Genomic DNA, 115,343 nt, shown 5'->3' on the forward strand with positions numbered 1-115,343 from the left:
CGCTGCATGACATATCCACCATCGCTGCCGTCATCGTTGAACCACTGGCAGGTTCTGCTGGCGTCATCCTGCCATCAAAAGGATATCTGAAACGCCTGCGCGAACTGTGCGACAAGCATGGCATCCTGCTGATATTTGATGAAGTCATCACCGGCTTTGGCCGCATGGCAACGCCATTTGCATCTGACTTCTTTGATGTTACACCTGACCTGATGACCACAGCCAAAGGCCTGACCAATGGTGTCGTGCCCATGGGTGCTGTATTTAGCCACCAAAAGATTTACGATTCACTGATGGCTGGCCCGGCAGGGATAGAACTGTTCCATGGCTACACCTATTCCGGACATCCACTGGCGGTTGCTGCTGGCCTGGCTTCGCTGAAAGTCTTCAAGGAAGAAAAAATACTGGAACACGCACAAAGCATGACCGCCTATTGGGAAGACGGCCTGCATTCCTTAAAAGGCCTGCCGCACGTCATAGACTTGCGCAATGTCGGCCTGATTGGCGCGATAGAGCTGGAATCCATGCCAGGCAAAGTCGGCGCACGCGCCATGGCAGCCTACAAAAAAGCCTTTGCTGAAGGTGTCTTGGTACGCACGACTGGCGACATCATCGCCATGTCACCTCCATTGATACTGGAGAAAAAACACGTAGACCAGCTGTTCGGCAAATTGCACGACATTTTGAAACACCTAGATTAATCCGGCGAACATCATGACCACATATCAAGTCAATCATTACATCAACGGCGAACTGCATCAAAGCCTGCAGCCACGTTTTGCCGATATCTATAATCCTGCCCTCGGTTCGGTGCAAGGCCAGGTCGCTCTGGGCAGCGAGCAGGACGTTAACCTGGCAGTCGCCGCAGCGGCAAAAGCTTTTCCTGCTTGGTCTAACACACCAGCCCTGTCACGCGCCCGCGTGCTCATGGCTTATTTGAACCTCTTGCAACAGCACACCGATGAATTCGCCCATTTGCTGACCAAGGAACACGGCAAGACCCTGGCCGATGCCAAGGGTGAAGTTGCACGCGGTATAGAAGTGGTGGAATTTGCGATAGGCATCCCACAGTTGCTGAAGGGTGAATATTCCGAACAAATCGCCCGTGGTATTGATGCCTGCAGCATGCGCCAGCCTTTGGGCGTGGTTGCAGGCATTACGCCCTTCAACTTCCCCGTCATGGTGCCGATGTGGATGTTCCCTATCGCTATTGCCTGCGGCAATACCTTTGTCCTGAAACCGTCTGAACGAGATCCTTCTGCATCCTTGTTGCATGCAAAATTGCTCAAGCAGGCGGGTTTGCCTGATGGCGTTTTCAATGTCGTGCAAGGTGATAAAACGGTCGTCGATGCGTTGCTTGATCATCCAGAAGTACAGGCCATCAGCTTCGTTGGCTCCACCCCTATTGCGCAGGCAATTTATGCTCGTGGCTGTGCAAATGGCAAGCGCGTGCAGGCACTGGGTGGCGCAAAAAATCATATGGTCGTCATGCCTGATGCTGATCTGGAAATGGCAGTCGATGCCCTGATGGGCGCAGCCTATGGTTCTGCCGGTGAACGCTGCATGGCTATTTCGGTTGCTGTTGCCGTTGGTTCTGCTGCTGATGCACTGGTCGACGCCATGGCAGCGCGTGTCAAATCCCTCAAGATCAATAATGGTTTGGTGCCGGATGCAGAAATGGGCCCGGTCATTACCCATGCCGCCAAAGAGCGCATAGAAAGCCTGATCGGTGAAGGCGTGGCAGAAGGCGCAAAACTGGTGGTAGATGGTCGCAACTTTACTGTGCCCGGACATGAACAAGGTTTCTTCTGCGGTGGCAGCCTGTTCGATCATGTGACGCCAGAAATGACGGTCTATAAGCAAGAGATTTTTGGCCCGGTATTGTGCGTAGTACGTGTGCCAGACATGGAGGCAGCAGCAGACCTCATCAATAAGCATGAATACGGCAATGGCGTGGCAGTCTTCACCCGCGATGGCGGCACTGCACGTGAATTCGTGCGCATGATACAGGTTGGCATGGTCGGCGTGAATGTGCCATTGCCTGTGCCTATGGCCTTCCATAGTTTTGGTGGCTGGAAACGCAGCCTGTTTGGTGATCATCACATCTATGGACCAGAGGGCGTGCGCTTTTATACGCGTGTGAAAGCAGTTATGCAACGCTGGCCAGATAGCATTTCTAAGGGAGCAGAGTTTTCCTTCCCGCAGAATAAGTAATCCCTGTCACGAAAATTGCTTGTAAAAAAGACTTAGCAGATCAAGATTGGAGCCACCATGTTGGAAGCCCTTAAGCATTTACCTCAGGCAGAAGAAAGTCAGGAAACGCTGCGTTCGCATTTCACTGATTTGAATCCGGCACTGAACAAGCGCCAGGCAGCGATAGAAAGTGACCGCTGCCTCTATTGTTACGATGCCCCCTGCACACGCATTTGCCCGTCAGAAATTGACGTGCCCAGCTTTATCCAAAATATTGCTGTCGGCAATATCAATGGTGCAGCCAAAGTCATTCTCGATCAAAACATACTCGGTGCAAGTTGCTCACGCGTTTGCCCGACCGAGATTTTGTGCGAGCATGCCTGCGTGCGCAATCATGATGCAGAGGGTGCACCAGTCAAGATAGGTCTGCTGCAACGCTTTGCACTCGACAATGCCAAATTCGAACAGCATCCTTTCCAACGTGCTGCCAGCACCGGTAAAAAAATTGCCATCGTCGGCGGTGGGCCAGCAGGTTTATCCTGTGCCCACAGGCTGGCAACATTAGGTCATGATGTCGTGATTTTTGAAGCAAAGCAAAAATCCGGCGGCCTCAATGAATACGGCATCGCCAAATACAAACTGACAGACGACAGCGCGCAGCGTGAAGTTGAATTCCTGCTGCAAATCGGTGGCATTACCGTCAAGCATGAGCAGGTCCTGGGTCAGAACTTGCAACTGGCAGATTTGCGCCGCGATTATGATGCCGTCTTCCTTGGCCTTGGCCTGGGTGCCAGCCGCCAGCTTGGCCTGACAGGTGAAGATGCGCCAGGCCTGATGGCAGCGGTTGATTACATCGCCGAGTTGCGTCAGGCAGAAGACCTGACTAAATTGCCCGTGCCCAAACAATGTGTGGTCATCGGTGCCGGCAATACCGCCATCGACATGGCAGTGCAAATCGCCCGCCTTGGTGCAGAACAAGTCACGCTGGTGTATCGCCGTGGTGCAGAGTATATGTCTGCCACTCATCATGAGCAGGACATCGCCAAAGCCAACCAGGTGCGCATAGTCACCTGGGCACAACCGCAAGAAATTTTGCGTGATGCAGAAGGCAAAGTTAGCGGCATGCGCTTCGCCCGTACTAAAGAAGTGGGCGGCAAATTGCAAACCAGCGGCGCAACCATCGACATCCCCGCACAAGCCGTCTTCAAGGCCATTGGTCAATGCATGGACAACAGCAGCCTGTCAGATGATCTGGCAAAAGACCTGCAAAAGCAGAATGACAAAATCCATGTGGATGCCCAATACCGCACCAGCGTATCCGGCATTTATGCTGGCGGCGATTGCATCGCTGATGGACAGGACTTGACCGTGCAGGCAGTCCAACATGGCAAGCTGGCAGCGCTGGCGATTGATAATGATTTGAAAGCGAAGGTGTAATATGGCTGACCTCTCGATTAACTTTGCCGGCATCAAGGCGCCCAATCCTTTTTGGCTGGCTTCTGCACCACCGACCGACAAGGCCTATAACGTCATCCGCGCTTTTGAAGCAGGCTGGGGCGGCGTGGTCTGGAAAACCCTGGGTGAAGATCCACCACCAGTCAACGTCTCTTCACGTTACTCTGCGCACTTCGGCAAAAACCGTGAAGTCATCGGCTTTAATAACATAGAACTGATCACCGACCGCAGCCTGGAAATCAACCTGCGCGAAATCACGCAAGTCAAAAAAGACTGGCCAGACCGGGCCATGATTGTGTCCCTGATGTACCCCTGCGAAGAAGAAAGCTGGGCACGTATCTTGCCATTGGTCGAAGCGACAGGTGCAGACGGCATAGAACTCAATTTCGGCTGCCCGCACGGCATGCCAGAACGCGGCATGGGCGCAGCCGTAGGGCAGGTGCCAGAATACGTTGAAATGATCACGCGCTGGTGCAAGAAGTATTGCTCACTGCCCGTCATCGTCAAGCTGACACCTAATATCACTGACGTGCGCATACCAGCCCGCGCTGCCTTCAATGGTGGTGCAGATGCCGTGTCGCTGATCAATACCATCAACTCCATCACCTCGATTGATCTCGACCAGATGATCGCCCGCCCCATCGTCGGCACGCAAAGTACGCATGGTGGTTATTGTGGTAGCGCCGTCAAACCGATTGCCTTGAACATGGTGGCAGAGATAGCGCGTGACCCGGCCACCAAGGGCTTGCCTATCTCAGGTATAGGCGGCATAGGCAACTGGCGCGATGCAGCAGAATTCCTTGCCTTGGGCGCAGGCTCAGTGCAAGTCTGTACTGCCGCCATGCTGCATGGTTTCCGCATCGTCAAGGAAATGACAGATGGCCTGTCCCGCTGGATGGATGAAAAAGGCTATGAACGCATCAGTGACTTTGCCGGTAAGGCTGTCGCCAATACGACAGACTGGAAATACCTGGACATGAACTATGCCGTCATTGCAGAAATCGACCAGGACAAATGCATACAATGCGGCCGCTGCTACATCGCCTGCGAAGACACATCGCACCAGTCCATCGCGCAATTGATCGGCGACAATGGCACACGCAAATACGAAGTCATCAAGGAAGAATGCGTAGGCTGCAACCTCTGCCAGATCACCTGCCCGGTAGAGCAGTGCATCACCATGGTGCCCCAGGCAACTGGCAAGCCATATATGAACTGGACGCAAGACCCGCGCAACCCGCGTGCGGTGTTGAAATAATTGCTTGTACTTGCTGAATAGTGGGCGTATAAATTCTGCTTGGAATCAAGACGAAGACCATTAACCACAGAGACACAGAGACACAGAGGAAACACGGAGAAAAACAAGGGAATTCTCTTGCCGTTCTCTGTGTCTCTGTGCCTCTGTGTTGAGAGGTCTTTACTAAGCCAAACCTGGAATAAAGCTTGCTAAGAACATAGGCGTAATTAAGCGTTTCACATTCGACACCTGGAGAAGAGTATATGCAGACACAAAGCGGGCAACTTTGGAATGAAGATTTAGCACCTACTTCAGAAGCCCAGCGTACCTGGCGCTGGTATCACTTTGCTGCGCTCTGGGTCGGCATGGTCATGTGTATCCCGGCTTATACTCTGGCAGCCAGTCTGATTGAAGGCGGCATGTCGGCTTACCAGGCGGTAATGACAGTATTCCTGGCCAACGCCATCGTCCTGATTCCCATGTTGTTGATCGGCCATGCAGGTGCCAAATATGGCATCCCTTATGCCGTGCTGGCGCGCACTTCCTTTGGCGTGCGCGGCGCGCGTTTACCTGCCTTGATGCGTGCCATCGTCGCTTGCGGCTGGTATGGCATACAAACCTGGTTTGGTGGGCAAATGATTTATACCCTGGGTGGCGTCATGATCGGTCACCCTTTAGGTGGTGACAATATCGCTGGTCTCGGCATTAATGCTGCACAACTGGTGTGCTTCCTGATTTTTTGGGCCATACAATTCTGGTATATCTTCCACGGCATGGATTCCATACGCAAGCTGGAAACTTATACCGCACCACTTAAAATCATCATCTGTTTCGTCTTGCTGGGCTGGGTCTATAACAAGGCTGGCGGCTTTGGCCCCATCCTCGATCAGCCATCTCAATTTGTTGAAGGTGGAAAAAAAGCCGGGCAATTCTGGAGCACCTTCTGGCCTTCACTGACAGCCATGGTCGGCTTCTGGGCTACTCTGGCACTCAACATTCCAGACTTTACCCGCTTCGCCAAATCGCAAAAAGACCAGATCCTGGGCCAGACCATAGGCTTGCCTGCCCCCATGGGCTTGCTGGCACTGCTGGCCGTGATCGTCACGTCTGCCACGGTGGTTCTGTACGGTAAAGCCCTGTGGGACCCGGTCGATCTCGCCAGCCGCATGACTGGCATTGCCGTGTTGATTGCCTTGCTGGTTTTGCTGATAGACACGGTATCCGTCAACCTGGCAGCCAACCTCGTTGGCCCCGCTTATGATTTCTCAGCCCTGAACCCTAAGCTGATTTCTTATAAAACTGGTGGCTACATCACCGCATCCATCGCCCTGATCATGATGCCGTGGAAGATACTGGAATCTACCCAGGGTTATATCTTCACCTGGCTGATCGGTTATTCCGCCTTGCTTGGCCCCATTGCCGGTATTTTGATCATTGATTATTACTTCATCCGCAAGACAGAAATTGATGTCGCTGCCTTGTATCAGGATCAAGGCAAGTACAGCTATAAAAATGGCTGGAACATGGCCGCCGTGATTGCTTTCGTGATCGGCGTTTTGCCGAATATTCCGGGTTTCTTGAATGCGGCTTTCCCTGCCAGCTTCCCGGATATTCCAGAAGTATTGAAGACCATCTACACCTACGCCTGGTTCGTCGGCCTCGCCTTGTCCGGTGTGGTGTATATGGGTTTGATGAGTGGTAAGAAGGTTTGAATTTTGAATGTGCAAAATAACGAGGTAGGTTGCAAGAACGTAGGTTGGGCCGGGCCCCGCTGGGCAACGCTTTATCTGCCCAACACTGGGCCTGAAATGACGTATACGTTTTTGAAAGCTGAGTGTTGGGCTGGTGAAGCGTAGCCCAACCTACGAATGTCCGCCCAACCTACGAGAAACGACTCCTGTGATTTACGCACCCAATGAATTAATGAAGGAACTGTCATGACCATCTTGATACGCGGCGGCACTGTCGTCAACGCAGACCGCGAATTTAAAGCCGATGTCCTCTGCGACAATGGCAAGATCATCGCCGTAGGCGAGAATCTCGATGCACCTGCGGGTGCCGAAGTCATCGACGCTGGTGGCCTCTACGTCATGCCCGGCGGCATAGACCCGCACACCCACATGCAATTGCCTTTCATGGGTACGGTCACGCAAGATGATTTCTTTACCGGCACGGCTGCGGGACTGGCGGGCGGTACGACCAGCATCATAGACTTCGTCATCCCCAATCCGCAACAAAGCCTGATGGAAGCCTTCAATACCTGGCGCGGCTGGGCAGAAAAATCTGCCGGTGACTATTCTTTCCATGTCGCTGTTACATGGTGGGATGAAACCGTCCACGCTGACATGGGCAAGCTCGTCAATGAACATGGCGTCAACAGCTTCAAGCATTTCATGGCCTATAAAAATGCCATCATGGCCGATGACGAGATTCTGGTAAAAAGCTTTACCCGTGCACTGGAACTGGGTGCCATGCCCACCGTGCATGCAGAAAACGGTGAACTCGTCTACATGCTGCAACAAGAAATGCTAAAGCAAGGCAAGACCGGGCCAGAAGCCCATCCGTTATCTCGCCCGCCCGTCGTTGAAGGCGAAGCCGCACAGCGCGCCATCGCCATTGCCAATGTACTTAATACGCCGCTCTACATCGTCCATGTATCCTGCCAGGAATCACTCGATGCCATCACCCGCGCCCGTGCCCACGGCCAGCGCGTGTTTGGTGAAGTGCTGGCAGGCCATCTCGTCGTTGACGACAGCGTCTACAAAAACAAAGATTTCGTCCAGGCAGCAGGCCACGTCATGAGCCCGCCTTTCCGCAGCAGCCAACACCAACAAGCTTTGTGGCAAGGTCTGCAAGGCGGCAATCTGCATACCACCGCCACCGATCACTGTACCTTCTGTGCAGCCCAAAAAGCCGCAGGCAAAGACGACTTCACCAAGATACCCAACGGCTGCGGCGGCATAGAAGAGCGCATGATGGTCTTGTGGGATGCTGGCGTCAATACTGGCCGCCTGACACCTTCAGAATTCGTCAAGGTCACCTCCGCCAACTGTGCACAGATTTTCAATATCTACCCACGCAAAGGCGTGATTGCAGAAGGCGCAGACGCCGACATCGTCTTGTGGGATGCCGCAGGCACCAAGACACTGTCAGCTAAGACACAATTCTCCAAAGGCGACTTCAACGTCTTTGAAGGTCGCACTGTCAAGGGCATACCAACCCACACCATCAGCGGTGGCAAGCTGGTGTTCAATCAAGGTGAATTAATGGCCGAGATGGGGGCAGGGCGTTATATCAAACGTCCATCCTTCTCGCCCATGTTTCAAGCGCTGAACAAAATGCGCGCGTAAGAAATTATCAAGAAGCATTGAACATGAAGGATTTAACATGACTACGGCAAATCTACGCATCAATGGTCAGCGTCTCTGGGACTCATTGATGGAACTGGCACAAATCGGTGCCACCCCAAAAGGCGGCGTCAAACGCCTGGCCCTGACTGATCTTGACAAACAGGGCCGCGACCTCGTCGTCTCCTGGGCCAAGCAGGCTGGCCTTGCCGTCACCATAGACCAGATAGGCAATGTCTTTATGCGCAGGGCAGGCAAGAACCCGGCGCTGCCACCCATCATGTCCGGCAGCCACATCGATACCCAGCCCACCGGCGGCAAGTTCGACGGCAACTACGGCGTGCTGGCCGCACTGGAAGTCGTGCGCACCCTCAACGACCACAACATAGAAACTGAAGCACCAATAGAAGTCGCCTTCTGGACCAATGAAGAAGGTTCACGCTTTGTCCCCGTCATGATGGGTTCAGGCGTATTCTGCGGCGCATTCTCGCTGGAAACAGCCTATGCTGCCAAAGACACCGAAGGCAAAACCGTAGGCGATGAACTGGAGCGCATAGGCTACAAAGGCACAGAAGTGCCAGGCCAGCACCCCATCGGTGCCTACTTTGAAACCCATATAGAACAAGGCCCGGTACTCGAAGATGCCGACAAGGTCATCGGCGTCGTCCCCGGCGTGCTTGGCCTCTCATGGTACGACTGCATCGTCACTGGCATGGAAGCCCATGCTGGCCCCACGCCCATGGCCCTGCGCAAAGACGCCCTGCAAATCTCCACCAAAATCATGCAAGAAGTCGTCAACATCGGCAACCGCTACCCGCCCTATGGCCGCGGCACGGTAGGCATGGTCCAGGTTTTCCCCAACAGCCGCAACGTCATCCCCGGCGAAGTCAAGTTCAGCATAGACCTGCGCAATGTATCCTCCGAATTGCTCGACACCATGCACAATGAAATCCTCGCCTTCGTCGATAAAACCAGCAAGGACAGCGGCCTGAGCATCAGCGTAGAACGCGTCTCCTACTACCCCCCATGCCCCTTCCACCCCGACTGCGTCAACGCCGTACGCGAAGCCACAGCCACCCTGGGCTACAGCACCATGGACGTAGTCTCCGGCGCAGGCCACGACGCCATCTACACCGCCAGGCTCGCCCCCTCAGGCATGATCTTCGTACCCTGCAAGGATGGCATCAGCCATAATGAAATTGAAGATGCCAAATCAGAACACCTGGAGGCGGGGTGCAATGTGTTGTTGCATGCGATGCTGGGGAGGGCTGGGGTGGTGGGGTAATCAGTTCGCCATTATCACCTGCCTCAATAATTATACGAACGGGCCTTGCAACACCAAGGTCCGTTTGTATATATAAAGACGGCATACTGTTGGCAGGTTTTTAAAAAATAGCCCATTCTTTTTATATCATGAGCCAAGAAAAAGAAATAACAAATCTACCTGAGCCATCTGAAGTATTAATCACTGATGTCGGCAGAATAAAATACTTGCTGAAAGCATATTTGAAGAGGCCATCAAAGAAAATCCGGGCAAGAGATGAGAGTTTCGCGCAATTGTTTTGTGATCCAAGCGGATATGTGTGGGGTATGGTGATTCCTGAATCCGGGCCCGGAATATTTCGCACACCATACTTGCGACGTTGTAAAAGCTATCTTGTCGGCGATGATAATCTTGAAGTCAAGCAACCTGTCATTTGAATTATTTATTTCCCGATTTTTATAACTGCATTTTATGCAACCCACACAGCCGCGCCGTGAGCAATCGCAAGCTCGCAGGCGCGGATAATATTGCCCAGTCTATGCTGATAGGTTTCGTCATGATCTAAAGCGTCCAGCAAGGTTGTGGTTTCTGTCTTCAACGTGACAATATCACTCCCAAGTACAAGAATATCCTGGCGCTTGAGTGTGCATAGTAAAGAAAGCCCGAGTTCGAAGCTTTTCGGCGATCCATATACCGAGCTTCGCCATATCTCAGGACCGGCCAATTCTGTTCCTGCTGGTAAAGGTATCTCGCCTGAAAATTCTCCAGTTAATTCGTCTATATACATTACGGAAACAATCAGGGTCATTTTTTAGTTGCTGCAAATTGTTTGTTTTTTGAGATTCAAGTACATTCGACTATGAAGTTGACTTATATTTATATTTTGGCAAGACTCATCTCCTTGCGCTTATCCGAAGATTGTCACGATGAGACAGAGTAAGCTATAAATATCCTTCAATGATTTACACTCACCTCTTTAACTATTCAAGGTGAAAATATAAAATTACTTCCTGAATGACGACATAAAAGATCAAATATAGTGGTTGTCTTAACACCTAAATGAGCCGCAGCATCAGGTAATTTAATTGAGCTTTTACTAAATGGAGCTGAAACCTCATTTGTTACAATTACACAATCTTTATGTTCTGCGGCATATGCAATCAACCAAGCATCAGCAGATTCAATATCAAGAAACTTTGCCTTAGCCACCTCTTTAAACGCCTTAGCAGGAGAATGTGCCCAGGCAGATAAGGCTCCCCATTGTTTAGCGCATTGGTTCGTCTTTAAAAAGAAGTTACTTAAATTAGTTCGAGTAGCCCATTCGTACAGAACATCTTTATCGCCCCCTGACAAAAGTTCATTCTTTACTTTGTCTACACTAAATAAACTTCCGGCATTATGCGCCTCATTTATCCAAGACCAAAACACACCACAAAATTTCGGATTGTAATGTAAATTTTTTGCGGAAATTAAAACATCAGAATCAAGTAGAAAACGAATTGGAGTTTTTTGCATAATACGTCATGACGTTATTAGGATTTGTATTTAGTAACTGTCCCGCTTCTCTAAAACTAATTCCACCCGTAGCAGCAAGGCGAGCAACTTGATTAGTTAAACGCCTGCTATTTCTAATTGGTAATGTTCGGTAATAATCGCCGCCCTCAGAGTCTTTCGGTTTCGCTGCATTATTCCTGACAACTTGATAAATTTCAGAATACTTTCCGGAAGGGATTAAGTCGAGTTCAAATGCACGTCTAGCAATTACAAGTAAACTTACCTTAAAAGACTTTCTCGCTAACTCTAGCTTGCTGTTCACATCAATGTCGCGCTCATCCCATACTCGCTTAAAATCTCTTGCAGGCACTAAAAATTCAGCTGCTACCGAATTGCACAAACGCTCTTGTTTATTTGCACTTTTTGTATCTGTATCTGAAATGCCAGAGTCACCAAACCAGATATGAGCTAATTCATGCGCAAGAGTAAATACCCAAGCTGCTGGAGCATCTGATCCGTTAATGAAAATTGCAGGCGCAAATCTATCGCTGAGAACAAAACCTCTGAATTCCGTTACTTGTAATGCTCTTCGCCAATTATTTCCAGCTTGGCTATTTTTGAAAATCAGTATTCCAGAATCCTCTGCTTTTCCAGACAAATACGAAAATACCGCATCCGAATTTGGCAATCCTGCAATTTCAGCAAATGAAACGCCCATAGTTTTTCGCATATCCAATGCAACCTCTTCAGCAGAGGACTTAGTGGAAAATTTCGCAACAAAGGGGAGTGGTTCAGCACCAAGACTCTTCAGCAGATCTTTATACCAAGATTGCTTAAAATCTATATCGTCATACATCGCAAAGAAATCTTTGCTTAATGGAGTTGCATTGGAAGTAGTACGAAAGTCAGCAATAGGATTTACTCGAGATCCTGGAGGTGTGTCCAAAAATAAATAACCAAAAGGTACTCCAGCAAGCTTTGCGAATCTAGTAGCTTGCGATTGGGACATTTTTCCATATTGAATTTCTTCTGGCTTCTTTTTGGAAATTTTAGACGCAATCTCACCAACCGTTTTTCCGGATTGTGTAGCTGCCCATTCTAGAACAGCAGGCGAAAATTCTAACAAATCTTCCATTTACTTTGTTAACTCACAAGGATATGAGATTAATAATATCACAATTAAAATTCATGTAAAATTTTCATGAAAATTTGATAGATTCTGATTTTTTTTAGAAAAGTTCATGCATTTCACATGAACTTTATATCGAACTAAAGGATAGCATCCTTAAATTCCCCCTGCTAAGTCTTTACTCTCGCTCGATTCATTTTTTAAGACAAACAATGCAATTGAGCACGGTTATGCCAGCTATCGTTACCTCAATGTCATGACATAAACGCCATCGCATTTAAATCTACGATCAAAAATACAAGTGTCTGTATTTGATTCGTGTTGTTGCTAATCATGTGTAGGAGCACAGTATGTTGTCAGCCTTAACTATTTGGTAATTATCAAAGGGATGCTGTCTGCTGTTATTTCTTGTTTTCCAAATAGGATTTGGCGACGAACAGGCCCAGCTTGCGCTTGGTCAGGTGGCGGGCTATCAGGTCGGGGTCGGTGGGTCTGACCAGGCGCACGGCAATGTCTCCCTCGCGCCTGGTGAGCTTGCTCAGTTGTGTTGCCGTGTTCAGCACGATGCGGATATTTGGGAGCCACGAGCCAGGCCAACATTATGTGATTCGGCAATAATTCCCCTACAACATCTTGACCAGCGGCTCTGCCATAGACACGCCCCTCAAACTGTTCGGGCTTGTAATCAAATTTATAGGTGGTTACATAGGGTAACAAACAAACAGATTCAGCAGTGTTAGCATAGAGTCAGGCTATCGTTATATGAATAAATATAGCTATTTGTTTTCCTTACTATCAAAACACAGCCTACATGCTGAAAGAAGCCCCGACTATGGAACACCGTTTCCAGATCAATCTTTCTGGTTTGATCGACCTGTTATCCAATCACCTGTATACACGTCCTGATGTATTCGTGCGTGAGCTTTTGCAAAATGCCAGCGATGCCATGCAGGCCCGCACACGGCTTGCGGCAGAATTTTCTGGCAGCATAGAATTGCATGTTGATGATGACATGCATGCCGTTCGCTTTATCGATACTGGCATAGGGCTGACTGAAGAAGAGATGCATCGCTTTCTGGCGGTGATCGGTGAGTCATCCAAACGTGGTGTATGGGTGGGTCAGGCGCAGGATTATATTGGTCAGTTTGGCATAGGCTTGCTGGCTTGCTTCATCGTTGCAGATGAAATTGAACTGGTCAGCCGCTCGGCCACCAGCCCGGATGCACCAGCATTGCGCTGGCGCGGGCGGCCCGATGGCACCTATGATATTGCCGTGCTGGATGAGGATGTGCCGCCAGGCACTTCGGTCAGGCTGATTGCCAAGCCAGAGTCGCGCTCCTTGTTTACCGCAGACAAAGTGTTTGCAGCGGCCAGCTATTATGGCGGCGTATTGCCCTGGCCTATCGAGGTGACGCACAAGGGCCAGTCAAAGGCGGTGAATGACAGTGAACGCACGCAGACCTTCCCCTGGGATGCCTCACACCTGCCATTATCCTCACGCAAGGCTTTCTTGATGGAGTTTGGTCGTCGCAGCATGGATACGGCATTCTTTGATGCTATCCCGCTGGTATCAGAAACCGGTGGCGTGAATGGTGTTGCCTATGTATTGGAGCGCACTCCTGCGCACAATAGCAAAAGCAAGCACCGGGTTTATCTCAAGCGCATGCTGTTGTCTGACAGCGTGGAAAACTTGTTGCCACCCTGGGCATTTTTTGTACAGTGCGTCGTCAATTGCAGCGAGTTGCGCCCGACTGCAGCGCGCAATGCTTTTCACCAGGATGAAAAACTGCAAAAGACCCAGGAAGAACTGGGCGCTTGCCTGCGCAATTATCTGGTTGATCTGGCCAGACGGGACCCCGCGCAATTGCAAAAATTGATGGCTTATCATCATATGACGCTAAAAGCACTGGCGCTGGAAGACGATGAATTTTTCAAGCTGTTCGCACCCTGGTTTCCTATAGAAACCAATTATGGGCAAAGCACCCTGCAAGTTTATCTGGAGCGCAACCAGCGCATACTGTGTACTGCTGGCGTAGACGCTTTCAGGCAAATTGCCCAGATTGCAGCAGGGCAGGGCATTGATGTCATCAATGCTGGCTATGTCTATGATGCCGAGCTGATGGCAAAATATGGTGAACTGTTTCCACTCACACCCGTACGTTTTGTCGAGCCTTCTGACATTGGCCATCAACTACAAAACTTAAGTGATGAACAGGAGGCGCGACATCAAAACTTCATGCAACTGGCACAAAGCGCACTGGAAGGCCTTGCCTGCACCGTCAAGCTCAAGGTGTTCGAGCCTGGCGATTTGCCTACTTTGTTTGCCTCCAATCGCGATGCCAATATCAGCCGGCAAATGACAGTCAGTACCGAGCATGTAGACGACTTGTGGAAGGACATTGTGACTCAGGTCAAACAAGAAGAAAACAGCGAAATTTATTTTAACTATGGTAACGCATTGGTGCGCCGCCTGATACAACATCCCGATGCCTCGCTGGTGCAACGCATCGTGCAGATATTGTATGTGCAGGCTCTGTTGATGGGGCATTATCCCCTCAGCAGCCGCGAGCTGAACCTGATGAGCGATGGTTTGTCCGGCTTGCTGGAATGGAGTTTGATGGGAACTGGAGAAAAACCGACATGGCACTAGAAAATATGACCGAGGCTGCACTGGCCCGCTCTCTGATTTCGCAGTCTCAGGAATTCGACTATGGATCATCAGAAAAAGCAGATTTGCTGGATCGTGCCATCGTCGCTGCCGACCGTTCCGGCTCCGTTTCATTGCAGTTTGATGCGCGCCATGAACGCATGACGGTTGCCGTCTTTAGCGGTGAAGATGAACTTGCACTGGCCATGTATGCATGGTGCCAGCATATTACTGATACGCGGCCAGATATCATCGACCAGACTTCCATACTCTGGCCGAGCAAGTGGATACTACCCATGTTGCCTGAGTTTTCGCGCATCAACCAAAAGCAGATAGACGCCATCGCCGCCGACATGGCAAAACGGTATGAGGCGCAAAATCTCAGCCGCCGTCCGGTATATGCCAAACGCTCTGAGGTGTATTCCATACAAGGCAATATGAGACAAGCCAGGGAATTTTGGGACAAGGCCATCGCAGAGCCGCGCGATGGCTATGCAGACTGTGCTGCCTGCGAACACAGTTACGCCGTTCGCTTGCTCGCGCAAGAAGGGCGCTACGAAGAAATGATCACTGCTGCCCAGCCCATTCTTGATGGCCACCTGTCTTGCAGCCAGGTGCCGCACATCGATTTGCCTCAGATCATGCTCGCCAAGTATGCCTTGGGGCGCAAGGATGAAGCCCGCGAGTTGTATAAACGCAGCTATCGCCTGATACGTTCAAATATGGAGTATATCCAGCTGGTTGCCATGCTCATCGAATTCAAGGTAGCAGAAAGTGAGATGAAAGATGCTGCCGTGGTCGCCGTGCGTCATTTGCCATGGCTGGTCCAGATCAAACCCGATAAATTGAAGATGCAATATATGCGTGCCCTGCATTGCCTGCTGCTGGCGATTGCTGACAACGCCGAAGGCAAAACCCTGCGGGTCACCGAATGGCTCAAGGCACTGCTTGATGCACTGGAAACGGTCTATGGAACAGCACCAGACAGTGCCGATCTGGCACACAGGGTCAAGCTGCTCACCAGCAAAGTGGGCGAAGCAGGCCTGACTATCGCGGGTAATCTGGATGCACGCAATACCAATGACTATTTCACCAGGCAATGGCATGCGCCTGCATTTACTTATGTAGCGCCATAAGTAGTTGACGTCCACAGGGTTTTAAGGGGGCTTGTTTGCACTCGCCCCTCAGTACTTTTGCTTGCATGTTGAATGCTTCGTTAACAAAGAACTGACGAGTCGGGCGGCGCACACTTAAGTATGGAATAAAAAATGATCAAACTTGCGTACTATGCGGCTCATGAAATGAGCTCAGGTATCAGAGCGCCGTACAGGCAGAAAAGCAGTGACTATGGATGTTACAGGGGCAGACTATACCTATTTTGCTAATATTGACCCGGTCGAAATTGAACTGGCATTCGTAAAAAAAATAAAGGAATTTTGGCCCAGGCCTGTTATGGAAGTCTTTGAACGTGATGAGGACGGTGTAGAAATTTTTTTCGCCAAAGATGCTGAGATGGACTTCGGATTTGCTACCTCAGGTTATTCATTGAATGAAGATGGAGAGGGCTGCTTTATGTTTTATTGCAGGAAATTCTCTCTCTTGCAATGTGAAGCACTGCTCAAAAATGTTACTGCGCCGGATGAAATTAAAGACATAGATGACTATTCTTCAACTCTTGTTTTGAATAATATTTGGGAATACACTTTGGTGTTGCCAGGCTTGAAAGAGGAATCTGATTTTGTGCTTAGGGTACATCAATCTTTTATGGACTTGCTTGCGGTTTCTTGAACCTGGAGGCGACTGCGCAGGATAGTTACCATCTTTTTCTGCTCGTGCACCGTATTTCATGAGTTATGACATAGGCCGGGCGGGCATAAGCCTTTTATAGAATTAACTGTTATTCCAGTCAACATGGCATTTCACTTCCTGTTTTTTAGTCTGTTATTTTTCCATGGAGCCGCACTTGCTCACGATGGCAGCGGATTGTTCTCGTTTGCCGGAAGCGCTGGCGCTGTCGTCGCTCTGGTGGTTGCGATACTGTCGATTTGGCGCGGCTTCGTAAAAAGAAAGAGTGCCTGGGATATGGCTTTCTCGGTGCTGATAAGTAGCATCCTTGCCTTTGTTCTGGTTGCAGTTTGTTGTGTCGCTTTTTATGTGTTGAGCGCCATCTTTATCAAATCCAGATTGCAAGATGAAAGCAAGAAAAATGCGGATGCAACCAAACTGCAGTGGCAACAAAACCCGCTCCGCATCGCAGCGTGTGCGGCTGACTTGCCTGCATTGGAGATGGCACTGGAGCACGCCACAGAAGAAAAGGATCGAATCTCAGGAGTAGTTGAAGAATGCGCGGTCAAGTCAGCAAATACTGCCGTAATGAAAGTGCTTTTGCAGCATAAGCTCAAGCAAAGATCTGGCGAGGGGAATAATAGAGCTGATCTGCATTGCGCCTATCTTGCACCCGCTATGGCTGCTACGAATGTTGCCTTGCTAGAGGTCTTCGTTGAGCAGGGCTTGAAACTTGACTGCAGCGATTACGGAGGACCGATGTGGTGGCGTGGCTTGAGTGCCGCGCATAGTCTGCCTGCACATCATGTGCTGGCCTGGTTGCATTACCTACAGAGCCATGAACTGGATTTGCGCGAACAAAAAGGTGATCGTTCATTGTTGTCCAGTGCAATGAGGTCGTTGCACGCGCCCGTCATTCTATTTGCACTTGACCTCGGTATGGATCCCTATGCAGATGCCGGGGCGAATTATTATGGGCTATCCATGATGCAGTATTGGACGATCAGGCGATTCGATGAAGGTAGTGCTACCAGCAAGGCACAGTTGACAATGGAAGAAAAAAATACTGTGCAAGCGCGCTTGCGTGAACTGACAGCAGTTGAGGCAAACTTTCAGCATGCGCATACAAGCAGCAGGTTCAAGGAATGGGACCACTTGTCTGACGGTGGCGCTGCCTTGTTTGCGTACCTGCTGGAACGCGGTGCCGCTGTCAGGCTTGATCAGGGCGGTGGCAGCATGGTGGACGGCTATCGTAGTACGTCACCCCAGTTAATTGCCGTTCTTGACAGCTTAAGTGATGAGCAATTACGACTATTGTCCTGTCCTGGCGCTACATCAGGACAGCGTAGAACGCTATACGACGACGCCAGGGGTGCACGAAATCATAGCTTGCTGCAATTTCTGGAGCGCAGGAAAATGCAACATGCTTGCTCTTGAACAGCTTCGCGCTGAAATTCAATTATTCGAAAAAGAAGTGGGTGCCAGTAAGAAGTATCAGCACAAACCATCAACATCCCTGCAATGAATAACAGTAAAACCGCGTCCTTCTTATTTGCAATTGCAGTATTTGCCCTGAGCTGGATAAAACCGATCTGGCCCTATGAGCAAGCCTTGCATAGCTCACTGACTGTGCTTGGCCTCATCATGCTTGGCTACTATGCCAGAAAAAATCCCATCAGCAATACCAGCTTCCTGATGATTTGCCTGTTCATGGCTGCTCACTGTGTTGCAGCCAGATGGCTGTATTCCAATGTGCCCTATGACGCCTGGATCAAATCACTGACGGGCATGTCCCTGCAAGCCAGCATGGGCTGGAGCCGTAATCATTTCGATCGATTGATACACTTCCTCTACGGCTTTTGCCTGGTGCCAGCATTGATAGAATACTTTCGCCACAAGTACACGCCCAGGCTCAGCCACTGCCTGATGTTGTCACTGACCGCCATCATGGTCAGCAGTCTTTTCTATGAGTGGTTTGAATGGCTCATCGCGATCACCATGCCCGCCGAAGACGCCGAAGCCTACAACGGCCAACAAGGCGATATCTGGGATGCCCATAAAGACATGCTTGCCGCGACCCTGGGGGCATTGGTGTGGGTGCCGGTGTATCGGTATGGTAGTAAGTCTGACGGAGCGATTGTTGATGTGGCACGGAATTTCAAAATACAGGAACCGCGCAATGGCCCAATTCCATAATTGCCTGTGTAGGAGCAGCTTCAACCGCGAAACGCTACTCCTGTCAACCTGACCTGCTCGCAGCACGCAATGAGCACGGTCAAAATCGCGTTGTCAAATCCTGGAGCATACTTGGCATATGGCTGGTCAATAGTGTTTCCAGTGATTTATCTGATCCAGTAATGATCAAGCCACCTACCAAGAGCAGTGCCAAGCCCATCATTTTTTTGCCGCGACGCCCCGCTACAGCCATGGTTTTCTTGGTGTTGCTTATCGTTGCTCGGGAGCCATAGGCCAAGACACCCATGGGCAGGGCAGCACCTATTCCAAATACCAGCATGGTGAGCAGTGTATGCCAATAGTTGTTGCCACCTGCCGCCATGGTGATTGCTGCACCTAATGTAGGGCCGATACAAGGGGTCCAAACCACGCCCAACATCATGCCTAGCAAGCCCTGAGTAAGTACGCTGTCTGCCCTGAAGCTGGAGAGGCGGGTATTTGCCGTATTGGTAAAAGGCGTCGTCAATTTGATAAAGGCCTGTTGCAATACGGGTAGCAAGAACATGGCACCCAACAATAACATCAGTATCGCGCTGGCAGTCTTTACATGCCTTGCATCGATGCCTAAGCCACTACCAAATACAGCGAGTAAGGTGCCCATGGTGGTATAAGATACGACGACGCCAGACAGCAAGGCCAGAGGTGCCCAGCGGTTTGTTTGCAAGGCGCTGGACATAATAATGGGCACAAGGGGCAAAACGCATGGTGACAGTGTAGATAAGGCTCCTGCCAGGAGACTGAATAAGAAGGTGATCACGACGATTGCCCTTGTGCCGTGCCGCTTACAGGGATTTACGGATGAACTGGCGGATTTGTTCTTTGTCGGTAATGCCAGCCGTGCGTTCAACTTCCAGTGGGCCCTTGGCTGCGATCAGTGTTGATTGATTCTTGACTCCCAATTGCTCGACCAAACCTTTATCCGCATCAAAGTCGATTTTGAAAACAATGACGTCCTTGAATTCTGGCTCTTTTATCAGCGATTCAATAATGAGGTTTTGCTTGGCGCAGACAGGGCACCAGGTAGCATGTACATGCATGATGATGGGCTTCTTGGCGCTTGCTGCCTGTTTATAGACTTCCATGTTGGCTGGAACGATTTCTCCAGCAGTGGCGGTACCAGCCGCCATGCCAGCCATTAAGAATGAGGCGGACAGCAATAAACCGGTGAAAGCACGGCGACCTGTTGTTGACTGTTGTTTACTGAACATGATGTTTATCTTTCGAAAGTATTTAAAGGCTCCGCGTGGCATACAAGGCCATGAACGGGAATTGATTGTGTACAGTGAGTGCACTCTCAAGTAGCAAGAGTCGCTAAGATAGAAAAAGGATTCATCGTTTTTTAGATTTTTTCGCATTATTTTTGAATTTGCTTAAAATGTGCTTTTATAAACAGGCAGATTTTTTAAGAGATACATTATGAACAGATATGAAGGAAAGCCTTTTCTCCGTTTGCTGGAGTGCTACGTATTAGCAGCGATTGATCAACTTGATGCCGGTCAGAGCGAGGCATTGAAAAAAATGGAACCGAAACTGGCGGCCGTCTATAACACAAGCGGAACATGGCTCGAGATCGTTCGCGATCAGATGGATTTGCCAGAATCATTCCCGATGAAAATTCGTGAAGTATGGGAAAGCAATTTCGCCAGATTACAGGCAAGTGGCGTTTTAGTTGATCCAAATGAGTTCGCCATGGCATTTATAGATCAAAATTTTCCAGAGGTTACGGAATAGTTCGCACAGGTGCGGCTTGCCTAAGTTAACCCTCCTGCGTTTGTTTGCCTTGGCATGGTTTCTTCGGCGTTTTGCGGGCGTCAGATTCTACACCAGCGGTACAGCCTTCAATGGCTGCCAGGAGTCTGCAAAGACTTGCGAAACAAATGCTTGCAGCTTTGGTGACTCTGGCGTTTCCGGTAAGGGGTGCAGCGTTGGCGGATGCATTAAGCTGCTTTGCTGCAAGGGGTGGTCAGCTTCCAGCGAGACTTCGTGGCCTGTGCAACGCCGGTAAATTGCTTTTACTGCAAGTAGCTCATAGGGATACGCCACCCAACCATGATGTAATGAAGACGTAGTCAAATCTTTTTTCTTGAGGGTCTCGAAAAAATATAGTCCCACCCCTTCTGCTGGACTTTCAGATTTATTAAGTTGCTCTTGGCATGTTCCAGATTAGTAAGAAAGAGGCATTGATTCATCAAATTGCTGCTTTTTACTTCCTTTTTCCTTTCCGCCTGTAAGTGTTACTAGTTGGGGCACAGTACTCACTTCGTCACAATCGCAAACGTTCCCGCCGCCTTGTCGATGAGGCCAAAGAAGCGTACCAGATCTATCTTGCTGCCATCCACCTTCAAGTCATCACTGAACAGTGTATCTTTGACGCCAGCCGTTCCTGCCATCATCTTGATGAAGATGGGTTTGGTCAATGTGAGCGTGGCATTGGCGTTTTTTGCTGGTTCGGCTTTTTTGTGGTGTAGTACGGCGTTTTCTATCCATAGCACGTAGGATTCTTTGGTGTCGGTCAGTACCAAATTGAGTTTGTAGTCTTTGCCCTCGGCATCGGGGCCGTTGAGGCCTGCGGCCATGGCTTCGAGGAAGCGTTCTATCGGGGTTTGGCTCAGCATGTCTATCATGGTTGCGCGGTTGACGCCTTTGGCGGGTGGGCCGTTGCGTAGTTCGGTGGCGGCGGTCAGGTAACTGTTGCGCCAGGTGGATGCTTCTGCTGCATAGCCCATTTGCTCGTAGGTGCGGGCCAGTAATTCTTTGGCGTTTTTGTTTTTACTGTCGGCGAAAACAACGTGGTTCAGCAGTTCTGCTGTCCAGCGATAATCGCCTTTGTCAAAAGATGCTTGCGCAGCGGCGATGGCCTTGTCTGCGCCGCCCAGTAAGTCTACATAGCGTTTGGCAGATTCTTGTGGTGGCAGGCGATTGAGGTTGGCGGGGTTGCCGTCATAAGCACCCAGATAAAACTGATACACGGCTTTGACATTGTGGCGCAGGTCGCCATAGTAGCCTCGTGCTCCGAAATAGCTTTCCAGTGATTTGGGCAGCTTGATCTTGTCGGCGATTTCATAGGGAGTGTAACCGGCATTGATGAGACGTACGGTCTGGTCGTGGGTGTATTTGTAAACATCGCGCTGTTTGGTGATGAATTCTGCGATGCGTGGTTTGCCCCAGACTGGCCAGTTGTGCTGGCCAAAATAGACTTCGGCATCGGCACTTTGTGCTAAGGCCTGTTCGAGGTAGCCGCCCCAGCGCTGGGCATCGCGGGCTTTGGCACCGCGTACAGGCAAGAGATTGTGCATGGTTTGCGCGAGTATCTCGGCGCCGGCATAGGCCTTTTTATCGGGGATGCTGAAGGTCAGTTCTGAGGGCGCTTCTGCGCCTGGCACATTGTGGAAAACAAAATTGACGCCATCGAGCGTCAGCTCCTGGGTTTTCTGCGTGATGAGCTGGTTGGGTTCCAGCACGCCTATGCTGCCATAGGCGACACCTTTACCAAGGCCAGTATCGACCAGGCCCTTGGCTGAGCGCTCAAGGTCTTTACCAAACTGGTAACCAGAGCGCCTGGCCATGGCGGTGCCGACGAGGATGTTTTCGCTGGTGGCTTCTTCCATGAAACCATCAGGGGCGATGACAGGGATTTTTTTGCTTGCCACTTCTTCGGGGGTGATGACACCGAGGGCACCACCAAAATGATCAGCATGGCTATGGGTGAAGATGATGGCGGTCACAGGTTTGTCACCCAGGCGCTTGCGGGCAAAGGCAATGGCACTTGCCGCACTTTCTTTGGCAGTCAGCGGGTCGACGATGATCCAGCCTGTCTTGCCTTCGATGATAGTCATATTGGCGATATCAAAACCGCGTAATTGATAGATGCCATCGGTGACTTTGAACAGGCCGATTTGCGCATTGAGCTTAGCATGCCGCCACAGGCTGGGGTTGACAGTGGACGGGGCTGCACCTTCTATGAATTTCCATGCATCGAAATCGATGAGCACTTCACCTGCGGGGCCGAGAATTTTGCCTTCTGGTTTGGCGATGAGACCACGTTTGGCATTTTCAAAATCCTGCTGGTCATCCAGTGCCAGACTTTGTGCGATGTCGGCATTGGCTTTGACGGTGGTGGCCGTGGCATCACCCATGGCAGTGTTGCCCGGTTTTTGGCTACAGGCGGTCAGTAGCATGGCTGCCGTGGCTGCCAAAGTCAGAGCCACAGTTTTTTTGAGGCAAAGGTGCTGAGGTGTTTTCATATCGTCTCCAGTGTCTATAAATTATCAACCCTGATCATATCGGCTGCTTTTTCTGCAATCATGATAGTTGGTGCATTGGTATTGCCGCCTATCAGTGTGGGCATGATGGAGGCATCTACGACGCGCAAGCCTTGCATGCCCATTACCCGCAGACGCTCATCGACGACAGCCATGGCATCTGTGGCCTGGCCCATCTTGCAAGTGCCTGCTGGGTGGTACTGGGTATCTGCCCTTTGCCTGATATCTTGCTGCAAGCCTGCGATATCATCTGCCCGGGTGGGGTAGAGCATGGCGCCGCGCATGTGATCGAATACGCTGGATGCAAATAGCTTATGCTGGAATTGCGCGCCGCGCACCAGTAAATCGAGATCGCGCTCATCGCTTAAAAAACGCGGGTCGATGACCGGGGATGCATGCGGGTCTTTGCTGGCCAGGCTGACCGTGCCATGGCTGTGTGGGCGCAAGACATCAATGTGGCTGGAGATGCCATGCCCCAGATGCGGTTTGCGCGCATGGTCATCGACCAGAGCAATGACGAAGACAATTTGCAAGTCAGGTACGCTTAGGCTGGGGTCGGATCGCAGAAACGCACCGGCTTCGGCATAAGTGCTGGTGACCATGCCAGTGCGATGTTGCCGCCATTCCCACATGGCCTTGCTCATTTTTGTCATACCACTGAGCGACAAGCCAAAGGTAGCGTCTTTGGCGGCGCTGCCTTTGCTCCGCCAGCTTTGTACATAGTCGATATGGTCTTGCAGATTCTTGCCTACACCAGGCAAGTCGTGCACAAGCTGGATGCCTTGCTTTTGCAATTCGCTGGCCTGGCCTATTCCGGACAGCAGCAGTAGTTGTGGCGAGCCAAAGGCACCGCCAGACAGGATAACTTCACGACGGGCTCGTATTTGTTTCAGTTCACCAGTCTGATGGTATTCAATTCCAACCGCGCGCTTGCCCTCGAACAGGATGCGGGCAGCGACAGCATGGGTGACGACGTGCAGATTGGGACGCGCCAGATTGGGTGTCAGGTAAGCCTTGGCAGCGCTGCAGCGCTCGCCATTTTTATGCGTAACCTGGTAAAGAAAAGCGCCTTCCTGCTGTTCGCCATTGTAGTCCTGGTTTTGTGGCAAACCGCATTCAGATGCTGCCTGAATGAACAGGTGGTTGATCTCGCTTTGATGACGCGGGTAGCAGACATTCAGCGGTCCACCCTGACCGTGGTAGCTATTCTGTATATCTTCATTATGTTCGGCGCGTTTGAAGTAGGGTAATACCTCATCATAGGCCCAGCCTGTATTGCCGAGGGCAGCCCAATGATCATAGTCCCGCCGGTGACCCCGTACATAGAGCATGGCATTGATGGAGCTGGAGCCACCCAGGGTCTTGCCGCGTGGCTGATAGCCGCAACGGCCATTCAAGCCCGCTTGCGGCACGGTCTGGTAGCCATAGTTATGGTATTTGATTGGTACGATGGCGGCCACACCTGCAGGCGCATGGATCAGCACGCTCTTGTCCGGACCTCCTGCTTCGAGCAAGGCCAGACTGATGTTGGGATCTTCCGTCAGCCGGGCTGCGAGCACGCAACCGGCTGAGCCACTGCCTACGACGATGTAGTCGAATTCCTGGGGTTTTGGCATTTCTTGTCTCCTGATGTTATCGAGTGTAAGAGGCTAATTTTTTGGTGTCCAATGCATTCTTGGGCTAGAATCAATGCAGTGCATGCATGGATTGATGGTTGTTTTTGCATGCTTTAATGGCAGGAAGGGATACCGTGGAATTGAAACGTCTCAAGCACGTCGTTGCAGTGGCAGATGAAAAGAATTTTGCCCGGGCGGCAGAGCGCGTGCATCTGTCGCAGTCTGCCCTGAGTCGCAGCATACAGGCGGCGGAAACCGAGCTGGGTGTGCAATTGTTTGACCGTGGCACGATAGAAGTGACGGCTACCCCTGCCGGTAACTTTTTCATAGAACGGGCCCGCAAGCTTTTGTTTGACAGCCGCTGCCTGCAAAGAGACATAGAGCTGTACCGCAGCAAGCAGATCGGTGATCTGGCCATAGGAGTAGGGCCTTTTCCCGCAGCGACGCTGTTGCCCATGCTGATGCCTGAATTGAGGCAACACTTTGCGGGTGTCAATTTGCGCGTTGAAGTCAATAACTGGGAATATCTGGCCGAGCATTTGCGCAATGAAGAACTGGATTTCTTTGTGGCTGACACCCGTGACCTTCCGCCCGGCCAGGACCTGGACATCAACTTGCTGGCACGCCAGCGCGGTGGGTTTTTTGTACGTGCGCATCATCCTTTATTGAGCAAGCCGCGCAGCCTGCCTGCCGATATTTTGCAATACGGCCTGGCATCGGTACGCTTACCGCAAGCCATACGCAAGGCGCTGGCGCAATTGCTGGGTTTGCCCGTTAATGCGAACTTGCCTATCGCACTGGAATGCGATGATGTGCTGACACTCAAACGCGCTGCACTGGAATCTGACACCATACTGGCCGCCATCAATGCAGCCGTGGCAGATGAAATCCGGCGCGGGCAAATTGTGCCGCTGGTGATAGAGGGCATACCGACCATGCATTCAGAATTGGGCATCGTTTCTTTGCGGGGGCGCAGTCATTCACCAGTGGCGCAGTTTGTGATAGGCAGGTTCAAAGAGTTGGCGGACTCGCATGCGCAACAGTAGCGGCGTCATGAGTCCCGCCGCCAGTCTCACGCACAAACCTGACTATCGCCGCCGCGACTTCTTCGCCTTTGTCTTCCTGCAAAAAATGTCCGGCATTGCGGGTAATCGCATGCGGTTGGCCTTGTGCACCTGGCACCAGTTCTTGCCAGGCTTTGTAGCCGCCACGGGTGACAGGGTCGCGGTTGCTGAATAGCGTCAGGAAGGGTTTGTCCCAGCGCTTGAATACTTCCCAGGCGTGCTCATTGCGTTGCCGTTCGGGATCATCTGGCGTGGTTGGTACAAAGCCGGGGAAGAGGCGGGCTGCGATGCGGTAGGAGCGGCCAGGGAAGGGCGCATCATAGGCGGCAATTTCTGCTTTGCTTAAACCATGCACACAACCACTCTTGACGATGCGGCCTATGGGGAACCAGGGGCTGTAACGTGAAAATGCCCTCCAGATTTTAAATGCTTTGGGAACGGCCATCGTACCGGTAGGCAGGGCACCATTGGCCAGCACGATGCGCTCAAAACGCTCAGGCTCTTCTGCTGCCATGCGCAGGCCGATGAGGGAACCCCAGTCCTGGCAAAATAAGGTCAGGCCACGCAAGTCATTGGCGACCAGCCAGGCCTTCATCCACGACACATGATTGAGGTAGGAATAATCTTTCCTGCTTGCCGGTTTATCCGAGCGGCCAAAGCCAACCAGGTCAGGCGCAATGACGCGGAAACCCGCTGCCAGCAAGACCGGGATCATCTTGCGGTATAAATAAGACCAGGTTGGTTCGCCATGCATGAGCAGGATGGGCGTTGCATTGCGTGGGCCTTCATCAATGCAGGCGATGCGCAGGCCACCTATCTCGCTATAGTGTGGCTGGTAAGGGAAGTCGGGGATGTGGGCAAATCGATGTTCGGGAGTACGCAAGAATTTTTCTACGACAGGTAGTGCTGACATGCTGAACCTCAATGATGAAAAACGATTAGAAGCGTTTGCTGAAAACAATCTGTTTGCTATTCGCGGGCATGCTGACAAAGTCGCCATCGACACCGACCTTGATTTTTCCTTGATAGATATTGCCTGCATCACCCAGAAAGGCAGATTCCATACCCGGCAGGGGCAAGGGTGGTGCAATATGGTTCAATAGCAAGGCTCCCACGTTGGCATCTCGCGCAATTTCAGCGGCTTGCTCAGGTGTGGTGTGATAATTGGTGATGTCATTGAAGATTTTTTTCAAATGCACCTTGCCAGCCTTGTCAGCCGCTTTTTCCAGCAAGTTGGTCAGAGGAACAGACAAGGCTTCATGCAGCAACAAGTCCACGTTCCTGGCGTGTGCTTGCACGGTTGCAGACTTGATGGTGTCGCCGCTGATGAGCAAGCTGCGGCCTTTATAGTTGATGCGATAACCCACTGCTGGGTGGATGGGGCCATGTTCCACTGTGAAGGCGATGATTTCCAGGTCGGCATCCTTGATCAGTGTCACAGTGCCCGGTGCCGGTGGCGCGAAACTTTTGACCATGCCACCAAAGCCACTGGGCGGCATGGTCGCTTCACCATGGTGGGCCACGCGGTAGCCCTGGTCCGGTTTATAGGCTTGCATGATGCCCTGCACCACAGTCTCAACGCCTTTGGGGCCATACACAGGAACCGGGTTCTCGTTACTGGCAGATACCCAGCGCTGCAATAGAAACTCGCCCATGCCATCGATATGGTCGGAATGAAAATGCGTGAGGAAGACAGCATCAACTTGCCCTGGACTAAAACCCATCTTGCCCAGATTGCGTACCGTGCCACTGCCCACGTCAAAGATGAATTGGCGTTGTCCGGCGATGACCAGAGTGCAGGGGCCAGAGCGTTTGTCGTCAGGGAAGGGCGAACCCGCTCCACATAAACCAACATGCAAGCCATCGGGCAATTCTGCCAGGGGATTGGCATTCAGTCGCTGGGCTATCATTCTCTCAGCGATCGCCAGGCTGATGGGAGTACGCAGCAAGTACAGGCCAAAGACCAGCAAGACCAGGATACTTAGTGTGATGATAAAAAAACGCTGCCTTTTCATGACTTGGCCTTGTTCAGGGTTGTGCGGCGTCGGCGCATCAGCAGATAGCCCGCCGTGACCAGACCCAGCAAGAGCAGGATAGCTGGATATTTAAAGCGCGGGATATATACATGCACCATCGCATTGGTGAATACCTGCTGGGTAGGCTCGTAACCTTCGGGCATAGGTAATACCCCATTATCTTTGGCATATTGCGCATAGGCAGCCTGCATGCTGGAAAACACCTCTGGCAGGCTGGTTTGCAGGTCCCGGGTTTCGCCAGGGTCAAGCTGGATATCATATAAATGCCAGCGGCCATCACCGACAGGTGGCAGGTTTTTCACCAGCTTGTAGTCGCCTCTGAACAATGCCTGGTTGCCAGATAATTCATAGCCTATGTTTTCATCGGTCGGGTGGACCCTCTCTTTGCCATCAAACAGCACCGGGATCAGGCTGCTGCCGCGCATGGTTTCTACCGGCTTGCCCTGGTAACTGCCATTTGGTCTGGGGGTGTTCGCCAGCTCCAGTATCGTCGGCGCTATATCAATGATGTGGGTAAAGCTCTGGTGAATGCGGTTTTGCTGCATGCCCTTGCCAGCGATGATCAGCGGTACGCGTATGCCACCTTCACCGGCATAGAATTTATAGGTACTCAGAGGCGAGGCGGCAGCGCTGCTCCAGCTTGGGCCTATGATGCTGTAGGCTCCCTTGTCGCCGAGTTTGTCGATATCGCTGTCGTAGTACATGTCCAGCCACAGGCGTGCACTGAGCATGGCATAGGGGTCGGATGCTTCTGCCCCATTGTCTGACATGAACATGAAGATGGTATTGTCATACTGGCCGCTTTGCTTCAATGCCGCAATCAGCCGTCCTACGTGGTAGTCCATGGCTTCAGCCATGCCTGCATACACTTCCATGCGCCTGGCCTGGTAGGCTTGCTCGGCGGCTGTCAGCGCCTCCCAGTCTTTGGTGGTGGACATGGTGACCATGGGCGTGTCTTTGGGCAGCAGGCCCAGCGCAATCGCACGGTCGCGCCTGGCCTGGCGCAGGGCAGTCCAGCCGTCTTTATAATTACCCTTGTACTTTTCGATGAATGAACGCGGGGCCTGCAAGGGAATATGATTGGCCTGGAAGGCGACATAGGCAAAGAAGGGCTGTGCCTGTTTGCCAGCCTGTTCATCAGTGCGGATGTAGTTGATCATCCGGTCCACATAATATTCTGAAGAGTAAAACTCCTTGGGCATGCTGGCTTCCTTGCCATCCTCATACCAGTAAACCTTGTCAGTCAGGTCGAGATAGCGTTTGCCGGTTTCCCAGTTATCCGAGCCACTGTCGCCCTGGATGATGGAGCGCTCAAAACCACGCTGGTCTGGCAGATTGTGCCTCTCTTTGCCAACATGCCATTTTCCTGCAACATAGGTGCGATAGCCTGCATCTTTCAACAAGCTGGCAACAGTCACGACGCGGTCATTCAGGACACTCAGGTAACCTGGCTTGCCCTCATGTTCCAGGGGAATGGTTTCGCGCATATTGCCGACACCATTGAGATGATTGTCCACTCCGGTGAGTAGCATGGAGCGGGTAGGTGAGCAAGAAGCACTGACATGGAAATTGGAAAAGCGCGTGCCCTGTCTGGCAAGTGCATCCAGATTGGGTGTGGCGATTTCACTGCCAAAGGCACCCACATCGCTAAAGCCCCAGTCGTCAGCCAGCAAGACCACGATATTGGGTCTGGAGGGTTTGCCTGCGCTGCCAGGTGGGGACGGCGGCAATTCGCTGGCCTGGGCAAGATGGCTGGCAAGACAAATCAGGGCGAGCAAGCGAGTGGCGCGCATGCTTATTCCTTGACGGATTTCAGTTTGAGCAGCGGCTGCCAATGCAGCAGGCCAAACAGGATCGTCAGCAGCAGGCTCATCCACATGGGGCCACGATACTTGCCCAGATGCTTGAATACGGCTACGGCCTCCAGTGCATGAATGATCAGCAAGAGCCCGGCCAGATTGATGCACGGTCCTGTATAGGCCGGGGGCAGCAAACCTGCCAGCGCAGCAAGAGCCAGTACATAGATCAGCAGGCAGGATAGTTTGAGGATATTAGTCAGCATGTTTGGCCTTGTTTGGATAATTGTTCGTCGGAATCTGCCATTTTTTGCAAGAGATTGGCGATGACCCATAAGCGATCTTGCCCCCAGACTGCAGCGCCAGCGCAATAAAACGAGGGTACGCCCCACAGGCCCAGGGCGAACATCGCTTCCCGGTTGATCTCAGCAGTGTTGCGCCAGGTCTCATCATGCAGCGCCAGTTGGACATCTGCCCAGGGCAGGCCCGCCCGCTCGGCGATTTTGCGCAAACCGCGATCGCTGCCAGCATCGAGTCCCTCGGCCCAGACGCCGCGCATAAAAGACAATATATAGTCTTGCCCTCGTCCCAGGTTTTCAGCCAGTGGTATTAGGGCAAGGCCTCGTTCTGTAGGGCGGCCTACCGGGTCGTTCAAGCGACCAAAAGGAATATGGCGGACATGGGCTTCGCGTGCTGTATCCATGGCGATGTAGCGTCTTTTGTTGGCAGGCACTGGCAAGCCGCGCATCACCATCGGAAGGAGGAAACGCAAGTTGATTTTCGTTCCCGTTAGCTGGCACAGTTTGAATACCCGCTCGGCAACGATGGCTGAATAGGGGCTACGCAAGGAAAAGAAAAAATCGATTTCTGGCGGCTGCGCAATACTGAGCGGCCCGGTCAGATCTGTGGGGGGCGGATACAGGTAGCCCAGATCGCTGCCCAGTTCCTCTTGCAGTCTTTGTTCCAGGTGATAGAGTCTGTCTACACCCCAGTACCATTCTCCCTCATACCAGAAACAGGCACCCAGGTAATGGCCCAGTGCCTTTCTCAGAGCATTTGCGCGTTGCATGTCTGCTACCGTTAATTCTTCCGTAGCAGGGGGGACTTTCAGTGTCACAGCTGCCAGTTCCGTGATCGCATGTGCTGCAGTCCACAGAGCGGCACTGATGCTGTCCACAAGCTGCGTGAATTGTCCGGTATGGATGGCCGCTACCAGCAAGCGGTTCGCCATGCTGATGTTTTCTGCTGAGGGTTGTTGCGCGAAGTCGGTAAATGGAAAGCCAAAATGCTGCGCCAGCAGTTGCCCGTCCTGACGGCTATAGGCTTGCAACTTATCGCGTTCAGGTGCCGCCGCCTGTTCAGGTGGGCTGACCACGTGCGGTAGAATTTCCAATGGATACTTTTGCTGCATGGCGACCAGACTATGCGCCGCCAGTACGCTATAGGGGTCATCTGCCTGGTGGAAATAATGAAGCTGCCTTACCGTGCCGCTGCGCAATCGTGCCCGCACCGCCCGTTCGCGCAGCTGAAGCAAGCGCGAACGCCCCAGTATGTGCTGGGTAATCACAGGCATCAACAGGCTTTTGATGGACATGCTCCGTTTTACCAGGCTTTGATGAAGCGCAACTGCAAGGTACGCGATACTAGGGCATTACTGCCGCCAAAGCTCTGGCTATAGTGCAAATTGAACCCTGCCTCCTTGCCTGGCAACTTGTAGGATAAAAATGGTCCTGCGGCATAACTCTTGTAACGATTACCGCCTGCAGGCGCACCTGTGCCACTGTCATCGGTTATCTGGTTGATGGCCAGTACGTTCGAGCCGAATGCCCAATTACCCGAAACCTTGATGATGCCGGCTTCTGCATAAACAAAATTGCCGCTGCGATAATTGGTATCCTTGTTGGTACTGTTCATGCCAAATGACAGCCTGCCTGCAATGGTGACGCCGCTATCCCAGACTTCGCTGGCGTGATTGGGATTGAGGGAATAACTGACAGCCACACCGGGACGCAAAGTGTAAAAATTACCAAAGCCGGGGTTGGGGCCCCTGTCCTTATTGTAGTTGCCGGTAGGCACAAATAAGGAAACACCAGCGGCGATCTTCAGACGGTCTTGCTGTTTGATCCAAACCATGGACAGCTCGGTATCGCCCATACCTGAAGTATCTGCATTCTGGCTGGCCAGGGTGCTGGCGACAGCTGCCTGTACCTGTGCATTGGCTGCCGCCGCCACGCCGTTGATTGCACCGCGCAAAGCTGCTGGCAAGGCAGGGTTGGGCGTAGGGCTGACTGTGCCAGCCGGGCTCACAGCCGTAAATGTGCGGCTTTGCTTGATCAGGGGGATATTCATGGCAAAGGCAATATGCCCGTCGCCATACGTGCTTTGTGTCAGGTAACCGGCCAGGATATTGATCTGGGTTTGCGGCTGGTCAAATCCTATGGCTGCGGCAGGTACATTGAGCGTATATGTGCCATCTGGTACCGCACCCTTGGTCAGGGTGCCTGTGGGGAGCGGCAGGCTGCGGGCGGGTAGGCTGATATCATTGCCATCGCCATCGACGACTTTATAGATACTGGTAGTGGAAAGTGCCGCTGTGCCAAAAAAGCCGGGATTTTCTATCGAAGCGGCCATCTCACCGCCAAACACGCCGACCGGGGATTGCCTGAGTTTATAGCCTTCTCCCGCTAATGCTGTCATGGTGCAGCAGGCCAGTGCCACGCCACTCAAGGCTTGGCCTAGTTGCAAAACAGGCCGCATCACATTGTGTTTATGTTCCATGTTTGTCTCCGTTATTTGAAAGGGCTCTGCGGCCTGTTGTTTTATAGTCTCTCAATACATATGTGTACTGATACTGCTAATGTAGAGTCCGGTGGCGCAACTTGTCAAGAATTAAAATACACAAGTGTATGGATTTTGTCTGCTTGTTGTGGCCGCGTCGTGCTCGACTTAAAATGCTGACTTTGCAAGCGCTGATCTGTATCAGGGTAGACGAACAAGGGAAGATATGAAAGCAGCACCAAAAACAAGAAAAACCTCGGAAGGTCCCAGACTCAGCCGTGAAGACTGGATCGATGCCGCCTTCAAGGCAGTGGTCGATGGCGGCTTTGATAATGTCAGGGTTCTGGTGCTGGCAGACAAGCTGGGCGTGACGCGCGGCAGCTTTTACTGGCATTTTGCGGACCATGCAGAACTGGTCAGCGATCTCCTCAAGCAATGGCGCGATTACCAGCGTGAGCAAGACCGCATCGCCCGTAGCGAAATTGACCCAGACCCACAAAAAGATCTGGAACGACTCATCGACATCGCTTTGCGCCACGGCGGCAAAGATCTGGAATATATGCGCTTTGAACTGGCACTGCGTGGCTACGGCAGGCGTGATGCCGAGGTCGCCAAGATGCTGGTTGACGTAGATCAGGAGCGCATGGACATGGTCAAAGAAAAATACATGCGTCTGACAAATAACGATGCGCAAAAATCACAGGAACTCGCATCCCTGTTTTACCTCGCTATCGTCGGCAGTTACCAGGCCCTGAGCCGCCCGGTCAACCCGCCGATGATCAGGGAATACCTCAAGAACATTATTGCTAATTACCTGGTGCAGGAGCAGCAGTCGAGCAAGGCTAAAAAGAAGTAAGGAAGTACTGAGGTATTTTTTTAAGGGAATAAAGATAAAGCTGGCATGTGATTTTGAGCATGATTTCTCAAAAAATTGATGATGGGCACATAATTTTCATAGTCACAATCAAGCAGCGCTAGGCTGGCATCGAAGTGTCCTAAATTTCGGGCAATCTCTGCCTTTAACAAGCGCTCGTCAATATTCGTTTCGTCTAAAATTGCAGAAAGCTTATTCAGATTTAATCTTGTTTCCTCTGTTAATAACCATTCTGACGTGGCATCGCTTTGGCGATATAGGTCATTGTCTCTTTGCATGATCATCTTGCGCAGAAATTTTTCTTGTTCCGTATCGAGTAATGATGCACTCTCTTGCAAAATTTCCTGGTACTTTTTTGCGGTGAAAATTCTCACGGGAGGCAGGGCTTTGAGCCACTCTTCTGGAAAGTCTTTTTGTACAGGAACGATATGTTCGATGACTACGTAAGGGACGTTTAAAGCTTGCAGCCTCTTCCTTGCATAGTCGTAGGCGTCGTCCCGATCAAATAAAGGATTCAAATGAATTTCGTGACGGCTGACGATGGTTTTCGCTTCTGCAAATGAGCACTTGGAAACTTCACGAACAATTTTCATTAACAATACAGTGCTGATATTGACGGTAGGAATCCTTACTTCAAATTCGGTTCGTGTGTCAGTATGGAATGTGAAGCTATCTGCCATGCCTAATTCATGCAGATGCTCACGCCAAATTGCCTTGCCACAACTTGGACACAGACCTACACATTCATTGTCGATGACGTGAAAAATTTCGTCATATCCATCCGTCCAGTAAGCTCCAAAAAAAACGAAGCGAGAAGCCAGGGTAACGTATCTAAGCAATTGCTCACAAGAATCGCAGTTTTTTATCAGGTAGGGGCCGGGAGTCATGTTGAAGGGGGATACTTTTTCTGTAACGATAAGGTCGGGGCTGCGTTTTTTACAGCGCGGATTTTAGCTCAGTATTGCATAGTTATTTGCTATTTGAAAATGACGATTTCTTTAAGAATGTTTGCGCTGCCTGCGCAACATTCCAGCAAACCAGGCTGATGCCCTGGCTGGAAATAGACGGTAGAAAAAATCACCGACTCTTGCATCAGCGCCTATCAGCAAACGTGTCTTGCGCTTGTTGACTGCATTTATGATGGCTATTGCTGCCTGTTCAGGGCTGGTGCGGGCGATGCGCTTGAATTGTTTGTTCAGGCTTTCTGCATTTGCCGCCATGGCGGTGATATTGCCCAGCCTTGCCTGTTCAACCAGGCGAGTACGTATGCCGCCTGGGTGTACGCATAGTACATGGATGCCATATTTGCTGCCAGTTTCGTCTTTACGACTCACCCGCAATTCTTCGCGCAAGCTGTCAGAAAATGCCCTGACTGCTGCCTTGCTGGCATTGTAGAAGGACTGAGTAGGCAGCGATAACATGGCGAAGATGCTGGAGATGTTAACGATGACAGCGTCAGGCCTGGCGTGCATCTGTGGCGCGAAGGCCCGGCAACCGTGAACGACGCCCCAGAAATTGATATCCATCAGCCAGTGTGCATCTGCCAGCTTGCCACTTAGTACGGGGGCAACCAGGGCCACGCCTGCATTATTGAAGAGGACATCGGCACCACCGAACTCTTGCACGGCCGTGGCAGCCAGGGTTTGCACGTCTGCCTCGCTGGCGACATCGCAGCTTTGCGTGAACACGCGCTGGTTTGTTCCTGCTTTCTTGAATTGCCCAGTCAATGCTGCTGCAAGGCTGTTAAGGCGCTGCTGGTCTATATCTGCCAGCAAGAGGTCTGCGCCTGCTTCGGCGCAGGCATGCGCCAGCGCTTCGCCTATGCCGGATGCCGCACCGGTGATCACCACAAGTTTTTTGTGTAGGGATTTCATATTGTTTTGCCTATGTTGGGCAGGGCATGAAATTCTGCCCAGTCAAATTGCCTGAGGCGACGGCGGAACAGGAAAGTAAAGTCTGGCCACAGGGTGCGGTTACTGCCATCTGCGGCCAGATACCAGCTGTGGCAACCACCGCTATTCCAGACACTGCCGACAAGTTTGCCTTGTACAGCCTGGTTGTAGTTGTTCTGCACCTCAGCCCTGACATCAAATGCCCTCGCCTTTTTTTTGTCGAGTGCGCGCAGGGCAGCCAGTACGAAATTGATTTGCGACTCTATCATATAGACTTGGGAATTATGTCCCAGCCCAGTGTTTGGGCCCGTCATGATGAACAGGTTGGGGAAGCCATGCACTACCGTACCCAGGTGAGCCTGCGGCCCTTGTGCCCAACTTTGGTTGAGATCTGCGCCATCGCGCCCTGTAATGTCGAATGGTGCACCGGCGTCTGCCACCTGAAAGCCAGTGGCAGCGATCAGCACATCCAGTTGATGAACGCTGCCATCGGCGCAGATGACGCCGTTTGCCGTCGCCCGTGTCACGCCATGCGGGATCAGTTGCACATTCGGTTCTTGCAAGGCAGGGTAAAAATCATCCGACAATAAAATGCGCTTGCAGCCTATGGTGTAATTGGGCGTCAGTTTTTTGCGCAAGGACTCATCCTTGACGCGATGTCGCAGATAACTTTCTACTTGTTTCTGCGCCCGGCGCAGCAGCCATTGCGCGCGGGTGAAGGCATACATGCGTGATTCCAGTTTGATGTAAGTCAGCTTGCGGCTCAGTTGCTGGCGCCAAGGCTGGGCGTGATAGCTGCGGCGCCTGGCTTCCGAAACCGCCTCGTCATTGCGCGGGATGATCCAGGCTGGCGTGCGCTGAAATAACGTCAGGCTGCCGCATTGCGCGGCAATTGCAGGAACGATCTGTATGGCGCTGGCTCCAGTGCCGATGACACCAACGCGCTTGCCACGCAAGTCCACATCATGCCGCCAGCGGGCGGAGTGAAACAGGTCACCCTGAAAGGCATCGAGATTTTCTATCTTGGGCATTTGCGGACGACTAAGGCCACCCGTCCCTGCTGCCAGAGTGCGGGCGCGCAATTCTTCGCCACTGGCCAGTTGTACCAGCCAGTGACTCTGCTCTTCTATCCATTTGGCACTGACGACTCTGGCATTAAATTGCATGCCATGTCTTACTCCACCTTGGTCGGCACAGCGTTGCATATAGGCGGCAATTTCTGCCTGTGGTGGGTAGAGACGCGTCCAGTCTGGATTTGGCATGAAGGAAAACGAATACAGGTTGGACGGGATATCACAGGCCGCACCAGGATAATGGTTGTCACGCCAGGTGCCGCCCAGGGTTTCAGCCTGTTCCAGTAAATGCCAGTCATATCCTGCTTTTTGCATGGTGATTGCCAGGCCAAGACCTGAGAAGCCACTGCCGACGATGAGGATATCGAAAACTTTGTTTGTGCTTGCGCTTGTCATTGGCTGGCCTTGCTGTAGATGGGTTCGCGGACTGTTAAATTTGAATCTGACGTTAACAGTACACTAGTGTATTGAAAAAATATACTGCCCCAGACGATAAATTTATTTGTGGGCCTTTTCGTGGTGGAATAGAAAAGAAAAGTACAGATCAACCTGTGGCTATAATGCTGCTTCGATGTTTGCCAGAGGCAGATTTTTTATGACAACTGCAAAGGTGCTTGGACAGTTCGTCCGCGTCGGTAGTGATGTTGGTGTTATCGTTGGCTACTATGGCATGCCTGATGTGCCTGAAGATCACTATGCCATTTGGTATGGTCAATTGGCCGCAGATGGCGTTACGCCTTCAGCGCGTACCGTGCCTGTGGAACATTGTGTGCTCGTGGATAAGCATGAGTTCTATCATTAAGTTGCTAGGACTTGAATTTACCCTTTGCTCTGCTCTTTTATGAACCCGGCGGCCTGCCGCAGACTGATCCTTGCCTCTGGCAAATTCACCATCGTCGGCCATACATGGGGCAAGTTGCTCTCTAATATCAGAGTGCTGCTGACACCTGCATTGAGAGCAGCCTGATGCAGGCGGGTGGCGTCATCCAGTAAGACTTCATGACGGCTGGCAAAAATTTGTAGCGGCGGCAATCCTTGCAAGTCAGCATACAGGGGTGAGGCCAGTTCATTTTTTGCTGGTGTGTCCTGCAAATATAGTGCTGCTGCCTTGGGCAGACTATCAGGCGAGAACATGACATCGGCATTGGCTTGGGTTTGCATGCTGGCCCCTTCACAAGCCAGGTCTACCCAAGGTGAAAACAGAACTGCTGCCGCAGGCATGGGCAGGCCAGCCTTGCGTGCTGCCAGCAGGCAGGCCATGGCAAGCCCACCACCAGCGGAATCACCGGCGACAATGATCTTGCTGGCGAGCGTGGTTTTCAATAACTCCTGGTACCAGGCCAGGGCATCTTCGACTGCCGCCGGATAAGCGTGCTCAGGTGCCAGACGGTAATCAACAGAGCAAACTTTAGCCTGGGCTACTCGGCTCAGATAGGCACAGACAGGTTTGTGGCTCTCTATGCTACAAAAGAAATAACCGCCACCATGAAAATACAAGATCGTTCTATCGCTTTGTGCAGCCTGAAACCAGGCGGCTGCGCACAGGCCAGCACTGGCTGTCACAGAGGTAAATGTAATATCGGCCGGCAAGTGGCTTTGGTAGCGCAGCATGCGAGCGATCTTCTCTCTGGCCTTTGCTACGTCAATCGCCGCACCAGGCTTGGGTTTGAAGCGATAACGCAAGTAAATATTAGTGAGAAAGGAGGACAGACTCATAAGTATGTTTGCTGGAAAATTTTAATCAAGTCGCTCGATTGCTGGCATATGCCAGCGACCTTCAAGTGCTGCTGCCTTGGGCCAGTATAGTCTGGCGTTCAGTGCAAAACCCTGCCCCTGCTTGACTGGTAGCCAGTTGGCTTGCCATTTGTCTGGCGGTGCAGAGGCTTGGATGTAGAGATCAAGTGAGCCATCTTCATTCATGACCAGTGCATCGCGGCTGCCGATGGCATGGCGCTGCATGATGTTTTCGATGAGGAAATCATCAGTGCCATAAGCTGTGACAGACCAGAATGCCTTCGCTGGTGGCAGTTGATCTGGTGGGAAATGCAACCTGTAGCGCTTGCTGCCATCCAAGGGTTGGCCTTGCACGTCGACACCGGCGCTCGGGTAAATGGCATCGGCAGGCAGGTTGGCTCCCAGCCCTATCATTGCTACCACAGCACGGATGTTATAGTCAGTTCCATAATTGCCAAGAATGGCTGGTGGCGTCACCCAGCCATTGACAGCATCACGTGGCTTTTTCAATTCTTGTGCGATCTTCCTGTCAGCCAGCCATCTGCCCAGGGAGATGCAGTTTTTTTCCAGCCATGACCAGTCTGGTGCTGCGCCAGGAACGATGCCTATGCGGCGCATTTTTTCCAGCATGGGTGCATCCGCTGCAACTGGAGGATTGTCTTGCATGAGCTTGCTCAGATGGCTAAAGAAATGCCTCACATCCATTTGCCGCATTTGAACGATGGGCGGCAGAGATTTTTCCGGCTGGGGTCGCCAGATGGGGGCTGCTTCAGGTTTATTTTCCTGCCAGTCAGCCAGGCTGCGAAATTGCAGGCCATCCTGTAACTTATGGACGACAGCAAAGTCTTCCGCGCCATTGGTCTGGGTACGGCCAATGAGCCAGACAATTCGAGTCGGCGCACGCAGGACTTGCATGCCGGACGGCACTTCGCCCTGCCAGTTTGCCGGGACCAAAAGATATTTGCCGCCAGAATTGCCAGTGACGCGGCTGCCAGGTGCGGCAAAGACATTGGTCCATGCATCCATGAAGGGCATGACTTCATAGCGTTGCTGGTTGGCAGGCATCTCAAATACCCAGGGGCCTTGCTGCATGTCGATGAAGGCTGTAGTGTAGAGTGTATCGACATTGGGCCTCACCACATCCCTGAAGTTGGCGTCCGGGAATTGCCGGACACGCCGTAAATGATTTTCCGGGCCTATGCTTTGAACCGTAGTCTGGCGCGTCAACTCCATCATCACCAGTGGATAGCCAAACACATAAGTTTCTGCTCCACCCTTGATATAGTCAAGTTTTGCGTATAGCAAGGCGGCAGTGGCGAGCAGGAAAGCGAGAATAATCCAGCCTGCCTGCTTCAGTCTTTTCAAGTACATGGGCGCAGTATCAGTGGTGTTTAAGTATCAGCGTGTGAACATGCTCAGCATTTTCGCCACCAGCTTGCCATAAGGTGGATAGGCAAAGCCCATGACATTCCAGTTTGATTGTATGAAAATGGGTTTGAGTTTGCTAAAGCTATTGAAACCCGCCTCCCCATGATAGGCACCCTGGCCACTGGGGCCGACCCCACCAAAAGCAAGTTGTGGCTGGCCCACATGCAAGAGGCAGTCATTGATGCAGACACCGCCAGAGATAGTCTGGCGCAATACCTGGTCCCTGTGGGTATGATCATTGCCAAACCAGTAGACAGCCAGTGGCCGCGCACGCTGGTTAACGTAATTGACTACTTCATCAAAGTGCTTATACGTCATGACAGGCAGAATGGGGCCAAAAATTTCTTCCTTCATCAGGCGCATATCGGCCGTCACGCCTGTGACGATGACAGGTGCCATCTTCTTCAATGCCGGGTCAAATTGTTCTGCAGCCGGATTGATCACATGCAGCCTGGCACCGTGCTGTGCTGCATCTGCCAGCAAGTCTTGCAGGCGTTGCCACTGGCGTGTGCTGATGATGCTGGTGTAGTCTTTATTGTCTGCCAGGCGCGGGTAGAGGTCCTGCATGGCCGTGCTGATGGCGGCGACGATAGTCGTTTCCTGTTCTTGCGGTACCAGCAGGTAATCTGGGGCAACACAGGTTTGCCCGGCATTGATGAGTTTGCCCCAGGCGATGCGTTTTGCAGCGATGGCAAGATCAACGTCGGCATCGACGATGGCTGGTGATTTTCCACCCAGTTCCAATGTCACTGGTGTCAGGTTTTTTGCCGCTGCCTGCGCGACGATGCGGCCTACCTCAGTCGAACCAGTAAACACCAGATGATCAAAGGGAAGGCTGCTGAAACTGGCGGCCACGCTGGCGTCACCCTGCACTACGGTCAGTACGGATGGATCAAAATATTCTGCCACCAGTTTAGCCAGCAGGTCAGAAAGTCGCGGACATAATTCAGATGGCTTGAGCATGACGCGGTTACCTGCGGCCAGTGCATCCAGTGCCGGGCCCATGCACAAATCAAAAGGATAGTTCCAGGGGCTGAGTATGCCTATCACGCCTAGCGGTTGCGGCAAGACGCGGTTCTTGCCAAACAAGTGTTGCGGGCTGCTGGATAAGCGTCTTTGCTTAATCCAGCGTGGTAAATGTTTTTTGCAGTACTTGATTTTTTCTTCCAGCGTTGCCAGTTCCAGTAAGAAGGTTTCATTGACAGAGCGATTGCCAAAATCAGCTGAAATAGCGGCAGCAATCTCCAGCGCATGTTTGCGCGCCATGGCCAGCAGTTTGTTCAGTCTGTCCAGGCGAGTCGCAAGACTTGGCATGGATTCTTGCGCAAAGGCGGCACGCTGCATGGTCAGCAGGATTTGCAAGTCTTCTATGGCGGTTTGTTTCATGGTTACCTCTATCGACTGGTTGGCGGTGCTGCCAGCAAGATGGTACGAAAACCAAGATGGCTGGCAGCCAGATCATCCTCTTGTTCATGCCTGGCACCAGTGCGGTAGCGTACACAGTAATTGGGCGCGCACAGGAAAGAGCCGCCCTTGATGACATGGCTGGCTGCTGCTCCATTGCGCTTGGCAAGTTGGTCTGGTGAGTGCGGGGCTGAATTCAGGGATGAATGATTGGGGGTGAATGTATCAGCCGTCATTTCCCACACATTCCCCAGCATGTCATGCAAGCCATAGGCATTCGGCGCATAACAGGCGACTGGTGCCAGGCCGATGAAGCCGTCTTCGCCAGAATTCTGTACCGGGAACAGACCTTGCCAGGTATTGGCATTCTTGGGTTGCTCATGATCCATACCTGCCTTGACCTGGCCGCCGCGTGCAGCCCATTCCCACTGCGCTTCGCCAGGTAAGGTATGGCCTTTCCATTTTGCATAGGCCTGCGCATCTTCGTACGCGATCGCAACCACCGGAAAGGCTTCCTTGCCTGTTATCGTTGTCTCTGGTCCGCCTGGATGACGCCAGTTGGCACCAGGAATATAACGCCACCATTGGCTGGGCGGGCCATTCACATCGGCATCCCTGGGCATGACAAAGACCACCGCACCGGGTTTGCGCATCTCCTCTGGCAAACCGGGGTGCAGGCGTTCATCGACAGGGCGCTCGGCAACAGTGACATAGCCTGTAGCTTTGACAAAGGCAGCAAATTCAGCGTTGCTGACCTCTGTTTTGTCCATCCAGAAACCTTCAACGGCCACTTCCTGAACTGGCATTTCTTCCGGGTATTTGCTGTCGCCCATGTCAAAGCGGCCAGCGGGTATCCATACCATGCCAGGGTGGGGCGTTTTACCTGCATCTGCTGGCAATGCGCATTCTCTGGGTGTCGCAACTGTTGCCTGGGGCTTGCCTGTAGAGGTACTTTCACCAATAGCTGGCTTTCTGAAAAAAAACAAAGCCAATACTGCGATAAGAATAATCGCTGTGATCAAGATGTATGCCTGCCTGGTTTTGCTCATGCCTGACCTTGTGCTGTTTTTAGTATTGTCGAATTCTGCACTAGCCCGGATTCTAATGCCACACGTAAGCCGATGCGGCGCAGGCGTGGTATTTCCAGCGTCAGCAAGTCGGCACCACCCACTGACTGCAACCACAGCCTGACTTTCATCTGGTCCGTTGCATTCATCTCTGCCAGCACATCCAGACAACGTTGCACCATCCACAAAGTATAAGGTAGGGCGACCCGCGAAAATTGCTGATTGCCCATGGGCATGCAAATTTCATCCAGCCTGCGTGGTAATGTTTTGCCTGCCGGTATTTTCGCTTGTACGGCTTTGAGCTGCTCATTAATGGCCGCCACCATGGGGATAAATTCTGCACAGATGGCTTTGAAAATCGGGACAAGGGTAGGTGCAAATTTATCCTCTGCGAGCAGACTGCCGCTCGCAATTTTGCCAGTAGACATTCTGTCTATCCAGGCACGCAGATGTGGCCGTGGTGCTACCAGTACACGCGCAGGCCAGGGATCACGCCCCAGATGCCCATACATGGTGCCCACCAGGCCAAAGTCGCCGATTGTCGGGGCATCACCAAACAAGTATGCATGCCTGGAGAAATGCTGCTCCAGCAAATCGAGCATGTTAATGGTCCACTCATTCATCATCTTGTGCTGCTCAGGTCGAACGCCAACGGCATGCAACATGCCGCGTAACTTGTTGGCGACAAAGGCGACAGCACGCTTTTTTAATAAACGCGGGAAGTGTGGCAGGAGTGCGTTGCCTGCTTCGCGTTCAAACAGGGCATAGTTTTCTGGATAATTCCAGCGCGTGTGCATGGCAATGGGCACCCACCATTCATCCCCCCAGGCTTCCATAAGGTAAGATGCGAATTTTTGTACCGGGCCATGTGGTATGACAGGTGCTTGCGGGAAGAGCGCTTCGAGATAGTCGATCATGACACTGGAATCTTGTAACCATGCCTCGTCTGGTGTCACCAGCAGGGGCATCACGACTTCACCAGTTTTGCGTTTGCCCGTCCTGGTCAGTGTCCAGAAATTGACCTGATGATAGACGTAGGGGATTTTCTTGTAATTCAGATAGCACATCACTTTGCCGGTGAAGTAGGACAGGTGCCAGCCATGCAGTTGGTAGGGTTTGGATGTCATTGGCTTGGTGTTTGTCTGAAGTGATGGTCGGTGGTTTTTGTTAACAGTACATATGTGTATTGAATGTGTCAATTGGCTTTTAAGCTTTTGACTGTTTATTGTTGCTGCTGATTTATTAATTTGTGATTTTGCGAATTATTTTTCAAGTACCGGCAATCGTATATTGAGTTCGCAGGCCGGTGGTAGACCGGCGGCTACTCACTTTTCTTGACTCGCCAAGAAAAGTAAGCCAAAGAAGGCGACCCAGGCGTAGCCGCCCCTACGGGGTTCCCGTTTGTGCGGCACAAAAAATGGGAAGATCCGAAACTCGCTTCGCTCAGACATCGGCTCTTCTGATCCATTTTCTGTGCCACACAAACGGCGGCTACACATGGGAACCGCAACCCCAAAGGCAAACCCAACAGCAAAAGCAAAAGCAAAAGCAAAAGCAACAGCAAAAGCGACAGCAACAGCGACAGCGACAGCAACAGCAACAGCAAAAGCAACAGCAACAGCAACAGCAGCAGCAGCAGCAGCAACAGCAACAGCAACAGCAACAGCAACAGCAACAGCAACAGCAACAAGCCGGCCTTCAGTGCTCTTGATTGACGTATGAATTGCGCATAAAAAAAAGCGAACAGCTTGCGCTATTCGCTTCAAAAGACCTTATTACTAAGGCCCGCTTTCAATTTGCCCAGTAGGTGTACTCGTCGTTCTTGTCACGCGCCTGGTCCAGGGTTTTGTCTATGTAGATGGGGGCGGCGACCAGGGAGGGCCATAGCGATGCAGGCATGCTGGCGTGGTGGTTTTGCAGCATGAGTTTTAATTCACGTAATTTTTCTGGTTGCAGGGTCGCCAGGTTGACTTTTTCTGTGGGGTCGGCTTGCAGATTGAAAAGCCAGTCTTTTTTGGGTAGCTCGGATGAAATCAGTTTCCAGCCCTGGTGGAGCACGGCGCGGTAGTCGCCGTCGCGCCAGTACAGGGGTCGCTGGGCTTGTGTGGCAGGCTGGCCCCCCAGAAATGGCAGGAGGTTGACACCATCCACAGTACGGGTTGAAGGTAGTGCAGCACCCGTGGCGGCAGCGATGGTGGGTAGCATGTCGATATTGGAAATCGCTTGTGCATAGCGCTGACCGGGTGTGATATGGCCTGGCCATTTTGCCATATAGGGCACGCGCAGTCCGCCCTGGAAATGGGTCAACTTCCAGCCACGGTAAGGGCGGTTGACTTCTGGCAGGCCTAGATAACCGGGGGCGCCATTGTCACTGGAAAAAATAACCAGGGTATTTTCATCCAGGCCTTGTTCGCGCAGGGTTTGCAGTATCCTGCCTACGCTGCGGTCTACCGAGCGCACCATGGCAGCATAGACACGCTGGCGGTGGTCCTTGATGCCGCTCAGGGCATCATAATCTGCCTTGCTGGCTTGCAGCGGGGTGTGTACACCCCAGTGTGCCAGGTACATGAAGAAAGGGCGGTTCTTATTCTTCTTGATGGCAGCGACGGCTTCATCGGTAAAGTAATCCGTCAGGTACTTGTTTGGCTCAAACCATTTGCCGCCGTTATAGCTGACCCCAAAGCGCATGTTGGGCCACAGGAATTTATCGATGGGATCAAAATCCTGTTTGGAATTGACCACGTCAGCACTGTCTTGCGGCAGGTAGAGCCCGCTTTCCATGAACAGGCTTTCATCAAAGCCCTGATTGTTTGGCCGCATGTCTTTGGTGCTGCCAAGGTGCCATTTCCCTATATGGATATTGTGGTAACCGCGCTGCTTCAGGATTTCAGCGACGGTGACTTCAGACGCAGGCATGCCCAGGTCATCAAAGTCTTTCATCTCCCGGATTCTTTCACTATTCAGGAGGGTGGGATGCAGTTGGTCTGCCTCTGTATTGAGCTTCGCCACTACTCTGGCCATTGCACCAGGCAGGGGTGTAAACTCTACTCCAAAGCGCCAGGGGTAACGACCAGTCATCAAGGCAGCGCGTGATACCGTGCAGACGGCGGCACCAGAATAACCTTCGACAAAATTGACGCCATCACGGGCTATGGAATCAATATTCGGGGTTGCCGCCCCTAACTTGGTATAGCCGCCACCATTGGTGCTGACATCATTGATGCCCAGGTCATCTGCCAGGATGATGATCACATTTGGCAAGCGTGGGGTAGTACCAGCCGTTTGAGCAGGACCATCCATCCACTGCACTGGCCTGTAAGATTCACGCGGATGTTTTATATCGGTGTACCATCCCAGCGAATAGCGTAAGACATTGATGCGATTGAGATACAGCGTGCCAGCAGCGACGGCGATAATGCCCAGTGTCACCAGAGTTACGGATTTTAATTTCATACCTGTTTTTGTAGTAGTGTTTTATGCAAAGCTTGCTCGCTATTACTTCGACGCTTTCAGCCAACCACGGCAAATTGCCCCGCATTATCCGCCAGCCATTGCCGCGATAGGCTGGCATCATGCTGGTCTGGATGAAAGTCTTTAGCCAGATAGTCGCGCCAGGCCTGGCGATTGGCGCTGATGATGCCATCCTTGCCAAACAGGAAGCGCCAGGCACTGCGCCAGGTAGAAAGCTTGAACAGCGCACCATCATGCCAGAGATTGCGCATGGTCTGGTACAGCACATCCGTCATGAAGATCATGGTGATATAGCGAAACACCTTGATGCGCCTTGGGTAGTCACCGCCTGCGGCCTGGTAGATATCATAGGCGGTGCAGCGATGTTCAGATTCTTCCGCACTATGCCATAGCCACATGGTTTTCAATCTGTCTTCACTGCCTTGCAAGGCAAATGGATGACGCAGCATCCAGTTGGCAAGGATGTCGGTGAAATGCTCGGTCGCCGCCGTAGCTGCCAGATGCAGACGCACATCGAGGTGGGCATTCTTTTCCAGACGTCGCAGTGCCCGCCTTTCTATGATGTTGGGGAAGCCAAGCTTATCCAGATGCGCATTGAACAAGCTGTGTATGCGCCTGTGCGTTGCCTCCTGACCTATGAAGCCGCGCACTTCCTGTTCATGCTTTGCACGGGCTGCATCCGGCAAGGTCTTCAAACCCGCCTTGACAGAATCGATGAAGTATTGCTCACCCACAGGGAAGCTCATCGACAGGGCATTGAAGAATGCGGAGCGAAAGGCATCACCTCCATTCCAGCGCGCAGGTATAGGGGCGGCCAGGTCGATCAGCAAACGGCGGACCACAAGTTCAGTCATTATCTTTCCTCAGTCCAGGTTGCGTAATTCACGGCGCAATATCTTGCCCACATTACTCTTGGGCAGTTCGGCGACAAAGCGTATTTCCTTGGGGATCTTATAGCCCGTCAAATGCTGGCGACAGTGTGCCAGCAAGCTTTCTTCGCTCAGGGCAGAGTTCTTTTTGACGACAAAAATTTTCACGACTTCACCGGCATGGGCATCGGCCTTGGCGACAGCGGCCACTTCCATGACATCCGCGTGCATCATGACGACTTCTTCAATTTCATTGGGGTAGACATTGAAACCGGACACCAGGATCATGTCTTTCATCCTGTCGACGATTTTCAGAAAACCCCGTTCATCCATGATGGCGACATCGCCAGTGCGCAGATAGCCATCGGCAGTCATGACCTTGTCAGTTTCTTCCGGGCGTTGCCAGTAACCCTGCATGACTTGCGGGCCAAGCACGCATAGTTCGCCAGCTTCACCTGGTGGCACATCCTCGCCGCTGGCATTGCGTATTGATACATAGGTCGAGGGCAATGGCAGACCTATACTGCCGCTGTATTCTTTCATGTCCAGCGGGTTGACTGTTACTGTTGGTGAGCATTCTGTCAGGCCATAGCCTTCCACCAGCGGTGAGTTGGTCACTTGCTGCCAGCGTTCTGCCACCGGCCTTTGCACGGCTGCACCGCCGCCTATGGCAAAGCGCAACTGGCTGAAATCGATCTTGGAAAACTCAGGGTCATTCAACAAACCATTGAACAAGGTATTTACCGCAGGTAAAGAGACAAAGGGATACTTCGCCAGTATCTTGACAAACTCAGGTATCTTGCGTGGATCAGCCACCAGCACATTGGTGCCACCCAGGCCAACAAAGCTCAGGCAAGAGCCCAGGGCAAAGATATGGTAAAGCGGTATCGCTGTGATGCTGATGATCTCTTGCGACTTATCCATGAAAGGTGCGCTCCACAACTCACCCTGTTTGGCATTGGCGAGTATGTTCAAGTGACTGAGCATTGCTCCCTTGGAGACCCCCGTCGTGCCACCTGTATATTGTAAGAAGGCCAGCTCATGGGGTTCTACCCTGACGCTGCGGTAGTCACTGGCCTTGCCCTGTCCTAGCACATCCAGAAAATTGGCATGCCCGGGCAGTTTATACGGCGGCACCATTTTCTTGACCTTGCGTATCAGGAAATTACCCAGCATGCGCTTCACAGGCGGCATCATGTCAGCCAGACCAGTGACGATGACATGTTTGACGCTGGTATTGGCAATCACCTTTTCCAGCGTATGAGCAAACAGCTCCACCACGATCATGGCAACTGCACCGCTATCCTTCAACTGATGTTCAAGCTCCCGCGGTGTGTACATGGGGTTGACATTCACCACCACATAGCCAGCCCGCAAGAGGCCAATCAGGCAGACCGGGTATTGCAGCACATTCGGCATCATCAATGCCACGCGTGCACCCTTGGGCAATTTTAACTGGTTCTGGAAATAACTGGCCAACTGCCGCGACAGCAGATCAAGTTCATCATAGGTATAGCTGACGCCACTGCTGCCACTGATAAAGGCCCGGCGCTTGCCATAGGCCTTGACGGCTTGTTCAAAGTACTCGCCTATCGAAGTCAACGCCGCCACATCAATATCCGCCGGCACCCCGGCACTATAGCTGCGCGTCCAGATTCTCTCCATCATCAGCAGTCTCCATATCGGTTTTGTTTTCAATACAGTAGTGTATTGAAAACTGGATGTCAATGGGAATTGTGGATGCTTGAACGGGAATGTGACGTGGAGGGGGACGAATACCAGTTGATGTCTTTTGGAAGGAGTACAATTATTAAACAGGCATCTGCTAATAGGACTGAGAGAGAAATATGACCTAGCCAGCATTCATCTGATAAATCTAGAATAATTCTGTGGAGATTTTGGTCCGATTAAAATAGTGAGGAGTAAACTTTATGAGTTGCCCATATTGCCAATTTAGTTTGAATACACTAAAGCAAATGCAGGAAGACCACACGACTTTCTATACAGCAGGCGGAAGAAGGAAATTATGGATAGCGGAACTAGATGAAGCTTCAAAGACACTCAAAATGGAGCGGTCAACCAAAAAAATAACTTGGTCTTTAGATCTTGGACAATTGAAAGATGTTCATGACCGCATTCATTACGAAGGCTTGTTATTGGATGCGGAAGTGATTGATAAAATAATTCCCACATGGGGAAATTATGTTACTGGTCTTTTGAGGCATCTTGGCTGCATAGGAAAATCAGGTAGCTAATCATAGCTAGCTAGTTTTCTTGCATTTCAATGCCTCTATTTTTTCTTCAAGAGACGGCAAAGTAGAGACAGCAATTGTTTATCGCGAAACTACTAGCCGTTTCTTTATCAAAACTTCTATTCCCACTGCGCACTACCGCGTCTGTCTGTTGCTCCATAGATGGTGCGTGCTACGGCGCACAGAGCCATGACTTGCACCATCAGCAGATACCAGCCCGCGCCACCTGCTGCAACGGAGTCGCTGGTGTGCCTGTCAAGATGCATGGTGTGCTTTACCCTGGTCACGTAGAGTGAAATGAATTCCATGAAAGAATCCAGCGATGGATTTGGCACGCTGCCCATGAAATAGAAGGACAGGTAGATACCAAGAAAAATCTGCACCGCAAAGGCGACGGCGACGATCAGCAAGAAGGCAAAATCAATGCGGCCGGGCTGGAAATGGAACCTTGTTGCTCCCAGGTAAAAACCACTAAGGGCAGCAAAACCCATGACAAGTGCGCCGATAGGCAACAACACCATATAAGAGAAAGAAAAAAGATTAAACCCGGTCATGCGCCAGGCCAAGGTGTTGAAGGCAGCGACCAGCAATGAAGTGATCAGGCAAAATAGCCAGGTAGTGAGTCTTGCTTGTGTAAATGGGGATGTCACGAAGTGGCCTTGAGGGGGGGGAGAAGTTAATGGTGCTTTTGATGGTACGCTGGCCTGCACCGATATTAAAAATTGGGACCGATGTTATCTTAGTGATAATCTTCCGTCAAGATACTCTGGCTTGTGGGGTGTCTGGGCTGCTTTGTCCAAGCAAAGTATGTCAATCTATCAGCGCCTAGACCAGAATACGCCGATCGATCACTTTGCCTTCCTGCCTCAGCTTGATCTGACTTGCTTGGCAAACCAGAATTTAGACACCGATCCGGGGCGGTTGTAGTCAATGGTCACCAGCACTAAGCTCCTATTGACGCGTTAGGAGCGGCTTAAGCCGCGAACATTGAATAGGCCAGAGACTGAATCAAAGCTTCGCGGCTAAAGCCGTTCCTAAAAAACAGTAGTGGGTATTTAAAAGTAAAACCTGTTGCACATACCGGACAAGAAAGTCGCTAAAATCTTGCTCTCAACAAAATTACCGGAGCCAGCCTTGCATCGCAGCCACCATCGCCACAATAGCGAACACCATAGCGACATTCTTTCCAGCGTCCCCGGCATACGCCATGGCTTTGGTAATGCACGCGACTTTGTCCCGGCCAGCCTGAGTGGGCATTGGGACACCGTACCTAACAAGTTGCAGGTGCATGGCATCCGGGTGGTGGAAGTGACTGAAAAATCCCAGCAATGTGGCGATGCAGATGCTTTTTACATACGCTTGCCAGGCATACCCGTAACCGTGATCACCGCTGATTGCGTGCCTGTTTTGCTGGCGCGGCGTGATGGCAAGATGATCGCCGCTGCCCATGCAGGCTGGCGCGGCATAGTCGGCGGCGTGGTGCAGGCCTTATGGCAGGAACTGGCGGCACAAGGTGAGCAGCCGCAAGACTGGGTGGCAGCCATCGGTGCGCATATAGGACCTTGCTGTTTTGAGGTCAGCGAAGAACTGGCGGCGGATTTTGTGCGGCAATTTCCTGATCTCGATGCCAGCGCCATCAACCCGCGTTACCGTCATGTCGACCTGAACGTATTGGCCCTACGTGCCTTGCAGCAAATCGGTATTAGCGAGATTGACCATGCCGTGCCTTGCACCATGTGTAGCAAGACTGGGGAAGGTAAACATGTCTATCGTAGTTATCGTCGTGGTGACCGTAATTCTTTTCAGCATTCAGGGCTGTTGATTTTGCCTTGATCTGATCATTAAAGCTTGTCTTGTGCGTGCTGGCTCAAGTAGCCAAGAAAATTGCTGGCAATGGGAGACAGGCGTTTGCCTCGCAGGTGGACGATATACCAGTTCGACATGATGGGGAAATCCTGGACGTCCAGAACGGTCAAGTTTTGATCTGTCAAATGATCGCCCAGCGCATGGCGAGACAGAATGGTCAGCCCCATGTCGGCTGCAACCGCTTGTTTGATCGCTTCGTTGCTACCTAGCTCCAGTCTGACCAGGGGTGTGATCTTATTCTCGCTAAAGTAGTGCTCGCACGCCAGCCTGGTGCCAGAGCCCCGTTCACGCAGGATAAAGCGCTCATTTAATAACTGGGCAAATTGCAGCCTGTTTTTTCCCGCCAAAGGATGCTGCAAGTGAGCAACCACGACCAGTGGATTAGGCAAGAATACTTGTTTGACGACGTCAATGTCCTTAGGGGGCGTGGACATGATGTAGATATCGTCCAAATTGTTTCTCAGACGCTCGACGACGCCGTCACGGTTTTGCACTTCGAGCGCGATATCAATTTCCGGGAATTCCCTACAGAAATCACCCAGCATACGCGGGATAAAGTATTTCGCGGTGCTGACCACGGCCACCCGCAAGCTGCCCGCGGTCAAGCCTTTCATGGCAGCGATTTGTTGTTCAAAGCTGCCCCATTCATGTGCTAGGTTGCGGGCGGTGCTCGCCAATTCTTCGCCTGCTTTGGTCAGGTGCAGTTTTTTGCCTATCACTTCATACAAGGGCATACCTATGGTGTCTGTCATTTCTTTCAGTTGCATGGACACCGTGGGTTGTGTCACGTGACAGGCGCGTGCAACAGCACTGATGCTGCGCAATTCTGCCAGGCGTATGAAGATCTGCAATTGTCTAAAGCTAATGTTCATAGGTTTTTATCTATGATTATATTCGATAAAATTGATTTTACCTTATGATGGCCTGCGCTTACCATGCCTGCCAACGATTTATTTAAGGCAGATATGCAGAGCTTACTCGACCCCGCCATCCTCTTTTTTATCTTTGGCATCCTGGCTGGTTTGATGAAATCAAACCTGGAGATTCCCTCACAGATTGCCAAATTCCTGTCCTTGTATTTACTCATGGCCCTGGGTCTGAAGGGCGGTTTTGCGTTGGCGCATTCTGGCCTTAACCTGCAACTGGTGACCAGCCTGGGTTGCGCTATCGCATTGGCGCTGATTGTTCCCGCATTGTCTTACCTGGCCTTAAAGCGAATTTTGCCTGCGCTTGATGCGGTTGCCGTTGCGGCGACTTACGGTTCTGTCAGCGCGGTCACGTTTATCACGGCGGTGCAGTACATGGATACCCATGGTTTGCCTTACGGCGGCCACATGGCGGCCGCAATGGCGCTGATGGAGTCGCCAGCGATACTGTTTGCCGTGATCGTGGCAAATACAGTGCGCAAGCGCAACACGACTGTGGGTGCGGCTGGTACTGTACCCACACTGGGCAAGATACTGCACGAGTCCTTGACCGACGGTGCGCAGTTACTGTTGTTGGGGGCCATGCTGGTAGGCATACTTTCCGGTGAGGCAGGCAAGGCCTCGATGCAGCCATTTTCTGGCGATTTGTTTAAAGGGATGCTGGCGTTTTTTCTGCTTGATATGGGTTTAAAGGCTGCACGCAACCTGGGACAATTGCGTGGAAAGTCCCCCTTGCTGATTGCCTATTCCTTGCTGGCACCGCTGGTCCATGCTGGAATAGCGCTAGGCCTGGCGGCCTTGTTCAGTTTGCCTGCCGGGGATGCCGCGCTGTTGATGGTACTTGCTGCCAGCGCCTCCTATATTGCGGTGCCGGCGGTTTTGCGCTTTGCTATTCCTGAAGCTTCGCCAGCACTGTATTTGGGGATGTCACTGGGTTTGACCTTTCCATTCAATATCTTGCTCGGTATCCCTTTGTACATGACAATCGCTCATCATGTATTGATTTGAAACCGCTTCACCTGATTTTCTTAAAGAGCATACAATCTTGCATGCCTGATTGGACTTGTTCAACTTTATCGGACTCAGCATGAGTAAACATACCCTAAATATTAACGGCCAGTTGCAGGCCGTAGATGTCGCCCCCGATACCCCTTTGTTATGGGCGCTGCGCGACAGCCTGAACCTGGTTGGTACCAAATATGGCTGCGGTGTAGGCCAGTGCGGGTCCTGTACTGTACATGTCAATGGTTCGCCTGTTCGTTCCTGTATGGTGCCGGTTTCTGCCGTGGGTAAACAGAAAGTCACTACCATAGAAGGCCTGGATGCCAAGGTCACGCACCCATTGCAAACCGCCTGGCAAGAACTGGATGTTCCTCAATGCGGCTATTGCCAGGCTGGCCAGATCATGTCTGCTGCGGCTTTGTTGAGAGACAAGCCCCATCCTACTGATGCTGACATCGACTCCGCCATGGGCGGCAATCTTTGCCGCTGTGCTGCCTATATACGCATACGTGCAGGGATACACAGGGCGGCTGAGCTCGCGAATGGCAAGAAGAAGGTGGCGAAATGAATAAGCAGATAAACAGCGCAATGCCAGCAGAAGTCAGCTCACCGACCCGCCGGGACTTTTTGCGCATGTCGGCATTTACTGGAGGTGGCCTGGTATTGGCTTACCTGGGTGCTGGCGACAGTGCACTGGCCCAGATCAGCAAACCTGCTGCCTCAGCAACTAATGCAGCAGACTTTGTCCCGCATGCCTTGATACGCATAGGCAGTGACGGCACGGTGACCCTGGTTTCCAAACAGCCAGAGATAGGGCAGGGCATCAAGACTTCGTTGCCTATGGTGATAGCCGAAGAGCTGGAAGTGAACTGGAAAGATGTGCGCGTCATCCAGGGTGACCTTAATCCTGCCTACGGCAGCCAGGGCGCTGGTGGTTCGACTTCCACGCCAACCAATTACAATGAATTCCGTCGCCTGGGTGCTACGGCGCGCACCATGCTCCTTAGTGCCGCTGCGCAGACCTGGGATGTGCCAGCTTCTGAATGCCATGCGGCTGAGAGTGCTATACACCATGCGGCCAGCAATCGCAAACTGACATACGCAGCGCTGGCTGCCAAGGCTGCCACATTGCCTGTGCCAGATGTCAAGGATGTCAAACTCAAAGACCCAGCGCAATTCAAGCTGCTGGGTACGCGCGTAGGCGGCGTTGATAATCCATCCATCGTCAGTGGCAAACCGCTGTTTGGCATTGATGTGAAATTGCCCGGCATGTTGTATGCCGTGTATGAAAAATGCCCGGTTTTTGGTGGCAAGGTGGTCAGCGCCAATCTCGACCATATCAAGACCCTGCCAGGCGTCAAAGATGCCTTTGTCATTGAAGGCACGGACAATCTGCGCGGCCTCATGCCTGGTGTCGCGATTATTGCCGAGACCACCTGGGCCGCTTTTAGCGCCCGCAAGCAGCTGGATATCAAGTGGGACGAGGGCAAGGGCGCTACTGAAAGCTGGGCCGGTTTTGCTGAGCAAGCAAAAAAACTTTCTACCCAGTCAGGCACTACTACTTTGCGCAAGGATGGTGATGTTGCAGCCGCCATGGGCAAAGCCGCCAAGACGGTGGAAGCTGCCTACACTTACGCTTTCATCTCGCATGCCAGCATGGAGCCACAGAATTGCACGGCAGCCTACAATGCCAAAGACAGCAGCCTGGAAATCTGGGCACCAACCCAGTTGCCTGAGTCTGGCCAGAATCTGGTCGCTGAAGTCCTGGCCATGCCCAAGGATAAAATCAAGCTGCACATCATTCGCAGTGGCGGCGGCTTTGGCCGTCGCTTGAGTTCGGACTTTATCGTCGAGGCAGCAGCGATTGCCAAACGCGTCAATGCGCCTGTCAAACTGACTTGGTCGCGTGAAGATGATATGCGGCATGATCATTTCCGCGCAGGTGGCTTTCATTTCTTGCGCGGTGCAGTGGATGACAAGGGCAAGCTCAGCGCCTGGCATAATCACTTCGTAAGCTTTGGTAATAAGGTTACAAGAGATGGCAAGCCGCAATTGCAGGCGGGCAGTGGTGCCAGTTTGTCAGGCGATGAATTCCCCGGTCGGTGGCTGGACAATTGCCTGCTGGAGCAGACGCTGATGGAGTGCAATATTCCCATGGGCCCATGGCGAGCACCGGGCAGCAATGTGTTTGCATGGGTGTTCCATAGCTTTATTGATGAGCTGGCACATGCAGCAGGGCGTGACCCTTTACAGTTCCGCCTTGATATCCTTGGCGATAAAGAAATCGTGCCAGGCACAGGTGAGCGCGGCCAGCCCTATCATGTTGGCCGCATGAAGCGTGTGTTACAGGAAGCTGCTACCAGAGCAGACTGGGGTAAAAAGAAGTTCCCGCGTGGGCAGGGGCAGGGCATCGCTTTCCATTTCAGTCATCGTGGTTATATTGCCGAGGTGGCTGAAGTCACGGTCAGCAAGCAGGGTGAGCTCAAGGTTGACAGAGTGGTCGTGGTCACCGATATCGGTTCGCAGATCGTCAACCTTAGCGGTGCAGAACATCAGGTACAGGGATCAGTTTTGGATGGCATCAGTACCTTGATGTATCCTGAGCTTGATATTCAGCGTGGTCGCGTTGTGCAGGGTAATTTTAATGAATACTCCTTGCTGCGCATCAAGGATGGTTATACCAAGGTGGAGGCCCACTTCCTGAAGACGGATTTTCCTGTGACGGGGCTGGGTGAGCCCGCCTTTCCGCCGGTGGCACCAGCTATCTGCAATGCGATTTTTGCGGCGACAGGCAAGCGGGTCAGGCAGTTGCCGTTGACGCATACGGATTTGAGTTGGAGTTGATTTAATGAGGATGTAATGTGTGTTTCTCGTAGGTTGGGCCGGGCCTCGCTGGGCAACGGTTCACCAGCCCACTCTATATCTACCTCAACTCTCCATCCCATACCGCAACTTCAACTGCCGTGAAATCCGTCTCATCAACAAAGTCAGCGGATAACAAAAACAAAAAAAGAACAGGCAGGCATACAAATAAATCGGCAGCATCAAACGCGTGTTACCGGTCGCATTGATGACTGTATTGCAGCGGCTGACCAGTTCGCTGACACCGATGATGGATGCGGTGCTCGATGCCATGACGATGATGAGCGCATAGCTGGTCCAGCTGGGAATGAACAGGAAGGCGGTGTGATGATTGCCCTTCTTCCATTCATCCATGGCTATCGTAAGGTTATCACTGGTGAAGCCGATGACGGCGATCGCCAAAGCCAACGCAGCCTTGATCCATACCGGAAAGCTGATGATGGTCTTGAAATAAGGCAGCAAGATCTCGGATGGCAGCATGAAGGCCAGGTAAAATTGGAAGACGATAGTGGGAATGCTGCGTGAAAATTCTGTTGCTACCAGGCTGGCTTTGACGCGGCGCGGATGACTTGATAATCTCAATGACGCCAGCGCCCAGCCTATGCCAGTACCTATGACCATGGCGACGATGGAGATCCAGATATTCATGGCAAAGCCACCCAGCAGGTACGGTGTCCAGGTCAGCAAGTGCTGGAAGATTTCTGTGGTTTCCATCATGCGACCCTCGCCAGGATTTTTTGTTCGAGCTGGCGTATAACACGTACGACGGCAAAGATGATCAATAAGAAGGTCAAGAGCAGGGCATTCATCATGACGCCGACATTGCCGCGTTCGTTGATGATGGAAGTGGTGGCCGACAACAATTCAGGTACGGCAACGGCAGACGCCATCATGGTGGCTTTGGAGACGTTGATGAGAGAAGCCGTGACTGAGCCGCTGGCCAGCCTGGCTATCTGTGAAGTATTGGCAAAGTGTAGGCGGAATTCGCCATGCTGTAAACGGTAGGCGCTAGCTGCATCCAGCAAGGCGGTCATGACACCCGCACCGGTATACACACTGAGGCAAAACACCACCACGCCAAACGCTGGCAGTGCTATGCCAGCAGATTCACTGAGTATGGCACCTACACCAAACAACAACAGATACATGCACAGCAGCGGCGGCGTCATGCGGCTTACCGTTCCCAGCAAGCGTGCGGTGGCCGACAAAAACCATGTTCTCGACTCTGCAAACACCGCGCCCGCCCAGCCCAGCAAGAGACTGCAAGTGATGCACAAGATGGTCAGCACCAGCGTCACCAGCAAACCAAAAAAGAACTGGCGGCGGTCAAAGCTGTCATATACGAGTGTCAGGTTGATACCAGTGGTTTCATTGAGCCATAAACCAAGTTGCGCCAGACCACCCACATCTGTCGATGTCAGGAAAACCGGATTGCGGCATTCTGCGCGCCAGCTACCGTCTGCCAAGCGTCGGCAATAAGCTGCGCCGTCGGCATCATCCTTCTGCCACAAGGTGCTGGTATCTGCCAGGAATTTGGATGAAGGAATATTCCACGCTTTTTCTCTCTCCAATAAAAAGCCATTGCGATGCCAGTCGGCGACGATATCGCCGAGTTTTTTTTCAAATTCCGTGCCTTTTTCACTCTTGCTGATGGCCATCGCCCAAGGTGTATTCAAGGTTGGTGGCAATGGCGCTTTATAACCCTTCCATTCTGGATTTGCCAGGTCATTAATGACGGCGGTATTGTCGAACAGATAACCTATGCAGCGCCCGTCCTTGACAGCCAGTTTGGCATCCCTGGCATTGTTATACATCTGCAATTCCATCAGGTAGCGTTGTTGCATGAGGCGGTTGAAGTAAGAGCCCTGGGTGGCACACACTAGCTGGCCACGGGTGTCTGCCCAGTCCTTGATATTTGCCGTCGGCGGCATGAACAGGGTGACGCCGGATGCATAATAATTGGGTTCTATCATGGTCACGATCTGGCGGCGTTCTGCCGTGTCTCCAGTCGTGGCAAGAACCAGGTCTATCACACCTTCCTGCAATTTTTGCAGGCGGTTGCTGCCGGTGACACTGACTTTTCGCAGTTGGACACCCAGGCGTTTGGCGATATCGGCCGCCAGATCATGTTCGAAACCTTCAGGCATACCGTTGGCATCAAGCATGCCAAAAGGTGGGTAGTCAGTTTTGACGCCGACGATGATGGCACCGCGCTCATGTATCAACGCTAGCCTTTCACTGGCAGCCGGGGTTTTTACTGTTTGTGCCTGTGCAGCAGTCATGAAGAAACTCATGAACAAAAACAAAAGAGTCCGGCTGCAATATGATTTTATTCTTGAATACTTCATGGTTTTTGATTCACGTTTATACCGGCACAGCAACAGCGCGTATGCCATAACCCAGAGTAGCCGGCAGCAAGGGTAGCAGGGCCTCATCCAGCTTACCCAGTAAATCTGACTGGGTAATCATCCATTCTGGCAGCAGGCTTTCTGGCGCCAGGGCGGTGATCGTGAAACCTGCCTCCTGCAACTCTGCACGCAAGCCAGCGACAGAATACAGATGATAGAAAAACTGGTGAGCCTGCTTGTCTATGTTGCGGGTGAAGAAAATATTACCAGGCTCTTTTTGCGTATCGCGCGCCTTTCCGGTCACACGTTGCCAGTACGCAGTGAACAGTTCAAAGGGGCGACGCCGAAAGATGCAGGGGACGCTGAGAACGAGTTTTCCTTCTGGACGTATCAAGCCGCGCAATTGCCTGAGCGTGGCTATCCTGGCTGAATGATCACCGATATGGCTGAGGACACCGAACATTAACATGATCATGTCATAGTCGCCCTGGGCATTGAGCTTTTCTGCTTCGCCATCGAACAGGCGTATGCGTGCAGCATGGGGGTGATCTTGCAAAAAGCGCGACAGCTCGGCAATCGCCGCATGGGAAATATCATATGCCGTCAGCCTTGCATCGGTCTGTTGTAGCAGGGGTAGTGCATAGCGGCCATTGCCACAACCAAAATCGAGAATGTCTCTTGCTTCTTTTGCGCCGTTCTCAAACAGAAAATGCAGTGTGCTTTGATTCGGCTTGGGATAACGCTTTTCGTACTCGTGGCTGGTGTAATAGCGGTCATACAGATCCGTCATCGCCTCAGTGATTTGATGATTGTCACGGATAGGTACTGGCAAATTTTCTTTCACAAGCATTCTTTCGGTGTACTTGGGCTGATACTGTCGCCACACAACCATTTATTATCGACTTTTTTGTTCCAGATCTTATGCTTGTCATTGAGGAAGCGTGAAGGTGGTATAGCCCATGATTTTTCGACTTGTTGCAAATACCCACTCCTGTGCCAGTTGATAATGGTTTTTGAAAGGTATTTTTCAAGCTCGCCACCGCGTTCTGTCGGTGCGATGGCAATCGACCAGGGCGAGGTAAAGATGGTTGTCATGGGCATGACAAAATCATTGGCCCATTCTGGCGCCCGCAACATGGCGGCGATAGACATATCGTCATACACCAGGGCAGCACAGCGACCATCGCGCAATGCTTGTTTAGACCTGTCATTCGAATACAGCGCAACTACGTCAGCGCCATAAGTTACCGTCACCTGACGATTATAGAATGCGCCACGACGACTGCATACGCGGCGGTTTTTCAAGTCAGTCCATTCCTTGAAGTTCTCGGTTTTGCGCGTCAGCAGATTGACGCCAGAACTGTAGTAATGGGGTGTGATCAGGTTAAGTTCTTTTTGCCTTTCCAGCGTATCTGTCAGGGTGGCAATCAGGATATCGACCTGGCCATGCTTGACTGCATCAATCCGTTCAGCCGTCAAAACGCCTACCAGTTCCAGTTTTACGCCCAGGTCATTGGCGATACTTTGAGCAAGATCAGGTTCCATGCCGACGATCTTGCCGCTGGCATTATCCTGGAAACCCCACAATAGTACGTCTTTTTTGACGCCAACGATGAGTTTGCCACGCTGCTTGATTTCTGCCAGGCTGGTCGCCTGCGCGCCCATGCTTAGCATAAAAAAGGTGCTGCACAATACCAGGCTAAAGATGGTGGATTTGGAGGTCATCATGATGCCTGCTGATCTGCTTGTGGTTGATTATCGACCACACTGGTTTTTGAAAAATGAAAGTGTAGTGCAACGCAAGTAATATCATCTGATTGAGGCGCGCCATTGGCGTGGAGGTCAACATCGGCGACGGTCCGGTTGACGGCTTCATTGACATCAGTAATGGGACGGTTTTCAAATAATGGTGGCAAGCGTTCTGGCGTGTATTCTTCATTTTGCGGGTTAAAAGCTTCGGTTACGCCATCGGTGTACATCAGCACATAGTCACCAGCTTGCAGCTGTATTGTTTTTTGTGCGAATGGTATGCCATCCATGATACCAAGTGCGCTGCCTCCCGTCATAGGCAGAAATTCTGTGCTGCCATCCATGTGTACCAGCAGCGGTGGCGGGTGGCCGCCATTGACATACGTAAAACTGCCCGTTGCAGGATCCAGCACCGCGTAGAACGTGGTGACGAAGATACATTCATCATTGTCTTCTGCCAGTATGTCATTGGCGATGGCAATGATCTCGCCAGGTTCGCTGGCATTGCGTGTTGCAGTGGCACGTATCAGGGTTTTCGATACCATGCCGAACAGGGCTGCTGGTACTCCCTTGCCACTCACGTCTGCCACGACTATACCTATCTTGCCATTACCAAGGGAGAAGTGGTCATAAAAGTCACCCCCCACTTCCTTGGCTGAGCGCATGATGCCCCATAAGGAGAACTCTTTTTCATTGGGCCAGTGGCGTGGCAGGATGGATAGCTGCATATTGGCCGCAATATCAAGCTCCTGCCTGATACCCACCAGTTGCAGGCTTTCCTTGAATGCTTGCGAAATGGTTTCAAACCAGGGCTTCCAGGTGCCGGGCACTACCGGTATAGGGGCAGGGGTGAACTGGCTTTCTTTTGCGATATGTGCCACCAGCTTGGATGCAGGCGAAATGAATTCGCGTGTAGTCACATAATAAGTGACGACCATCAACAGCGTCAGGCCCAGTATCACCAGCAACATGATGGGGCCGCGTTCCCATAAGAGATTTTTCCAGATCTGGTTCTTGGGAACGACATACACCAATTGCCAGGGGGCCGAGATAAAGGGATGACGTATCAGGAGGTAGTCGCCAATTTCTACGGCCTGATTGGCGGCTGTGTCGACCAGGCGACGGCCATCTTTAAGTATGCCCGCTGGCATAACTTTATCCAGTTTTTGTGTAGTTTGTACTTCAAGGGCATTGGCATACGCTACCGGGTGAGCTACTACTTCGCCATAGGCATCAACCAGGAAGGCTGTGCCTGGCGTGTAAGCAAAATCACTGTTGATTCGATTGAGGTAATCCAGGCTGGTATCTATGGATACCACGCCACGGAACTGGCCTTTATGATACACCGGCGCTGCTGTTGGTACGAGTAAACCACTGGACGTGCCACCGTAGTACACGGGTGCCCAGTATTTTTCGCCAGTGGGATTTCTCTCTGGTGTGCCCATGAGCCATGCCTGGCTTTGATATACTTGCTCACTATGCGGACGTTTGGCTGCATCCATCCAGGGGTAGGTGTTGGAAAAATTGTCGACCGAGATGTAACGGCTTTCACTGGCATTCGGCAAATTGAAGGCGATGGCCTGGAATACCTGATTCAGGTTCAGAGCCATTTCCAGATCCAGATAAAACTCTGGCGTGCGACCTTGCAATTTTCCAATACCGTTCAGATTACCTGTCACATCTTTTTCTGGTGCTTTATCGAGGTCAAAATTGCTTTCTTTCTGTTCGAGTTTTTTGAAAAGCGGTGAATGTCCGGGATGCGTTTCTGCTTCGCTCAAGCTTGATGGCGCAGTGTCGTAGAAATTGGCCGCCGTGATGCGCATGGCTTCCAGGCTATCGAGTGAAGAGCGCAAGATGAATTCAATAAATTGTCCATGACGTTCTACATGGCCTTGTATGACCCTGACTTCTTCCGTATGTTTTTGTCGTATTTGGTACAGGAAGAAACCCATGGTCAACAAGACAATGGCGACATAGGTGAAACCGACCAGACGGTTATAGTTGCGGAAGAAGTTGATATTGTTGCTGACTGGCGTTGTATTGCTGTGCATTTTCTGATCCGGTGAGCGATGGACTGTGTTCTGTTTGCTGAAAATAATCAGGAGGGGAAGCTCTTGCTAAAGCGGACTTCATTGACGTCGCCATCGCGACGGTAGGCAAAGCTGTCAGCCATCTTTCTGACAAAATGGACGCCAAGGCCACCAATATCACGTTCATCTACGCTGAGTGTTGTATCTGGCTCGGCGATAGAAAAAGGATCAAAGGCGCGTGCGCTGTCGCGGATGGTCACTTCTACGCCATGCACTATCGTCAGCACGGTGACTTCAATTTCGCCATTGTCATCGTCGCCATAACCATGCATGACGACATTGGTGAGCAATTCATCCAGCATGAGAATGATGCTATTGACGGTGCGCGCGGGTATGTGGCGGCGTTCAGCCCAGCCACGCAAGGCTTCGGTCAGACTTTCTATTTCAGAGATCAAGCCGGGTATGATGTGATGGAATCTGGCTGGTCCCGGCGCTGTTTCTTCACTGGACATCTATGCCTCCTCAAAGACGGTAGTCGACTGTCAACCGGATAATCAGCATCAGGCATGTGCATTAGCACCATGGCACAGTCCGTTACTACACGCTGAATCTTGCATGCAATGGGATAACGCTGCCTGCATATTCCGCTCACTGTTCTTTTACGACTTCTTGCTATACACACAAAGAGGCAATATAAACAAGATGGGCATGCATATGGTTAAAAAATGTTAAATATAATGGATGTGAAAAATCGCGAGCAAACTCAGTTTGCTGCAGGAATTTTAGATATTGATACCAACTTCAAAAGCATATCTTGCCTGACAAGACTATTATTCCCGCGCTTGAATTTTTTGTCGATGATTTCTAACGCAAATTAACAGATTTTTCATGTTTTCTTTATAATTTATTTTATCCATCAATAAGTGTTGTTTGCCTGCATTCATATTGCCGCCTGCTTGGTAGATCGGTTAAACTTTTTACATCGTCTCAGCTGGTTAAGAACAATGAATTCTCAATGGTTGTTTCCTACCCCTTACTGTCTTTTCGTGCGCTTGTCTGTGCGCCGCGAACGCTATGTGCAATTTAAAGAGCTGGCTGGCAAGGTGGCATTTGCTTATCAGCAGCATAGCCGCCGCATGCGCTGGATGGCCTATGCCACGGTTGCTGGTCCCGCAAATTATGTCTACATCATGTTACCGTTGGATGAATTGGGTGATATGGACCGTATGCCTTCACTGGACCAGGTCTTGCATGATGTGTATGGCGTCGACAGCACACCATTGCTGGAGAAATTTCAGGAATGCGTTTTGCAGATGGAAAGCTTTGTGCTGAACCGCGTCAATGACGGCATAGACCCGATAGAGCGCGAAACCCCGCCCCCTTATCTGTATTACCTCAATTTGCAAGCACAGCCAGGCCGCATGGGGCAACTCATGCAAAACTTGCAGCAACTTGGTGTGGCGACTGCTGGCAGCCCTTTATTTTGCTTCGCCACCTTTGCCGGGCCAGTCAGGCTGCATGCTTTCACCATGGGCAATACCATCGCTGAACTCGGCGAGGTCGCCACGCTGGAAACACGGGTCGTGCAGCACTATGGAGCAGAAGAGGGGCACAAGGTCATCGCACAGATACATGACACGCTGGTCGATATAGATGCTTCGATACTGCGTTACATAGGTCATCTGGATTGAGGCGACCATGCATACCAGGGATTTAATAACTATGTTGGGCTTGGATGCAGAATATTTCACAAAGTGTATTGCCTTTGGGCATGACTTAGATTCGTGTCCATCATGAGTACAGATATGGACAAGGCTGCGCCGGAGTCTGAAACTCAGGTGGCAGAGCATGCGATTGCTGTCATCGGCATGTCATGTGTTTTCCCTGGTGCGTCCAATATAGAGGCTTTCTGGTCTCTGCTTGAGCAAGAGATATGTGCAGTCAAGCGCATACCGCCAGAACGCTGGGATAGTAAAGATTTGCCCGCATCTGCAGCACCTTATGCGGGTTTCATTGATGATGCAGCCTGTTTTGATCCAGCTTTTTTTGGTATTTCCCCCAAGGAAGCATACGCACTGGATCCACGTCAGCGCCTGACTTTGCAATTGGCCTGGTGGGCACTGGAAGATGCGGGCATTGCCGCCGACAGTTTGAAAGAGACGCGCTTGGGCGTCTTTATCGGTGCAGTCAATGGCGAATTCCTCGGCAGCTTTGCCCATACCGATGACGTAGAAGCCCACATGGGCATAGGCATGTCAAATGCCATCATCGCCAACCGTATTTCCCATGTGCTGGGCCTGCGTGGTCCCAGCATGACCATAGATACTGCCTGCTCATCTTCACTGGTTGCTGTTCATCAGGCTTGCCGCAGTTTGCAGGCAGGTGATGCTGATATGGTGCTTGCTGGCGGCGTCAGCCTGATGTTAAGGCCAGACAGCAGCGTCGCTTTGGGTAAGGGAAGTATGCTGGCACCGGATGGCCTGTGCAAAACCTTTGATGCCTCTGCCAATGGTTATGGCCGTGGTGAAGGCGCAGGGCTGGTTTTGCTGAAGCGCCTGTCAGATGCACTGGTCGATGGTGACCGTATCCATGCCGTGATACGTGGCTCGGCCACCAACCACGATGGCGTCTCGAACGGTATTACCGCCCCCAATGGACTGGCGCAAGAGCACTTGATACAGACGGCGATCACTGATGCTGGCATATCGCCATCAGCGATACAATACGTAGAAGCCCACGGTACCGGTACTTTACTGGGCGACCCGACCGAAACACGCGCCTTGGGTCGCACTCTGGGCCAGCAGCCACGGAAAACGCCGCTGCTCATAGGCTCTGTCAAAACCAATATAGGCCATCTGGAAGCGGCTGCCGGCATTGCTGGCCTGATCAAGCTGATACTGGCGCTCAAGCATAAAAAGATACCCGCCAGCCTGCATTACACCCAGCCTAATCCACATATTAATTTTGAGCAATTGCGCCTGCAAGTGGTGGCGCAAACTACGGACTGGCCTGCCAATGATGAGTTCAGGCCCAGGGCTGCGTCTATCAGTGCCTTTGGTTTTGGTGGTGCAAACTGTCATGTCGTACTCGAAGAGTTTATTCCTGCTTGTGCCACCGAAAGTCCTGAAGCAGATGAGCCAGATATTTTGCTCGTGTCGGCATCCAGCAATGAAGCTTTAATCCGGCTCGTGCAGCAGACCTCGTACAAGTTGCAGAATGGCGCTCATCAAGACTTTGCTGGTGTCTGTCAATTATCACGGCTTGGCCGGGCCCATTTGCGCCACAGGTTGGCGCTGGTGGCCAGCAGTGCGGGTGAGGCTGTTACAAACCTGCAGGCATGGCTGGAAAATGGCTTTAGTGAGCGGATTGTTACTGCCATTGCTGCCAGAAGGCCGCCCAAACTGGCCTTCCTTTGTCCTGGTCAGGGATCGCAACGGCCAGGCATGGCCAGGGATTTACTCCAATTCGCCAGCTTCCGTGCCACGATCGCAGAAGCTGATGCGGTCTTATCATGGTCGCTAAGCCAGTTATTGCTGAACTCCGATGAAAATATCGATAAGACTGCATTTACCCAGCCAGCTTTACTGACGCTTGGAGTGGGGTTGGCACGTCTGCTGGCTGAATATGGCGTCAAACCTGCGGTGCTGGCGGGACATAGTCTCGGTGAATACACAGCTGCCGTCATCGCTGGTGCACTGAGTTTTGAGCAAGCCCTGAAACTGGTTGAAAAGCGCGGCAGGCTCATGGGAGCATTGACTTCAGATGGTGCCATGGCTGCTGTGCGTGCTGATGAACAAACTGTGTTGCGCTATCTGGCTGATACAGATATCAGCATCGCCGCCGTGAATGGGGCGCAATCCGTAACTATTTCCGGTATCAGAGATCAACTGGATATACTCAGCCAGAAACTCATTGCAGATGGCATACGAGTTCGCATGTTGCGTGTAAAAACTGCGTTTCACTCGGTATTGCTGGAACCCATGCTGGCAGAGTTTAAATTGGCTTTGCAAGAGGTGGAGTGGCAGCCACTGCAAGTGTCAGTGACCTCGAATCTGACAGGTGAATTGCTGCCTGTCGGCCACGTGTACGATACAGCCTACTGGTTAAGGCATACACGCGAACCCGTGCGTTTTGCTGACAACATCGCGACGCTGAGTAAAAACGGTATTGAGACTGCTTTGGAGTTGGGAGCAGTGCCGGTTCTGTCTGGCATGTTGGACGATTTTGCAAACGCCAATGCCAGCAGTATGCGCAGCCTGCCATGCCTGGATGCGTCTAAGGATGACGGAGTCGCATTCTTGAGAGCAGTCGCACACCTGAATGTGCTGGGGAGCAAGCTGCAATTTGTCGATAAGAAAAATACAGCGGCTGGTGATGCTTTGCCCTTGTACCCCTTTACCAAGGATGTCTTTCCTTTGCGCCTGGGTTTGAACAGTTTTGATGGTGGTAATGCGACTGTGCCACCAAGTAAAGCTGTTCAAATCAGTAAGTCAGCATCGGCAAGTACGCGCACGGTTGTTACCGATCCTGCCGCCATTCGCAGCCGCATCATTGCCATCATCGCAGGTTTGCTGGCGATTGATGTCAGCAAGGTCGATGCGACAGCACCCTTGCTGGAAATTGGTGCAGATTCATTGATATTGATGCAGGCTGTGGGCCGCATAGAAAATGAATTTTCTGTCAAGATACCGGTGCGTGCCTTCTTTGAAAATTTGGCGTCGATTGACGCCGTAGCTGCTTATCTGGCTGAGCAGCAGGCGGGTAAAGTCGTGTCTGAGGTAGTCGCCGGGCAACAGATTGAAACGGCTACACTAAACACGCCAGTTGCCAAACAAAAAAACAGTATCCTACTCAGCGGTAACTTGAGCGATGCACAGCGCAAGCATCTCGATGAATTTAGCCTCAGCTACTGTAAGAAAACCGCATTATCCAAACAACAGGCTCAGCAATACCGGCACGTGCTGGCAGATAGTCGCGCCTCGGCAGGTTTCCGTTTCTCTATCAAGGAAATGCTCTACCCCATCGTCGGCCAAAGAGCTGCCGGTTCCAAAATATGGGACCTCGATGGCAATGAATACATAGACATTTCCATGGGTTTTGGTGTGCAATTATTTGGGCACGAGCCAGAATTTTTGAAAGAAGCATTGGCAGAAAGCCTGTCACGCGGTATACGCATAGGGCCGCAGTCAGACATGGCTGGCGAGGTCGCCAGCCTCATCAATGAATTAACAGGGGTCGAGCGCGTCGCCTTTTGCAGCTCAGGCACAGAAGCCATCATGACGGCGCTGCGTCTGGCCAGAACTTTTACAGGTCGCAACAAAATCGCCATCTTCCGCGACAGTTATCATGGCCATTTTGATGGCGTGCTGGGTGAGGTCAATGATGACCCATGGAAGGTAATGCCGCGTGTAGCTGGCATTACGCCAGGCATGGTCAGTGACCTGGCCTTCTTTGAATATGGCTCGGCAGAAGCGCTGGAATTATTGCGTGGTCGCCTGCATGAATTTGCCGCTGTGCTGGTGGAGCCTGTGCAGAGCCGTAACCCCGGCTTGCAACCACAAGATTTTTTGCGCAGCCTGCGTGCCATGACCAGGGCGGCTGGCAGCCTGCTGATTTTTGATGAAGTGCTGGTGGGCTTTCGCATACACCCCGGCGGTGCCCAGGCGCACTTTGATGTGCAGGCAGACATTGTCACCTATGGCAAGATAGTCGGTGGCGGTTTGCCAGTCGGCGTTATCGCTGGGCGGACCGATATCATGGCAGGCATCGACGGTGGGCATTGGCAATATGGCGATGCCTCTTACCCGACAGCAGATACCACTTTTTTTGCTGGTACCTTCAACAAGCACCCGCTGGTCATGGCAGCAGCCCATGCCGTGCTGACAGAGATCAAGCGGGGCGGTCTGGCTGTCTATCAAAAACTGAACGACAATACCGCCAGGTTGACGGCGGAACTCGATCAGGTTTTTGCAGCTGCTGGCGCGCCTATCTACATGAAGAATTTCGGTTCCTTGTTCCGCTTTGTCTTCAGTGAAAACCTTGATCCCTTCTTTTATCATTTGCTGTATCGCGGCCTGTATGTGTGGGAAGGGCGCAATTTATTCCTTTCTACTGCACACACTGAAGATGATATCGCGGCGATAGTCAGCCGGGTAAAGGAAAGTGTAGCTGAGCTTAAGACGGCTGGTTTTATCGCCAGTACTTCGCCAACATCAAAGACAGAGAAAAAAATCCTGTCCCTGTCTCTTCCTTTATCGAAAGCCCAGAAACAATTGGCGACACTGGCAGCCTTGTCCGAGCAGGGTTCGGCAGCCTATGTCGTCAGCGTTGCGCTGGAATTGCGGGGTGATATCAAGCATGCTGATATCGAACGCGCTTTTACGACGCTGGTAAGCAGGCATGATGCCCTGCGGGCGTCCATAGATCTGGACGCAGGGCTGCAGAAAATAGCGCCTCATGTGGCAGTGAAAGTGCTGAGCCATCAAGTCACTGCCAGTACGCTGGATACAGCGCTGCAAAACAGCGTTGCAGCCAGTTTCGACCTGACGCAGGCTGGTGCATTCCGCATAGACTTGTTTGAGCTTGATGCGCATCATGCCGTCTTGCTGTTTGCAGCCCATCATGTCTTCATTGATGGGCAATCCATGCAAATGCTGTTTGAAGAATTCGCCGCGCTCATGAATGGCCGGGCTTTAATCGGCAAACCGGACTATGCCTTATTGGCGCAGCGCATGGCAGATGCAGGTTCATCGCCTGAACAGCAAGAACATAAGCAATACTGGTTAAGTAAATTGCAGCAAGCACCGTCCGGCATAGAGCTGCCATGCGCCCACGCCAGGGCCAGCATGCGTGGCTTCCAGGGCCAGCGCCTGACGCATGAACTCGACAAGAACATCTTGCGCCAGCTTGAACAAAAGACCAGCAAGCTGGGCATGTCATCCAGCATGGCATTGATAGCGGCGTTTGCAGCCAGTCTGCGTCGGGCCGGGGCAGGACGCGACATGGTATTGGGTGTACCCTATTCTGGTCGCGATGAAGCGCTGGCGCATACACCAGGTTATTGCGCGCATCTCTTGCCTTTGCGTTTGACTATTCCGGCACAGGCGAGTACCAGCGAGGTATTGGCAGAAGTCAAGCAGCAATTCCTTGATGCCATCACCCATGCAAATTACCCGCTTTCGCAACTGGTGGATGATCTGGGTCTGGTCCGTGACCCAGCCAGGCCGCCATTGGTGAATATCACTTTCAATGTAGACAAACTGGCGGCCATGCCTGCCTTGCCCGGGGTGACAGTGGAGGCGCATTCCCTGGCTATTAGCCATGCCCGCTTTGACATAGCTTGCAACCTGGTTGACTGGCAAGATGGCGCACGGGTGGAACTGGATTTCGATAGCCAGTTGTTTGATACGGTCAACATGCAGGAATTGTTGGACAGCTTTGTCGCGATGATAGAACGCATGGCAGGTACCGATCAGGATTTTGATGAACGCGCTGCTGCCAGGGCTGTCTGGTTACCTGCCAGGCTTGAATCAGTTCCTGGTATGCCGGGTTTGCTGGAAAGATTCCGTCAGTCTGCCATGCAAGATCCACCGGCGATTGCCTTGCGCCTGGACGCCACCGAAATCATGACGCGTCAGCAGCTTGATCTGCATTCAGACCTGCTGGCGAAAGAAATTCTTAGTGCTGATCAAACTGCAGGGCCCGTACTCTTATTGCTGGGCCGCAGCCTGGCATTCCCGGTTGGCATGCTGGCGGCGTGGAAGGCTGGCAAAGCTTACCTGCCGGTAGATAGTCATTTGCCACAAGGGCGGGTGCTGGAATTGATACGGCAGGCAAAGCCCTGCTGCGTTATCTTGCAAGACAATCCAGATATTGTCGATGCGCTGGTCGCGATGAATATCCCTTGCCTGCAATTGCCAACCAGTTTCAAGGGGATTCATCCTCAAGATCATCCATCATTGCCATTGCTAGCAACTAAGCCTGACGCCTGCGCCTATCAGCTATTCACCTCCGGTTCCACCGGCAAGCCCAAGCTGGTCGCCGTGCCGCATCGGGCGGTACAGCATTATCTTGATGCGATTATTTCCGCTTTTGATTTGCAACCCGGTTTGCGCTATGCCGTGATATCGACCTTTGCGGCTGATCTCGGCTTAACCACGGTCTTGCCTGCTTTGTTCCATGGCGGTTGCCTGAGCATCATCAGCAATGCCATGGCACGCGATGCTGACGGCTATGCTGCCCTGATGCAGCAAACGCCGGTCGATGTATTAAAAATTGTACCTTCCCATCTGGAAGCCTTGCTGACAGCACAGGACAAGGCTGCTGTCATGCCTTTGACGCATTTGATACTGGGTGGCGAAACCGCCAGCGCCAGACTATTGCAACAACTTTGCGATATCCATGCAAACTGCCGCATTTTCAATCACTTCGGACCCACCGAAGCCACCATAGGCGTCATGGTGGGTGAATGGCAGGGCGACTTGGGTGGCATGCGCTTCAGCCAGCCTTTGGGTAGTAATCGCATACATATACTCGATGTGGCAGGGCAGCCCTGCGTTTTTGGTGAAGCCGGTGAGATTTACCTGGGCGGCCCTGGTCTTGCATTGGGCTATGTTGGCATGCCTGAAGATGCAGCCGACTCATTCCTGTCCGCGGAGATAGCCGGAGCACGTGAGCGCGTCTACCGCACTGGCGACCTCGCTGTCATGCATGCTGATGGCCGTATGCAGATACTTGGCCGCAAGGATGAACAACTGAAAATACGCGGCTACCGCATCGAGCCCGCAGAAATCATCGCCGTATTGATGGCGCAAGAAAATGTGGCTAATGCGACGGTGATCTTGCATAAGCCTGAGTCTGCAAATCCAGGCAGGCCCTACCTGCTGGCCTATGTCGTTGCAGTTGATAAAGGCTTACCTCTTGATACGCAATGCTTGCTAGCCAATTTGCGGCAGTATTTGCCTGATTACATGCTGCCAAAAGCAGTCATCGCCATCAACAACATTCCTTATACATCGAATGGCAAGCTGGACCGTGCTGCTTTGCCTCGGCTGGATGATGAACATGATGCTTTGGAAAGCGCAAGCGCCACAATATCAGGAGCAGAAGCCGCCCTGCTGGCGATCTTGCGCGAGCTGTTGCAGCGCGAGAATTTGGGTCCGCAGGCAGATTTCTTCCGGAGTGGTGGCGATTCCATTTTGGCGATACAAATGATCGCACGCCTGCGCCAAGCTGGCTGGCAAGCCAAGGCCATGGATTTGTATGCAGCGCCCGTACTGGCTGACTTTGCAAAGAAACTCTTGCCCGTAGGTGAAATGGCGGGCGCTGATGCCAGGCCTGAAGGTAAGTGCAGACTGTTGCCCGCGCAGCTCAGGTTGCAGGAACTGATGCAGGAGACTCCATCACATTTCAATTTATCCGTCTTGCTGGAAATGGCAGACTGGGTCAATGCCGAGATGCTGGAGCAGGTATTGCGGGCGCTTATAGAACAACATGATGCCCTGCGCCTTGGCTTTAATAACGAAGACGCACATTTTAATGAGCTTGCCAACACGCCAGTTTTGCATCTGACAAAAGACTACCAGCAAGTGCAGGCTACATTGCAGCCTGCGCATGCCAATTTGCTGACCGCTGCCTGGACACCCGCAAGCCTGGGACAAAAATCCCGCCTCTTGCTGGTTGTGCACCATCTGGTCAGTGATGGCATTTCCCTGCAAATCCTGCTGGAAGATTTGCGAAAGGCACTGCTGGATTTGCAAGCCGGGCGTACCCCCGCGCTGGGAAGAAAGACCGCATCGTTACAAGCCTGGGCAGAACACCTGAAACGACAGGCCAGCCAGGATGTGGTATTGGCAGAAGCAGAATATTGGGAAATCTGCACATCCATCCCCGCACCTGAATTGCCCAATTTGCCAAATAGTGGTCAGGCGCATGGCTACTGCAGTATCGATGAAGACGCACAGGTCAGCGTGATCGTGCCAGCAGAAATCACCAGCCGCTTCATACAGGGGCAAACCGGTGTCTCAGCAGAGGATATCCTGATTGCTGCCCTGACCCTGAGCCTGGGTGAGTGGACAGGTGAAGCCGTCGCCTATCTGGAACTGGAAGGCCATGGTCGTCAACTTGATCAAGCTGACATGGATGTCAGCCGCAGCGTAGGCTGGTTCACCAGCCGCTATCCTGCCTGGTTTGATCTGACAGATGTAGCTGCAGTGGCTGCCGCCAGCGAGATCGCCATGCAACGCAGCGATATCCCTGCGCATGGCTTTGGCTACGGACTTTTGCGCTACCTGGGGCCAGAAAAAGTGCGCGCCGCGCTGGCACAAGGGCAAATGCCTGAGATCAGCCTGAACTACATGGGGCAGATCAACCCGCCACCTGATGATGTCTTCAAGCTGTTGTCATGGTCACCAGATCGTCAGGACAGAGGTGCAGAACGGGCAGCACATCTACCGCGTCTGCATAAGATGGCTATAGAAGCCTATATCCTGGATGGTTGCCTGCATTTGCTGTGGCAATACCATGCAACTACGTATCAGGAGCAGGAGATACGCAGCATCGCGCAAAAAATGGCTGGATACATCGCCTGCATATTGAATGGCTGCACAGCGACAGAAGCAAAATATGGGAAGGAAGAAATAGCATGAGCATGATGCCCAAACCCGGTCTAAACCTGCGCCGCCCAGCGGTGCGTCTGTCCGATGGCAGCCTGGTTGATAGACAGCCATTCAAGAGTGCATCTGGCCTGCCGCTGGTCTTGCGCCCGCATGCCAAGGGCGTGAATTTGCTGGGCTGGATCAGGGACAACCAGACGCAGTTACAGCAGGATTTATTGCAATACGGTGGTTTGCTGTTCCGTGACTTTGATCTGCGTGGCGTGCAGGATTTCCAGGCAGGTTTGAATGCCTTTGGCGTGCAGCTCATGAATTACATAGAAAAAGCCACGCCCCGCAAGCAGGTCGACGGGCAGGTGTATACCTCGACCATCTTCCCGCCCGAACATGTGATCGCCCTGCATAATGAATTATCGTATGTACGCCAATGGCCAGGGCGTATCGCCTTCTTTTGTGAAATCGCAGCCGAGACAGAAGGTGAAACCCCGATCGCCGATGTGCGCCGTGTGCTGGCTGCGATAGATACTGAAGTCAAAGAAAAATTCCGTCGCCTGGGCTGGATGCTGGTGCGTAACTTTGGTTCTGGCATTGGCCCCTCCTGGCAACATTCGCTGGCCGTAGAAAGCAGGGAAGAAGCCGAAGCCTATATGCAAAAGTCGGATACGCAATGGACCTGGATGGAAGGCGACAGGCTGCGTACGTCGCAGGTACGTTCCAGCATACGCTGCCATCCGCAAACGGGTGAAGAACTCTGGTTCAATCACATCGCTTTCTGGCATCCGTCCAGCATGACGGATGAAATACGTAGTTCATTGACTGGTGACCTGGGTGTGGAGAATTTACCCTATAACACTTTTTATGGCGATGGCTCGGTGATCCCGGACGAGGTGGTAGCTCACCTGCGTGCAGCCTATGATGCAGAAACCGTCAAGTTCCGCTGGCAGCCGGGGGATCTGCTCTTGCTCGACAATATGCTGGTCGCACATGGCCGCTCCAGATTTACCGGTGAGCGCAAGATACTGACAGCCATGGGCGATGAAGTGCGCCCGGCCAGCGTCTTGCCAGGTTCCCTAAATTAAACACAAACCAGGCAAGGACAGGCAAGTGAGCAGCAAATTAAAAAGCGGATTTTCATTATCACCAGTCCAGCAAAGGCTGTGGCAACTTGCGCAAAGAGATGGTCAGCAGACGTATCTGGTCAGTGTTGATTTTCGTTGCACTGGTGTGGACGAACAAATTTTGTGTCGCGCCTTTGATCATGTGCTGGGCAGGCATGAAATCCTGCGTATGGAATTTGGCCTCTTGCCCGGCATGCAGTTGCCTGTGCAGGCTCCTTCTGACACATTGACACCCATGCAGGCAGCGTCACCGCAACTGGCGGCGATTCATGAAGACCAGCGCGCCTGCCTGCAAAAACTCAATGAAGGTCATTACCGTCTTGGCTTGTCTGCGCTGTGCGCCGATGCACAGACGGCTTTGTTTATACTGCTTGGCGTGGAAGAAAGACTTGCTGATGCCGCCTGGTGTGCCGCGTCCGTTAAAGAAAAAAGCGCAAAAAGCGCAAAAATTGAAGAAGAAGACCTGCCTTTTACCAGCTTGGCACAATGGCAGCACGATATGCTTGCGGAGCAGCAAGACGTGCAGTTACCGGCCTGGGATAGCAGCAATAGTCTGACATCAGGCAGCAATCTCCCAGACTGGCCTTGTTTGCGCAGACAGCGCCAGGCTGCACCCTATGTAAAACGCCAGTCTCTTGCATTGTCGTCAGATTTGTCCGCTGCGTTGAATACATTGGCAGGCCAGCACAAACTGCCGCTCGCCCACTTGCTTTACCAGGCCTGGGCGGTTTTGCTGTATCGATTGAATCCTCAATCACCTCCCGTGGCTTATCAGGTCAATGGTCGTGCCTACGAAGAAATGGCTGCAGCCATGGGGCCCATGGCGCGTTTCATTCCTTTGCAAACAGCCATTGCACCACAAGCCAGCTTCTTGGCATCACTGAAGGCAGTTAGTTCTGCCATCGATGAAACCTGCACTTTGCAAGACTATATTGCTCCGCTGGATAGCAAACAGGGGCTGGCTGCCGGTTTTTGCTGGCAGCAAGCAGGTACTGGCAAGTTGATAGTAGCAGATGCTCCGTTTTCATGGACTGACGAATGTCTGCTGGTGTTGTCTGCTTATGCAAATGCAGAAGCGCGGATAGAGATGTACTTCGATTACGACATGGCAGTCTGCGACTCTGCCAGCATGCACAATCTGGAAGAAGAATTGCTGACGTTGCTGGTGGCGATAGTCACAACGCCAGATGCGCAGATTGATCAGTTGAGTGTGCTCGGTGCTAATGAGCGGCATCAGCTCATGCATGATTTTGCCGGGACTGTGGTGGTGCCTGCTGAACCGTGGCAAGCACCAGTACAAAATATTCTTGACTGCCTGGCATTGCATCCTGAACAGATATTCATACAAAGCTCGCTGACCCAATTGAGTGGACAGGCTTGTTCACACCGCATACAGGAACTGGCGCAACATGTGCTGTTGGCCAGGCAGCAGGACGAATCCAAAGCCAGAGTCGTGGCAGTTTTGCTGGACCGCAGTGTCGACATGATAGCCAGCCTGTTGGCAATACAAGTGGCTGGTGCGGCTTATCTGCCGCTGGATACGGCCTATCCTGAAGATCGCATAGCTTTCATGTTGCAAGACAGTGGCGCGAGTTTGTTGTTGACCAGCGCGGCTATCGCTGCCCAATTCAAACAGCAAACTGCATTCGCGGGTTTGCTGGGGAAAATAAAGCTGATTACTGTTGATATCTTGCCCGCGCTTGAAAATGCAGCAAGGCCACAATTTCCTCTCTTGCAAGCCAGTGACCTGGCTTATTTGATCTATACCTCGGGTTCGACCGGCCAGCCCAAGGCTGTCGCCGTATCGCATGGTGCGCTCGCCAATCACATGCAATGGATGCTCAGGGATCTGCCGCTGGACGCAGATGATGCGGTCTTGCAAAAAACTGCCATCAGTTTCGATGCCTCGGTGTGGGAAGTATTTGCCCCTTTAATGGCAGGTGCAAGACTGGTATTGGCACCCCCTGGTGTGGAAAGAGACCCGGACGCACTGATGCAGACCCTGCAGGATTTCGATATCAGCGTGCTGCAACTTGTGCCCAGCATGTTGCGCATGATGGTAAGCCAGCCTGAATTTGCCAAGTGCCTGCGCTTGCGTCGCCTGTGCTGCGGTGGTGAAGTGCTGGATGCTGAACTGGCGCGGCAAGTCTTGACGGCATTGCCAGCCGGGGCGGAATGCATCAACCTGTATGGCCCGACCGAAGCGACGGTGCAAGTCGTGTTCGAAAAAGTCAGCATTGATGACAATATCGTCGCCATCGGCAAGCCCATAGACAATACCCGCATGTACGTCCTGGATGATTACATGCAGCCGCAACCCATAGGCGTGCGTGGAGAGTTATTTGTAGCAGGTGCCAGCCTGGCGCAAGGCTATTACCAGCGCGATGCCTTGACAGCAGAACGATTTGTGACTGACCCATTCGCTAGTGCTGGCGAGCGCATGTACCGCACTGGCGATCTGGGCGCATGGCGTGCCGATGGCCGCCTGGATTGTTTTGGCCGCGCCGACAGGCAAGTCAAGCTGCGCGGTTATCGTGTAGAACTGGGTGAGATAGAGGCCATCGTTGCCGCTCAAGCGGCAGTGCGGATGGCCGCCGTGGTGGTGGACAGGGATGCCGCAAGCATTGATCAGCTATTGTGTTTCTACACGCTCAAGCCCGATGCCAAGCTTTCTGTGGCTGAGATCAGGCAGGTGCTGGCCGCTGCCTTGCCAGACTACATGTTGCCGAACTGGCTGATACCTATTGATGCTTTTCCCTTCATGCCCAATGGCAAGGTCGATAACAAGGCACTGCTGAAACTGCGGCCTTCGAATACGGTGACCTCGCAGGCACCACGTGACACGCTGGAAATGCGTCTGGAACGCATCTGGGAAAGTGTCTTGCACGTATCCCAGGTCGGCATTACCAGCAATTTCTTTGACCTGGGCGGGCATTCATTGTTGGCAGTACGCCTGATGGCAGAGATAGAAAAAGAATTTGCCTACAGGTTACCGCTGACTTCGCTGTTTTCTGCACCCACTATCGCGGCGCAGGCAGAACTCTTGCGCAGTGAAAGCCTGCAACTTGATCCGGTCGTGATACCCATACGCGCAGGTAATCCACAGCATACACCTGTGGTGCTGGTGCATCCCACTGGTGGCAGCGTACTGTGTTACCGCGACCTGGCCAGTGGCCTGACGACAGACAGGCCAGTGATTGCCCTGCAAGATCCTGGCCTGATGGGAGAAGCTACTTATGAAAGCGTGGAAGAACTGGCCAGCCTGTATCTGGACAAAATTGCACCGCTGGTCAAGGACCAGCGTTATTTGCTGGCAGGCTGGTCGTCGGGCGGCATCATCGCATACGAAATGGCAAGGCAGGCTTTGGCACGTGGTTATGAAATTGCCTTCCTGTGTCTGATAGACAGCCAGGTCGCCCCCCTGGCTGAATCTGCGCCACGACGTGAGCGTTTGTTGCGCTCCATCTCACGCCTGATTGCCCACAAGGCAGAAATCGCCTGTCCCGATTTGTCTGAACTGCCTTTTGACATCGCCTTGCAGCGCCTGCTGGAACTGGCGCGTGAAGCCGATTATGTGCCGCCACATGCGGACGAAAAAGAAATCGCCCGCTTGTTCCGCGTTTTTGAAAAAAATGTGACCGTCATAGGCCGTTATACCGCTGGCCCTTTGCCACGCCGCACCTTGCTGATGAAAGCCACCCAGGCCTTGCCAGAAGCCATACGCGAGGCAGCAGTGCATTACAACTCGGAAGAAAAGCACTTGGGTTGGGACAAGCTGTGCTTTGTCAAAGTGCGCGATATCGTGGGTGACCATATGTCCATGATGGAAGCACCCAGAGTCAATGCGGTGGTAGCAGCTTTGGATCAGGAATTGAAAGAAGTCGAAAGATTGCATGGGCTGGGGCGGCAAATACTGTTACCCATGCTGGGCCTGTAGTTTGTAGCAGGTCATGAGAATGTTGTTTTCGGTACGTATGATGTTTACATATCTATGAGAGCTGGAACAAATATGGAAATGGTTTTCCCCCTGACGGCTATGCAACAAGGCATGTTGTTTCACCATTTGCGTGAACCGGACAGCGCCGCCTATTTTCAGCAATTGCAAGTACGTTTGCAAGGCGATCTGGATACTGCAAAGTTGCAGCAAGCCTGGGAATCCGTCATTGCCCACCATTGCGCCCTGCACATGCGCTTCCTGTGGACAGGGGACCAGCCGCGCCAGCAATTGCAGGCAGATATAGTCCTGCCATTCAAAGTGGTCGATTACAGCCAGTCAACCAGGGACGAGCATGAACAGCTACGCCAGCAATTCTTGCGAGCAGACAGCCAGTCAGGTTTTGCACTGGATTGTGCACCTTTGATGCGCGTCAGCATCTTGCGCTGGGCAGATGATGAATGGGAGATGGTCTGGAGCCATCATCACCTGATACTCGATGGCTGGGCATCTGGCCTGGTGCTGGCCGCAGTAGCGCAAGTGTATGCAGATTTATTACAGGGCAAGTCTGTCAGACTGCCAGCAGAACGCCCGTATACCGACTTCTTACATTGGCTGGGAAAACGCGATAATTTGGCAGCAGAAGATTACTGGCGACATGCCCTGCGTGGTGTCGAACAAGCGACCAGCTTGCCGGTGTTGAGGCGTAATACTTGCGCAACGAGGAAAGTTGTCGCCCTGGATAGCCTGTTGTCTGCTGATGACTTCGCTGCATTGACAGCGTTGTCGCAAAAAACAGGCGTCACCAGCGTCAGCGCCATCATGGCCTGCTGGGGTTTGCTCTTGTCCAGATATGTTGGCAGCAAGGACGTGCTGTTTGGTGTCACCACCTCTGGTCGTCCTGCTGAACTTGATGGGGTAGAGCAGATGGTCGGTCTGTTCATCAATACTATCCCGCTGCGTGTGAAACATAATGCTGACCATAGTATTGCCAACCTGCTGGCCGATGTGCACAGACACCTGGCGGCCTCGCGTCAACATGAGCATAGCAGCCTCAGCCGCGTGGCTGAATGGAGTGAACTGCAGTTACAGTCGGGCCAGGCGCTGTTCGACAGCATCGTCGTCTACGAAAATTATCCGCTTACCGTGCAGGGTAATCAACTGGGTAATGCTAGCATCATTGATTACCACCTGCAGGAAGAATCCAACTATCCGCTGACATTGATTGTTGAACCCATGGTCGATGGCCTGCACTTGCGCCTGCTGGCAGACAGTACGCGCATAGAACCTGCGACAGCGCAAGCCATGCTGGATCAATATCGTTTTTTGTTGCAACAACTGGCACGTGCCAGTGGCGAACAGCCAGTCAAGAATATGCATCTATTGACCGCGGAGCAGCGTGAGCTACAATTGCAGCAATGGAATGACACTGCCCGTGCTTATGACACCACGGCCACGCTGGCCAGTATCTTCATCGCACAAGCAGCGCGCACGCCGGGTGCGATAGCCCTCATCGATGCGCGAGGCAGCATGAGCTATGCCAGCTTGCGAGACAGGGTCAGCCAGGTGGTGCATGCTCTCAATGAGTTGGGGTTGAGCGCAAATTCCCCAGTCGCCGTCAGGCTCACGCGTGACCGCGAAATGCTGATTGCCCTGCTGGCCGTAGTCGCCAGCGGCCATCACTATGTACCCATAGAACCGCAACTGCCTGCCGCCCGCGTCATGGCGATTTTTGATAGCCTGCCAGTGCGCTGCATACTGACTGTCAGCAGTTTGATGGATGGCACGCAAGCCCTGGCAACTGAGCGGCAAGTGCGGGTGGTGTGCGTCGATCAGACAGCATCCCTGCCAGTCAGGCCTTTGCACGATCGGGCACGTCCGCAAGATCCTGCTTATGTGATATTCACTTCGGGTTCCACCGGCAAGCCCAAGGGTGTGCTGGTCTTGCATCAAAAAGCCATCAACCTGATAGAGTGGGTGAACCATACCTTTGACATCGGTGCACAAGACAAGCTGTTGTTCATCACATCACCAGCTTTTGATTTGTCGGTGTATGACATCTTTGGCATTTTGGCCGCTGGCGGTGTCATCAGGATAGCCAATGAAGCCGAGATCGCTGATCCTGAGTCTTTATTAAAAATAGTTGAAACCGAAAACATCACTTTCTGGGATTCCGCCCCTGCTGCCTTGTGGCAGCTTGAATCATTGTTGCCACAGCGATCTGCCACAGCCAGGCTGCGCCTTATCTTTCTCAGCGGTGACTGGATACCACTGGCTTTGCCAGGCCGCATGAAAGCGGCTTTCCCGGGTGTCTGCGTAGTTGCCCTGGGCGGCGCGACCGAAGCGACCATTTGGTCCAATTACCACGTCGTTGGTGACCTGCAGCCAGACTGGGTCAGCGTCCCCTATGGCAGGCCGATACAGAATGCCCGCTACTACATCCTTGACGCAGACTTGCAGCCATTGCCCGTAGGCTTGCCTGGCGATCTCTATATAGGTGGTGATTGCCTGGCCGAAGGCTATGTGGGCCAGCCAGAGTTGACGGCAGAACGCTTCCTGCATGATCCCCATGTCAGGCCAGGCGTACACGATGCGCAAAATGCACGCATGTACAAGACCGGCGACCGCGCCAGGTTCTATCCTGATGGCGTCATGGAATTTCTTGGCCGTCTCGATAACCAGGTCAAGATACGCGGCTTTCGTATAGAGTTGGGTGAGATAGAAATCACCATGGGCAGGCATGCAGCGATACGCGATGCGATATGCATAGTCCATGACCACAATGATGGCGGCCCGGCCTCGGGTAATTCCGACAAGGAATTGATCGCCTATTATGTGCTGCATCCTGGTCATAATCTGGGGGCTGAGGAATTGCGCCTGCACTTGCAAGCGCAACTGCCCTCCAGCATGCTGCCATCGCATTTCTTGCAGCTTGACAGCGTGCCAGTGTCGGTGAATGGCAAGGTAGACAGGAAGAATCTGCCGCTGCCCGAACGCAAGGGCAATGCACATGCTGTGCAGCAGTCTGGCAATGACGCTGTACAGGACATCATTGCTGCCGCCTGGTCAGAAGTATTGACTGTGCCGGGTGTGCATGCTACTGACGATTTCTTTGCGTTGGGCGGGCATTCATTGCGGGCAACAGCAGTCATGGCAAGATTGCGTGCGGCATTTGCCGTGGACTTGCCTTTGCGCCTGATATTTGAATACCCAACTTTGCAGGCATTGGCAGCAGCGGTGCGTGAAATGTTGGGTGGTCATGCACCGCATTCTGCAGCTATACCTGTATTGAATCGTGCTAAAGATTTGCCTTTATCTCGTGCGCAATCACGCCTATGGTTCCTGCACCAGATGGAGCCAGCCAGCGCCAACTACAATGTCACACTGGCTGCAAGACTGGATGGTGATATCGATCTGGCCGCTTTTCAGAGGGCTGTGCAACAAGTGGTGGCACGCCATGAAATCCTCAATCTGCGCATACAAAAACAAGGGCAGGGCGCTGTCATGCAGGCAGTGGCTGACGAGGCTAGTCTGGCAATTCATGTTGAGGATACCAGTCTACAAAATCTTGATGAAGCACAGATTGCAGGCAGACTCAAACAATTGGCCAGCCTGCCCTTCGATCTGGAAAATGAAAGACCTGTACGCCTGAGTCTCTTACTGAATGGCGACCAGCAAGCCTATGTGCTGATACTGATACACCATATCGCTACCGATGGCTGGGCGATCGCCCTGTTTGCGCAAGAACTGTTGCAGGCTTATGCCGCTGAGGTGGGCAACACTGAGGCATTTGCGGAACCCGCATTGCAATATGCCGACTTCAGCCACTGGTGGGAGCAACAGGTAGAAGAGCAATACCTGGACAAGGAAATGCAATACTGGAAGCAGCAACTGGCTTCCTTGCCACGCTTGAACTTGCCCACTGATTTCCCGCGCCCGGCAAACAGCAGCCATGCCGGTGCTCGTATCAGTTTTCAACTCGATACAAAACTGTCTGATGATTTGCGCCGGGTTGCGCGCCAGCATTCAGCTACCCTGTTCATGCTCTTGCTGACGGTTTTTCATGTCGTCTTGCGACAAAGGTCGGGTCAGGATGATATTGTGGTTGGCAGCGATATTGCAGGCAGGGATCATCCGCTGGCAGAAAAAATCCAGGGCTTCTTTGTCAATCAACTGGTCTTGCGCAGCAATTTTTCTGATTGCCACAGCTTTGCCGACATTTTGGGCAAGGTCAGGCAAACCAGCTTGCAAGCCTACTTCAACCAGCACCTGCCGTTTGATTTGCTGGTGCAGGAGCTGAACCCGCCGCGTGATGCTGGTGGCATGCCGCTGTTCCAGCACAAGTTTGTCTTGCAAAATGCACCGCTGGCTCAACTGGATAACAAGCACTTCCAGATACAGGCTGTTGACTTGCATACTGATACCGCCAAATACGATTTGCTGCTGACTGTCATTGATGAGCCACAATTACGTGCCACACTGGAATTTAGTACCGAATTATTTACTGCAGCAACTGCCGCAAGCATACAGCGTGAATTTCTCGCCGTACTGGGCCAGGTCGCAGCCGATGCCAGTATCAGCTATAGCAGCCTGGCGAGGATGCTCACACTAGATGGGACAGAGCGCCAGGAAGCTGCAAAACGTGATTTGCGCAAGAGCGGTCTGCAAAGGCTGAAAGACTTGCGCAAGCCTGGAGTAACACCATCATGAAAGGCGCCATGACAGAAGCCCCGGCCATTACCGCCCGCAGCGTCGAACAGGTCTTGTGGGATGTGACGACAGAATCACCTGAACTGCATATGGCCTTGTCAGCTATTTTGCCCGATCTTGATACGCGGCTGGCAGCACTGCGTCTGAACCTGCCTTGCGCACACGGTATCAATCCTTTCCAGTCGGGTGAATACCAGCGACCTTATCGCCACTTGCGAGCCTTTTACCAGGATGCTGGCGCAGGTGTGCTGGCGCACAAGGGTACGGAAGTGTATGCGCATGACCGAGACCAGCACTTGGCGGTCTTGTCGCAATTCCGCATTGATTATCCGGTTCGCGGTAAATCCCTGTTTTCTGCGGCTGAGCATTTTGCCCTGGTCGAACAAAAAATCCCGCTGGCCATCAGTGCTTTTGAAGCAGTTGAAGATGCCAAAGCTGCCTGTATGTTGCAGCAGGCGCATCTAAAACGTTTTGGAAATCTTGCATGCATACCTACACCATTATTGGTGCTAGCCTGGCCCTTGTCGACACGCGATAGTCATCTCGCCGCTTTGCGCAGTTTGCTATCAGAACGCGCGATGCGTATAGTCGAAACCTCATCAGCAGATGGCCTGGCTGCCATCATTTATCACTACCCAAGCCTGCCATTACGGGTTGCTCATCTACCTGTCGAGTTAAAAAAACTCGGCAATGCACCGTGGCTGCAAAGGCTGGCCAGCCTGACAGCTGGTTATGGCCTGACGCCAGAACAAGTGGTAAACCGCTGGATAGACCTGGTCGCCCGCATGCTGGCGCTGGGTTTCTTGCCTGGCCGTACAGAACACATAGGCATAGGCCATTGCCTGGAAATGCAAAATGCCGTCATCGATGGCGGCTTTGTCGACCTGGGTTCCATCATTCCCATGGCAGAAGTCAAGACTGATGCCGCCTTCATGGAAATGCTGATGGCTGCCTTTGCCGACCTCAGTAAAACAGTACGCCACTTCATGCTGGGACCGGTGGCCGATGTAGAAGCGGAATACCGCAATCCTTCCCTGCTGATGCTGGCCTGCCTGCAAAGAGTCGTGCCTGCACTCTTGCAAAGACTGCGTACTTATCCTGAGCTTGAACCGCGTCTGCAAGACTATCTGGATCGCGACGAAGCTAGTTGTTTCACTGCACTGGCTGAAGAATTCAAGCACCTGAGCCCGGCCATGCTCAATCCGGCGGAGCACGCATGATGACAGCGCGACTGCTTACCGCCATGGTACCCGGCCTGGATGCCTTGTATAAACCTGTCGATCTGGTACAAAGGCCGACCCCCATCAGCCATGAAACCAGCCTGGCAGCACGCTGGAATTTGCAAGAGCTATGGGTAAAGCGCGATGATCTCAGCTCACCGATATATGGCGGCAGCAAGGTCAGGAACCTCGAATATTTTTTTGGCGATGCCATAAGCAAAGGCGCGACCAGTGTTGCCACCATGGGGCCGCTGGGCAGCCACCAGGTATTGGCTACTGCTACTTTCGCCCGTATCCACGGCTTGCATGCGCGCGCCTTGCTGACACCGCAACCGAATGTGCATGAGGCCGGGCTTAACAAGCGCCTGTTGCCAGCACTGGGGATGGAATTTCTGCGCTGTGAGCGTTTTCTTGACGTACCCATGGCTTTCCTGCGGATACGTTACTCCCGCCATCAGGGGCAGCGTCCTTACTGGATACCGCCAGGTTCACATCATCCCGTAGGTGTGCTGGGCGTCATCGAAGGCGCTCTGGAAATTGCCGATGCCATCAAAAGTGGTGAACTACCCATGATAGATGACATCGTCGTCCCTACCGGTACTTGTGCCACCGCATCCGGTGTCTGGCTGGGCTTGGCGATGGCGGGTTTGCCTATACGTGTGGTGGCCGTGCGCATGGTGCCGATGATGATTACCGGGCCAGCCAAGATGAAAAAACTGGCGATGAAAACTTTGGCTTTGCTGCGGCAGGCTGGTTATACAAAAGAACCACAGTTTGGCGAAATACTCTGGGTCGATGAATTTGCCGCGCCAGGTTACGGGCAAAGCAATCCTGATGCCGACGAAGCAGCCAGAGAAGTGGCAGAGACCAGCAACTTTCGCACCGAGACTACCTATATCTCCAAGACCCTGGCCATGTTCCGCAAACAGACCCTGCAGGGGCGGCGCGTGCTGTTCTGGAATACTTATAGTGCAGTTGATCCTGATCCTTCCACCATTTGCGCAAAGGCGGCAGCATGAGTAGCTTGAGCTTATCCCTGCTAGACCTGGGCATCATCGCCCCCGGCCAGAATGGCGCAGAAGTTTTGGCGCAAACCTTCAGGATGGCAAAACTGGCTGACCAGCTAGGGTATGAACGTCTGTGGCTGGCCGAGCACCATGAAGCCCATTTTTCCTGGGCGGCACCGGAAATGATGCTGGCTGCACTGGCGCAAGCCACGCAACGCATAGGCCTGGGTTCAGCAGCAGTATTGTTACCTCTATATAGCCCGCTGGCTGTCGCTGAAAATTATCGTGGATTATCTGCATTGTCAGGCGGGCGGGTCGTGCTGGGAGTTTGCGGCGGCGTGCCTGCCGATCCCGTTGCCCTGGCTGCACTGACAGGTACGGTCGAACCACCCGGCATCATCACCAAACAGTTTGCCGACAAACTGGCAGCCTTGCTGCGTTACCTCGATGGTGATTTTCCTGAAGGACATCGCTTTGCCCATGCTGCGACACCTTGTTTTGCAGAGAGACCACCGCTGTGGATCATGGGTTCAGGCTTTGGCACGGCAGAACTGGCAGCGAAGTCGGCCGCCAGTTACGCCTATTCGCTATTCCACCGGGCCAGTACGCAAGATGCCGCCATCACCAGTGCCTACAAACGCCATTATGGCGAATATCAGGGTGGTGCCGACAAAGCAAAAATCGCCATCGCCCTCAGTTGCGTCTGTGCCGAAACCGATGACATTGCGCAAGCTCAAAAACAGCAAGTCGAAAGCTGGATAGGGGCTACCATGCGCGTCAATATCAGTGGCACACCAGCATCTTGCCGCGACCAGATACTGGCGATACAGGAGCGCTATGATGCCGAGAACATCATCATCTATCACATGTGGCATCTGGAAGAGCGCAAACGCGCTGCCATCGTGGCACTGGCTGAATTATTTCAATTGCAAACGGAATGGTAGACATGGCAGATATGAGGGCTAGCCCGCTGACATTGATGGATCAATATCGCAACTATATGGAGATGGATGCGCATGCCCCGGCCATGTCCTGGGTGCCAGAACGTTCGCAAGATCTGGCAGAGCATCTGAGTCGTCAGCAACTATATGCGGCCAGTGAAGATATTGCCCGTGGCTTGTTGCAACTGAGCTGGCCCGATGATCATCCGCGCATGATCATCCTGGCGTTTTCACCGGGGCTGGATTTCATAATGGCCTTCCTGGCTTGCCAAATTGCAGGCATCATCGCCATCCCCATCGCCATGCCCAGACGCGGGCGCGAGGCACATATACTTGAAGCCATTGTCAGCAATTGCGGTGCGACGATGACACTGACCAGCGAGAGTGAGGCGCTGCGCCTGCAGGATGTGTTTTCTTCCAGCCCGGCTCTGGAGGGCCTGCATATACTCAGCACCTTACAGTTGAAAGTATTGGGTGAAGGGCGTGACATGGCGGGGCGCAAGGCGCTGGATTATGCCTTCATCCAATACACCTCCGGTTCCAGCAGTCTGCCCAAAGGCGTGCTGGTCAGCCACAGCAACCTGGCAGCCAACCTCGCGCTGATACAAAAAGACTTTAAGGTGGACCCCGAATTCGTCATGGTTAACTGGCTGCCGCATTATCATGACATGGGTTTGATAGGTGGTTTGCTGACGCCCATCTATGGTGGTATACCTGGCGTCAGCATGGCACCATCAGCCTTCATCAAGCGCCCGGTGCGCTGGCTGCAACTAATTTCTACACAAGATGAAGGCCGTAAGGTCATGTCTGGTGGCCCCAATTTTGCCTATCAACTGTGTGCCGACCGGGTAGCTGATGCGGATATAGCAGGTCTGCGCCTGCAAGCCTGGAAAACTGCCTACAACGGCGCTGAACCGATACGCTCCATTACCTTGCAAAAATTTGAACAACGCTTTTCGCCAGCAGGCTATAGCAATACCAATATGCTGACTTGTTACGGCCTGGCAGAGACCACACTTTTTGCCACAGGTAACCATGATCCTGTCATACGCACGGTATCGATACTTGGCCTGGAACAAGGCAATATCAGTGCTGCACTCAGCGAAGAAGACAGTCGTCAACTGGTCGCCAGCGGCTATGCAGATCAAGAGCGCGTAGCTATTGCCGACCCGGTCAGCAAACGTAGATTGGAGGACGGCAAGATAGGTGAAATCTGGATTACTGGCCCCAGTGTACCCGAGACGTATTTCAATAATCCTGAGCAAAGCCAGCTGACTTTTCATGCGCGGCTAGCAGATCAGGCACTCGCACGTTATCTGGTGACGGGTGATATTGGCGCCATTGTTGACGGGCAACTCTATGTGACAGGGCGCAGCAAAGAGTTGATGATACTTAATGGCCGCAATATATATCCACATGATGTGGAAGCATTGATACAGAAAGCGGTAATCGGGATTGAGGATGTTGCTGTTTTTTCCTATGATGATGCGAGCGCGAAGAATGAAAGCATTATCGTCATCTGCGAGCTGGCACGCACTGCGCGAAGCTGGTTTGTCGACAGCCCTGAACAGACACTGAGTACGGAACTCGAAAAACTCGCCAACCAGATCAGGCTGGCAGTGGCCCCGGCAGAAATTGCGATTACCCATCTGCGCTTTGTCGGGCCTATGGGTATCAGCAAGACCACCAGTGGCAAGACCAGTTATGGGCAGAATCGCAGGGCCTTTGCTGACTTGCCACAAAGTATCAGATCGCACAATGCATCAGCAGAATTTCGCAATAAAGACTAATTCCAATTGACGCCAGGGCAGACAATGACAAACGTGACGGCAAGCAGGCAGTGGAACGCTGAACAGCTGGAAGACTGGTTGATAGAGCGTGTCGCAAACATCCAGGAGCTACCGCCTGATGATGTCGATCCTGACATGCCCTTTAGCAGCCTGGGTCTGGATTCTGTCGATGTCATGGATCTCATCGTTGAACTCGATGAATTGCTGGGCATCGAAATTGAATCAACCATCATTTGGGATTATCCGACGATACGCCTGTTATCTGGCTATCTTGCCGATCTGCTTTCCGGGACACACGCACTGAAATGAGGTCATCATGTCAGTTTCTTGCTATACCGTTTGCCGTTCTACCAAACAGCATTGCCTGAACAAATTGCTGTTGTTCGTATTGCTGCCTTTCATGATGACAGCCTGTGGCGACAAGCCCAAGGCTGTGCCGCCAGATATCACACCCAGGGTGAAGACGGTGACAGCACAGGCAGGTGGCGAGCAGCGTTATCGTTCTCTTGTCGGTGAACTGCAACCGGCCGAGGTATGGAACCTGGCTTTCCCGGTGCAGGGCAGGGTCATGCAACTTGCGGTCAATGAAGGTGACAAGGTAAAAAAGGGGCAGGTCCTGGCCAGGCTGGACCCTCTTGCTTATGAACTCAAGTTGAAAAATGCGCGGTCCGGTTTGCAAAGCGCCATGACCGAGCGCAAGGAAAAACTCGATGCCCTGGCCGCCCAGTCCAAACTCAGGGAGCAGGGCTACATGACTGGCAATATGCTGGAGAAGCAACGGGTGGAATTGGCTGCTTCTGAAACGCGGCTCAGAAATAGCGAATCTGCCTTGGCATTGGCGAAACGCGACCTTGATTACACCGTCCTGCTGGCCCCGGCTGAGGGCAGGATTTCTGCACGTTTGATAGAAGCCTTTGCTGACGTGAATGCAGGGCAAGCCATCATGCGTCTGGATGGCGCTGCAGGTTTGCGGGTAGCGATACGCGTGCCTGACAAATTAATGTCAGGCTTTAACCTGGGCACAGTCGTCAAGGTGCAAATAGGTGAGCGAAAGCTGGAAGGTAAGGTCAGCCGCATAGACGCCAGGGCCACTGCTGGCGATGCTTTTCCCAGTTACGTCAGCCTGACGGGTGACACCGCAGGTTTGCGTCCCGGCGTGACGGCCAATGTGCAGTTTACGCTTGGCAGTGACGCTAGTCAGGAAGCGCAAACCAGGAAAAACATAGTCCTGCCCTTGCAAGCCATCGTTCCCGGTAATGCGCCAGGCCGTGGTTTCGCTTTTGTGCTGGATGGGCAAAGTGGCAAAGTCAGAAGGGTAGAAGTCCGGATCAAGTCAGTCAATGAACATGATGTAGAGGTCGATGAAGGACTGAAGGCTGGTGATGAAGTGGTCGTGGCAGGTGTAGCCTTTTTGTCAGACGGCCAGGTGGTGAAAGCGCTACAGAAAGACGGCAAGGGTGGCAGCAGGATTTGAATGATGTATTTTCACAGGCCAAGAAATGATCAAGCTCACTGCATATGCATTCAAAAATCCGCGCTTGCTGATCGCCTGCATCGTCCTCATTACCGGTCTCGGCATCAGTCTGTTCCTGAACTATCCAGCGCAAGAAGACCCGCCCATCAAGGTCAGGGAGGCCATCGTCAGCGCTTACTATCCTGGCATGTCGCCAGAACGGGTGGAGCAATTGCTGACGCGACCGCTGGAAGAAAAAATACGCGAAATCCCAGAAGTGCAAAGGATCACTTCGACGGCTTTCACTGGTGGCACCATCATCAGCGTCAAACTCTATGACAAGTATTTCCAGCTTGAGCCTTTGTGGCAAAAGCTGCGCAACAAGATGGCTGATGCCCGTTCATCCCTGCCAGATGGTGTCAGTGGTCCCAGCGTCAATGATGACTTTGGTAATGTTGCCATAGCCACGCTGGCAATTACGGCAGATGGCTACAGCATGGCAGAGATGCGCCAGGTCGCTCTGAAGTTGCGTGACAACCTGACTGGCTTGCCCGGTGTGCGCAGGGTAGAGGTGCATGGCCTGCCCGCTGAACGGATTTATCTGGAAGGTTCGCCCGCGCAATTGTCGCGTTTGGGTCTGTCGCTGGGTGACGTGCTGGCCAGCTTGCAAAAGCAGAATGTGGTGTTGCCTGGTGGCCAGGTCATCGCTGACAAAGCCATTGTTACCCTTGAACCCACTGGCAATTTTAGTGACATGGCGGATATAGAAAAAACCCCCATCCTGATCCCCAAGACTGGCCAGGCGATCGCCTTGTCTGATGTACTGACTTTGCGCCGTGCCTATGTCGAGCCACGCAGCACAGGTGCCTTGTTTAATAACAAACCTGCTATTGTCCTGGCGATATCCATGGCCGAAGGTGGCAATGTAGTTGCCTTTGGCCAAAGTCTCAAGGCGCGCATAGCCGAAGTCAAGCCTGGCCTGCCACTGGGATTCATGCTCGATTTTGCGACTTTCCAGCCTGAAGTGGTCAGCCACCTGATTGCCGATGTAGAGCGTACCCTGTATGAAACCCTGGTCATCGTGCTGATCGTGGTCATGGTTTTCCTGGGTATGCGTACTGGTCTTATTGTAGGCACGATCGTGCCGCTGACCATGCTGATGTCACTCATCATCATGAGCCTGATGGGCATAGAATTGCAACGTGTCTCCATCGCCTCGATGATCATTGCCCTGGGTTTGCTGGTGGATAATGGCATTGTCATTGCGGAAGACATCATGCGCCGCCTGGTGGCAGGTGAAGATCGCAAGCAAGCCTGCATAAATGCTGGCACCAGTTTATCCACACCCTTGCTGACTTCTGCACTGACCATCGTGCTGGCTTTCATGCCCCTGTTACTGGCCGATGACCAGACCGGGGAATATGTGCGCTCGCTGGCCCAGGTGACCAGTATCGCCGTACTCAGTTCCTGGGTGCTGGCGCTGACTTTCACACCTCTGGTCTGCTACCATTTCATGAAGGTTTCTGCCAGCCACCAGCAAGAATCGGAAGAGCATTATGACAGTCGCTTTTATCGCGGTTATCGTCGCTTGCTGGAAGGCATACTCCGGCAACCCCTGATTTTTTTGGCTGCGGTCACGTTCGCCTTTGTACTCGCCATCTCAGGATTTGGGTTGGTGCCACAGCAATTCTTCCCGAATTCTGAACGTAACCAGTACATGATATTGGTCAATCTTCCGGCTGGTTCACCCTATGCAGAAACCGAGCAGGCTATCAAGAAAATCGACGCCTGGTTGCTGGACCGGAAAGCCAATCCTGAAGTCAGCAGCGTGGTTTCTTATGTTGGCTATGGCGGCCCGCGCTTCGTGCTGGCAATGGCTCCAGTGGCGGGCGCACCGCATCGCGGCTATATCGTCGTTAATGTCCCGCTTGGCACCAGTGTGGATGCGCCGCTGGAACGTACCCGCAACTACCTGTATGCCAACTTCCCTGAATTGCGCGCCGAAGTGAAGAAGTTTTGGCTGGGCGGTTCTGAAACTGGTTTGGTCGAGTTTCGTATCACGGGCAGTGATGCCACTACGCTCAAGACCCTGGCAGAACAATTGAAACAGCAATTGCGTAGCCTGCCCGATACGATCGATGTCAAGGATGACTGGGAAAACCGTACCTGGAAATTGCTGGTCAAGGTAGACCAGGCCATGGCCAGACGGGCAGGTATTACTTCTTCTGATGTGGCGCTTTCACTCAACGGTGCATTGACAGGTATACAGGTCAGTGTCTTTCGGGATAGTGACCAGACCATCCCGATAGTCGTCACAGGCAAGGACAAGGAGATGATGTCCTACGACAAACTGAAAACCCTGAATGTGTTTTCCGAGAATGGCCAGACCTCGGTGCCACTGATACAAATCGCAGAACTCATCGGCGTGCCTGAAGACGGGGCCATACGCAGGCGCAATGGCATCAGGACAGTGACCGTGTCCGGCAAGAGCCTGAGTCTGTCGGCCAATGCCCTGGTCAAGCGCATGCGTCCGCAGATAGAAAAGATCAAACTGGATGAGGGCTACCGCATAGGTGTAGGCGGGGAGCTGGAAACCTCGGGCAATGCACAGGGCGCACTGGTAAAATTTTTACCTGTCGCACTGGCTTCCATATTACTCTTGATGCTCTGGCAGTTTTCTTCATACAGAAAAGTATTGATCATCGCCATTACCATACCGCTGTGCCTGGTCGGCGCCGTCGCAGGTTTATTGCTGACCAGGGCAAATTTTGGTTTCATGGCCATCATGGGTATCCTGGCGCTGGCTGGCATCATCATCAACAATGCGGTATTGCTTTTGGAACGCATCGCCGAAGAACTGCATGAGGGCAAGCCACATTATGAAGCTGTGGTCATGGCTGCACTCAAACGCCTGCGTCCGATAGTCATGACCAAGCTCACCTGCATACTGGGCCTGGTGCCACTGATGCTTTTTGGTGGGGAGTTATGGTTTGGCATGGCAGTCGTGATAGTAGGTGGACTGGCGCTGGGAACGGTATTGACACTGGGCGTCATCCCCGTGATGTATACGATTTTGTTTAGAGTTAAAAAGCAGGTGTAGATTAGAACTCATTTCATAAATAGGATGAGTGCGAACAAGGCGAGTTGGGATGCAGTGCAAGGCGTGCCCCTCGCTAAGGCTGTTGCCTTAGCGAGGGATGGGTGACACACTACGCGCTGCAATGCGCCAAAATCGTCAGTTCCCGAAGGGTTTGCCTCATAACGCGCGCTGGACTGCAGGCGCTGACAATTCGACTCGTTGTCAATAGGGAAGCTATTGACTGCCTCGTCCGCCTTGCCAGCCCACGTTATGAGGCAAACGCATCTCACCCTATTTATGAAATGAGTTCTAGCTATTCCACTTCAACAGATGCAGTGACATTGAACCGGCAAACTGGAGCAAGCATGAACGATCAAACGGCAACACCCAAGAATGAATCAGGCAAGGCAGCGGAGGAACATAAAGTCAGCTTCTGGGCTTTCATTGGCCAGGCTCTGCACCTGGCTTTCACCTACCGCCTATTGGCCAGCCTGGTGGCATTGGCCTTATTGGTGCAGATAGCCTTTAATCTGCTGATGCCTTTGAGTTACCGCTATATCTTCGACAATGCCATCCTCAACAAGGACATGGGTTTGCTGGCGATGTTGCTGGGGATACTGGCGGTCGGCTTTCTACTCAATGCCGGTGCAGGCCTGATGCAGGATTATGGGACTGCCACCATAGGTTCCAGGGTATCCAAGAGCCTGCAGGAAAAAATGTTCAGCAATTTGCAAAAACAATCGACAGACTTTTTTTCCAAAACACCACAAGCTGACATCATTGCCTGCTTTGGTCCCGACGTGATGGCGATAGAAACGGCACTGGTGCGTGGTTTGCCCAGCTTTTGCATGCGCCTGGTCACCATAGTCACCAGCCTGACCTTGCTGTTTGTCATCGAGTGGCGGCTGGCCATGGTGGCATTGCTCCTCATGCCGATGATCGCTTTTGCTCCCAAACCATTCGGGCCACGTGCGCGAAAATTTGGCCGCTCCAGGGATGATTTGCAATCCGGCAATGCGGGCATGGTACAAGAGAACCTGCTGAACCACCTGACCATACGCACCTTCAACCTTAGCAAATATCGCGAACAGCAATTTGGCGACAGACTGACGCGCTTGCAGGAAGATGATTTCAAGGCCAATTTTTTCACCTCCATGATAGGCCGCTCTACCAATGTGGCTGCTGGTTTCTTGCAAATAGGCGTATTGGGAGTTGGTGCAGTACTGGCTGTGATGGGCTTTTTGACCACAGGTTTGCTGATTGCCTTTATCGGTCTCTTGCTCAACATCGGCGGCGCTACCGACAACCTGACTCAGGCAATCCCGCTGCTGGTGCAGGGTATGAACAGCTACTCCCGCATACAAAAATTGCTGGGCGCACAGGCTGCCTTGCCAGATAGTCCAACGGCAAAGGTGCTGCCAGCCATACAAGAGAACCTGAAGCTGCAAGGTGTGGAATTTGCCTATCAGCCAGATCACCCTATCTTGCGCGGCGTCGATATAGAAATCCCGGCAGGCAAGACGGTTGCCATTGTGGGTGGTTCGGGCTCAGGCAAATCCACGGTCTTGTCATTGCTGATGCGTTTGTATGATCCAAACAAGGGCAAGATCTTGCTTGACAATGTGGATTTGCGTGATGCCACGGAAGCCTCGTTGCGCGCACAGACCAGCGTGGTCCTGCAGAATACCGCCTTGTTCGATACCAGCATCGCAGAAAACATACGTATGGGTAGGCTGGATGCAACAGATGATGAAATCGTTGCTGCCGCAAAAGATGCGGGCATCCATGATTTGATCGAGACTTTTCCAGATGGCTATCAAAGTGTGGTCGGTAGTCAGGGTGGCAGCCTGTCCGGCGGGCAACGCCAGCGTATCGCCATCGCCCGCGCCCTGTTGCGAAACCCACGCATACTCTTTCTTGATGAAGCCACTTCGGCACTTGACGCCCATACTGAAGCCGAGATCGGTGCGACTCTGGATGCGATTTCGGCTGACTGGACCGTGGTATCTGTCACCCATCGTTTTACCCACATCACCAATTACGATCTCATCATCGTCATGGAAAAAGGTCTGGTGGTGGAATCAGGTACGCATGAAGAATTGCTGGCCAAGGATGGCCGCTATGCCATGCTATGGCGCAAGCAAAGTGGTTTCACGATTACCGACGATGGCAAGGCCTCCATTTCAGTTGAGCGCCTGAGAGGCATACCTTTCCTGTCAGAATGCTCGGATGAAGTCTTGCTGAAGCTGTCGAAGTCGCTGGTGTCGGAATCTTTTGCCGCAGGCAAGCCTGTGTTTGAAGAGGGCGAGCCTGGCAGCAAGTTCTACATCGTCGCCCGTGGCAAGCTGGAAAATTATGTGAAGCTCGAAGGTGACAAGGAAACACCACTTGGCATGCTCGATGATGGAGATTATTTTGGTGAGATGGCTTTGATACGCCCCGTGCCTCGTACCTGGTCAGTGCGTGCCGTCGTTGACAGTACATGTATCAGCCTTGATCGCCAGCAATTCATGGAACTGATGGACGCTGATCCTAAACTCAAGGAAGCAGTGACAAGCACTGCCTATGAAAGAGCTGCGGAGTGGACGCAGGCTATCATGGAAGCTGCAGATGCATAGTTAACCCGGAGCTCAGTAGTCAAAGCCCTTGCAAAAAAATGCAAGGGCTTTTTTATGACGGTGTGATGAAATCAGAAACGCGTCAGCGCGGCATCCTTGTTCGCCTGTATATCCAGGATGGTATTAAAGCCGCTCACCAGGAAAACCTCATTGATTGAATCACTCAGGCTGCACAATACCAGCTTGCCAGTGGCTGCTTTGGTCTTCTTGGCAGTCAGCAAGATGACACGCAGTCCAGCGCTGCTGATATAAGTGAGATCGGAAAAATCAATCAGTATGTGGACTTCACCGGCGTCGATGGCACTGAGAATTTCTTTCTCAAATGCAGCAGAATTATTGCTATCGAGGCGACCAGCAGGAGTAAAGGTCTTTATGTTTGGCATATCATTCCTGACAGGAAAGTTTGTGGGCTAATTGCTCCATATTTTAGACGCAATTTTGATGCGCGCCATCCTTTTTACAACGCAAAAATAATAATATTTTTTTTAACTTTGTTAAATGCTAGACATCATTTCTGTGCGAGTGTACTATAGCCTCGCTGCCTAAAATTTCAGCTCGAAATTTAGACTTGAATAGGTAGCAAAGAGTTTCGTTTCATTCCGATATTAACTTCGTTGAACCACGTAAACTAGGGGTAAAAAAATGGCACATCTTTATGACCAACTGGCAACTGCAATCGCAAAATCCGCACAAGATCCTGCATACCGTACTAAACTGCTGTCAGATGCAAATGGCACACTGAAGGCTGATGGTGTTGACATCGGCGGTGCAAAAATCACTATGGAATGGACAGAGATCACCAATGTTCTGAGTATCCTCGTTGAAAACGGTGGTGCAAACTGGAATGGTTCTATCGTTCTCAGCATCAAGAAGTAACTCCCCGCTAGAAGAGTAGAGCACATGGCTCATCCGGGCTATGTGCCTGATGCGAAGATCAGTGACGCATTCATTTTCCTGAGCAATATTCCCTCAATAAAGACAGTGCATCCTTAAAGACGGGCATGCAGCGTGTCGGCGTGTACCTGCTGTCATCAAGTTCGGGTACGTCAGTTTTCCTGCTCGCTAGCGCAAGCACATGTCGCTGGTCGTATAGCCTGAGAAAAAAATCCCAGGCATGAGCAGGGCTATTATCCAAGCCTTGCAACAAGCTGACGGAAGATACATCATCTACTGTGAACATCAGGCGTCGCGCGTCCGCAGATAAGCCTTCTCCAGTGGCTTTCAGGTAGGCTTCTTTCAATACCCAGAATTCATAAAATTTCTGTATCCGGCTTTTCTCGTCCTGGCGATTGACTTCAGTGATTTCCTTTGCGCTGCAAACGACGCCCATCAAGTCATCCAAATTGACATCATTGTGTAATAATTCTACGTCAACACCGATGTCGGCAGCGTAGGTGAGCGCTACAACGACCAGTTCGCCAGCATGCGAGATACTGATGGCGGGTACAGTGATTTCATCCTTTGCAAATGCAATGGCAGGTTTGCCAGATGTCGCCAGGGTGATGCTGATATCTGCAAGCGGCAAGCCAGTCAATTTTGCGACGGCAAGTTTGCTGAGCGCACGTCCACCCAGGTATCTGTCCCTGTCATCCTGTTGCATATAGCGTGCGCAGCGGGTATGTTCTGCACTGCTCAGCAGTGTCAGTAGTTTTTGTCGGTATGCACGCAGATCTGGCAGTCTGGCTATCCAGATTTCAGGGTGTGCAATCAAAGCGAGATTTTTATTCTTGTCGGTCATGCCTGGGTTATAGTCGTTTTTAAAATTAATGTGTGTCAGGGGAAAACCATATTGAAGATTATTGCCTATCCATTTGCTGGTGGCAGCACTTATAGCTATGCCAGGCTGGCGCGTGAGCATGCCCATGAGTGGATCACCTTTGATCCACCTGGCCATGGCAGCAATATGCGCTATCCCTTGCTGCATAGCATACCCGAGATGGTGACTGCCTTGCTGGAACCAACTTTGCGCGCCACCGCAGGTAGCCCCTATATCTTGTTTGGCCACAGCATGGGAGCCTATATTGCCCTGGCCATGCTGGACAGGCTGGTGGAACTTGGTGCCAGCCCGCCTCAAAGACTGGTGTTGTCAGGCGCTGCCGCACCTCATCGCCGCGCATTACAACGTCACGCAGAATTGCCGCACAAGGAATTTCTGGAATGGGTGGCAAACATGGGTGGCATTTCAGCAGAAGTGCTGGCAGAACCACAATTGATGGAGTTGTTTGAACCTATCCTGCGTGCCGACATAGGTGCCGCGGAGGCTTATTTTGATGGCAACCAGCGCCAGTATGATGTACCTGTAAGGGTGCTGCTTGGGCTAGATGACAGGATAGCGCTGGCAGATGGCCTGGCCTGGGCGGATTGTTTTGTAAATGCGCCTGAAGTACACTGCTTTGCAGGGGGACATTTTTTCCTGTTTGACGAGGTCGAAAAGGTGCAAAGCCTGATCGCCTGAAAAAAAGCGTGGCCCTGAACAGGGGCACGCTTGGCTATTAATAAAGAGCAGTTTTAGAATCGATACAAGACAGACGCCTCAATTGCACGACCAAAGATAGGTCGGGCAAAGACCACGCTGCTGCCACTGCCGATGACGCGGGAATTACCCTCGGTCAGGCCGAGTTGATTGGTCAGGTTGGTGCCAGCCAGACGGAATTCCAGATTGTCACCCAGACCCACCAAAATGCCAGCATCGAGCGTGTAATACTTGGGCAGGGATTGCTGGTTTTCTGCGTCAGCAAAGCGTGCATCGACATGGGTGTAAGTGCCATACAGCTTGATATCACCATTATCGAGCGGGATACGGTAGCTCGGCGACAGACGGAACTGTAGCTTAGGCTGACGTTTCACTTCATTGCCAGTGTTGGCACCATAGTTTTCATACTTCGATTTCTGGTAGGCGCCACTCAGTGAAATCTGGAAATTTTTGACAGGGCGTGCTGCCACTTCAAATTCCAGGCCAGAACCGCTGGAACCACCTATCGCATTCACATTGCGGCCATCTGCCAAGAACTGCTGGAAGGGCAGGCCGGTAAAGGTATTGTGGAAGAAGGTCAGGTAGGCACTGATGTATTCAGACACACTTTTCAGGCCTATCTCATATTGCTTGACCTTGGTCACTGGTGCATTGACGCCATTGTCGCGTATGGTGTCGAACTGCGGCAGCGCAAAGCCAGAATTCAGACGAGCAAACACGCTGAAGTTTTCTGAGACCTTGTAGTTGCCACCCAGGGTATAAGACACTTCATTGTCAGAACGATCGACCGGGGTGTTGCTGCCGCTCAGTACCGATGCGCTGTTGTTGTATAGCGTCAGCGGGTTATTATCGAGATCGACTGATTTTGGATTCGAGATAACACCATTCAAGCGACGGTTCTCGGTACGTACGCCAGCATCAACACGGATACGGTCATTGATCTTCCATTCATCTGCGAGGTAAAACGCAGTATTCTGTGCCGAGAAATTTTCATTCAAGGTGTAGAAAGATGCGCCGTCATGGCCATTGCCACTGACGACCACACCATTATTCAACTGTACATTGATAGGGCGGGCATTTGGTGTTGCTGTCATCAGCACACTATTACCCAGATACCACATGTCGTTGGATGAATAGTCAGCATAATACAGGCCAGCCGTGAGGGTATGGTCTTTGACGATCTCTTTGCTGATGCGCAATTCATCAGTGAAAGAACTCAGTTTCTTTTCAACAGACCAGATACCGGCAGACATCACTTGTTGATCACCCGCAACTGCGCCACCACCATTCAGATAAGTTGCCTTGCCTGAGATAGCCTGTTTGCCACCGGCTGCTGCTACCACATTCGCCTGGCCATTGGCTGACTGGATAGCGCTACTGATATAGCTGGACATGCTCACAGGACTATTGCCGGTGAAGATCGCCAGTGTAGGTGCATCGCCAGAAAAATGATTGAGCTTGTTGCTGATATTCCAGCCATTGATTGTTTGTGAGAAATCCACACCAAACAGATTGGCTTGCAAGCCACGGCCATTTGCCAGGTCTTTATTGATAACCTGGCCTGGCCCTACTTCCAGTGCGACATTGCGCAATTCATTGCTGTACAGCGAGCCGGTCAGAGGATCAAAGCCGGGGAAGGCCGTTGGCTTGCCACCCGCAGAGCTGGCAGAAATCAGCGGCACGCCAGTATAAAAAGTATTTTTGTCATTAACGGTGCGCGCATAAAAAGTCAGCTCGCCCTGATCCAGCTTCCTGGTGGCGCTGGCAGTGATTTGCCCGCCATCGTCTGCCGGGTATTGCCCGTCACGCACGCCTTGCGCTACGCGATAGAAGCCGCCTATGGTGCCGTGCCATCCATCAGCAATCTTGCCACCATAATAGCCATCGATGCGGCGCAAATTGCCCGTACCCACGGTCGCGCGCAAACTGCCTTCAGCAAGATCACGGCCTTTCTTGAGCAGAAAGTTCATGGTCGCACCAGGCTGGCCATTCGAGAAAATCGGGCTGGGGCCACCGCGCAAGACTTCCACTCTTTCTATGGTGTCATCAATACGGAACAGCGATGAGCCTTCAAGGAAAGACAGGGTAGGTGGCGGGAACAAAGGTGAGCCATTCATTTGTATCGTCACAAACGGCGCATCACCATCAATAGGGAAGCCACGCACACCAATATTGGCGCCGGCATTGCCCCCGCTGGATTCAGCATAAATGCCCGGCACGATTTTCAGCAAATCGGCGGTGCTGCTGGGCGCGGCCTGTTTCAATTGTTCTTCATTGGCGGTGGTGATGGAATAAGACGCATCAATCTTGCGTTGCCCGCCACTGCGGGCATTGCCGGTCACGACGATTTGCTGGACTTCATCTGCCTTGGCTGGAGCAGTCGTAGCGGTAGTAGCGGCTGCATTGGTATTTGGATTGCTGGCGACCTGGGCCTGGGCCTGGCTCAATAATGTCATCATGGCGATAGTAATCGCCGACAAGCGGAAGGGCTTGTTGCAGTTCATGTTGTGCTCCTGAATATTATTAAAGTTTGTCGTCCCTAACATCCGTTCAAGGGCAATACGTTCATTTTTCATGATACGCATTGTTGCCTCTTGCCACTTCCTAAATGAGCCTGGCCTGGTTTTTTATGCGGCCTGTTTCCCTGGTACTCAAGTGACGAGATGTAAAAACAAGCTCATTGAAACAATAAATGTTATCGATGTCAATTGAAATGTTATCGATGTCATTTATTCGACACAGATAAATTTATTGGTTAAAAATACAAAAATTTCCAATGGGAAATGAAACGCTGACTAACTTGCCAGTACAGATGCTGGCATGAGCACCGCAAAAATCCTGACGTGTTTTTTCCAGATTTGCCCCTGTGTTGTGCGGTAGCCATAGATAAGGAGGGTGTTCACTTTGCGCAGCGTCGAAGGGGGATATATCGCAGCTAAACAAGCTCTGTCATAATGCGCGGGAAATAATCAGTTTCAGAGGGCGAAGCCAGACATAGTGCTGAGTTTGCCCGAAGCTGAAATCACTGCACCCGAAATTTCTACACATGGCAATTGTTAATAAGGTCTTTGCATGTCGGCAAAAAAACGCAGCACACCTCATCCCGAATCCGGGGTAACGATGGAACACCTGGCAGCCATTGCCGGGGTTTCGACCATTACGGTGTCGCGTGCCTTGCGTAACAGCCCGCTGGTGACGGTAGAGACGCGCGAAAAAATCCGCAAGATTGCAGAAGAGCAGGGCTACCGCTTCAACGTCAGCGCCCGCAATTTGCGCCTGGGCCGCAGCCATTCTGTCGCCGTGGTGGTGGAAATGACGCCTGCCAATGACAGGCCCATGTCTGACCCTTATCCGCTGGAATTATTGGGTGGCATCACCCAGGAACTGACGACGGCAGGTTATAGCGTAGTGCTGACTTCCATGCAACTCATAGACACGCCACCTGTACAAGGGGCTGATGGCATGATCTTGCTGGGACAGGGCTCCCATGGGGAGGCTGTGCATCGCTTGCAACGTTCCGGCCTGCCGCTGGTCATCTGGGGCGCACCGGATGCAAACCAACCTGGCATCGTCGTTGGCAGCGATAACCGCAAGGGTGGTGCCAGCGTGGCTGAACGATTTATTCAGCAAGGGCGGCGTAATCTCTTGTTCATCGGGGACATTGACCATGCCGAAGTGCAGGAACGTTGCGCCGGTTTCATGGAAGCCCTGGGCGAAGAGCAACATGCCGTCACCATTCTGCGCCCCAAGGCGTTTACCTTTGAAGCCGGGTTTGACTGCATGTCTGCCTACCTGGATAAAAAGGACAAAGCCTTCGACGCCGTCTTCGCCGCCAGCGACTTGCTGGCCATGGGCGCGATACGTGCAATTACCGAAGCAGATATGAGCGTGCCCGGCCAGGTATCCGTCATTGGCTATGACGACACCCCCGGCGCTGCCAGCTTTATCCCTGCACTCACCAGCGTGCACCAATACCTGCGCGATGGCGGCATCCTGCTCGCCAAGAAAATCCTTGGTCTCATCAATGAAGAGCCGGTCGAGTCCGAGGTCTTGCAGACCATGCTGGTGGTCAGGCAGACTTGAATGTGATGGCGTTTAGCCGCCTCGCGGCTTTTAGCCCGTAACTGTCATTGATCTGGGTGGCTGTTTTAGATAAGATAGTGGCAGCACCCCACTACAGCCAGCATTTTCCTGATTCTCCAAGAATAGCCAGCCATTTTTTCCAGCCTGGATATTCACGATGTTTATCTGCAATCCCCGGTTTCACACGATCTCAAATGGTCGCTATTTCAGGACTGCTTATGTTGCCTAAGTCAGTGCGCACGGTATTGCTGCGTTTGCATTTGTGGCTGGCACTCACGTTTGGCAGTGTATTCGTGCTATTGGGGCTCACTGGCAGCATCATCTGCTGGATGCATGAGCTTGATCACGCACTCAATCCTGGGCTGTTCAGCACGGCACATCAAACTCAAACTGCTGAACCGATCAAGCCAGAAATGGTACAGGCTGCGCTGGATATACTGACGGCCAATCCTGCTTATGGCCGCCCCAGGCAATTGATGCTGCCTGCCACTACGGCAGATGTCATTACTGCCTGGTATCCTGCCAGAGCAGCTACCGGCAAGTCTGCGTTTAGCCAGGACTGGTCACGCCAGGTCATGCTTGACCCGCTCACGCTGGAAGTGAAAGGTGAACGCAACTGGGGGCAATACGGCATCTCAGGGAGTTTGCTGATACCAAGCCTGTATCACTTGCACCGCTATGTTTTACTGGGTGATACCGGCAAGACCGTGATCGCAGTCAGTGGCATCATGCTCGTGCTGATGTCGCTTATTGGCCTGTTTTTATGGCTGCCCAAACCCAACTGGAAAGCCTTGCGACAGTCACTGACAGTCAATCTGGCGGCAACTCCGGCTGCCATCAATTTTCGCCTGCACCGCATGCTGGGATTTTTTGCCTTGCCTGTGCTCTTGCTACTGGGATTTTCTGGTGCCTACTTCAACCAGCCGCAATGGATATTGCCCGTCATAGGCAAAGTATTGCCAGTCACAGAGGCACGCAAGCAGGGGGATGCGCATGTGCTAGCCGGTCAGCACATCACTGCTGTACAAGCCATGCTGATCGCACAAGGCGTATTCCCGCATGCCAGAATTTCGCGCCTGGGTTTGCCATCGGCTTCTGCTGCCGTGTATGAAATCCGTTTGCGCCAGCCCCAGGAAATGCATACCGGCGATGGTGCCAGCAGGGTCAGTGTAGATGCCGGCAGTGGCCGCATCATTAGGGCAGCCGACCCGCTGCAGGGGCAGGCTGGCGACCGCTTTCTGGCATCGCTGTTCCCGCTGCATAGCGGCATCGCTTTTGGCATGCCGGGCCGGATATTCATTTCCTGCTTTGGTCTGGTGCCGCTGGTGTTGATGCTGACGGGCTGGCGCATGTGGCGCAAGCGCAAGAACAAATAAAAAAAGCCGGATGCGCGATGCATCCGGCTGGCCTTGCTACGGAGCTGTGTTCAAGCCCCTGTGTCTAGTGGACTGTAACAGTGGGAATCGGAGTGCCTGTCATGTGCGCGACGATCATGGCTGTGTTTTGCGTCTTGCCCTGATGCGCCGGGCACATGTCCTTCACTCTCGATTTCACTGTTACAGTCCACTAGAAGCGTGTATTCAGCACCAGATAGGCATTGAAAGGTGCGCCAGGCTGTATCTGCACATTATTGTTGGCTGACTCCATATAGCGGGTATTGCCGAGGTTATTGAGTTTCAGGGTAATGTCATAACGGGCCTGCATATAAGTCAGTGCCAGATCGACACGGGCATAGCCTGGCAGACGTACCGTATTGTCAGTCAGGGCATACTGCTCGCTATGGGCAATGATGCCTGCACCGGCACTCCAGTTCTTGCTGAAACTTTGCTTTAACCACAGACTGGCATTGTGGGATGGCGTCATTTCTGCGCGGTTGCCTATGCGTATATCATTCGATGCAACTATCTTGGCATCGTTGTAGGTGTAACTGGCATTGACCTGGGTAGCGCTGAACAGTTGTCCCTGCAGTTCAAGCTCCAGCCCCTGGTTGCGCTGACGGCCAATTTGCAACTGACGCAAACCTGTCAGGTCGGTTGGGTCCGCAGTCAATTGATTGCTTTGCTCCACCCTGAACAAGGCGATGCTGGTGTACAGGCGTTTATCCAGCCACTCTTGCTTCAAGCCGATTTCCTGCAGGTCAGTCTTCAGGGGCTTGACCTGGCTCAGCGGATTGCTACCGGTGTACAGTAAATCACCACCGGCAGGCTGATGTGAGCGACTGATCGTGGCATAGGCAGACTGTTGCGGCGTGATTTTATACACCAGCCCGATACGTGGTGAGAACAGATTATCGGTACGTTCACTGACGACATTGTTGAGCAGCCTGTTGGTTTGCTTTTGCTTGAACTGGTCAAAGCGGCCACCGAGCAGTATGTCCCATTCATTCGTCAAGGCAATCTGATCCTGCAGGTACAGGGCAGTGGTGTCGGCATTGAAGCGGCTGTCTATGGACACAGGCAAAGCCCTGAAGTCAGGAGCGGCCAGCAATTGCTGGGGGCGGTATAAATCCACAGGGTAAGCCGTGCCGGTCTGCCTGACCAGGGAATCGCGCTTTTGTTGGGATAATTCCAGGCCAGCCAGTAACAGGTGATTACCGATGGCGTACGTCAGTTCAGTCTGGTTGACCAGGTTCTTTTGCTGTATGGGGAAATAGGTAATCTGGCGTGACACAGTATTGTCTGCATTCACACGCCGGTTGCGGGTGTTCACACCATCGAGATCAGTCTGACTGTATTGCAGGTTGTTGACCAAGCTGAGTCGCTGATTGAATTTGTGTTCCAGCCTGGCTTTAAAAAGATCACTATTGGTTTTGGTGAAGTCAAATTTTTCACCATAAAAAGTGCTGGCATCAACCGCCACGGCACGTCCATTCACCGATGGTATGCCACGGTCAGGTGTGTGGTCTTCGCGCTGTATTTCAGTCTGCAGCAGCAAGCTGGTTTGCGGGCTGATATTCCAAGACAGCGATGGTGCCAGCAGCGTGCGCCTATGATCAACAATATTGCGGTAACTGTCACCCGCGTCATAGGCAGCAATCAGGCGCGCATTGAGCTCATTGCCCAGGGCACCACCTGCATCGACACTGAGTCTGCGCTGGCTGTTCGAACCCAGGGCCAGTGAAATTTCATTGTCCTGTTTGGCCTGCGGCTTTTTGGTAATGCGGTTGATCAGGCCCCCGGCTGCGCCACGTCCATATAAAGCTGCCGTGGCACCCTTGATGACTTCGAGTTTGTCGGTGGTGGCAAGATCGCGGAAATACAGGCTGTCGTCACGCATGCCATCGAGCAGGGTTTCCCGTGGGGAGTAAAAGCCACGTATATAAAATTCATCACGGCGGCCTTCGCCTTGCCCGGCGATAATGCCGGGCGTATAGGCCAGTGCGTCCTTGCTGCTGTTGACGGCACGGTCGCGCAAGTCTTCATTGTTGACGACGGATATCGACTGTGGGGTTTCCAGCAAAATGCCATTGGTTTTGCTGGCGCCGCTTACCCGGGTAGCTGCTGGCCTGGACTGAGCGTTGACTTCAATTAACGGCAAGTCATTTTGTGCCGTGCTTTGCGCCATCACTGCATGGCTATAAGCCTGACCTAGCAAGGCCGGGAGTATCAGTGAAAAAGGTTTTACGTGCATAATTAATACATCATTTGGAGTTGAAAAAAAACGGATACAGAGCTGTGACCACGCCACGAATCGCTAAGCTTCATTGACTACGCCCAGTGGGTGATATAGCGGCAGATAGGCAGCCTTGCGGTCAGCCTGCTTTAAAAAACGGATCAGCAAATTACCCTTGACGGGCAAGGGCTCGCCGGACAGCAAGCCCTGTATGCGGCGTGCTGCTTCCGGGTTGGGGAAATTGGCGAGATAACTTTGCAGTATATTGCGCAGGCAAGCCCATAATTCGAGATAGAGTTCATGATTGCCATTCGCCAGCGTGGCGATGACTTCACAGATACTATTGACCAGCAGGCAATAGCCTATGCGTGTCCAACCAGCTTCGTCGCTGCAACAGATTTCTTTACGGGTATGCTCATCAAGCTGCATGGCCTTGATCAGTTTGTGGGCCTTGGGTGTCAGCCTGGTCAGCTCCAGATCACGGACGATAAAACGCACTGGAGTGCCATCTTCTGCAAGCCCGACGATGCTGTTTTGCATATGTGGTTCAAAGGCGATGCCTTTTTCAAACAACAGGTAAAACACAGGATAAATTGCCAGCTCGGCATAACGGCTGAACCACAGGCGCATGCCCTGGCGCAGGGACAGACTATGTCTGTGAGAAAACCGTTCTATCAATGCAGCGACCTGCAGACGACCCGCCTGGCCGTTGCCAAACAGGGCGGCGCATATCATGGGTGTGATGCCTTGCGCCAGATGGCTTGCCAGACCTTCACGCAAGACCAGTCCAAAGCCGTCTTCGATTTCCTTATGTTGCCGGTCACTCTGTTGCTGGTCTTCCGGGAAGGCTACACTCAGGTAAGCCTGTTCTTCCAGTGCATGAAAATGCGGGAACAGCGCCAGCATGTCTGCTTTCATGGGACGGTACAGACGGCTGGCGGTCAATGCGGCAGCCAGTTCGTGTCGCGCATTATTGCGTATGCAATTGGTGATGCGCAGGTTCAGCGACAGTTTTAAAAAAGCACTGCCATCTTCTGCCAGCATGGTGCGTATGGATGCCGTGGGATAAAACTGCTTGCCACTACAACCCAGGTCGCGTAAATCGCCGGTGGCCATGGCAGCTTGAATGCGGGGCTGCTGCATGAGCCAGTCAGCTTGCCAGGGGTGCAGGGGAACGATGATGTGTTTGCTATCAGCTTGCAGGCCGTGGCCGGTCAGTTGTTGCAAGCGGCTGGACAAGTCTTGCTCATCGAGACTATCGCTAATGATCCAGCTGCGCGGGATCTGGAAATAGTGTAATTGCAGCCTTGCGCCATGTTCTGGCGAATAGTTTTTTTCTTCTGTTCTTGTCCAGCCTGAACGGCTCTTGGGTGTAGGGTGAAAAGGGTGGCCCGTCAGCAAATGCTGTTCACTGCGTATGTATTGCTGTAAAGCTGAGTCTGTGTGGAGAGAACGTAATTTGCCCTGCTGCGCCTCCAGCAAATGCTGCATGGTAGCGATACTTTCCTCGATTTGTTGTAGCAGGTCGGCATTAAACGCAGTGCCTTCGCGCAGCGAGAGGTCAGCGACGATGATCTGGGCAATCTCGCGCCAACTGGCTACGGACCAGCTCTGCTGATGGTCTTGCAGATAGATGTCGGTGATGTAATCATAATTGCCGGTGACTGAGACATGTTGTACCCCCACGCAAAAACGGCTTTGCATGCGGGGTAACTGTATGTCCAGCACCTGGCCCTGATACTGGCGCAGTGCTGCAGGTGCCAGCCTGGTGTGGGCGATGGAACGGACGGCCAGCTTATGTTCCTGCATGGCGACCTCACGCGCATAACAATTCAGCAGCACGCGGGCATGTTGCAACTGGGCGTAATCGCTGGCTTCGACAGGGGCAGCATTGTTGGCTGCCTGCCTCGCATGTGGCAAAGCATGTGGCAAAGACGGCAGATGGAGTAAGGGCAGGGTGTCAGGCGCATGGTTCCAGGCGAACCGCGGTAAGCTAGCGTTCATAGGCGTTTACTTTCTATAAAAATGGAGAGGCCGGCCAACAGCGCACAAGCCAACCAGATGGGAGCGGTATAACTCATTGAAGTAGCCAGACCGCTTGCGAGAATTCCTGCCATGACAGCGCCCCATTTATTGGCGCCTTCCAGTTTGCCAAAATGCTGGCCGGCACTGGCTTTTCTGGTTGTGGATGCTGCCAGGGCATTGATGGCCAGATAAGCGCCGGTCATCCCTACGCCCATGAGTATCCGGCCCGTGGCCAGCAGGGGCAGATTATTGGCCAGCACCTGCAATAACAATCCAGCGCAGGTCAGCGCGGAGAAACGCGCCAGTGCAGTCTGCGCATTAGAAAAATTGACATGGCGGCCGATAGGCCAGGCCAGCACCAGAAACAGTGCATGCGGCAAGCCAAACAGGGCACCGGCCCAGGCCGCAGACATATTCAGGCGTTGCGCCAGGTCAATGACAAAATACGGATAGGTCAGTACCGTACCTATGGTGAATAGCGCCTGGTAGCGGTACAGACTGCTGGCACTCAGTGCGCCAGCCCCGGCAGGTGCTGTGCCAGTGTTGTCTGCTATTGTATGCGCGGCAGGAGTACTGGTTTTTGCTGGCAACAGATAGAGTATCAACCCTGCCAGACCCGGGAACACTGCCAGATAAAAAAAGATATGCAGCAGATTTTGTCCGTCGCTGAACAGACCTATGATGGCAGGCCCTGCGAACAGCGCGGTACGGGCCGAGCCTTGCATGACACTCAGCAATGTAGCGAGGCGCTTGCCAGGCAGGAAAGAGGCCAGAAAAGCGTTCGATGCCGCAAAGGTGCCGCCCAGCAAACCTTGCAAAGTCAGGCCAAACGCAAATTCCCAAGGAGTGCGTGCCATGCCCGTGACAATGAAGCTCAGGCAGAGGCCCCAGTGAGCGCGTATCAGTGAAGCGCGTATGCCTATGCGGTCAGCTAGCTTGCCCCACAAGGGATTGGAGATCGCCGCCGCCAGGGTTGGCAGGGTAAAGTACCAGCCAGCCATAACCAGGGTCTGGCTGGAGAAGTTCTGCTGCAGTATATGTGCATAAAATGGCGGCATGCACAGCGCAGCAAAGGCTGCACCAAAATGCCCTAGTACTGTAATGAAAATGGTTTGCCGCATCACGCACCCTGAGACGGCGTGAATTGATGCAGGGGGTTCGGGACAGTATGAAAAGCTTGCGCGTTGGCCGCAGAAAGACGCCTGCTGGCCAGTTTTTCCATTTGCAGTTCGGGTACAAACAAATTGAATTGCTGAAAGCTTGCAGACAACTGCGGCACTTGCTCCTGGTAGCACAGCACGATTTGCGCAGCCAGATGCCAGAAGCGGCTTTCATCAAAACCATGATGCAGCGCCAGTCTGTGAGCCAGTTCAGACAGGTGGATAAACAAGAGCACTTCAAGCAGATAATCCCTGGCTTCGTCCGTAGTGCCCATGGCAAAACCGTTGCTGGCATTGGCGGCATTGCGGTGTGCCGGAGCCTGGCGTAACTGCTGCAAGTGTGCTTCGTTGGTGGTTTGCCCGGCGATGTAATGCAGGCCTCCGGGCAAATCACGAATAGCAACACCTGCTGGCAAGCCATCCCTGACGATGAGCAGGGTATTTTGTGCATGTGCTTCCAGCAAGACACCATGCGCCAGCATCAGATGGATAAACGGTGGCAACATGGCTCGCAATAGAGCCTTGACCCAGACTTCGGTGCCATGTTGTTGTAACCAGGGGAATATATTCAGTTGTTGCTGATCATCGATTGTGGTCAAGGCAGTGCAGGGAAATATCTGTTCGCCTTGCCTGAGTACGGATGTGGGTGACTGCCGCCAGATCGCGCCCAGCAAACCATATCTGTCTTGGCGTGATGCAGCAGCTGCCAGGGTGATGCCCATGGGTTCTGCCAGAACCGCCAGCCTGCAGTGCTGCTGCAAAAAGATATCTTCGCTGCACAGCTTGTCAAGCCATTGCGAAATCAGTGGTGCATTGTGAACATGGTGATCAGACAGGATGCGGTCCGCCGAACTGTTGGCGATGGCGAGTGGCAGCTTGAGGTTGTGGCTGTCATGGCTAGCCAGAGATGTCAGTGAACGTATTGATTGCTGTGCGAGCCAGACCGTTTCTCCCGCGCCAAGGTAGAGCAGGCGGCCATCTGCCAGCCAGTCGGCGTACTGGATTTGCAGGTTCTCTTCCCATTGCCAGGGATGGGCGGGCAGCAGATAATAATTGTCTTCCTCCCTGCCTGAGAGCGTGATGGCCTGCTGCAAACGCAGCACTTCTGCTGCGCCAATTTCCGCCTGCAAAAACTGTGTGTAGTCAACACCGGGCAATCCATGGATATCAGCCAGTTGCATATCGAGTGCCAGCCAGACCAGACCAAAAGCCTGAGCAAATTCCGGTCCATAACGCTGATGGTCAGCCAGGTTAAAACCTATACGAGAACGATAGCAAGGATGGTAGAGATGTCCATCACCCAATTGCGCTTCTTGCCATGCATAAGGCAGATCAAGTGCAGCGCGGCCCTGTGCTGCCATGGCCTGGGCCTGCAAAGAACAAGCTTGCTTTGCTGCCGTATGAATTAATTCATTGATGAAGCGCGGGCCATTCTGCGCTGCATGTGGCCTTAGCAAATCACCTGAGACAACGGCAATATCATTGGTAGCCATATCACTGCTGGCTTCGTACACTGGGCCATGTAATCGGCTGCGGCCAAAGCTGCTTGCAGCATGTGCGGCTATCCGGTATTCAATCGCCTTGCCCTGCTCATTGATCCCCCGCAAATACAGATTATTTTTGCCATCAGTCTGTCTTTCCAGATGCCCATCTAAAGCACCTTCAAACCAGAACGCATCGATGAACTGACGTAGAGTACGTTCGGCTGCCGCTGCATAAAATGGATTATTGCTGCTCGCTTGAATTTGCTTGTTGCTGTCCATATTGTTTTTCCAAAAAATGAGGGTGAGCAGATCCCTTGCGATTGCCGAGGCAATCACAGCTTGCTGCACGATGTGAAATGAAAATTACTTATGGGGCGACGACTAGCCAGGGCAGTCGTAGTACTGCTTCATGAGAACGTTTTTCAAGACAGCAGCGACGATTGGTCGACATAAATAAGAATAAGAAATGACGATGGACATGATTTCCCCGCGGGTATGGCACATGGTTTTTTCACTTGCCCACGTAGGGATGCTGGCATACGTGTGTAGCTGGGGCTGGCGCTTGAGAGGGTGTGAAATTGCTAAAGTAAAATTATTATAAATGAGAATCGTTATCATTTGCGAGTTATTTAATAAGTAACCTGAAAAGACCAGGGGCAATTACCGGCGGCAAGCCTGGGTTTGCCGACCGCAGCAGAGGGTCGTTTGCTTTAAAAGCTCTATTTTGAAGCGTCAAACTGATCGCTGGATGTACCTGAATCCATTTCCTCCCGGTAGCAATCTCCAAAGCTTTTCTTAAGCCCTAGTTGACCTTCCTCAAAAATAAAAATTTAGTTTGTTGACTTTTAAAACCGGTTTAAATAGAATTAATTTAGAATTCAAACCGGTTTGAAAGACTGTGGCAGTTTCAAGCCGATAAAAGCTAATCGCAATATCCAAGAGATAAAGAATAAAAATGAAGGACGAGACCGTGCAAACAAGCGATGCCTTGCAACATCAATTTCCACTGGAAGGCTGGGGGATTACAGAAAATCACATCGATGACGGGCATCACCTGCTCAGCGAAACCCTGTTCGCCCTGGGAAATGGCTACATAGGTTTGCGCGGCACTGCAGAAGAGGGCAATCAAAGAACAGCGGCAGATTCACTGGACGGCAGTTACCTCAATGGTTTCTATGAGTCGGAAGCCATACAGTATCCAGAAAACGCCTATGGCCTGGCCCGCACCAATCAATTCATGCTGAATGTGCCCAATGCCAAATGCCTGACATTGATGCTGGAAGATGAGACTTTCGATTTGCAACAAGGCAGTGTAGACAGCTACCAGCGTCAACTGGACTTCCGTACAGGCCTGCTGACCCGTACCCTGCAATGGACATCTGCGCAGGGGCGCAGCATACGCCTGCATAGCCAGCGCCTGGTCAGTTTTGACAACAAGCATGTATATGCGATGTCGTATGAAGTCACGCCTCTGAATTTTTCTGGCGAGATCAAACTGCTTTCTTCCATTGATGCAGCAGTAAAAAATATTACGGCTGGTGATGACCCGCGTGTAGGTTCCGCCATCAGCGGCCCGGTTCTGCACAAACTCGAAGTGACCCAGGAAGATGATTTTTCTGCCTTCTTGCACCGCACCCACAATAGCGGTCTGAGCCTGGCAACTGCCATGCAAAATCATTTGCAAGCAGAGAGTGCCTACACCAGCAGCTTGCAGCAGTTTGATGACAAACTGGAACAGCAATTCACCATCCAGGCAGTACAAGGACAGGCAATAAAGCTGGATAAATTTTGCAGCTATTTTTCATCCCGCGATTATCCGGTAGCGTCTTTGCTCTCGCTCAGTCAACAAACATTGGGCAAGGTGTGTGAACAAGGTTTTGCACAACTGGCAGCGAGCCAGCAAGCTTATCTCGATGACTTCTGGGCGCAGGCTGATGTGCATATCAGCGGCGACGCTGCCTTGCAGCAGGGCATGCGTTTCAATATGTTCCATCTGCTGCAATCTGTAGGGCGTGATGGCAAGACCAATATCGCTGCCAAGGGTTTGACAGGTGAAGGCTACGAGGGTCATTATTTCTGGGATACAGAAATTTATATCTTCCCCTTTTTCCTCTACAACAAGCCAGAGATCGCCAGAAAGCTGCTTGAATACCGCTATCAATACCTGCCGCAAGCCAGGGAGCGTGCCCGGCAACTGTCACATACCAGTGGCGCACTCTACCCATGGCGCACCATCGATGGTGAAGAATGCTCAGCCTACTTCCCTGCAGGCACGGCCCAATACCATATCAATGCTGACATAGCCTATTCCATCAAACTGTATATGGAAGCAACGGCAGATACGGATTTCTTGCTGACGCAAGGGGCAGAAATCGTACTGGAAACTGCACGCCTGTGGATGGGACTGGGTCATTACACTCGCCTGCCAGGGCAAGATGCAGAATCGTTCTGCATCAATGAAGTGACCGGCCCTGACGAATACACGGCGCAAGTCAACAACAACTATTACACCAATGCGATGGCGCAAATGCATTTGCGTTTTGCTGCCGGTATCGTCAAGCAATTGCAGGCGGGACATCTGGGAAAATTTGTTGAAATTGCTGCAAAAATCCATCTGCAAGCGGATGAAGCAAATGCATGGCAGCGCGCAGCAGATAACATGGCTTTGCCCTATAACAAAGAGCGCGGCATCCATGAGCAGGATGATAGCTTCCTCAATAAAAAGGTCTGGGACTTTGCCAATACCCCCAAAGAAAATTATCCCCTGCTGCTGAATTACCATCCGCTGGTCATCTATCGCCACCAGGTTTGCAAACAGGCAGATGTCGTGCTGGCCTTGCTCTTGCTCAGTGACCAGTTCAGCCTTGATGACAAGCGTCGTGACTTTGATTTTTACGAAAAAGTCACGACCCATGATTCATCCCTGTCCACCTGCATCTTCAGCATTATCGCGGCTGAAGTCGGTTATCAGGACAAGGCCTACGACTATTTCATGCAAACCGCCAGGCTGGATCTGGACAATACCCATGGCAATACCCACTATGGTGTGCACACAGCCGCCATGGGCGGCACCTGGCTGGGCATTGCCTACGGTTTTGCTGGCATGCGCGTCAGCAAGGGGCAACTGAGTTTCGCTCCGGTCTTACCCAGGCAATGGCAAGACTACCAGTTCCGCGTGCATTTTCAGGGACAGCTATTGGAGATCACTGTGAGTCAATCCCACATCGAATATAAGCTCCTGCGTGGAACCGCATTGCACTTCCAGCATAGAGGGCAACGCCTGCAAGTGACTGAGCAACAAGCCACATGCCGCGTGCCTTTGCATCAACCGGAGCTGGCTCATGCATAAATACGAATATCGCGGTGTCATTTTTGATCTGGATGGCGTGCTGACAGACACTGCACATTATCACTACCTGGCCTGGAAAAGACTCGCTGAGAGTGTCGGTGCGATTTTTGACGAAGCTTTCAATGAGCAATTGAAAGGTGTTGATAGAATGGGCTCACTGAACCTGATCCTGGCAGCATCCGGCAAGGACTTTAGCGAAGCAGATAAACTGACACTGGCAGATGAAAAAAACCTGCATTATCAAAGTCTGATCGCCCAACTCAGTCCTGCCGACTTATTGCCCGGCGCGGCACCATCCTTGCAACTAATACGTGCAGCCGGTTTGAAAACAGCTTTGGCATCGGTCAGTAAAAATGCCCAGGCAGTGATAGAAAGACTGGGTATCGCAGATCAGTTTGATGTCGTTGTTGATGCCGCAAAAATAAAGAATAGCAAACCAGACCCTGAAATTTTCCTGACCGCAGCAGCGGGGCTGGGCTTGACTGCAGATGTATGCTTTGGCGTAGAAGATTCTATAGCAGGCATACGTGCCATCAAATCTGCGAACATGTTTGCGCTAGGCATAGGTAGCCCGGCAGTATTGACGGAAGCCGATGTCGTCATCGCAGGTTTGCATCAATTCAGTTTGCAGGATTATCTGAAGTAAGAGCAGTAAAAGTAGTAAAAGCAGTAAAAAAAAAGTAAGCATCAAATAAAAAATACAATACAAAACAGGACTTATGCAAAATCGTCCCAGCAAGGCGTAGCGACGAAGACAGTACTTTAGTACGGCGAGGAGCTGCAACGCAGCTGGGGCGGTTTTGCGTAAGTCCGGAAAAAATAAAAAGGCAGGAGACGATATGACCCAGCAACACCCGCAGCCAGCCAGCAGGCGGCGCATCATCTTTGCGCTATTCCTGCTGTATTTTGTATTCGCGATTCTGCTCAACAGCGTGGGCACGGTAATACTGCAAGTCATCCAGACTTATGGTGTCAGCAAATCTACTGCCAGTGTGCTGGAGGCTTTCAAAGATATCCCCATCAGCATAGTTTCGTTTTGTGTAGCATCTTTCCTGCCGCGCCTGGGCTATAAATATGCGATGCTGATCGGTATGGCCATCGTCACTGTCAGCACGGCAACCATGCCCTTGTTGCCCGGCTTCTTGATGACCAAGCTCCTGTTCCTTAGCGTGGGTGTCGCTTTTGCTCTTATCAAGGTATCGGTCTATGCGACCATAGGCCTGATCAGTGCTGACCGCAAACAACATGCCAGCCTGATGAATACGCTGGAAGGCTTTTTCATGGTCGGCGTGCTCAGTGGTTACTGGATATTTGGCTATTTCATCGATGCCAATGATCCCGCCTCGCCAGTCTGGCTGCACGTTTACTGGTTGCTGGCGGGCTTGTGTGCTGTGACTTTCCTGCTGGTTGCGACCACCAGCTTTACCGAATTCGAAGCAAAGCTGACTGTCAGTCAAAGCAGCCTGCTTACCGATTTTGCCGATATGCTTAAACTGATGGCGCGTCCCCTCGTCTGCGTTTACATCATCTCGGCTTTTTTATACGTATTGCTGGAGCAGGGCATAGGCACCTGGCTGCCCACTTTCAATAATGAGATACTCAAAATGCCGGTGGACATGAGCGTACAAGCCACCAGCATTTTTGCTGCCTGCCTGGCCATAGGCAGACTGGGGGCAGGTGCTGTCATGCGCAAGCTCAACTGGTACCTGGTATTGAATATCTGCCTCATCAGCATGGCCGCGCTGGTCTTGCTGACCTTGCCATTAACCCATAACATCGTCGCCAACCCTGATCTGCGCTGGAGCAATGCGCCGCTGGCGGCCTTCATCTTCCCCTTGATAGGTTTGTTTATGGCACCGATTTATCCTGGTATTAATTCTGTCATGCTGAGTTCCTTGCCGACCAACCAGCACGCCGCCATGACGGGTTTGCTGGTCCTGTTTTCTGCGCTGGGTGGCACCAGTGGTTCCATGATCACTGGTTATGTGTTTGGTGCGATGAATGGGCAAACGGCGTTTTACCTGTCACTGCTGCCTTTGAGTGTGATCTTGTTGACCCTGTTTTTCTTCAAGCGTGCAATTGAGCGACTGGACTGATATGGTCATGGATGAACTTGGCAAGCCTGCGCAAGTATATAATCCCAGCTTCTGTCCATCTTTGCCAATTGTCCTATGTCGATTACTTTAAAAGAGCTTGCCGCCAGCCTGGGCATGTCCAAGACCACGGTCAGCCGTGCCTTGAACGGCTACCCGGAGGTCGGTGAGCAGACGCGCAAAAAAATTTTGGCAGCGGCAGAACAGCATGGCTATGAAGCCAATCCCATGGCGCGCAGCCTGGCCGTGGGCCGCACCAATGTATTTGGCTTGATCTACCCCTTGCTGCCATCTGACCTTGGCGACCCCATGTTTCTTGGCGTTGTGGGTGGTATGGCCGAGGCACTGGAAGCGCGCAAGATGAACCTCATGATCGCGCCCGTCTCGCCCGGTAACGAATTGCCTTCGTACGAGCAAATGGTCAAGGGCCGCCGCGTCGATGGCCTCATCGTCAGCCGCACCATGGTGCAAGACCCGCGCATTGCTTATTTGTCCAGGCAGGGCTTCCCCTTCATTGCCCATGGCCGCACCCAGACTGATAAACCCTATGCCTGGTTTGACTATGACAATGCAAATGGCATACGGCTGGCTGTACAACATCTGCTGGAACTTGGCCACCAGCGCATCAGCCTCATCAGCGCCCCTCTGGAATTGAACTTTGCCCGGCAAAGACGCACCAGCTTTGTTGAAGCCATGAGCGGCGCAGGCCTCGACATTGACACCCGCTACCTGATACAGGATGCCCTCGACAGGCGTAGCGGTTACCTGGCCGTGCTGCAGCTATTGAACTGCACACCCAGACCCAGCGCCATCATCGTCGATAACCATCTCTCTGGCGTCGGTGCCATGCGCGCCCTTATGGACGCTGGCATTGCCATAGGCAAGGATATCTCCGTCATCGTCTGGGGTAACATGGAAGACACCCTGGTCGGTGACCAGGTCACCACCATAGACCAGCCTGACCCCCGGGCGGCAGGCACCAAGATGAGTGAAATGTTGCTGGCGCTGATGAATGGCACACCTGCAGCAGACTTGCAGGTATTGTGGCAGCCGGTGTTGATCGCGGGATCAACCACCGGCCCTTGCAAGAACGCTCACTGAGCTTTCAAATACTCCAGCAAGTCCAGCCTTTGCTCTTTCGTTAGCACTGGCAAATCTCCGGGTTTTGTCGGCGGCTTGTTGCCATAGTCATGGCCAGAATTGTGATTGCCATTTAACCTGGTGTCGAAGGTAAAACCTTCGTAAGCAACGCTCTTCATGCCGACTTTTTCTGCATCAAATTCACGTGAACCGACCAGGAATTTTTCAGGGCGGCATTCTGCATCCTTTTGATCGGCAGGGCAGGTCGCTGGCAGCAGCAAATCATACAGGGTAGGTACAGAGCCATTATGCAAGT

General features: G+C 52.3%; 86 protein-coding genes (2 of these 86 only partly in view). 43 read left to right on the forward strand and 43 right to left on the reverse strand.

Translation table 11 applies throughout. The annotated features are described in order from the left end of the window. The 8 genes from H8L47_RS06995 to H8L47_RS07030 form a co-directional block, all read left to right on the forward strand. Positions 1-701 carry the 3' portion of an aspartate aminotransferase family protein gene (locus H8L47_RS06995; RefSeq protein ID WP_230413628.1) on the forward strand. Its footprint begins 610 nt before the window's first position, so the window shows 701 of its 1,311 coding nt (coding positions 611-1,311); the start codon falls outside the window, past its left edge; its stop codon occupies positions 699-701. A 13-nt stretch (positions 702-714) separates the two neighbouring features. Further along, entirely contained in the window at positions 715-2,214 is a 1,500-nt protein-coding gene (locus H8L47_RS07000) for a CoA-acylating methylmalonate-semialdehyde dehydrogenase (protein ID WP_186952679.1), read from the forward strand. A 57-nt stretch (positions 2,215-2,271) separates the two neighbouring features. After that, on the forward strand, positions 2,272-3,630 hold the full coding sequence (locus tag H8L47_RS07005) for an NAD(P)-dependent oxidoreductase (RefSeq protein ID WP_186952681.1): 1,359 nt from the start codon (positions 2,272-2,274) through the stop codon (positions 3,628-3,630). 1 nt (position 3,631) lies between these two features. After that, positions 3,632-4,906, forward strand: a complete 1,275-nt coding sequence (preA, locus tag H8L47_RS07010) for an NAD-dependent dihydropyrimidine dehydrogenase subunit PreA (protein WP_186952682.1) — start codon at positions 3,632-3,634, stop codon at positions 4,904-4,906. A gap of 242 nt (positions 4,907-5,148) precedes the next feature. Continuing rightward, positions 5,149-6,597: an NCS1 family nucleobase:cation symporter-1 gene (locus H8L47_RS07015; RefSeq protein ID WP_186952685.1), complete on the forward strand. Its 1,449-nt coding sequence runs from the start codon at positions 5,149-5,151 to the stop codon at positions 6,595-6,597. A gap of 225 nt (positions 6,598-6,822) precedes the next feature. Beyond that, the gene (gene hydA, locus H8L47_RS07020) at positions 6,823-8,235 is read left to right on the forward strand and encodes a dihydropyrimidinase (RefSeq protein WP_186952688.1); all 1,413 of its coding nucleotides are present in this window, start codon (positions 6,823-6,825) and stop codon (positions 8,233-8,235) included. 37 nt (positions 8,236-8,272) lie between these two features. After that, the gene (locus H8L47_RS07025) at positions 8,273-9,517 is read left to right on the forward strand and encodes a Zn-dependent hydrolase (RefSeq protein ID WP_186952691.1); all 1,245 of its coding nucleotides are present in this window, start codon (positions 8,273-8,275) and stop codon (positions 9,515-9,517) included. Between the two features lie 128 nt (positions 9,518-9,645). Continuing rightward, the gene (locus H8L47_RS07030) at positions 9,646-9,933 is read left to right on the forward strand and encodes a hypothetical protein (protein ID WP_186952694.1); all 288 of its coding nucleotides are present in this window, start codon (positions 9,646-9,648) and stop codon (positions 9,931-9,933) included. 32 nt (positions 9,934-9,965) lie between these two features. Here the strand turns inward: H8L47_RS07030 and H8L47_RS07035 are convergent, their stop codons facing one another. The 4 genes from H8L47_RS07035 to H8L47_RS07050 form a co-directional block, all read right to left on the reverse strand. Continuing rightward, positions 9,966-10,304, reverse strand: coding sequence for a hypothetical protein (locus H8L47_RS07035; protein WP_186952697.1), 339 nt, complete (start codon positions 10,302-10,304; stop codon positions 9,966-9,968). A 176-nt stretch (positions 10,305-10,480) separates the two neighbouring features. Further along, positions 10,481-11,011 carry a DUF4411 family protein gene (locus tag H8L47_RS07040; protein WP_186952700.1) on the reverse strand — a complete coding sequence of 177 codons (531 nt, stop codon included), beginning with the start codon at positions 11,009-11,011 and terminating at the stop codon, positions 10,481-10,483. Beyond that, positions 10,980-12,125 carry an ImmA/IrrE family metallo-endopeptidase gene (locus tag H8L47_RS07045; protein WP_186952703.1) on the reverse strand — a complete coding sequence of 382 codons (1,146 nt, stop codon included), beginning with the start codon at positions 12,123-12,125 and terminating at the stop codon, positions 10,980-10,982. The genes H8L47_RS07040 and H8L47_RS07045 overlap by 32 nt, the downstream gene beginning before the upstream one ends. Positions 12,126-12,520: 395 nt before the next feature. After that, positions 12,521-12,682: a hypothetical protein gene (locus H8L47_RS07050; RefSeq protein WP_186952706.1), complete on the reverse strand. Its 162-nt coding sequence runs from the start codon at positions 12,680-12,682 to the stop codon at positions 12,521-12,523. 248 nt (positions 12,683-12,930) lie between these two features. Here H8L47_RS07050 and H8L47_RS07055 point away from each other — a divergent pair, with 248 nt between their 5' ends. The 5 genes from H8L47_RS07055 to H8L47_RS07075 all read left to right on the forward strand — a co-directional run bounded on the left by H8L47_RS07055 (position 12,931) and on the right by H8L47_RS07075 (position 18,747). Continuing rightward, positions 12,931-14,769, forward strand: coding sequence for an HSP90 family protein (locus H8L47_RS07055; protein ID WP_186952709.1), 1,839 nt, complete (start codon positions 12,931-12,933; stop codon positions 14,767-14,769). Continuing rightward, positions 14,760-15,902 (forward strand): tetratricopeptide repeat protein, encoded by a 1,143-nt coding sequence (locus H8L47_RS07060; RefSeq protein ID WP_186952712.1) that lies wholly within the window; start codon positions 14,760-14,762, stop codon positions 15,900-15,902. The genes H8L47_RS07055 and H8L47_RS07060 overlap by 10 nt, the downstream gene beginning before the upstream one ends. A 211-nt stretch (positions 15,903-16,113) precedes the next feature. After that, a complete protein-coding gene (locus H8L47_RS07065; RefSeq protein ID WP_186952714.1) occupies positions 16,114-16,554 on the forward strand; it encodes a hypothetical protein in 441 nt (146 codons plus the stop codon). 123 nt (positions 16,555-16,677) lie between these two features. Further along, the gene (locus H8L47_RS07070) at positions 16,678-17,988 is read left to right on the forward strand and encodes a hypothetical protein (protein WP_186952717.1); all 1,311 of its coding nucleotides are present in this window, start codon (positions 16,678-16,680) and stop codon (positions 17,986-17,988) included. 84 nt (positions 17,989-18,072) lie between these two features. Then, positions 18,073-18,747 (forward strand): DUF2238 domain-containing protein, encoded by a 675-nt coding sequence (locus H8L47_RS07075; protein WP_186952718.1) that lies wholly within the window; start codon positions 18,073-18,075, stop codon positions 18,745-18,747. Positions 18,748-18,826: 79 nt separating this feature from the next. Here H8L47_RS07075 and H8L47_RS07080 read toward each other — a convergent pair whose 3' ends face one another. Continuing rightward, on the reverse strand, positions 18,827-19,543 hold the full coding sequence (locus tag H8L47_RS07080; RefSeq protein ID WP_186952721.1) for a cytochrome c biogenesis CcdA family protein: 717 nt from the start codon (positions 19,541-19,543) through the stop codon (positions 18,827-18,829). 25 nt (positions 19,544-19,568) lie between these two features. After that, on the reverse strand, positions 19,569-19,994 hold the full coding sequence (locus tag H8L47_RS07085; RefSeq protein WP_186952724.1) for a thioredoxin family protein: 426 nt from the start codon (positions 19,992-19,994) through the stop codon (positions 19,569-19,571). 208 nt (positions 19,995-20,202) lie between these two features. Between H8L47_RS07085 and H8L47_RS07090 the strand changes: the two genes are divergently transcribed. Further along, positions 20,203-20,517 (forward strand): hypothetical protein, encoded by a 315-nt coding sequence (locus H8L47_RS07090; RefSeq protein WP_186952727.1) that lies wholly within the window; start codon positions 20,203-20,205, stop codon positions 20,515-20,517. A gap of 87 nt (positions 20,518-20,604) precedes the next feature. Here H8L47_RS07090 and H8L47_RS07095 read toward each other — a convergent pair whose 3' ends face one another. The 3 genes from H8L47_RS07095 to H8L47_RS07105 form a co-directional block, all read right to left on the reverse strand. Continuing rightward, positions 20,605-20,859, reverse strand: a complete 255-nt coding sequence (locus tag H8L47_RS07095) for a hypothetical protein (protein ID WP_186952730.1) — start codon at positions 20,857-20,859, stop codon at positions 20,605-20,607. A 182-nt stretch (positions 20,860-21,041) separates the two neighbouring features. Next, the gene (locus H8L47_RS07100) at positions 21,042-23,030 is read right to left on the reverse strand and encodes an alkyl/aryl-sulfatase (protein ID WP_230413629.1); all 1,989 of its coding nucleotides are present in this window, start codon (positions 23,028-23,030) and stop codon (positions 21,042-21,044) included. Positions 23,031-23,044: 14 nt separating this feature from the next. Further along, entirely contained in the window at positions 23,045-24,664 is a 1,620-nt protein-coding gene (locus H8L47_RS07105) for a GMC family oxidoreductase (protein ID WP_186952732.1), read from the reverse strand. Between the two features lie 134 nt (positions 24,665-24,798). On the opposite strand from H8L47_RS07105, the gene H8L47_RS07110 reads away from it, so the two are divergent. Continuing rightward, positions 24,799-25,710 carry a LysR family transcriptional regulator gene (locus tag H8L47_RS07110; protein WP_186952733.1) on the forward strand — a complete coding sequence of 304 codons (912 nt, stop codon included), beginning with the start codon at positions 24,799-24,801 and terminating at the stop codon, positions 25,708-25,710. Here the strand turns inward: H8L47_RS07110 and H8L47_RS07115 are convergent. From H8L47_RS07115 to H8L47_RS07140, 6 genes are read right to left on the reverse strand one after another with little or no spacing between them, the layout of a single operon-like run. Then, positions 25,676-26,641, reverse strand: a complete 966-nt coding sequence (locus H8L47_RS07115) for a haloalkane dehalogenase (RefSeq protein ID WP_186952736.1) — start codon at positions 26,639-26,641, stop codon at positions 25,676-25,678. The two genes, H8L47_RS07110 and H8L47_RS07115, sit on opposite strands and share 35 nt — an antisense overlap. Before the next feature lie 25 nt (positions 26,642-26,666). Beyond that, positions 26,667-27,743 carry an MBL fold metallo-hydrolase gene (locus H8L47_RS07120; RefSeq protein WP_186952739.1) on the reverse strand — a complete coding sequence of 359 codons (1,077 nt, stop codon included), beginning with the start codon at positions 27,741-27,743 and terminating at the stop codon, positions 26,667-26,669. Beyond that, positions 27,740-29,557, reverse strand: coding sequence for an arylsulfatase (locus H8L47_RS07125; protein ID WP_186952742.1), 1,818 nt, complete (start codon positions 29,555-29,557; stop codon positions 27,740-27,742). Before H8L47_RS07125 ends, H8L47_RS07120 begins: the two co-directional genes overlap by 4 nt. A gap of 2 nt (positions 29,558-29,559) precedes the next feature. Next, positions 29,560-29,826 carry a hypothetical protein gene (locus H8L47_RS07130; RefSeq protein WP_186952745.1) on the reverse strand — a complete coding sequence of 89 codons (267 nt, stop codon included), beginning with the start codon at positions 29,824-29,826 and terminating at the stop codon, positions 29,560-29,562. Beyond that, complete coding sequence (locus H8L47_RS07135) at positions 29,820-31,154, reverse strand: DsbA family protein (protein ID WP_186952747.1); 1,335 nt, start codon at positions 31,152-31,154, stop codon at positions 29,820-29,822. The genes H8L47_RS07130 and H8L47_RS07135 overlap by 7 nt, the downstream gene beginning before the upstream one ends. A gap of 8 nt (positions 31,155-31,162) precedes the next feature. Beyond that, positions 31,163-32,338, reverse strand: coding sequence for a SphA family protein (locus tag H8L47_RS07140; RefSeq protein ID WP_186952749.1), 1,176 nt, complete (start codon positions 32,336-32,338; stop codon positions 31,163-31,165). 226 nt (positions 32,339-32,564) lie between these two features. On the opposite strand from H8L47_RS07140, the gene H8L47_RS07145 reads away from it, so the two are divergent. Next, positions 32,565-33,194 (forward strand): TetR/AcrR family transcriptional regulator, encoded by a 630-nt coding sequence (locus H8L47_RS07145; protein ID WP_186952752.1) that lies wholly within the window; start codon positions 32,565-32,567, stop codon positions 33,192-33,194. Between the two features lie 20 nt (positions 33,195-33,214). Here H8L47_RS07145 and H8L47_RS07150 read toward each other — a convergent pair whose 3' ends face one another. The 3 genes from H8L47_RS07150 to H8L47_RS07160 all read right to left on the reverse strand — a co-directional run bounded on the left by H8L47_RS07150 (position 33,215) and on the right by H8L47_RS07160 (position 36,573). Continuing rightward, positions 33,215-34,099, reverse strand: a complete 885-nt coding sequence (locus H8L47_RS07150; RefSeq protein WP_186952755.1) for a hypothetical protein — start codon at positions 34,097-34,099, stop codon at positions 33,215-33,217. Positions 34,100-34,210: 111 nt separating this feature from the next. Next, positions 34,211-35,086 carry an SDR family NAD(P)-dependent oxidoreductase gene (locus H8L47_RS07155; protein WP_186952756.1) on the reverse strand — a complete coding sequence of 292 codons (876 nt, stop codon included), beginning with the start codon at positions 35,084-35,086 and terminating at the stop codon, positions 34,211-34,213. Then, positions 35,083-36,573 (reverse strand): flavin-containing monooxygenase, encoded by a 1,491-nt coding sequence (locus H8L47_RS07160; protein ID WP_186952759.1) that lies wholly within the window; start codon positions 36,571-36,573, stop codon positions 35,083-35,085. The genes H8L47_RS07155 and H8L47_RS07160 overlap by 4 nt, the downstream gene beginning before the upstream one ends. A gap of 199 nt (positions 36,574-36,772) precedes the next feature. Between H8L47_RS07160 and H8L47_RS07165 the strand changes: the two genes are divergently transcribed. After that, on the forward strand, positions 36,773-36,979 hold the full coding sequence (locus tag H8L47_RS07165) for a hypothetical protein (protein WP_186952762.1): 207 nt from the start codon (positions 36,773-36,775) through the stop codon (positions 36,977-36,979). Positions 36,980-36,996: 17 nt separating this feature from the next. Here the strand turns inward: H8L47_RS07165 and H8L47_RS07170 are convergent, their stop codons facing one another. The 9 genes from H8L47_RS07170 to H8L47_RS07210 all read right to left on the reverse strand — a co-directional run bounded on the left by H8L47_RS07170 (position 36,997) and on the right by H8L47_RS07210 (position 47,815). Beyond that, positions 36,997-37,893, reverse strand: coding sequence for an alpha/beta hydrolase (locus tag H8L47_RS07170; RefSeq protein ID WP_186952765.1), 897 nt, complete (start codon positions 37,891-37,893; stop codon positions 36,997-36,999). Positions 37,894-37,914: 21 nt separating this feature from the next. Next, positions 37,915-39,282 carry a DUF1254 domain-containing protein gene (locus H8L47_RS07175; RefSeq protein ID WP_186952768.1) on the reverse strand — a complete coding sequence of 456 codons (1,368 nt, stop codon included), beginning with the start codon at positions 39,280-39,282 and terminating at the stop codon, positions 37,915-37,917. Positions 39,283-39,309: 27 nt separating this feature from the next. After that, the gene (locus tag H8L47_RS07180; RefSeq protein ID WP_186952770.1) at positions 39,310-40,725 is read right to left on the reverse strand and encodes a coniferyl aldehyde dehydrogenase; all 1,416 of its coding nucleotides are present in this window, start codon (positions 40,723-40,725) and stop codon (positions 39,310-39,312) included. An 8-nt stretch (positions 40,726-40,733) separates the two neighbouring features. Beyond that, positions 40,734-41,792, reverse strand: coding sequence for a formylglycine-generating enzyme family protein (locus tag H8L47_RS07185; RefSeq protein ID WP_222616432.1), 1,059 nt, complete (start codon positions 41,790-41,792; stop codon positions 40,734-40,736). Next, positions 41,789-42,937, reverse strand: a complete 1,149-nt coding sequence (locus H8L47_RS07190) for a glutathione S-transferase family protein (RefSeq protein WP_186952772.1) — start codon at positions 42,935-42,937, stop codon at positions 41,789-41,791. Before H8L47_RS07190 ends, H8L47_RS07185 begins: the two co-directional genes overlap by 4 nt. A gap of 198 nt (positions 42,938-43,135) precedes the next feature. After that, positions 43,136-43,576: a hypothetical protein gene (locus H8L47_RS07195; protein ID WP_186952775.1), complete on the reverse strand. Its 441-nt coding sequence runs from the start codon at positions 43,574-43,576 to the stop codon at positions 43,136-43,138. A 25-nt stretch (positions 43,577-43,601) separates the two neighbouring features. Next, positions 43,602-45,263, reverse strand: coding sequence for a sulfatase-like hydrolase/transferase (locus H8L47_RS07200; protein ID WP_186952778.1), 1,662 nt, complete (start codon positions 45,261-45,263; stop codon positions 43,602-43,604). 56 nt (positions 45,264-45,319) lie between these two features. Beyond that, entirely contained in the window at positions 45,320-46,135 is an 816-nt protein-coding gene (locus H8L47_RS07205) for a metal-dependent hydrolase (RefSeq protein WP_186952781.1), read from the reverse strand. A gap of 9 nt (positions 46,136-46,144) precedes the next feature. Further along, positions 46,145-47,815, reverse strand: coding sequence for an AMP-binding protein (locus H8L47_RS07210; protein ID WP_186953105.1), 1,671 nt, complete (start codon positions 47,813-47,815; stop codon positions 46,145-46,147). Positions 47,816-48,081: 266 nt separating this feature from the next. Between H8L47_RS07210 and H8L47_RS07215 the strand changes: the two genes are divergently transcribed. Continuing rightward, the gene (locus H8L47_RS07215; protein ID WP_186952784.1) at positions 48,082-48,405 is read left to right on the forward strand and encodes a hypothetical protein; all 324 of its coding nucleotides are present in this window, start codon (positions 48,082-48,084) and stop codon (positions 48,403-48,405) included. Positions 48,406-48,521: 116 nt separating this feature from the next. On the opposite strand, the gene H8L47_RS07220 is transcribed toward H8L47_RS07215, so the two are convergent. Further along, positions 48,522-49,052 (reverse strand): hypothetical protein, encoded by a 531-nt coding sequence (locus H8L47_RS07220; protein WP_186952785.1) that lies wholly within the window; start codon positions 49,050-49,052, stop codon positions 48,522-48,524. Positions 49,053-49,536: 484 nt separating this feature from the next. Here H8L47_RS07220 and H8L47_RS07225 point away from each other — a divergent pair, with 484 nt between their 5' ends. Beyond that, positions 49,537-50,235: a polyphenol oxidase family protein gene (locus tag H8L47_RS07225; RefSeq protein ID WP_186952788.1), complete on the forward strand. Its 699-nt coding sequence runs from the start codon at positions 49,537-49,539 to the stop codon at positions 50,233-50,235. Between the two features lie 8 nt (positions 50,236-50,243). Here the strand turns inward: H8L47_RS07225 and H8L47_RS07230 are convergent, their stop codons facing one another. Next, positions 50,244-51,140, reverse strand: coding sequence for a LysR family transcriptional regulator (locus H8L47_RS07230; protein ID WP_186952791.1), 897 nt, complete (start codon positions 51,138-51,140; stop codon positions 50,244-50,246). Between the two features lie 93 nt (positions 51,141-51,233). Between H8L47_RS07230 and H8L47_RS07235 the strand changes: the two genes are divergently transcribed. The 3 genes from H8L47_RS07235 (at position 51,234) to H8L47_RS07245 (ending at position 55,040) form a co-directional block, all read left to right on the forward strand. Then, a complete protein-coding gene (locus H8L47_RS07235; protein ID WP_186952794.1) occupies positions 51,234-52,202 on the forward strand; it encodes a sodium-dependent bicarbonate transport family permease in 969 nt (322 codons plus the stop codon). Between the two features lie 79 nt (positions 52,203-52,281). After that, positions 52,282-52,764, forward strand: a complete 483-nt coding sequence (locus H8L47_RS07240) for a (2Fe-2S)-binding protein (protein ID WP_186952797.1) — start codon at positions 52,282-52,284, stop codon at positions 52,762-52,764. Next, positions 52,761-55,040, forward strand: a complete 2,280-nt coding sequence (locus tag H8L47_RS07245) for a xanthine dehydrogenase family protein molybdopterin-binding subunit (RefSeq protein WP_230413630.1) — start codon at positions 52,761-52,763, stop codon at positions 55,038-55,040. The genes H8L47_RS07240 and H8L47_RS07245 overlap by 4 nt, the downstream gene beginning before the upstream one ends. Positions 55,041-55,124: 84 nt before the next feature. Here H8L47_RS07245 and H8L47_RS07250 read toward each other — a convergent pair whose 3' ends face one another. From H8L47_RS07250 to H8L47_RS07275, 6 genes are all read right to left on the reverse strand, one after another. Continuing rightward, the gene (locus tag H8L47_RS07250; RefSeq protein ID WP_186952799.1) at positions 55,125-55,772 is read right to left on the reverse strand and encodes a polar amino acid ABC transporter permease; all 648 of its coding nucleotides are present in this window, start codon (positions 55,770-55,772) and stop codon (positions 55,125-55,127) included. After that, complete coding sequence (locus H8L47_RS07255) at positions 55,772-57,340, reverse strand: transporter substrate-binding domain-containing protein (protein ID WP_186952802.1); 1,569 nt, start codon at positions 57,338-57,340, stop codon at positions 55,772-55,774. The genes H8L47_RS07250 and H8L47_RS07255 overlap by 1 nt, the downstream gene beginning before the upstream one ends. Before the next feature lie 82 nt (positions 57,341-57,422). Then, entirely contained in the window at positions 57,423-58,250 is an 828-nt protein-coding gene (locus H8L47_RS07260) for a class I SAM-dependent methyltransferase (protein ID WP_186952805.1), read from the reverse strand. After that, on the reverse strand, positions 58,247-59,134 hold the full coding sequence (locus H8L47_RS07265) for a transporter substrate-binding domain-containing protein (protein ID WP_186952806.1): 888 nt from the start codon (positions 59,132-59,134) through the stop codon (positions 58,247-58,249). Before H8L47_RS07265 ends, H8L47_RS07260 begins: the two co-directional genes overlap by 4 nt. Next, positions 59,131-61,206 (reverse strand): SpoIIE family protein phosphatase, encoded by a 2,076-nt coding sequence (locus H8L47_RS07270; protein WP_186952809.1) that lies wholly within the window; start codon positions 61,204-61,206, stop codon positions 59,131-59,133. Before H8L47_RS07270 ends, H8L47_RS07265 begins: the two co-directional genes overlap by 4 nt. A 47-nt stretch (positions 61,207-61,253) precedes the next feature. After that, the gene (locus H8L47_RS07275) at positions 61,254-61,697 is read right to left on the reverse strand and encodes an ATP-binding protein (RefSeq protein WP_186952812.1); all 444 of its coding nucleotides are present in this window, start codon (positions 61,695-61,697) and stop codon (positions 61,254-61,256) included. Between the two features lie 492 nt (positions 61,698-62,189). On the opposite strand from H8L47_RS07275, the gene H8L47_RS07280 reads away from it, so the two are divergent. From H8L47_RS07280 to H8L47_RS07340, 13 genes are all read left to right on the forward strand, one after another. Further along, positions 62,190-62,876, forward strand: a complete 687-nt coding sequence (locus H8L47_RS07280; RefSeq protein WP_186952815.1) for a hypothetical protein — start codon at positions 62,190-62,192, stop codon at positions 62,874-62,876. Between the two features lie 102 nt (positions 62,877-62,978). Further along, positions 62,979-71,831, forward strand: a complete 8,853-nt coding sequence (locus H8L47_RS07285; RefSeq protein ID WP_186952818.1) for a type I polyketide synthase — start codon at positions 62,979-62,981, stop codon at positions 71,829-71,831. Then, positions 71,828-72,877, forward strand: coding sequence for a TauD/TfdA family dioxygenase (locus tag H8L47_RS07290; RefSeq protein WP_230413631.1), 1,050 nt, complete (start codon positions 71,828-71,830; stop codon positions 72,875-72,877). The genes H8L47_RS07285 and H8L47_RS07290 overlap by 4 nt, the downstream gene beginning before the upstream one ends. Positions 72,878-72,902: 25 nt before the next feature. Further along, entirely contained in the window at positions 72,903-76,853 is a 3,951-nt protein-coding gene (locus H8L47_RS07295) for a non-ribosomal peptide synthetase (RefSeq protein WP_186952821.1), read from the forward strand. 72 nt (positions 76,854-76,925) lie between these two features. Then, on the forward strand, positions 76,926-81,560 hold the full coding sequence (locus tag H8L47_RS07300; protein WP_186952824.1) for a non-ribosomal peptide synthetase: 4,635 nt from the start codon (positions 76,926-76,928) through the stop codon (positions 81,558-81,560). 8 nt (positions 81,561-81,568) lie between these two features. Next, on the forward strand, positions 81,569-82,780 hold the full coding sequence (locus tag H8L47_RS07305; protein WP_186952827.1) for a hypothetical protein: 1,212 nt from the start codon (positions 81,569-81,571) through the stop codon (positions 82,778-82,780). Next, a complete protein-coding gene (locus H8L47_RS07310) occupies positions 82,777-83,799 on the forward strand; it encodes a 1-aminocyclopropane-1-carboxylate deaminase/D-cysteine desulfhydrase (RefSeq protein WP_186952830.1) in 1,023 nt (340 codons plus the stop codon). The genes H8L47_RS07305 and H8L47_RS07310 overlap by 4 nt, the downstream gene beginning before the upstream one ends. Beyond that, positions 83,796-84,731: an MsnO8 family LLM class oxidoreductase gene (locus H8L47_RS07315; protein ID WP_186952833.1), complete on the forward strand. Its 936-nt coding sequence runs from the start codon at positions 83,796-83,798 to the stop codon at positions 84,729-84,731. The genes H8L47_RS07310 and H8L47_RS07315 overlap by 4 nt, the downstream gene beginning before the upstream one ends. A gap of 2 nt (positions 84,732-84,733) precedes the next feature. Beyond that, on the forward strand, positions 84,734-86,518 hold the full coding sequence (locus H8L47_RS07320) for a fatty acyl-AMP ligase (RefSeq protein ID WP_186952836.1): 1,785 nt from the start codon (positions 84,734-84,736) through the stop codon (positions 86,516-86,518). Between the two features lie 24 nt (positions 86,519-86,542). Next, a complete protein-coding gene (locus tag H8L47_RS07325) occupies positions 86,543-86,827 on the forward strand; it encodes an acyl carrier protein (protein WP_186952838.1) in 285 nt (94 codons plus the stop codon). Positions 86,828-86,834: 7 nt separating this feature from the next. Next, positions 86,835-87,992, forward strand: coding sequence for an efflux RND transporter periplasmic adaptor subunit (locus H8L47_RS07330; protein WP_186952840.1), 1,158 nt, complete (start codon positions 86,835-86,837; stop codon positions 87,990-87,992). Between the two features lie 25 nt (positions 87,993-88,017). Then, positions 88,018-91,071 carry an efflux RND transporter permease subunit gene (locus H8L47_RS07335; protein WP_186952843.1) on the forward strand — a complete coding sequence of 1,018 codons (3,054 nt, stop codon included), beginning with the start codon at positions 88,018-88,020 and terminating at the stop codon, positions 91,069-91,071. 344 nt (positions 91,072-91,415) lie between these two features. Next, on the forward strand, positions 91,416-93,668 hold the full coding sequence (locus H8L47_RS07340; RefSeq protein WP_186952846.1) for an ATP-binding cassette domain-containing protein: 2,253 nt from the start codon (positions 91,416-91,418) through the stop codon (positions 93,666-93,668). Positions 93,669-93,739: 71 nt separating this feature from the next. Here H8L47_RS07340 and H8L47_RS07345 read toward each other — a convergent pair whose 3' ends face one another. Beyond that, complete coding sequence (locus H8L47_RS07345) at positions 93,740-94,051, reverse strand: STAS domain-containing protein (RefSeq protein ID WP_186952849.1); 312 nt, start codon at positions 94,049-94,051, stop codon at positions 93,740-93,742. 259 nt (positions 94,052-94,310) lie between these two features. On the opposite strand from H8L47_RS07345, the gene H8L47_RS07350 reads away from it, so the two are divergent. Next, positions 94,311-94,544 carry a hypothetical protein gene (locus H8L47_RS07350; RefSeq protein WP_186952852.1) on the forward strand — a complete coding sequence of 78 codons (234 nt, stop codon included), beginning with the start codon at positions 94,311-94,313 and terminating at the stop codon, positions 94,542-94,544. Positions 94,545-94,614: 70 nt separating this feature from the next. Here the strand turns inward: H8L47_RS07350 and H8L47_RS07355 are convergent, their stop codons facing one another. Further along, on the reverse strand, positions 94,615-95,406 hold the full coding sequence (locus H8L47_RS07355) for a 4'-phosphopantetheinyl transferase family protein (RefSeq protein WP_186952855.1): 792 nt from the start codon (positions 95,404-95,406) through the stop codon (positions 94,615-94,617). A gap of 51 nt (positions 95,407-95,457) precedes the next feature. On the opposite strand from H8L47_RS07355, the gene H8L47_RS07360 reads away from it, so the two are divergent. Then, positions 95,458-96,123: a thioesterase II family protein gene (locus H8L47_RS07360; protein ID WP_186952858.1), complete on the forward strand. Its 666-nt coding sequence runs from the start codon at positions 95,458-95,460 to the stop codon at positions 96,121-96,123. A gap of 53 nt (positions 96,124-96,176) precedes the next feature. On the opposite strand, the gene H8L47_RS07365 is transcribed toward H8L47_RS07360, so the two are convergent. Then, complete coding sequence (locus H8L47_RS07365; RefSeq protein WP_186952860.1) at positions 96,177-98,645, reverse strand: TonB-dependent receptor; 2,469 nt, start codon at positions 98,643-98,645, stop codon at positions 96,177-96,179. Between the two features lie 568 nt (positions 98,646-99,213). On the opposite strand from H8L47_RS07365, the gene H8L47_RS07370 reads away from it, so the two are divergent. After that, a complete protein-coding gene (locus H8L47_RS07370; protein WP_230413632.1) occupies positions 99,214-100,224 on the forward strand; it encodes a LacI family DNA-binding transcriptional regulator in 1,011 nt (336 codons plus the stop codon). Positions 100,225-100,442: 218 nt separating this feature from the next. Continuing rightward, positions 100,443-101,600: a PepSY-associated TM helix domain-containing protein gene (locus H8L47_RS07375; RefSeq protein WP_186952862.1), complete on the forward strand. Its 1,158-nt coding sequence runs from the start codon at positions 100,443-100,445 to the stop codon at positions 101,598-101,600. Positions 101,601-101,790: 190 nt separating this feature from the next. Here the strand turns inward: H8L47_RS07375 and H8L47_RS07380 are convergent, their stop codons facing one another. From H8L47_RS07380 to H8L47_RS07395, 4 genes are all read right to left on the reverse strand, one after another. Beyond that, a complete protein-coding gene (locus tag H8L47_RS07380; RefSeq protein ID WP_230413633.1) occupies positions 101,791-103,854 on the reverse strand; it encodes a TonB-dependent receptor in 2,064 nt (687 codons plus the stop codon). Between the two features lie 63 nt (positions 103,855-103,917). Further along, positions 103,918-105,840, reverse strand: coding sequence for an IucA/IucC family protein (locus tag H8L47_RS07385; protein ID WP_186952866.1), 1,923 nt, complete (start codon positions 105,838-105,840; stop codon positions 103,918-103,920). Beyond that, positions 105,837-106,982, reverse strand: coding sequence for an MFS transporter (locus tag H8L47_RS07390; protein WP_186952869.1), 1,146 nt, complete (start codon positions 106,980-106,982; stop codon positions 105,837-105,839). The genes H8L47_RS07385 and H8L47_RS07390 overlap by 4 nt, the downstream gene beginning before the upstream one ends. After that, positions 106,982-108,784 (reverse strand): IucA/IucC family protein, encoded by a 1,803-nt coding sequence (locus tag H8L47_RS07395; RefSeq protein ID WP_186952888.1) that lies wholly within the window; start codon positions 108,782-108,784, stop codon positions 106,982-106,984. The genes H8L47_RS07390 and H8L47_RS07395 overlap by 1 nt, the downstream gene beginning before the upstream one ends. Positions 108,785-109,460: 676 nt before the next feature. Here H8L47_RS07395 and H8L47_RS07400 point away from each other — a divergent pair. From H8L47_RS07400 to H8L47_RS07415, 4 genes are all read left to right on the forward strand, one after another. Further along, positions 109,461-111,854 carry a glycoside hydrolase family 65 protein gene (locus H8L47_RS07400; protein ID WP_186952890.1) on the forward strand — a complete coding sequence of 798 codons (2,394 nt, stop codon included), beginning with the start codon at positions 109,461-109,463 and terminating at the stop codon, positions 111,852-111,854. Continuing rightward, a complete protein-coding gene (gene pgmB, locus H8L47_RS07405) occupies positions 111,847-112,500 on the forward strand; it encodes a beta-phosphoglucomutase (protein ID WP_186952892.1) in 654 nt (217 codons plus the stop codon). Before H8L47_RS07400 ends, pgmB begins: the two co-directional genes overlap by 8 nt. 193 nt (positions 112,501-112,693) lie before the next feature. Next, a complete protein-coding gene (locus tag H8L47_RS07410) occupies positions 112,694-113,950 on the forward strand; it encodes an MFS transporter (RefSeq protein ID WP_186952894.1) in 1,257 nt (418 codons plus the stop codon). 57 nt (positions 113,951-114,007) lie between these two features. Beyond that, entirely contained in the window at positions 114,008-115,048 is a 1,041-nt protein-coding gene (locus H8L47_RS07415; protein ID WP_329605438.1) for a substrate-binding domain-containing protein, read from the forward strand. Here H8L47_RS07415 and H8L47_RS30045 read toward each other — a convergent pair. Further along, positions 115,042-115,343 carry the 3' portion of a di-heme-cytochrome C peroxidase gene (locus tag H8L47_RS30045; protein ID WP_186952897.1) on the reverse strand. Its footprint extends 1,735 nt past the window's final position, so 302 of the gene's 2,037 nt are visible here — the last part of the coding sequence; its start codon lies beyond the right edge, outside the window; the stop codon is at positions 115,042-115,044. The two genes, H8L47_RS07415 and H8L47_RS30045, sit on opposite strands and share 7 nt — an antisense overlap.

This window comes from Undibacterium umbellatum, assembly GCF_014284125.1.
GTDB lineage: Bacteria > Pseudomonadota > Gammaproteobacteria > Burkholderiales > Burkholderiaceae_D > Undibacterium > Undibacterium umbellatum.

Coding starts and splice junctions, on each gene's coding strand:
- H8L47_RS07000 (WP_186952679.1), top strand. CDS start 715: ATGACCACATATCAAGTCAATCATTACATCAACGGCGAACTGCATCAA.
- H8L47_RS07005 (WP_186952681.1), top strand. CDS start 2,272: ATGTTGGAAGCCCTTAAGCATTTACCTCAGGCAGAAGAAAGTCAGGAA.
- preA (WP_186952682.1), top strand. CDS start 3,632: ATGGCTGACCTCTCGATTAACTTTGCCGGCATCAAGGCGCCCAATCCT.
- H8L47_RS07015 (WP_186952685.1), top strand. CDS start 5,149: ATGCAGACACAAAGCGGGCAACTTTGGAATGAAGATTTAGCACCTACT.
- hydA (WP_186952688.1), top strand. CDS start 6,823: ATGACCATCTTGATACGCGGCGGCACTGTCGTCAACGCAGACCGCGAA.
- H8L47_RS07025 (WP_186952691.1), top strand. CDS start 8,273: ATGACTACGGCAAATCTACGCATCAATGGTCAGCGTCTCTGGGACTCA.
- H8L47_RS07030 (WP_186952694.1), top strand. CDS start 9,646: ATGAGCCAAGAAAAAGAAATAACAAATCTACCTGAGCCATCTGAAGTA.
- H8L47_RS07035 (WP_186952697.1), bottom strand. CDS start 10,304: ATGACCCTGATTGTTTCCGTAATGTATATAGACGAATTAACTGGAGAA.
- H8L47_RS07040 (WP_186952700.1), bottom strand. CDS start 11,011: ATGCAAAAAACTCCAATTCGTTTTCTACTTGATTCTGATGTTTTAATT.
- H8L47_RS07045 (WP_186952703.1), bottom strand. CDS start 12,125: ATGGAAGATTTGTTAGAATTTTCGCCTGCTGTTCTAGAATGGGCAGCT.
- H8L47_RS07055 (WP_186952709.1), top strand. CDS start 12,931: ATGCTGAAAGAAGCCCCGACTATGGAACACCGTTTCCAGATCAATCTT.
- H8L47_RS07060 (WP_186952712.1), top strand. CDS start 14,760: ATGGCACTAGAAAATATGACCGAGGCTGCACTGGCCCGCTCTCTGATT.
- H8L47_RS07065 (WP_186952714.1), top strand. CDS start 16,114: ATGGATGTTACAGGGGCAGACTATACCTATTTTGCTAATATTGACCCG.
- H8L47_RS07070 (WP_186952717.1), top strand. CDS start 16,678: ATGGCATTTCACTTCCTGTTTTTTAGTCTGTTATTTTTCCATGGAGCC.
- H8L47_RS07075 (WP_186952718.1), top strand. CDS start 18,073: ATGAATAACAGTAAAACCGCGTCCTTCTTATTTGCAATTGCAGTATTT.
- H8L47_RS07085 (WP_186952724.1), bottom strand. CDS start 19,994: ATGTTCAGTAAACAACAGTCAACAACAGGTCGCCGTGCTTTCACCGGT.
- H8L47_RS07090 (WP_186952727.1), top strand. CDS start 20,203: ATGAACAGATATGAAGGAAAGCCTTTTCTCCGTTTGCTGGAGTGCTAC.
- H8L47_RS07100 (WP_230413629.1), bottom strand. CDS start 23,030: ATGAAAACACCTCAGCACCTTTGCCTCAAAAAAACTGTGGCTCTGACT.
- H8L47_RS07105 (WP_186952732.1), bottom strand. CDS start 24,664: ATGCCAAAACCCCAGGAATTCGACTACATCGTCGTAGGCAGTGGCTCA.
- H8L47_RS07115 (WP_186952736.1), bottom strand. CDS start 26,641: ATGTCAGCACTACCTGTCGTAGAAAAATTCTTGCGTACTCCCGAACAT.
- H8L47_RS07120 (WP_186952739.1), bottom strand. CDS start 27,743: ATGAAAAGGCAGCGTTTTTTTATCATCACACTAAGTATCCTGGTCTTG.
- H8L47_RS07125 (WP_186952742.1), bottom strand. CDS start 29,557: ATGCGCGCCACTCGCTTGCTCGCCCTGATTTGTCTTGCCAGCCATCTT.
- H8L47_RS07130 (WP_186952745.1), bottom strand. CDS start 29,826: ATGCTGACTAATATCCTCAAACTATCCTGCCTGCTGATCTATGTACTG.
- H8L47_RS07135 (WP_186952747.1), bottom strand. CDS start 31,154: ATGTCCATCAAAAGCCTGTTGATGCCTGTGATTACCCAGCACATACTG.
- H8L47_RS07140 (WP_186952749.1), bottom strand. CDS start 32,338: ATGGAACATAAACACAATGTGATGCGGCCTGTTTTGCAACTAGGCCAA.
- H8L47_RS07145 (WP_186952752.1), top strand. CDS start 32,565: ATGAAAGCAGCACCAAAAACAAGAAAAACCTCGGAAGGTCCCAGACTC.
- H8L47_RS07150 (WP_186952755.1), bottom strand. CDS start 34,099: ATGACTCCCGGCCCCTACCTGATAAAAAACTGCGATTCTTGTGAGCAA.
- H8L47_RS07155 (WP_186952756.1), bottom strand. CDS start 35,086: ATGAAATCCCTACACAAAAAACTTGTGGTGATCACCGGTGCGGCATCC.
- H8L47_RS07160 (WP_186952759.1), bottom strand. CDS start 36,573: ATGACAAGCGCAAGCACAAACAAAGTTTTCGATATCCTCATCGTCGGC.
- H8L47_RS07165 (WP_186952762.1), top strand. CDS start 36,773: ATGACAACTGCAAAGGTGCTTGGACAGTTCGTCCGCGTCGGTAGTGAT.
- H8L47_RS07170 (WP_186952765.1), bottom strand. CDS start 37,893: ATGAGTCTGTCCTCCTTTCTCACTAATATTTACTTGCGTTATCGCTTC.
- H8L47_RS07175 (WP_186952768.1), bottom strand. CDS start 39,282: ATGTACTTGAAAAGACTGAAGCAGGCAGGCTGGATTATTCTCGCTTTC.
- H8L47_RS07180 (WP_186952770.1), bottom strand. CDS start 40,725: ATGAAACAAACCGCCATAGAAGACTTGCAAATCCTGCTGACCATGCAG.
- H8L47_RS07185 (WP_222616432.1), bottom strand. CDS start 41,792: ATGAGCAAAACCAGGCAGGCATACATCTTGATCACAGCGATTATTCTT.
- H8L47_RS07190 (WP_186952772.1), bottom strand. CDS start 42,937: ATGACATCCAAACCCTACCAACTGCATGGCTGGCACCTGTCCTACTTC.
- H8L47_RS07200 (WP_186952778.1), bottom strand. CDS start 45,263: ATGAAATTAAAATCCGTAACTCTGGTGACACTGGGCATTATCGCCGTC.
- H8L47_RS07205 (WP_186952781.1), bottom strand. CDS start 46,135: ATGACTGAACTTGTGGTCCGCCGTTTGCTGATCGACCTGGCCGCCCCT.
- H8L47_RS07210 (WP_186953105.1), bottom strand. CDS start 47,815: ATGGAGAGAATCTGGACGCGCAGCTATAGTGCCGGGGTGCCGGCGGAT.
- H8L47_RS07215 (WP_186952784.1), top strand. CDS start 48,082: ATGAGTTGCCCATATTGCCAATTTAGTTTGAATACACTAAAGCAAATG.
- H8L47_RS07230 (WP_186952791.1), bottom strand. CDS start 51,140: ATGAACATTAGCTTTAGACAATTGCAGATCTTCATACGCCTGGCAGAA.
- H8L47_RS07235 (WP_186952794.1), top strand. CDS start 51,234: ATGCAGAGCTTACTCGACCCCGCCATCCTCTTTTTTATCTTTGGCATC.
- H8L47_RS07240 (WP_186952797.1), top strand. CDS start 52,282: ATGAGTAAACATACCCTAAATATTAACGGCCAGTTGCAGGCCGTAGAT.
- H8L47_RS07245 (WP_230413630.1), top strand. CDS start 52,761: ATGAATAAGCAGATAAACAGCGCAATGCCAGCAGAAGTCAGCTCACCG.
- H8L47_RS07250 (WP_186952799.1), bottom strand. CDS start 55,772: ATGGAAACCACAGAAATCTTCCAGCACTTGCTGACCTGGACACCGTAC.
- H8L47_RS07255 (WP_186952802.1), bottom strand. CDS start 57,340: ATGACTGCTGCACAGGCACAAACAGTAAAAACCCCGGCTGCCAGTGAA.
- H8L47_RS07265 (WP_186952806.1), bottom strand. CDS start 59,134: ATGATGACCTCCAAATCCACCATCTTTAGCCTGGTATTGTGCAGCACC.
- H8L47_RS07270 (WP_186952809.1), bottom strand. CDS start 61,206: ATGCACAGCAATACAACGCCAGTCAGCAACAATATCAACTTCTTCCGC.
- H8L47_RS07275 (WP_186952812.1), bottom strand. CDS start 61,697: ATGTCCAGTGAAGAAACAGCGCCGGGACCAGCCAGATTCCATCACATC.
- H8L47_RS07280 (WP_186952815.1), top strand. CDS start 62,190: ATGAATTCTCAATGGTTGTTTCCTACCCCTTACTGTCTTTTCGTGCGC.
- H8L47_RS07285 (WP_186952818.1), top strand. CDS start 62,979: ATGAGTACAGATATGGACAAGGCTGCGCCGGAGTCTGAAACTCAGGTG.
- H8L47_RS07290 (WP_230413631.1), top strand. CDS start 71,828: ATGAGCATGATGCCCAAACCCGGTCTAAACCTGCGCCGCCCAGCGGTG.
- H8L47_RS07300 (WP_186952824.1), top strand. CDS start 76,926: ATGGAAATGGTTTTCCCCCTGACGGCTATGCAACAAGGCATGTTGTTT.
- H8L47_RS07305 (WP_186952827.1), top strand. CDS start 81,569: ATGACAGAAGCCCCGGCCATTACCGCCCGCAGCGTCGAACAGGTCTTG.
- H8L47_RS07310 (WP_186952830.1), top strand. CDS start 82,777: ATGATGACAGCGCGACTGCTTACCGCCATGGTACCCGGCCTGGATGCC.
- H8L47_RS07315 (WP_186952833.1), top strand. CDS start 83,796: ATGAGTAGCTTGAGCTTATCCCTGCTAGACCTGGGCATCATCGCCCCC.
- H8L47_RS07320 (WP_186952836.1), top strand. CDS start 84,734: ATGGCAGATATGAGGGCTAGCCCGCTGACATTGATGGATCAATATCGC.
- H8L47_RS07325 (WP_186952838.1), top strand. CDS start 86,543: ATGACAAACGTGACGGCAAGCAGGCAGTGGAACGCTGAACAGCTGGAA.
- H8L47_RS07330 (WP_186952840.1), top strand. CDS start 86,835: ATGTCAGTTTCTTGCTATACCGTTTGCCGTTCTACCAAACAGCATTGC.
- H8L47_RS07335 (WP_186952843.1), top strand. CDS start 88,018: ATGATCAAGCTCACTGCATATGCATTCAAAAATCCGCGCTTGCTGATC.
- H8L47_RS07340 (WP_186952846.1), top strand. CDS start 91,416: ATGAACGATCAAACGGCAACACCCAAGAATGAATCAGGCAAGGCAGCG.
- H8L47_RS07345 (WP_186952849.1), bottom strand. CDS start 94,051: ATGCCAAACATAAAGACCTTTACTCCTGCTGGTCGCCTCGATAGCAAT.
- H8L47_RS07350 (WP_186952852.1), top strand. CDS start 94,311: ATGGCACATCTTTATGACCAACTGGCAACTGCAATCGCAAAATCCGCA.
- H8L47_RS07355 (WP_186952855.1), bottom strand. CDS start 95,406: ATGACCGACAAGAATAAAAATCTCGCTTTGATTGCACACCCTGAAATC.
- H8L47_RS07365 (WP_186952860.1), bottom strand. CDS start 98,645: ATGAACTGCAACAAGCCCTTCCGCTTGTCGGCGATTACTATCGCCATG.
- H8L47_RS07370 (WP_230413632.1), top strand. CDS start 99,214: ATGTCGGCAAAAAAACGCAGCACACCTCATCCCGAATCCGGGGTAACG.
- H8L47_RS07375 (WP_186952862.1), top strand. CDS start 100,443: ATGTTGCCTAAGTCAGTGCGCACGGTATTGCTGCGTTTGCATTTGTGG.
- H8L47_RS07380 (WP_230413633.1), bottom strand. CDS start 103,854: ATGCACGTAAAACCTTTTTCACTGATACTCCCGGCCTTGCTAGGTCAG.
- H8L47_RS07385 (WP_186952866.1), bottom strand. CDS start 105,840: ATGAACGCTAGCTTACCGCGGTTCGCCTGGAACCATGCGCCTGACACC.
- H8L47_RS07390 (WP_186952869.1), bottom strand. CDS start 106,982: ATGCGGCAAACCATTTTCATTACAGTACTAGGGCATTTTGGTGCAGCC.
- H8L47_RS07395 (WP_186952888.1), bottom strand. CDS start 108,784: ATGGACAGCAACAAGCAAATTCAAGCGAGCAGCAATAATCCATTTTAT.
- H8L47_RS07400 (WP_186952890.1), top strand. CDS start 109,461: ATGAAGGACGAGACCGTGCAAACAAGCGATGCCTTGCAACATCAATTT.
- pgmB (WP_186952892.1), top strand. CDS start 111,847: ATGCATAAATACGAATATCGCGGTGTCATTTTTGATCTGGATGGCGTG.
- H8L47_RS07410 (WP_186952894.1), top strand. CDS start 112,694: ATGACCCAGCAACACCCGCAGCCAGCCAGCAGGCGGCGCATCATCTTT.